The organism is Pelagibacterium lentulum, assembly GCF_003992625.1.
Lineage (GTDB): Bacteria > Pseudomonadota > Alphaproteobacteria > Rhizobiales > Devosiaceae > Pelagibacterium > Pelagibacterium lentulum.
This window is the reverse complement of record NZ_RZMW01000033.1, coordinates 1-111,256: the sequence shown is the minus strand read 5'-3', so window position 1 is coordinate 111,256 and position 111,256 is coordinate 1. Positions and strand designations below refer to the sequence as shown.

At 58.1% G+C, this 111,256-nt stretch carries 118 protein-coding genes and 3 tRNA genes (1 of these 121 cut by a window edge); 50 read left to right on the top strand and 71 right to left on the bottom strand.

All coding sequences use genetic code 11. The features are described from left to right. Positions 1–137, bottom strand: the 5' end (the start) of a protein-coding gene (locus EO133_RS10170; RefSeq protein ID WP_244640535.1) for a ComF family protein. 601 nt of this gene lie to the left of the window's left edge; only the first 137 of its 738 coding nucleotides appear in the window; its start codon is at positions 135–137; its stop codon lies beyond the left edge, outside the window. A 111-nt stretch (positions 138–248) separates the two neighbouring features. Between EO133_RS10170 and EO133_RS10165 the strand changes: the two genes are divergently transcribed. Then, positions 249–1,103 (top strand): class I SAM-dependent methyltransferase, encoded by an 855-nt coding sequence (locus EO133_RS10165; protein ID WP_127072540.1) that lies wholly within the window; start codon positions 249–251, stop codon positions 1,101–1,103. Here the strand turns inward: EO133_RS10165 and mutT are convergent. From mutT to EO133_RS10145, 4 genes are all read right to left on the bottom strand, one after another. Further along, entirely contained in the window at positions 1,100–1,498 is a 399-nt protein-coding gene (gene mutT / locus EO133_RS10160; RefSeq protein ID WP_127072539.1) for an 8-oxo-dGTP diphosphatase MutT, read from the bottom strand. The two genes, EO133_RS10165 and mutT, sit on opposite strands and share 4 nt — an antisense overlap. Continuing rightward, positions 1,495–2,268 (bottom strand): GNAT family N-acetyltransferase, encoded by a 774-nt coding sequence (locus EO133_RS10155; protein WP_164734969.1) that lies wholly within the window; start codon positions 2,266–2,268, stop codon positions 1,495–1,497. Before EO133_RS10155 ends, mutT begins: the two co-directional genes overlap by 4 nt. Beyond that, entirely contained in the window at positions 2,249–3,484 is a 1,236-nt protein-coding gene (gene argJ / locus EO133_RS10150) for a bifunctional glutamate N-acetyltransferase/amino-acid acetyltransferase ArgJ (protein ID WP_127072537.1), read from the bottom strand. Before argJ ends, EO133_RS10155 begins: the two co-directional genes overlap by 20 nt. Before the next feature lie 181 nt (positions 3,485–3,665). Continuing rightward, on the bottom strand, positions 3,666–4,544 hold the full coding sequence (locus EO133_RS10145) for a peptidylprolyl isomerase (protein ID WP_127072536.1): 879 nt from the start codon (positions 4,542–4,544) through the stop codon (positions 3,666–3,668). Between the two features lie 245 nt (positions 4,545–4,789). Here EO133_RS10145 and secA point away from each other — a divergent pair, with 245 nt between their 5' ends. The 3 genes from secA to EO133_RS10130 all read left to right on the top strand — a co-directional run bounded on the left by secA (position 4,790) and on the right by EO133_RS10130 (position 10,267). After that, positions 4,790–7,486: a preprotein translocase subunit SecA gene (secA, locus tag EO133_RS10140; RefSeq protein WP_127072535.1), complete on the top strand. Its 2,697-nt coding sequence runs from the start codon at positions 4,790–4,792 to the stop codon at positions 7,484–7,486. A gap of 264 nt (positions 7,487–7,750) precedes the next feature. Continuing rightward, positions 7,751–8,359, top strand: a complete 609-nt coding sequence (locus EO133_RS10135; protein ID WP_127072534.1) for a hypothetical protein — start codon at positions 7,751–7,753, stop codon at positions 8,357–8,359. A 138-nt stretch (positions 8,360–8,497) separates the two neighbouring features. Then, positions 8,498–10,267 (top strand): SLC13 family permease, encoded by a 1,770-nt coding sequence (locus tag EO133_RS10130; RefSeq protein ID WP_127072533.1) that lies wholly within the window; start codon positions 8,498–8,500, stop codon positions 10,265–10,267. Positions 10,268–10,414: 147 nt separating this feature from the next. Here the strand turns inward: EO133_RS10130 and EO133_RS10125 are convergent, their stop codons facing one another. The 4 genes from EO133_RS10125 to EO133_RS10110 form a co-directional block, all read right to left on the bottom strand. Continuing rightward, entirely contained in the window at positions 10,415–11,416 is a 1,002-nt protein-coding gene (locus tag EO133_RS10125; RefSeq protein WP_127072532.1) for a L,D-transpeptidase family protein, read from the bottom strand. A gap of 123 nt (positions 11,417–11,539) precedes the next feature. Then, complete coding sequence (locus tag EO133_RS10120; RefSeq protein WP_127072531.1) at positions 11,540–12,499, bottom strand: acetyl-CoA carboxylase carboxyltransferase subunit alpha; 960 nt, start codon at positions 12,497–12,499, stop codon at positions 11,540–11,542. Between the two features lie 84 nt (positions 12,500–12,583). Next, positions 12,584–13,507 (bottom strand): site-specific tyrosine recombinase XerD, encoded by a 924-nt coding sequence (locus EO133_RS10115; RefSeq protein WP_127072530.1) that lies wholly within the window; start codon positions 13,505–13,507, stop codon positions 12,584–12,586. After that, entirely contained in the window at positions 13,504–13,659 is a 156-nt protein-coding gene (locus EO133_RS10110; protein ID WP_127072529.1) for a histidine kinase, read from the bottom strand. The genes EO133_RS10115 and EO133_RS10110 overlap by 4 nt, the downstream gene beginning before the upstream one ends. Before the next feature lie 173 nt (positions 13,660–13,832). Here EO133_RS10110 and EO133_RS10105 point away from each other — a divergent pair, with 173 nt between their 5' ends. From EO133_RS10105 to EO133_RS10095, 3 genes are read left to right on the top strand one after another with little or no spacing between them, the layout of a single operon-like run. Further along, entirely contained in the window at positions 13,833–14,426 is a 594-nt protein-coding gene (locus EO133_RS10105; protein ID WP_127072528.1) for a shikimate kinase, read from the top strand. Then, positions 14,416–15,537, top strand: a complete 1,122-nt coding sequence (gene aroB, locus EO133_RS10100; protein ID WP_127072527.1) for a 3-dehydroquinate synthase — start codon at positions 14,416–14,418, stop codon at positions 15,535–15,537. Before EO133_RS10105 ends, aroB begins: the two co-directional genes overlap by 11 nt. Then, the gene (locus tag EO133_RS10095) at positions 15,534–16,817 is read left to right on the top strand and encodes an HlyC/CorC family transporter (protein WP_371870909.1); all 1,284 of its coding nucleotides are present in this window, start codon (positions 15,534–15,536) and stop codon (positions 16,815–16,817) included. Before aroB ends, EO133_RS10095 begins: the two co-directional genes overlap by 4 nt. 10 nt (positions 16,818–16,827) lie before the next feature. Here EO133_RS10095 and EO133_RS10090 read toward each other — a convergent pair whose 3' ends face one another. Beyond that, the gene (locus EO133_RS10090; protein ID WP_127072526.1) at positions 16,828–17,091 is read right to left on the bottom strand and encodes a BolA family protein; all 264 of its coding nucleotides are present in this window, start codon (positions 17,089–17,091) and stop codon (positions 16,828–16,830) included. A 179-nt stretch (positions 17,092–17,270) separates the two neighbouring features. On the opposite strand from EO133_RS10090, the gene EO133_RS10085 reads away from it, so the two are divergent. The 6 genes from EO133_RS10085 (at position 17,271) to EO133_RS10060 (ending at position 23,395) form a co-directional block, all read left to right on the top strand. After that, complete coding sequence (locus EO133_RS10085; RefSeq protein WP_127072525.1) at positions 17,271–17,915, top strand: J domain-containing protein; 645 nt, start codon at positions 17,271–17,273, stop codon at positions 17,913–17,915. 116 nt (positions 17,916–18,031) lie between these two features. Beyond that, positions 18,032–19,009 carry a cobaltochelatase subunit CobS gene (gene cobS / locus EO133_RS10080; RefSeq protein WP_127072524.1) on the top strand — a complete coding sequence of 326 codons (978 nt, stop codon included), beginning with the start codon at positions 18,032–18,034 and terminating at the stop codon, positions 19,007–19,009. Positions 19,010–19,067: 58 nt separating this feature from the next. After that, a complete protein-coding gene (gene cobT / locus EO133_RS10075; RefSeq protein ID WP_127072523.1) occupies positions 19,068–20,951 on the top strand; it encodes a cobaltochelatase subunit CobT in 1,884 nt (627 codons plus the stop codon). Then, positions 20,911–21,939, top strand: coding sequence for an esterase-like activity of phytase family protein (locus EO133_RS10070; protein ID WP_127072522.1), 1,029 nt, complete (start codon positions 20,911–20,913; stop codon positions 21,937–21,939). The genes cobT and EO133_RS10070 overlap by 41 nt, the downstream gene beginning before the upstream one ends. A gap of 13 nt (positions 21,940–21,952) precedes the next feature. Further along, entirely contained in the window at positions 21,953–22,333 is a 381-nt protein-coding gene (locus EO133_RS10065) for a YybH family protein (protein WP_127072521.1), read from the top strand. 18 nt (positions 22,334–22,351) lie between these two features. Continuing rightward, positions 22,352–23,395 (top strand): M42 family metallopeptidase, encoded by a 1,044-nt coding sequence (locus EO133_RS10060; RefSeq protein WP_127072520.1) that lies wholly within the window; start codon positions 22,352–22,354, stop codon positions 23,393–23,395. A 2-nt stretch (positions 23,396–23,397) separates the two neighbouring features. On the opposite strand, the gene cysG is transcribed toward EO133_RS10060, so the two are convergent. The 11 genes from cysG to rpmB form a co-directional block, all read right to left on the bottom strand. Then, the gene (gene cysG, locus EO133_RS10055) at positions 23,398–24,822 is read right to left on the bottom strand and encodes a siroheme synthase CysG (RefSeq protein WP_164734968.1); all 1,425 of its coding nucleotides are present in this window, start codon (positions 24,820–24,822) and stop codon (positions 23,398–23,400) included. Continuing rightward, complete coding sequence (locus tag EO133_RS10050; RefSeq protein WP_127072519.1) at positions 24,794–27,424, bottom strand: nitrate reductase; 2,631 nt, start codon at positions 27,422–27,424, stop codon at positions 24,794–24,796. Before EO133_RS10050 ends, cysG begins: the two co-directional genes overlap by 29 nt. A gap of 10 nt (positions 27,425–27,434) precedes the next feature. Next, the gene (nirD, locus tag EO133_RS10045; RefSeq protein ID WP_127072518.1) at positions 27,435–27,770 is read right to left on the bottom strand and encodes a nitrite reductase small subunit NirD; all 336 of its coding nucleotides are present in this window, start codon (positions 27,768–27,770) and stop codon (positions 27,435–27,437) included. Positions 27,771–27,775: 5 nt separating this feature from the next. After that, positions 27,776–30,226 carry a nitrite reductase large subunit NirB gene (gene nirB, locus EO133_RS10040; protein ID WP_127072517.1) on the bottom strand — a complete coding sequence of 817 codons (2,451 nt, stop codon included), beginning with the start codon at positions 30,224–30,226 and terminating at the stop codon, positions 27,776–27,778. After that, positions 30,226–31,017 carry an ABC transporter ATP-binding protein gene (locus tag EO133_RS10035; protein ID WP_127072516.1) on the bottom strand — a complete coding sequence of 264 codons (792 nt, stop codon included), beginning with the start codon at positions 31,015–31,017 and terminating at the stop codon, positions 30,226–30,228. The genes nirB and EO133_RS10035 overlap by 1 nt, the downstream gene beginning before the upstream one ends. Before the next feature lie 13 nt (positions 31,018–31,030). After that, entirely contained in the window at positions 31,031–31,930 is a 900-nt protein-coding gene (gene ntrB / locus EO133_RS10030; protein WP_127072515.1) for a nitrate ABC transporter permease, read from the bottom strand. Between the two features lie 56 nt (positions 31,931–31,986). Continuing rightward, positions 31,987–33,294, bottom strand: a complete 1,308-nt coding sequence (locus EO133_RS10025) for a CmpA/NrtA family ABC transporter substrate-binding protein (protein WP_127072514.1) — start codon at positions 33,292–33,294, stop codon at positions 31,987–31,989. Between the two features lie 388 nt (positions 33,295–33,682). After that, positions 33,683–34,831, bottom strand: coding sequence for a CmpA/NrtA family ABC transporter substrate-binding protein (locus tag EO133_RS10020; protein ID WP_127072513.1), 1,149 nt, complete (start codon positions 34,829–34,831; stop codon positions 33,683–33,685). Then, on the bottom strand, positions 34,828–35,421 hold the full coding sequence (locus tag EO133_RS10015; RefSeq protein WP_127072562.1) for an ANTAR domain-containing response regulator: 594 nt from the start codon (positions 35,419–35,421) through the stop codon (positions 34,828–34,830). Before EO133_RS10015 ends, EO133_RS10020 begins: the two co-directional genes overlap by 4 nt. Positions 35,422–35,527: 106 nt before the next feature. Next, a complete protein-coding gene (locus EO133_RS10010; protein WP_127072512.1) occupies positions 35,528–36,160 on the bottom strand; it encodes a queuosine precursor transporter in 633 nt (210 codons plus the stop codon). 200 nt (positions 36,161–36,360) lie between these two features. After that, positions 36,361–36,657 carry a 50S ribosomal protein L28 gene (rpmB, locus tag EO133_RS10005; RefSeq protein ID WP_127072511.1) on the bottom strand — a complete coding sequence of 99 codons (297 nt, stop codon included), beginning with the start codon at positions 36,655–36,657 and terminating at the stop codon, positions 36,361–36,363. Positions 36,658–36,902: 245 nt separating this feature from the next. On the opposite strand from rpmB, the gene EO133_RS10000 reads away from it, so the two are divergent. Next, complete coding sequence (locus EO133_RS10000) at positions 36,903–37,694, top strand: DUF3108 domain-containing protein (protein ID WP_164734967.1); 792 nt, start codon at positions 36,903–36,905, stop codon at positions 37,692–37,694. 83 nt (positions 37,695–37,777) lie between these two features. On the opposite strand, the gene EO133_RS09995 is transcribed toward EO133_RS10000, so the two are convergent. Then, positions 37,778–38,497, bottom strand: a complete 720-nt coding sequence (locus EO133_RS09995; protein ID WP_127072509.1) for a VanZ family protein — start codon at positions 38,495–38,497, stop codon at positions 37,778–37,780. Between the two features lie 198 nt (positions 38,498–38,695). Here EO133_RS09995 and EO133_RS09990 point away from each other — a divergent pair, with 198 nt between their 5' ends. From EO133_RS09990 to EO133_RS09975, 4 genes are all read left to right on the top strand, one after another. Next, positions 38,696–41,593, top strand: coding sequence for a helicase-related protein (locus tag EO133_RS09990; protein ID WP_127072508.1), 2,898 nt, complete (start codon positions 38,696–38,698; stop codon positions 41,591–41,593). 56 nt (positions 41,594–41,649) lie between these two features. After that, the gene (locus tag EO133_RS09985; protein WP_127072507.1) at positions 41,650–41,961 is read left to right on the top strand and encodes an RNA-binding S4 domain-containing protein; all 312 of its coding nucleotides are present in this window, start codon (positions 41,650–41,652) and stop codon (positions 41,959–41,961) included. A 126-nt stretch (positions 41,962–42,087) separates the two neighbouring features. Beyond that, a complete protein-coding gene (fdxA, locus tag EO133_RS09980) occupies positions 42,088–42,426 on the top strand; it encodes a ferredoxin FdxA (RefSeq protein ID WP_127072506.1) in 339 nt (112 codons plus the stop codon). Between the two features lie 418 nt (positions 42,427–42,844). Next, entirely contained in the window at positions 42,845–43,408 is a 564-nt protein-coding gene (locus EO133_RS09975) for a CarD family transcriptional regulator (RefSeq protein WP_127072505.1), read from the top strand. A gap of 83 nt (positions 43,409–43,491) precedes the next feature. Here EO133_RS09975 and EO133_RS09970 read toward each other — a convergent pair whose 3' ends face one another. After that, a complete protein-coding gene (locus EO133_RS09970) occupies positions 43,492–44,961 on the bottom strand; it encodes a M48 family metalloprotease (RefSeq protein WP_127072504.1) in 1,470 nt (489 codons plus the stop codon). After that, a complete protein-coding gene (locus tag EO133_RS09965; protein WP_244640537.1) occupies positions 44,958–45,800 on the bottom strand; it encodes a thermonuclease family protein in 843 nt (280 codons plus the stop codon). The genes EO133_RS09970 and EO133_RS09965 overlap by 4 nt, the downstream gene beginning before the upstream one ends. Before the next feature lie 207 nt (positions 45,801–46,007). Here EO133_RS09965 and EO133_RS09960 point away from each other — a divergent pair. From EO133_RS09960 to EO133_RS20240, 5 genes are all read left to right on the top strand, one after another. Further along, a tRNA-Arg gene (locus EO133_RS09960) sits at positions 46,008–46,084 on the top strand. 123 nt (positions 46,085–46,207) lie between these two features. Continuing rightward, a complete protein-coding gene (locus EO133_RS09955; RefSeq protein ID WP_127072503.1) occupies positions 46,208–46,594 on the top strand; it encodes a hypothetical protein in 387 nt (128 codons plus the stop codon). A 65-nt stretch (positions 46,595–46,659) separates the two neighbouring features. After that, entirely contained in the window at positions 46,660–47,184 is a 525-nt protein-coding gene (locus EO133_RS09950; protein WP_127072502.1) for a YcnI family copper-binding membrane protein, read from the top strand. Between the two features lie 82 nt (positions 47,185–47,266). Then, on the top strand, positions 47,267–48,856 hold the full coding sequence (locus EO133_RS09945; RefSeq protein ID WP_127072501.1) for a copper resistance CopC/CopD family protein: 1,590 nt from the start codon (positions 47,267–47,269) through the stop codon (positions 48,854–48,856). A gap of 311 nt (positions 48,857–49,167) precedes the next feature. Then, positions 49,168–49,323 carry a hypothetical protein gene (locus tag EO133_RS20240; RefSeq protein WP_164734966.1) on the top strand — a complete coding sequence of 52 codons (156 nt, stop codon included), beginning with the start codon at positions 49,168–49,170 and terminating at the stop codon, positions 49,321–49,323. Positions 49,324–49,330: 7 nt separating this feature from the next. On the opposite strand, the gene gloB is transcribed toward EO133_RS20240, so the two are convergent. Further along, positions 49,331–50,098 (bottom strand): hydroxyacylglutathione hydrolase, encoded by a 768-nt coding sequence (gene gloB, locus EO133_RS09940; RefSeq protein ID WP_127072500.1) that lies wholly within the window; start codon positions 50,096–50,098, stop codon positions 49,331–49,333. 140 nt (positions 50,099–50,238) lie between these two features. On the opposite strand from gloB, the gene EO133_RS09935 reads away from it, so the two are divergent. From EO133_RS09935 to EO133_RS09925, 3 genes are all read left to right on the top strand, one after another. Then, positions 50,239–50,973, top strand: coding sequence for a class I SAM-dependent methyltransferase (locus tag EO133_RS09935; protein ID WP_127072499.1), 735 nt, complete (start codon positions 50,239–50,241; stop codon positions 50,971–50,973). Between the two features lie 188 nt (positions 50,974–51,161). Continuing rightward, positions 51,162–52,256: a histidinol-phosphate transaminase gene (gene hisC, locus EO133_RS09930; protein WP_127072498.1), complete on the top strand. Its 1,095-nt coding sequence runs from the start codon at positions 51,162–51,164 to the stop codon at positions 52,254–52,256. Beyond that, on the top strand, positions 52,253–53,179 hold the full coding sequence (locus EO133_RS09925; RefSeq protein ID WP_164734965.1) for a prephenate/arogenate dehydrogenase family protein: 927 nt from the start codon (positions 52,253–52,255) through the stop codon (positions 53,177–53,179). The genes hisC and EO133_RS09925 overlap by 4 nt, the downstream gene beginning before the upstream one ends. Here EO133_RS09925 and EO133_RS09920 read toward each other — a convergent pair. Beyond that, entirely contained in the window at positions 53,163–54,128 is a 966-nt protein-coding gene (locus tag EO133_RS09920; RefSeq protein ID WP_127072496.1) for a DUF2125 domain-containing protein, read from the bottom strand. The genes EO133_RS09925 and EO133_RS09920 overlap by 17 nt on opposite strands. Positions 54,129–54,273: 145 nt before the next feature. Here EO133_RS09920 and EO133_RS09915 point away from each other — a divergent pair, with 145 nt between their 5' ends. Continuing rightward, on the top strand, positions 54,274–54,822 hold the full coding sequence (locus EO133_RS09915) for a gamma-glutamylcyclotransferase (protein WP_127072495.1): 549 nt from the start codon (positions 54,274–54,276) through the stop codon (positions 54,820–54,822). A gap of 61 nt (positions 54,823–54,883) precedes the next feature. On the opposite strand, the gene EO133_RS09910 is transcribed toward EO133_RS09915, so the two are convergent. The 4 genes from EO133_RS09910 to ftsE all read right to left on the bottom strand — a co-directional run bounded on the left by EO133_RS09910 (position 54,884) and on the right by ftsE (position 57,805). Then, positions 54,884–55,222: a hypothetical protein gene (locus tag EO133_RS09910; protein ID WP_127072494.1), complete on the bottom strand. Its 339-nt coding sequence runs from the start codon at positions 55,220–55,222 to the stop codon at positions 54,884–54,886. Between the two features lie 161 nt (positions 55,223–55,383). Continuing rightward, complete coding sequence (locus EO133_RS09905) at positions 55,384–56,193, bottom strand: lysophospholipid acyltransferase family protein (RefSeq protein ID WP_127072493.1); 810 nt, start codon at positions 56,191–56,193, stop codon at positions 55,384–55,386. Between the two features lie 39 nt (positions 56,194–56,232). After that, on the bottom strand, positions 56,233–57,153 hold the full coding sequence (locus EO133_RS09900; protein ID WP_127072492.1) for a cell division protein FtsX: 921 nt from the start codon (positions 57,151–57,153) through the stop codon (positions 56,233–56,235). After that, positions 57,146–57,805, bottom strand: a complete 660-nt coding sequence (gene ftsE, locus EO133_RS09895; RefSeq protein WP_127072491.1) for a cell division ATP-binding protein FtsE — start codon at positions 57,803–57,805, stop codon at positions 57,146–57,148. The genes EO133_RS09900 and ftsE overlap by 8 nt, the downstream gene beginning before the upstream one ends. A 149-nt stretch (positions 57,806–57,954) precedes the next feature. Here ftsE and EO133_RS09890 point away from each other — a divergent pair, with 149 nt between their 5' ends. Both EO133_RS09890 and EO133_RS09885 read left to right on the top strand, forming a co-directional pair. Beyond that, positions 57,955–58,755, top strand: coding sequence for an MJ0042-type zinc finger domain-containing protein (locus tag EO133_RS09890; protein ID WP_127072490.1), 801 nt, complete (start codon positions 57,955–57,957; stop codon positions 58,753–58,755). Between the two features lie 145 nt (positions 58,756–58,900). Further along, positions 58,901–59,305 carry a response regulator gene (locus tag EO133_RS09885; protein ID WP_127072489.1) on the top strand — a complete coding sequence of 135 codons (405 nt, stop codon included), beginning with the start codon at positions 58,901–58,903 and terminating at the stop codon, positions 59,303–59,305. Positions 59,306–59,309: 4 nt separating this feature from the next. Here EO133_RS09885 and lysA read toward each other — a convergent pair whose 3' ends face one another. Both lysA and argH read right to left on the bottom strand, forming a co-directional pair. Further along, complete coding sequence (gene lysA / locus EO133_RS09880; protein ID WP_127072488.1) at positions 59,310–60,578, bottom strand: diaminopimelate decarboxylase; 1,269 nt, start codon at positions 60,576–60,578, stop codon at positions 59,310–59,312. Between the two features lie 9 nt (positions 60,579–60,587). Beyond that, positions 60,588–61,976, bottom strand: coding sequence for an argininosuccinate lyase (gene argH, locus EO133_RS09875; RefSeq protein ID WP_127072487.1), 1,389 nt, complete (start codon positions 61,974–61,976; stop codon positions 60,588–60,590). Between the two features lie 48 nt (positions 61,977–62,024). Between argH and EO133_RS09870 the strand changes: the two genes are divergently transcribed. Next, the gene (locus tag EO133_RS09870) at positions 62,025–62,672 is read left to right on the top strand and encodes a TlpA disulfide reductase family protein (RefSeq protein ID WP_244640541.1); all 648 of its coding nucleotides are present in this window, start codon (positions 62,025–62,027) and stop codon (positions 62,670–62,672) included. Between the two features lie 42 nt (positions 62,673–62,714). Here EO133_RS09870 and EO133_RS09865 read toward each other — a convergent pair whose 3' ends face one another. The 5 genes from EO133_RS09865 to gluQRS form a co-directional block, all read right to left on the bottom strand. Continuing rightward, complete coding sequence (locus tag EO133_RS09865) at positions 62,715–62,903, bottom strand: putative motility protein (protein ID WP_127072485.1); 189 nt, start codon at positions 62,901–62,903, stop codon at positions 62,715–62,717. Positions 62,904–62,996: 93 nt separating this feature from the next. Continuing rightward, the gene (locus EO133_RS09860) at positions 62,997–63,680 is read right to left on the bottom strand and encodes a rhomboid family intramembrane serine protease (protein ID WP_127072484.1); all 684 of its coding nucleotides are present in this window, start codon (positions 63,678–63,680) and stop codon (positions 62,997–62,999) included. A gap of 27 nt (positions 63,681–63,707) precedes the next feature. Next, a complete protein-coding gene (locus tag EO133_RS09855) occupies positions 63,708–64,298 on the bottom strand; it encodes a cob(I)yrinic acid a,c-diamide adenosyltransferase (RefSeq protein ID WP_127072483.1) in 591 nt (196 codons plus the stop codon). 54 nt (positions 64,299–64,352) lie between these two features. Next, positions 64,353–64,550 (bottom strand): twin transmembrane helix small protein, encoded by a 198-nt coding sequence (locus tag EO133_RS09850; protein WP_127072482.1) that lies wholly within the window; start codon positions 64,548–64,550, stop codon positions 64,353–64,355. Between the two features lie 170 nt (positions 64,551–64,720). Continuing rightward, positions 64,721–65,581, bottom strand: coding sequence for a tRNA glutamyl-Q(34) synthetase GluQRS (gene gluQRS / locus EO133_RS09845; protein ID WP_127072481.1), 861 nt, complete (start codon positions 65,579–65,581; stop codon positions 64,721–64,723). A gap of 47 nt (positions 65,582–65,628) precedes the next feature. Here gluQRS and EO133_RS09840 point away from each other — a divergent pair, with 47 nt between their 5' ends. The 3 genes from EO133_RS09840 to EO133_RS09830 all read left to right on the top strand — a co-directional run bounded on the left by EO133_RS09840 (position 65,629) and on the right by EO133_RS09830 (position 67,612). Next, positions 65,629–66,288, top strand: a complete 660-nt coding sequence (locus tag EO133_RS09840) for a DNA-3-methyladenine glycosylase family protein (RefSeq protein ID WP_127072480.1) — start codon at positions 65,629–65,631, stop codon at positions 66,286–66,288. A 15-nt stretch (positions 66,289–66,303) separates the two neighbouring features. After that, complete coding sequence (locus EO133_RS09835) at positions 66,304–66,975, top strand: alpha/beta hydrolase (RefSeq protein WP_127072479.1); 672 nt, start codon at positions 66,304–66,306, stop codon at positions 66,973–66,975. A 79-nt stretch (positions 66,976–67,054) separates the two neighbouring features. Continuing rightward, a complete protein-coding gene (locus EO133_RS09830; RefSeq protein ID WP_127072478.1) occupies positions 67,055–67,612 on the top strand; it encodes an HNH endonuclease in 558 nt (185 codons plus the stop codon). A gap of 6 nt (positions 67,613–67,618) precedes the next feature. Here the strand turns inward: EO133_RS09830 and EO133_RS09825 are convergent, their stop codons facing one another. Together EO133_RS09825 and EO133_RS09820 are read right to left on the bottom strand one after the other, a co-directional pair. Next, positions 67,619–68,137, bottom strand: coding sequence for a disulfide bond formation protein B (locus tag EO133_RS09825; RefSeq protein ID WP_127072477.1), 519 nt, complete (start codon positions 68,135–68,137; stop codon positions 67,619–67,621). Positions 68,138–68,144: 7 nt separating this feature from the next. Then, a complete protein-coding gene (locus tag EO133_RS09820) occupies positions 68,145–68,726 on the bottom strand; it encodes a YqaA family protein (RefSeq protein WP_127072476.1) in 582 nt (193 codons plus the stop codon). A 230-nt stretch (positions 68,727–68,956) separates the two neighbouring features. Here EO133_RS09820 and EO133_RS09815 point away from each other — a divergent pair. The 5 genes from EO133_RS09815 to queF all read left to right on the top strand — a co-directional run bounded on the left by EO133_RS09815 (position 68,957) and on the right by queF (position 71,589). After that, positions 68,957–69,043 (top strand) — tRNA-Leu (locus EO133_RS09815). 260 nt (positions 69,044–69,303) lie between these two features. Then, positions 69,304–70,002, top strand: coding sequence for a 7-cyano-7-deazaguanine synthase QueC (gene queC / locus EO133_RS09810; RefSeq protein WP_127072475.1), 699 nt, complete (start codon positions 69,304–69,306; stop codon positions 70,000–70,002). Next, positions 70,002–70,358 (top strand): 6-carboxytetrahydropterin synthase QueD, encoded by a 357-nt coding sequence (gene queD / locus EO133_RS09805; RefSeq protein WP_127072474.1) that lies wholly within the window; start codon positions 70,002–70,004, stop codon positions 70,356–70,358. The genes queC and queD overlap by 1 nt, the downstream gene beginning before the upstream one ends. Further along, complete coding sequence (gene queE, locus EO133_RS09800) at positions 70,355–71,095, top strand: 7-carboxy-7-deazaguanine synthase QueE (RefSeq protein WP_127072473.1); 741 nt, start codon at positions 70,355–70,357, stop codon at positions 71,093–71,095. The genes queD and queE overlap by 4 nt, the downstream gene beginning before the upstream one ends. A gap of 23 nt (positions 71,096–71,118) precedes the next feature. Continuing rightward, positions 71,119–71,589, top strand: coding sequence for a preQ(1) synthase (queF, locus tag EO133_RS09795; RefSeq protein WP_127072472.1), 471 nt, complete (start codon positions 71,119–71,121; stop codon positions 71,587–71,589). 8 nt (positions 71,590–71,597) lie between these two features. Here the strand turns inward: queF and EO133_RS09790 are convergent, their stop codons facing one another. Both EO133_RS09790 and EO133_RS09785 read right to left on the bottom strand, forming a co-directional pair. Continuing rightward, on the bottom strand, positions 71,598–72,014 hold the full coding sequence (locus tag EO133_RS09790; RefSeq protein ID WP_127072471.1) for a winged helix-turn-helix transcriptional regulator: 417 nt from the start codon (positions 72,012–72,014) through the stop codon (positions 71,598–71,600). A gap of 75 nt (positions 72,015–72,089) precedes the next feature. Continuing rightward, positions 72,090–72,656: a DJ-1/PfpI family protein gene (locus EO133_RS09785; RefSeq protein WP_164734964.1), complete on the bottom strand. Its 567-nt coding sequence runs from the start codon at positions 72,654–72,656 to the stop codon at positions 72,090–72,092. 191 nt (positions 72,657–72,847) lie between these two features. On the opposite strand from EO133_RS09785, the gene EO133_RS09780 reads away from it, so the two are divergent. Then, the gene (locus tag EO133_RS09780) at positions 72,848–74,029 is read left to right on the top strand and encodes a D-alanyl-D-alanine carboxypeptidase family protein (RefSeq protein WP_127072469.1); all 1,182 of its coding nucleotides are present in this window, start codon (positions 72,848–72,850) and stop codon (positions 74,027–74,029) included. On the opposite strand, the gene EO133_RS09775 is transcribed toward EO133_RS09780, so the two are convergent. Both EO133_RS09775 and EO133_RS09770 read right to left on the bottom strand, forming a co-directional pair. Beyond that, on the bottom strand, positions 74,026–74,265 hold the full coding sequence (locus EO133_RS09775) for a sulfurtransferase TusA family protein (protein WP_127072468.1): 240 nt from the start codon (positions 74,263–74,265) through the stop codon (positions 74,026–74,028). The genes EO133_RS09780 and EO133_RS09775 overlap by 4 nt on opposite strands. Before the next feature lie 51 nt (positions 74,266–74,316). Beyond that, complete coding sequence (locus tag EO133_RS09770; protein ID WP_164734963.1) at positions 74,317–74,820, bottom strand: CAP domain-containing protein; 504 nt, start codon at positions 74,818–74,820, stop codon at positions 74,317–74,319. A 266-nt stretch (positions 74,821–75,086) separates the two neighbouring features. Here EO133_RS09770 and EO133_RS09765 point away from each other — a divergent pair, with 266 nt between their 5' ends. After that, positions 75,087–75,350, top strand: a complete 264-nt coding sequence (locus EO133_RS09765) for a hypothetical protein (RefSeq protein ID WP_127072466.1) — start codon at positions 75,087–75,089, stop codon at positions 75,348–75,350. 79 nt (positions 75,351–75,429) lie between these two features. On the opposite strand, the gene fumC is transcribed toward EO133_RS09765, so the two are convergent. The 4 genes from fumC to EO133_RS09745 all read right to left on the bottom strand — a co-directional run bounded on the left by fumC (position 75,430) and on the right by EO133_RS09745 (position 78,469). Then, complete coding sequence (gene fumC / locus EO133_RS09760; RefSeq protein ID WP_127072465.1) at positions 75,430–76,824, bottom strand: class II fumarate hydratase; 1,395 nt, start codon at positions 76,822–76,824, stop codon at positions 75,430–75,432. A gap of 137 nt (positions 76,825–76,961) precedes the next feature. Then, complete coding sequence (gene rpmF, locus EO133_RS09755; RefSeq protein WP_127072464.1) at positions 76,962–77,144, bottom strand: 50S ribosomal protein L32; 183 nt, start codon at positions 77,142–77,144, stop codon at positions 76,962–76,964. Between the two features lie 163 nt (positions 77,145–77,307). Beyond that, the gene (locus EO133_RS09750) at positions 77,308–78,009 is read right to left on the bottom strand and encodes an MBL fold metallo-hydrolase (RefSeq protein ID WP_127072463.1); all 702 of its coding nucleotides are present in this window, start codon (positions 78,007–78,009) and stop codon (positions 77,308–77,310) included. Between the two features lie 13 nt (positions 78,010–78,022). Beyond that, entirely contained in the window at positions 78,023–78,469 is a 447-nt protein-coding gene (locus EO133_RS09745) for a gamma-glutamylcyclotransferase family protein (RefSeq protein WP_127072462.1), read from the bottom strand. 134 nt (positions 78,470–78,603) lie between these two features. On the opposite strand from EO133_RS09745, the gene EO133_RS09740 reads away from it, so the two are divergent. Then, positions 78,604–78,693, top strand: a tRNA-Ser gene (locus EO133_RS09740). A gap of 57 nt (positions 78,694–78,750) precedes the next feature. On the opposite strand, the gene EO133_RS09735 is transcribed toward EO133_RS09740, so the two are convergent. Next, on the bottom strand, positions 78,751–78,981 hold the full coding sequence (locus EO133_RS09735; protein ID WP_280516071.1) for a helix-turn-helix domain-containing protein: 231 nt from the start codon (positions 78,979–78,981) through the stop codon (positions 78,751–78,753). A 159-nt stretch (positions 78,982–79,140) separates the two neighbouring features. Then, positions 79,141–79,710: a TetR/AcrR family transcriptional regulator gene (locus EO133_RS09730; protein ID WP_127072460.1), complete on the bottom strand. Its 570-nt coding sequence runs from the start codon at positions 79,708–79,710 to the stop codon at positions 79,141–79,143. 77 nt (positions 79,711–79,787) lie between these two features. Here EO133_RS09730 and EO133_RS09725 point away from each other — a divergent pair, with 77 nt between their 5' ends. Further along, positions 79,788–80,888 carry a DUF418 domain-containing protein gene (locus tag EO133_RS09725; protein WP_127072459.1) on the top strand — a complete coding sequence of 367 codons (1,101 nt, stop codon included), beginning with the start codon at positions 79,788–79,790 and terminating at the stop codon, positions 80,886–80,888. A gap of 165 nt (positions 80,889–81,053) precedes the next feature. Here the strand turns inward: EO133_RS09725 and EO133_RS09720 are convergent, their stop codons facing one another. After that, positions 81,054–81,716, bottom strand: a complete 663-nt coding sequence (locus EO133_RS09720) for a biosynthetic peptidoglycan transglycosylase (RefSeq protein WP_371870873.1) — start codon at positions 81,714–81,716, stop codon at positions 81,054–81,056. Between the two features lie 137 nt (positions 81,717–81,853). On the opposite strand from EO133_RS09720, the gene EO133_RS09715 reads away from it, so the two are divergent. Both EO133_RS09715 and EO133_RS09710 read left to right on the top strand, forming a co-directional pair. After that, positions 81,854–82,738: a polyprenyl synthetase family protein gene (locus EO133_RS09715; RefSeq protein WP_127072458.1), complete on the top strand. Its 885-nt coding sequence runs from the start codon at positions 81,854–81,856 to the stop codon at positions 82,736–82,738. Then, the gene (locus tag EO133_RS09710) at positions 82,739–83,293 is read left to right on the top strand and encodes a GNAT family N-acetyltransferase (protein WP_127072457.1); all 555 of its coding nucleotides are present in this window, start codon (positions 82,739–82,741) and stop codon (positions 83,291–83,293) included. On the opposite strand, the gene EO133_RS09705 is transcribed toward EO133_RS09710, so the two are convergent. Together EO133_RS09705 and ispG are read right to left on the bottom strand one after the other, a co-directional pair. Next, the gene (locus EO133_RS09705) at positions 83,266–83,676 is read right to left on the bottom strand and encodes an NUDIX hydrolase (protein WP_127072456.1); all 411 of its coding nucleotides are present in this window, start codon (positions 83,674–83,676) and stop codon (positions 83,266–83,268) included. The genes EO133_RS09710 and EO133_RS09705 overlap by 28 nt on opposite strands. Further along, positions 83,676–84,917, bottom strand: coding sequence for a flavodoxin-dependent (E)-4-hydroxy-3-methylbut-2-enyl-diphosphate synthase (ispG, locus tag EO133_RS09700; protein WP_127072455.1), 1,242 nt, complete (start codon positions 84,915–84,917; stop codon positions 83,676–83,678). The genes EO133_RS09705 and ispG overlap by 1 nt, the downstream gene beginning before the upstream one ends. A gap of 167 nt (positions 84,918–85,084) precedes the next feature. Here ispG and EO133_RS09695 point away from each other — a divergent pair, with 167 nt between their 5' ends. Together EO133_RS09695 and EO133_RS09690 are read left to right on the top strand one after the other, a co-directional pair. Beyond that, a complete protein-coding gene (locus tag EO133_RS09695; RefSeq protein ID WP_244640543.1) occupies positions 85,085–85,330 on the top strand; it encodes a YkvA family protein in 246 nt (81 codons plus the stop codon). Between the two features lie 76 nt (positions 85,331–85,406). Continuing rightward, positions 85,407–85,565 (top strand): DUF3309 family protein, encoded by a 159-nt coding sequence (locus EO133_RS09690; protein ID WP_127072453.1) that lies wholly within the window; start codon positions 85,407–85,409, stop codon positions 85,563–85,565. Between the two features lie 113 nt (positions 85,566–85,678). Here the strand turns inward: EO133_RS09690 and pyc are convergent, their stop codons facing one another. From pyc to EO133_RS09675, 3 genes are all read right to left on the bottom strand, one after another. Continuing rightward, positions 85,679–89,119, bottom strand: a complete 3,441-nt coding sequence (gene pyc / locus EO133_RS09685; protein ID WP_127072452.1) for a pyruvate carboxylase — start codon at positions 89,117–89,119, stop codon at positions 85,679–85,681. A gap of 140 nt (positions 89,120–89,259) precedes the next feature. Beyond that, positions 89,260–89,682, bottom strand: a complete 423-nt coding sequence (locus EO133_RS09680; protein WP_127072451.1) for a protein tyrosine phosphatase family protein — start codon at positions 89,680–89,682, stop codon at positions 89,260–89,262. Between the two features lie 96 nt (positions 89,683–89,778). Then, positions 89,779–90,741, bottom strand: a complete 963-nt coding sequence (locus EO133_RS09675) for a glycine betaine ABC transporter substrate-binding protein (RefSeq protein WP_164734962.1) — start codon at positions 90,739–90,741, stop codon at positions 89,779–89,781. Between the two features lie 313 nt (positions 90,742–91,054). On the opposite strand from EO133_RS09675, the gene EO133_RS09670 reads away from it, so the two are divergent. Next, on the top strand, positions 91,055–92,263 hold the full coding sequence (locus tag EO133_RS09670; RefSeq protein WP_127072449.1) for an ABC transporter substrate-binding protein: 1,209 nt from the start codon (positions 91,055–91,057) through the stop codon (positions 92,261–92,263). A gap of 113 nt (positions 92,264–92,376) precedes the next feature. On the opposite strand, the gene EO133_RS09665 is transcribed toward EO133_RS09670, so the two are convergent. The 10 genes from EO133_RS09665 to EO133_RS09620 all read right to left on the bottom strand — a co-directional run bounded on the left by EO133_RS09665 (position 92,377) and on the right by EO133_RS09620 (position 101,521). Further along, positions 92,377–93,660, bottom strand: a complete 1,284-nt coding sequence (locus EO133_RS09665; RefSeq protein WP_127072448.1) for a branched-chain amino acid ABC transporter permease — start codon at positions 93,658–93,660, stop codon at positions 92,377–92,379. Next, complete coding sequence (locus tag EO133_RS09660; protein ID WP_127072447.1) at positions 93,657–94,661, bottom strand: branched-chain amino acid ABC transporter permease; 1,005 nt, start codon at positions 94,659–94,661, stop codon at positions 93,657–93,659. The genes EO133_RS09665 and EO133_RS09660 overlap by 4 nt, the downstream gene beginning before the upstream one ends. Before the next feature lie 12 nt (positions 94,662–94,673). After that, a complete protein-coding gene (locus EO133_RS09655) occupies positions 94,674–95,378 on the bottom strand; it encodes an ABC transporter ATP-binding protein (RefSeq protein ID WP_127072446.1) in 705 nt (234 codons plus the stop codon). After that, positions 95,375–96,160 (bottom strand): ABC transporter ATP-binding protein, encoded by a 786-nt coding sequence (locus tag EO133_RS09650; protein WP_244640545.1) that lies wholly within the window; start codon positions 96,158–96,160, stop codon positions 95,375–95,377. Before EO133_RS09650 ends, EO133_RS09655 begins: the two co-directional genes overlap by 4 nt. A 107-nt stretch (positions 96,161–96,267) precedes the next feature. Next, on the bottom strand, positions 96,268–96,639 hold the full coding sequence (locus EO133_RS09645; protein ID WP_127072558.1) for a methylglyoxal synthase: 372 nt from the start codon (positions 96,637–96,639) through the stop codon (positions 96,268–96,270). A gap of 130 nt (positions 96,640–96,769) precedes the next feature. Then, positions 96,770–97,159 (bottom strand): response regulator, encoded by a 390-nt coding sequence (locus EO133_RS09640; protein WP_127072445.1) that lies wholly within the window; start codon positions 97,157–97,159, stop codon positions 96,770–96,772. Positions 97,160–97,278: 119 nt separating this feature from the next. Continuing rightward, the gene (locus EO133_RS09635; RefSeq protein ID WP_127072444.1) at positions 97,279–98,322 is read right to left on the bottom strand and encodes a protein-glutamate methylesterase/protein-glutamine glutaminase; all 1,044 of its coding nucleotides are present in this window, start codon (positions 98,320–98,322) and stop codon (positions 97,279–97,281) included. Beyond that, positions 98,319–99,179 carry a CheR family methyltransferase gene (locus EO133_RS09630; protein ID WP_127072443.1) on the bottom strand — a complete coding sequence of 287 codons (861 nt, stop codon included), beginning with the start codon at positions 99,177–99,179 and terminating at the stop codon, positions 98,319–98,321. The genes EO133_RS09635 and EO133_RS09630 overlap by 4 nt, the downstream gene beginning before the upstream one ends. A gap of 76 nt (positions 99,180–99,255) precedes the next feature. Further along, positions 99,256–100,776: a methyl-accepting chemotaxis protein gene (locus EO133_RS09625; protein ID WP_127072442.1), complete on the bottom strand. Its 1,521-nt coding sequence runs from the start codon at positions 100,774–100,776 to the stop codon at positions 99,256–99,258. Positions 100,777–100,936: 160 nt separating this feature from the next. Further along, complete coding sequence (locus EO133_RS09620) at positions 100,937–101,521, bottom strand: chemoreceptor glutamine deamidase CheD (RefSeq protein WP_127072441.1); 585 nt, start codon at positions 101,519–101,521, stop codon at positions 100,937–100,939. A 287-nt stretch (positions 101,522–101,808) separates the two neighbouring features. Here EO133_RS09620 and EO133_RS09615 point away from each other — a divergent pair, with 287 nt between their 5' ends. Next, a complete protein-coding gene (locus tag EO133_RS09615; protein ID WP_127072440.1) occupies positions 101,809–102,162 on the top strand; it encodes a hypothetical protein in 354 nt (117 codons plus the stop codon). Positions 102,163–102,257: 95 nt separating this feature from the next. Here the strand turns inward: EO133_RS09615 and EO133_RS09610 are convergent, their stop codons facing one another. Genes EO133_RS09610 through EO133_RS09595 form a run of 4 tightly spaced genes read right to left on the bottom strand, consistent with a single transcriptional unit; the run spans position 102,258 to position 105,684 of the window. Beyond that, on the bottom strand, positions 102,258–102,743 hold the full coding sequence (locus EO133_RS09610; RefSeq protein ID WP_127072439.1) for a chemotaxis protein CheW: 486 nt from the start codon (positions 102,741–102,743) through the stop codon (positions 102,258–102,260). A gap of 55 nt (positions 102,744–102,798) precedes the next feature. After that, complete coding sequence (locus tag EO133_RS09605) at positions 102,799–104,994, bottom strand: chemotaxis protein CheA (RefSeq protein ID WP_127072438.1); 2,196 nt, start codon at positions 104,992–104,994, stop codon at positions 102,799–102,801. A 32-nt stretch (positions 104,995–105,026) separates the two neighbouring features. Further along, the gene (locus EO133_RS09600; RefSeq protein WP_127072437.1) at positions 105,027–105,386 is read right to left on the bottom strand and encodes a response regulator; all 360 of its coding nucleotides are present in this window, start codon (positions 105,384–105,386) and stop codon (positions 105,027–105,029) included. A 7-nt stretch (positions 105,387–105,393) separates the two neighbouring features. Then, positions 105,394–105,684: an STAS domain-containing protein gene (locus EO133_RS09595; RefSeq protein ID WP_164734961.1), complete on the bottom strand. Its 291-nt coding sequence runs from the start codon at positions 105,682–105,684 to the stop codon at positions 105,394–105,396. A gap of 165 nt (positions 105,685–105,849) precedes the next feature. On the opposite strand from EO133_RS09595, the gene EO133_RS09590 reads away from it, so the two are divergent. Next, positions 105,850–107,085 carry an MFS transporter gene (locus EO133_RS09590; RefSeq protein WP_127072435.1) on the top strand — a complete coding sequence of 412 codons (1,236 nt, stop codon included), beginning with the start codon at positions 105,850–105,852 and terminating at the stop codon, positions 107,083–107,085. Between the two features lie 70 nt (positions 107,086–107,155). On the opposite strand, the gene EO133_RS09585 is transcribed toward EO133_RS09590, so the two are convergent. Continuing rightward, positions 107,156–108,211 (bottom strand): enoyl-CoA hydratase/isomerase family protein, encoded by a 1,056-nt coding sequence (locus tag EO133_RS09585; protein WP_127072434.1) that lies wholly within the window; start codon positions 108,209–108,211, stop codon positions 107,156–107,158. A 193-nt stretch (positions 108,212–108,404) separates the two neighbouring features. On the opposite strand from EO133_RS09585, the gene EO133_RS09580 reads away from it, so the two are divergent. After that, a complete protein-coding gene (locus EO133_RS09580; RefSeq protein WP_127072433.1) occupies positions 108,405–109,727 on the top strand; it encodes an NAD(P)H-dependent oxidoreductase in 1,323 nt (440 codons plus the stop codon). 66 nt (positions 109,728–109,793) lie between these two features. On the opposite strand, the gene EO133_RS09575 is transcribed toward EO133_RS09580, so the two are convergent. Then, positions 109,794–111,256: methyl-accepting chemotaxis protein (locus tag EO133_RS09575; protein WP_164734960.1), on the bottom strand; the 1,463-nt coding region annotated here is incomplete at its 5' end.

Genomic DNA, 111,256 nt, shown 5'->3' with positions numbered 1-111,256 from the left:
CACATGGGATCGGTAATGGGCCGCAACTGGGTCCAACAGAGCGTGCAAAGCCCATCCGGGGTACTGACAGCTTGCGCGCAGGCAATGCAGACCGGCGGGAAAAGTTGATCGAGCGCGAACCTGCCAATTGCGTGCAAGCTCCCCAAACGCCCACGACCCTGTTGGGCTTTGACAAGCCCTCTTTCGCTCTCCATAAGGCCAACAATTAGCTGCTTGCCAGCACCAAGACCAGCCCAAGATCGAAAACCATGTCCCAAACACCCAGGATTTTTGACCGCGCCCTTGTTGCCCGCCGCATCGAACGGCTGGCCGGACATGCCAATTTTATCCATGAGCTTGTGGCTGCCGATCTTCATGACCGGCTGGCCCCGGTGACGCGCGATTTTCAAAAAGCGCTCATCATCGGCCCGGACGCACGCGCCCTGCCCGCTCAAAGTCGGTCGGGCAATGGCCCTATCGATTTCGAGCGTGTTTCAAGCCTTGTGCCCGATGCCGGTTTCAGAACCATCGACCCGGAACATTTCGATCCGGGGCAGAAAGACTACGACCTGATCGTTTCCCTGCTCGACATGCAGGTGGTCAATAATGTGCCAGGCTTTCTCGACACGGCGCGCGCGCATCTGGCGCCGGACGGGCTGTTTATCGCCGCGCTGATCGGTGGGCGCAGCCTCACCGAATTGCGTGACGCGTGGCTTGCAGCCGATGTGGAAATGGCGGGCGGGGTTTCCCCCCGCGTAGCCCCGATGATCGATGTACGCGACGCAGGTGGATTGTTGCAACGTGCCGGTTTTGCGCTGCCGGTTACAGACCTTGAAACCCATGTCGTGCGCTATGCAACTCCGTTCGCCCTGTTTGACGAATTGCGCGGGATTGGCGCGACCAATCCGCTGGCTGAACGCGGGCGGGGGCTGACAACGCCGGCGCGTCTGGCAAGGGCGGCCCAAATTTATGCTGAACGCTATGCGGATGCTGACGGCAGGGTGCGCGCAACGCTGGAAATTCTTTGGCTTTCCGGCTGGGCGCCCCATGAAAGTCAGCAAAAACCCCTGCGGCCCGGATCGGCGCAAAAAAGCCTGCGCGATGTTTTGGGGGATAAGGGCTAAAGCAGATCGCACAAAGGTGCGATGAGCGGTTCGTCGGCTGGCGGCATCGGATAATCGCGCAGGTTGCGCGGGCTCACCCATTTCAGCGCGCTATGCTCGTGGCTTTGCGGATCGCCCTGCCATTTGCGGCACACATATAGCGGCATCAGCAGATGAAAATTCTCATAAGAGTGGCTGGCAAAGGTGAGGGGCGCAAGACAGGCCTCTTGGGTTTCGACCCCAAGCTCCTCGCGCAATTCGCGGATCAGCGCCGCTTCAGGCGTTTCGCCCGGATCGACCTTGCCGCCGGGAAATTCCCAGAGCCCGGCCAGTTGCTTGCCTTGGGGGCGCTGGGCGATAAGCACCCGCCGGTCGGCATCGACAAGCGCACAGGCCACCACAAGAGTGATTTTCATTGGCCCTCCGGGGCATAGCGATAATGATAGGGATAGCGATAGGTAAAGCCCATCGACAGATAAAGCGCCACCGCCGCGCTGTTGCCCGCTTCCACCTGCAGGCAGGTATGGCGCGCACCCGAATCGGCCAGCCAGCTCAGCCCACTTGCCATGAGCCTGCGTCCCAGCCCGTTGCGCCGATGCCTAGGGTCGGAAATGACATTGAGGAAAACGCCGGTCCCATATGCTTGCGCGCATAAAAGCGAGGCTTTGGGATGACCCTCGCTGTCGGCAATCACCAGCCCTTTGGCCGGCACGCGGATTTTCGCGACCATCTGCCGGAAGGTTTCGGCCTGCTCGGACGTATAGTCCTGAAGTCCGATCTGGGCAGCAAGGAAATCGGGATCTTTAGGGTCAAGGACAGCCACATCGGCATCATAGCCAACCGTCCCGGTCAGTGGCGCCTCAAGGACCAGCGAAGGCGATGCAGCCTGCCAGCCTTTTTCCTCAAGCTTTGCAAAGGTTTCGCGCCCGGTCAGCGGGGTTACGCGAAAAACCGGCCAGAGACCGCGCGCCCGATAGTGACCGGCCAGCGATTCGAGCCTTTGGCCCGGCTTGGTTTCATCGTCCGGATCAAGGCAATTGATCGAGTTGGCGCGTTGTGACAGCCCATTGGCAAAGCGCGCCTGCCAGGCGCCTTCCGCAACAATCTCCAGCGCAGGCCAGGCCGCCAGCATCGCAACTTCAAGATCGCGAACCGAGGGCACGGCGCTAAGACCTGTAGCTGCCATTGATATCGATATACCCATGGGTAAGATCGCAAGTATAGATCGTGGCCGTGCCGTCACCCAAACCCAGATCGACACTGATCTCCAGTTCCTCACCCTTCATGTAGGCGCTGGCAGCCTCTTCTGAATAATCGGGTGAGCGCTCGCCTGCGCGCGCAACCACGATGTCGCCAAAGGCAATGCGCAGCTTGTCCCGGTCGGCAGGTTCGCCCGCCTTGCCCACAGCCATGACGATGCGGCCCCAATTGGCGTCTTCCCCCGCAATGGCAGTTTTGACCAGCGGGGAATCGGCGATGGCGCGCGCAATCGTGTCCGCGCTTTTATCCGAGGTCGCGCCAGTGACCGTAACCGAAACAAATTTGGTTGCCCCCTCGCCGTCGCGCACCACCTGCATGGCAAGATCAAACAATACATCGCCCAGCGCCGCGCCAAAGGTTTCCGCGCGTGGGTCGTCGAGCGAAACGATCGCGTCGATCCCTTGCGCCTTGCCGGTTGCAAAGGCTAAAAGCGTGTCGGAGGTCGAGGTATCGCTATCGACCGTGATCGCGTTAAAGCTGGTCTGATTGTGCTTTGCCAGCAGTGTCTGAAGTACCGGTGCGGCAATGGGCATGTCGGTAAAAACAAAGCTCAGCATCGTCGCCATATCCGGCGCAATCATGCCCGAACCTTTGGCAATGCCCGAAATCTGGATCTCCACCCCATCGATCTCGACACTTGCCGTTGCAAGTTTGGGGAAGGTGTCGGTTGTCATAATCGCCTTGGCGGGTTCCATCCATGGCGATGCGACCAAAGCGCCTGCGAGCCGGTCGAGCACGCCCTCAAACTTGCGGGCATCGAGCGGTTCGCCGATTACGCCGGTGGAAGCGAGAAAGACTTCATCTTCGCGACAGCCCACCGCCTTTGCTGCGATCTGCGCCGTAAGCGCCACGGACTCCCGGCCCTTGATGCCGGTAAAGGCATTGGCATTACCCGAATTGACCACCAGGGCCCGCGCTTTGCCGCCAGCGAGCTTGTCCCGGCACCATTCAATGGCAGCGGACGGGCATTTGGAACGCGTCAGAACCCCGGCAACGACGGTTTCAGGATCAAAGACGGCAAGCAATACATCGGTGCGCCCCTTGTAGCGGATGCCCGCCTCGGCGGTTGCAAAGCGCACCCCGCCGATTTCGGGCAGGTCCGGATAGGACTTGGGGGCCAGGGGCGAGACCGGATGAACCATGATGAAAGCACCTTACAAGGCAGGATCAGATTGGCACCCGGTTTGCCTCAATCCTTTCCCGCTTGCAAGGGCGCTGGCGCACTTGGCCAGAGGAACCGTGATCGGCCGGCCACCAAAATAAAAAAACCCCGGCTTTAGCGACAACCGGGGTTTTTGTTAAAGCTAATGCCGAGTGGCGGGACTATATCCCGTCCTGCTCCCGGACCGCTGCCGCAAGTTCGGGATCGGGAATGTCGATCTCGGCCTGCTCCTTGAGCGCACCGACGATTTCATTGAAGGTTTCATAAAGCAGCTGCTGGGCGATCTGGCCTCGCGCCTGATCGAGCGGGGGCGGGCTGGCCTCGCGCTGATCTTCGAGCAGGATCAGATGCCAGCCGAACTGGGTTTCCACCGGCTCGGACAACTCGCCTACCTCCATCGCAAAAACAGCCTGCTCGAAAGGACCGACCATCTGCCCGGCAACGAAATAGCCAAGATCGCCGCCTGTCTGGCGCGTGCCATCGGTGCCGTATTCGCCCGCCGCATCGGCGAAAGTGCGCCCGCCTTCGATTTCTTCGCGAATCGACTGCGCTTCTTCCAGCGTCGGCACAAGGATATGACGCGCGCGATATTCTGTTTCGCCCTCGAATTCCGAGCTCAAGGCTTCATAGGCTGCGGCAATGCGTTCATCGGTGATTTGCGCTTCGATTGCGTCCGAGAAAAAGGCGCGGCGCAGGGCGCGATCTTCAAGATAGGCAAGGCGCTGGGCGAAAATATCGGTCTGGTCCAGCCCGGCATCGCGCGCGGCATTGGCCATGATCTTCATGTCGATCATCACCGTTAAAAGAAAAGCACGACGCTCGGCCGGCGGGATCTGCTGAAGATCCTGCACGAGATCTTCAGCGGCAAACAACAGATCGGCCTCCGTGATCACCTCATCGCCCACCCGCGCCACGACATCGTCTGGCTGAGTGCCTTGGGTCTGCGCAAAAGCCGGTGCTGCCGCCAGCCCCAATACAAGAGCGCAAGGCAGGGCCATCCGGCGCAGAAGCGCTGCAAGCGTGGCGAATGTGGTTGTCATGATAATCCATACTCCCGGTTTCGCCGGGCCCCCGCACCCGACCTGTTAGACATAATTGACCCATTGGCCCATCTTTGGGGCTGGTTTGGCCGATTTTGCCAGCGTTGACAACCCTACCGGGCACTCTTACATGTCCGGAACGTTTTTACGTGCCTATTGTTTTCCGCGCACCGGCATGCCTTTTACGGCCAGTTGGTCCGCCGCGGACAAAAGGCGCGCGTTTTAACTGTTCTAAGGACTTGTTTATGGCTCTTGCAGCGCTTGCCCGAAAGCTTTTCGGATCCGCAAATGACCGGCGTGTCAGGCGCTACCAACCGAAGGTCGATGCAATCAACGCACTCGAACCCGAGTTTGAAAAGCTCTCTGACGACCAGCTGCGCGCAAAGACAGACGAATTCCGCGACCAGCTCGCCAAAGGCGAAAAGCTCGACAATCTGATTGTGCCCGCCTTTGCTACTGTCCGCGAGGCGGCAAAGCGAACGCTGGGCATGCGACACTTTGACGTCCAGCTTATCGGCGGCATGGTGCTCAACGAGCATTCGATCACCGAGATGCGCACCGGCGAAGGCAAGACATTGGTGGCAACCCTGGCCGCCTATCACAATGCCCTGGCTGGCAAGGGCGTGCATATCGTCACCGTCAATGACTATCTCGCTTCCCGTGACGCCGAATGGATGGGCAATATCTATCGCTTCCTCGGACTGGAAGTGGGCATCATCAAGCATGGGCTTTCCGATGCCGAGCGCAAGGCCGCCTATGCCGCCGACATTACCTACGGCACCAATAACGAATTCGGCTTCGACTATCTGCGCGATAATATGAAATACAGCCGCGAACAGATGGTCCAGCGCGGCCATAATTTCGCGATTGTCGACGAAGTGGACTCGATCCTTATCGACGAGGCGCGCACGCCCCTCATCATTTCCGGCCCGTCACAGGACCGCTCCGAGCTTTACACCACGATCGACAAGTATATCCCGCTGCTCGTCGAGGAAGACTATACGATCGACGAAAAACACCGTTCGGCCAGCTTTACCGACGAAGGCATCGAAAAGCTCGAGGAAATCCTCGAGCGCGATGGGGTTATCAAGTCCGGTTCGCTCTATGACATTGATAACGTGTCGATCGTTCACCACCTCAATTCGGCACTGCGCGCTCACAAGATCTTCTCGCGCGACAAGGACTATATCGTCCGCAACGACGAAGTGGTGATCATCGACGAGTTCACCGGCCGCATGATGCCGGGCCGGCGCTTTTCCGAAGGCTTGCACCAGGCTCTTGAAGCGAAAGAAAAGGTCAAGATCCAGCCCGAGAACCAGACGCTGGCCTCCATCACCTTCCAGAACTATTTCCGGCTTTACAAAAAGCTGTCCGGCATGACCGGCACCGCCGATACCGAGGCTGCCGAATTTGCCGATATTTACGGGCTTGCCGTTGTGACCGTGCCCACAAACGTGCCCATCGCCCGTATCGACGAGGACGACGCGATCTATCGCACGGTGGAAGAAAAATTCAACGCCATCACCGATCTGGTTGTCGAATGCCGCGAGCGCCGTCAACCGGTGCTCGTCGGGACAACCTCGATCGAGCGCTCCGAAATGCTTGCCGAGCACCTGAAGAAGAAGGGCGTCAAGGACGTTCAAATTCTCAATGCCCGCTATCATGAGCAGGAAGCCTATATCATCTCCCAGGCCGGGGTTCCCGGCGCTGTGACGATCGCCACCAACATGGCAGGCCGCGGCACCGACATTCAGCTTGGCGGCAATCTGGAAATGCGCATTGCCGCCGAGACAGAAGGACTTGAAGGCGAGGCGCTCGAAAAAAGGACCGCCGAGATCAAGGCCGATGTCGCCAAGCGCAAGGCCGAGGCCCTCGAAGCAGGCGGGCTCATGGTGATCGGCACCGAGCGCCACGAAAGCCGACGTATCGACAACCAATTGCGTGGCCGCTCGGGACGTCAGGGCGATCCCGGCCATTCCAAATTCTTCGTGTCGCTGCAGGACGATCTCATGCGGCGCTTCTTCCCCGAGCGCATGGAAAAAATCCTGACCTCGCTGGGGCTCAAGGACGGCGAATCGATTTCCGACGGTCTTGTGACCAAAGCCATCGAACGCGCCCAGACCCGTGTAGAAGCGCACAATTTCGATATCCGCAAAAACATCCTCAAATATGACGATGTGATGAACGATCAGCGCAAGGTGATCTTCGAGCAGCGGCTTGAACTGATGGACGATGAGCACGTTACCGATACCATCGCCGATATGCGCCACGATGTCGTGGATTCGATTATCGCGAAATCCTGTCCTGACCGCTCGTTCCCTGAGCAGTGGAACATCGAGCAGCTTCAGGCTGCCTGCAAGACCTACCTCAACATCGCACCCCCGCTCCCCGAGTGGATCGACGAGGAAGGCATGGACCTCGAAGTGCTGCGCGAACGGCTGATCAAGGCGGCCGATGAATTTGCCGCCGCCAAATCCGCCCGTATCGGCCCTGACACGATGCGCCAGATCGAAAAATCGATCATTTTGCAATCGATTGATGGACTGTGGCGCGACCACCTGATTACGCTCGACCATCTCTCCAAGGTTGTCGGCTGGCGCGGCCTTGCCCAGCGCGACCCCCTGAACGAATACAAGCAGGAAGCGTTCGAGCTGTTCTCGCAATTGCTCAACAATCTGCGCGAGCTGGTAACGACCCAGATGAGCCACGTGGAATTGCAGGTGCGCCAAGCGCCGCCCCAGCCGCAAGCGCCCGACCTGAGCCAGCTCAAGGCCTCCCACATCAATCCCCAGACCGGGGAAAACGAGGTGAGCCAGGCCGCAGCCCAGGCCAATGCGCCAAGGGGCCAGCTAACCCCGGAACAGATGGCCCGCACACGTCGCAACGAGCTGTGCCCCTGCGGTTCAGGCAAGAAGTTCAAGCATTGCCACGGCGCTTATTAGCGGCCATTGCCAATACCGATATATCAAAGAACTCCGTTGCCCCCGGCAGCGGAGTTTTCTTTTGCAGCCAGCCGCCCGGCGTTAACATTTGGGTGAAATTGATCCGCTAGGTTCAATTGCATCACCACAGTAAAAGCTGACCTTTTAATAAAAAATCAGCAATTTCATCAGCAAAACATAAAAGCGATACTGAAATAGTCTCTGCCTTGAACGTTAATTCACAAGTGCATGCCGGGGGGACGCTCAGGCGGCGGAGACAAATCTATGACGATTGGTCAGATAACGATCAGTGCCGCGGACTGGATGGCCTCGAAAGTCAGCGACCGCATGGAACTGCTCGCCATCGCCGCCCAGCAATCGGCGGACGAACCCGACGCGGTGACTGCCGCAAGTGAGTCTGGCAAGGGCAATACAGATAGCGAACACCGCAATCAGGATCGCTCCATCCTTGCGGCCCAGGAAAACTACAAACGCGTTGCGGCCAGGATCAAGGCAAGACTTTCCGCGCCCGACGACACCGAATCCAAAGTTAAAACAGCCGAATCCGAAGACGCGACGCGCGCGAGTGCCATTGCGTCGCTGGAAAAAAGTCCATCGCTTGCGGCGGCCCTGATGGCCGACATTCCCAGAGCCGGGCCGGAGACAAAATCCTCCGGCCCGGCCGGGGACACCGACAAACAAAGCGCGACCGCTGCCGCAAACGACGCACCGATAACCGACGAGCACGACCGGTCCGCCCTCCAAAAGGGCGCGCAGACCGAACGATCATCCGACCTCAAGAACGATTTTGAAGACCTCCATCCAAAGGGGTTATGGCAGGATCTGTTCGTGGACAGGAACGGATCGGACGCAGCACCCGACCTCAAGCAATAGCCCCGAAAGCCCCTAACCCTTCCCCCTTGCCCCTTTGGGAACCGGCAACGTGCCCTGCGCGTTTGCTCTGGCGTTGCAATGCTCAAAAATGCATTGTTTGACATATGATTACAGTGGTGCCGGCAATAGGGGCAGGGCTTGAGTTTTGAACAGATCGCACTTTTTGTGCTGATTGGCGGTGTCCTGGTGGCGCTGCTGTGGGGGCGTTTCCGCTATGATCTCATAGCGTTTGCGGCGCTTATCATCGGGGTGACGATTGGGATCGTGCCGGCCGACACCGCTTTTTCGGGCTTTGGCCATGACGCCACCATCATCATAGCGCTGGTGCTTGTCGTAACTGCAGGCTTATTGCGCTCGGGCGCCATCGACATCGTGGCAAGGATCGCGGTTGATCGAACGCGCAGTCTTACGGCGCATATCGCCATTCTGGGCGGTGTCGGCGCGGCTTTGTCAGGTTTTATCAACAATGTCGCAGCGCTTGCGCTCCTAATGCCCATCGATATGCAGGCGGCTCAGAAAGCTGCGCGTCCGCCATCGGTGACACTCATGCCGCTTGCCTTTGCGACCATTCTCGGTGGCATGCTGACCATGATCGGCACACCGCCAAACATCATCATCGCCGCTTATCGCCAGCAGGTAACGGGCGAAGGCTTCGCCATGTTCGACTTTACCCCTGTGGGGGCCGCATGTGCGCTGGCAGGGTTGGCCTTCATTGCCTTTGGCGGCTGGCGGCTGATCCCCCAGCACAAGGAAAATCAAGCCAAACCCGACGATGAGAGCAGCGCGCTGTACACTGCCGAACTCGTGGTCAACGAAAAATCGCGCGCAATCGGCCAGGTGCTGCGCGACCTCGACCCCGAAGCCGACGAGCATGACTGCACGATTGTCGGGCTGGTACGGCGCAATAAACGCCTTGCCGGACGCGCTCGGCGCGAAAAAGTGAAAAAAGGCGACCTTATCGTTATCCATGGCAGCCCCGACGCGCTCAACGCGCTGGCCGGAGCCTTGGGATTGAGCCTGCAGGGGAAATCTGGAGAGCAGGCCGAACTCACGCCCGAACTGGCAATTGTCGAGGCGATCGTGGCCTCCGACAGCAGAATTGTCGGGCGCACCGCCAACGAAATTCAGATGATGCGCGGCTTTGGCGTCTCGCTGCTCGGCATTTCCCGTTCGGGCAAGGCAATCAAGGAGCGCGTACGGCGGACGCCCTTGCAGACGGGCGATGTGCTCTTGTTGCTCGGCAACGAGGATACGATCGAAAACGCCATCACCAGCATGGGTTGCCTTCCCATGGCCGGTTCCATTCCCGTGGTGCGCCACGAAAAGGCCTGGGCTGCCATCGGCCTGTTCGGCGCAGCGGTTGCCGCTGGCGCATTCGGCATCACGCCCCTCACGGTGGCCCTGGGTGCGGTCGCGGTGCTCTACGTCCTGTTCGGCATCCTTCCGGTCCGGGATATCTATACTTCCATCGAATGGCCGGTTGTGGTGCTGCTCGGTTCGCTTTTGCCGGTTGGCATGGCGCTCGAAACGTCCGGCGGCACCGCTATTCTGGCTGGCGGACTGGCACAGGTGGCCCAGCATCTGCCCCCGTGGATGGCCCTCATGGCCGTTCTTGTCGTGACCATGACGCTTTCGGACGCGCTCAACAATGCTGCAACGGCGGTGATTGCGGCACCGGTGGCCTATGGGCTGGCGCAATTGCTGGAGGTCAACCCGGATGCCTTTCTGATGGCGGTTGCAATCGGGGCGAGTTGTGCATTTCTCACCCCGATCGGGCACAATAACAATGCCCTGATCATGGGACCGGGCGGCTATCGCTTTTCCGACTATTGGCGCATCGGCCTGCCGCTCGAACTCATCATTGTGGCGATTGGTGTACCGGCCATCATGATTTTCTGGCCGCTTTAGAGCGTGTCCAGCAAAAGCATGCCCTCGGACTTAATCCAGGGCTGGAAACGATTCTGCGGTTCGGACACGCGACAAAACAATGACTTAGAGCCGGGTTTTGATTCCATCAAAACCTGAACGGCTCTAGAGCAGACCGGGCAGTCCTCGCTAGCCTTCGTCTGGCGTTGCGGCAGGCGCCTGTGCCGTGGCGCCCGGATTGAAGATATTGGTGAAAAAGCCCGAAATCGCCTCACCGCGTGCCGCTGCGGCTTCCTGGGCGGCAACCCGGCGTTGTTCTGCAGCAATCGATGCAGCCTCGGTATCGGAACGACGGCTGATCTCAAGCCTCAAGGCTTCGGCATCTGATGCCTGCTTGGCCATAAAGGCGGAAACAATGGAGGAATCTGCCTGTACGGCCTGACAGGTTGTGCCTGCCATCGATGAGGTGGCATTTGCCGCCGTTGGCTGACGGAAGACGTAGCGCCCCTCACACACATCCCAGGTCGGAGGATGATTGGCGACCTCGAAATAGTCGTAGCCTTCCTTGAGATTCTTCCAGAATTCGATATGCGGGCTGGACTGGTGACGGGCAAGGTTCTGCGGCGTCATGCGGAAGGGGAAAATCTGCACCTCAAAGCTGCGATTGCCGCCCGCAAAAGCCTCGCGCGCCAAGGCATAAATCTCGGAGATCTGGTCGTCTTCCATGGCATAGCACCCTGCTGACGAGCAGGCCCCATGCACCATCAGATGGCTACCGGTGCGCCCATGCGCGCGATCGAACTTGTTGGGAAAGCCCAGATTGAAGGCCAGATGATAATTGGAACGGGGGTTCATCAAGCCGGGCGTGATCGTATAAAATCCTTCGGGGGCCTGACGATCCCCTTCGGCAAATTTGGGACCGAGTTCGCCTGACCAGGTGCAGATTTCATAAGACTTCAAGAGCTTGTAAGAGCCGTTTGCAGTCTGCTTCCAGACCTCGAGCGTATCCTCTTCCTTATAGATGCGCACCATCATGGCGGCCTTTGGCGTCGACCCGATTGCCGCAATTCGCGCTTTGATCGCCGAACTTAGAGGCACCAGATGCCGGCCATCTCCCTCAAGTGGCGAACATGCAGCCAGAACGGCTGCCACAACGAATGTGAGCGCAATAGTTACTGCAGAGCGGATCATCCAAGCCCGTACCGTTTACATAAAACCTGCCCATGGTCTTATGCCCGCCATGGTTAAGGTCTCGTAAGGTTTTCGCATCCTGCAGGAAAAAACCACGCAATTTACGAAAAATCCCACTCACTTTCAGGTGAGCGCGGTCCCGATTGCAAGGAATTTTTCACGGCGATGCTCGCGAATTTCAAGCGGACCACGGCCATCGCCGAAATCGGAGAGGAAGGAAAGGATCTGTTTTTTGGTCGCAGTCATCACCTCGCCGGGGTGGCGGTGCGCGCCCCCGACGGGCTCTTCAATGATGCCATCGATGACGCCGAAGTTCAAAAGATCCTGTGCGGTGATCTTCATGGAATTGGCCGCATCCTGGGCCTTTCCCGCATCGCGCCAGAGGATCGACGCCGCCCCTTCGGGCGAAATTACCGAATAGACCGCATGTTCTAGCATCAGAACCCGGTTGGCCGTGGCAATGGCAATCGCGCCGCCCGATCCGCCTTCCCCGATAACGATGGAGAGGTTGGGCACGCCGATCTCGAGGCATTTTTCGGTCGAGCGGGCGATGGCCTCGGCCTGACCGCGCTCCTCGGCGCCAATGCCCGGATAGGCACCAGCGGTGTCGACAAAGGAGATCACAGGCAAGCCGAACCGGTCGGCAATATCCATCAACCGCACGGCCTTGCGATACCCCTCGGGCCGGGCCATGCCGAAATTGTGCTTGAGACGGCTTTCGGTATCGCTGCCGCGCTCCTGCCCCAGGATCGCGACCGGCTGGCCGTCGATCCGGCCCAGCCCGGCTTGAATAGCCGGATCCTCGGCGAATTTGCGATCACCGGCAAGCGGCTGCCATTCGGTGACAAGCGCTTTGACATAATCGCTGAAATGGGGACGCTGAGGATGCCGCGCAATCTGCGTTTTCTGCCACGGGGTGAGCTTTTTATAGATGTCGCGCAACGCATCCTCGGCGCGCTGCTGAAGGCGGATCACCTCGTCGCCAATAGAAACAGCCTCGTCGGTCTGGGCCAGCGACTTAAGTTCGGCAATCTTGCCTTCAAGCTCGGCTACCGGCTTTTCAAAATCGAGATAGGACTGCATTGAGGGCCCGTTACTGGTGGCGAAAAAGTAAAACTGCGCTAAGGCGCCAAAGTGGCCGGAAAGTGGCCATATCGGCGCCCAATGTCAAGAACCGCCCGATGAGAGTGGGTGATGAACCTCCAAAAGTTCACGCAAATGTTCGTCGAGCACATGTGTATAAATCTGGGTGGTGGCAATATCGGCATGACCCAAAAGCATCTGCACAACGCGCAGATCGGCGCCATATTGCAAAAGATGGCTGGCAAAAGCGTGCCGGAGAACGTGTGGGGATATTTTGGCCGACGCAATGCCCGCCCGCCCGGCAAGGGCCTTTAGGTCCCGTGCGAAAACCTGCCGAGCCAGATGCCCTTCCGCGCCCTTGGCCGGAAACATGAATTTGCCCGGCCCGGTTTTCTCAATTCTGCCCTTCCAGGCGACAAGCGCATCGCGCGCCCTGTCGTTGAGCGGTACGATCCGCTCCTTGCCGCCCTTGCCAGTAACCGAAAGATAGGATGCGTCCCGCATCAGGCTTTTACGCTCAAGCGCAACGAGTTCGCTTACCCGCAAGCCCGTAGCATATAAAAGCTCAAGCAGCACATAGAGCCGCTGTGCAGCCTCACTGACCGAGGCGCTGGCGCTTTGATCTTCTGCCTCCGATTGCGCACGCGCCAAAAGCGTATCCACTTCATCAACGCTTAAAACCTTGGGCAAGGCGCGGCGCGTCTTGGGCGCCGGTGCGATCCGGGCTGGATCGTCCTTGCGCAAACCCTCGCTCATCAGGAACCGGTGCAGCTGGCGAATGGCACTCAGCCGTCTTGCCGCGGAACTGGCGGCAAGGCCCTGCGCTTCGATGCTGGCAATATAGCTGGCAACCTCGTCGCGCCCTACCGTCAGCACGGTCTTGCCCTTACTGGAAAGGGCAGCGCAGTAATCCTCAAGATCGCGTGTGTAGGCCGCAATCGTATTGGCCGCCGCCCCGCGCTCGGCGCTCATCATTTCCAGAAAGGCATCGACAAGATGCGCGCTCATACCGGCCCATCCGAAAACAGGTCCCGAGCCGGAATGCGCACGGTTACTTCCCGTTCCTGCGGCTCGACAAGCACCGAAAGCGCAAACATGCCCGCATAGGCAAGTCCGACAAGAAAAGCGATGGCCACCAGAAGGCGGAATAGGGTTGGCATGAGGCCATAGACTCCGTTGTGCCCGCGCCTTGCATCAACTGTTCCAGATTTGCCCGGCCACGGCAAGATTTACGCCGCTTGCCAAGACATGGCCCCAATGCCAATGCTTGACATTATGGCCCCGGAACGGTTGAACGCTTTCCCAAGAGGCGGAACAAAAGGGCGCGCAATCAATGGGACAGAATGCGATCGACGCTATTGAACCGCTAACCTATCAAGAAATCGTTGCCCGGTTGAACGGTCGTCCACTTTTGCTGATCGGCATGATGGGAGCGGGCAAGACAACCGTAGGCCGCCGCCTTGCCGCCCGGCTCGGTGTGGATTTCGTGGATTCTGACGCCGAAATCGAGCTGGCTGCGGGCATGTCGATCCCCGATATTTTTGCCGTGCATGGCGAAACCGAGTTCCGCGCAGGTGAAGCGCGCGTGATCGCGCGGCTGTTGCGCGAGCATCGCGGCGTGATCGCGACCGGTGGTGGTGCCTTCATGAATGGGCAGACGCGGGTGCTGGCGCGCGAGCTTGCCGTTTCCATCTGGATCAAGGCCGATTTCGACCTGCTCTTTGCGCGCGTGTCCAAGCGGGCCAGCCGCCCGCTGCTGCAGACAGCCGACCCCAAGGGCACGCTGAGAGACCTGATCGCCAAACGTTACCCCACCTATGGGCTGGCCGATATTACCGTCGTCTCCCGCGATGTGCCCCATGACATGGTGGTCGATGACCTCATGGCCAAACTCTCCGACCACCTGAAGGGTGAACATGACCGATAATCCCGACGCGCCCGCCCATATCGTCCATGTGCCATTGGGCGAGCGCACCTACGATATTGTTATCGGCCCCGATGCAATCGGCTCGGCGGGAACCCGGCTCAAGAAAATGTTTCCCGGCGCGCGTTTTGCCATCGTGACCGACACCAATGTGAGCGAAAGCCAGTTGCCCAGGCTCGAGGCCTCGCTCAGTGCGCAAGGGCTTGCCTACCACGTAATCGTCGTTGCCGCGGGTGAAGCCAGCAAGAACTGGGCGACACTCAACACGGTTGTCGATGGGATCATCGCGGCCCGGCTCGAGCGCAACGATATCGTTCTCGCTCTTGGCGGCGGGGTGATCGGCGACCTTGCGGGCTTTGCCGCATCCATCACGCGGCGCGGCATGGATTTCGTCCAGATACCGACCTCGCTTCTCGCGCAGGTGGATTCCTCGGTTGGCGGCAAGACCGGCATCAATTCGGTCCATGGCAAGAACCTTGTCGGCGCCTTCCACCAGCCCAGACTGGTTCTGGCTGATCTCTCCGCGCTCGACACCCTGCCCGCCCGCCAGTTCAATGCCGGCTATGCAGAACTGGCAAAATACGGATTGATCGACGACGCCGAGCTGTTCTTCTGGCTTGAAGCCAATTATCGCGATATTGCCGCAGGCGGGGCCTCACGCGCCCAGGCAATCGCAAAGGCCTGTGCTGCAAAAGCACGGGTGGTTGCCGGTGACGAAAAGGAAAGAGGCAATCGCGCCCTGCTCAATCTGGGCCATACATTCGGCCATGCACTGGAAAAGGCCACTGGCTATTCCGAGCGCCTGCTGCATGGCGAAGGGGTTTCGATCGGCATGGTGCTGGCCTATAAGTTCTCGGCCAGAATCGGCATTTGCCCCTCCCAGGAGGTAGGGCGCGTCGAAGCCCATTTGAAAAATGCCGGACTGCCCACTACATTGGCAGATATTCCCGGAGATCTCGCGCCGACCGAAGCGCTTTTGGATATGATTGCACAGGACAAGAAAGTCAGCCGCGGCAAGCTGACCTTCATTTTGACGCGCGGAATCGGGCAGGCCTTCATTGAAAATGACGTCGCCCCCGATGCCATCCGGGCCTTCCTTGAGGACATGCGATAATGGAAATGGTGCTTTGGTTGTCCGTAGGAGCCATCGTGCTTTTGCTGGGCATAAGCTTTTTCTTTTCCGGCTCTGAAACCGCGCTGACTGCGGCATCCCGCGCACGGATGCATCAATTGGCAAAATCGGGAAACAAGCGTGCGGGGCTTGTCGAACGCCTGACCGCCGAGCGCGAACGGCTGATCGGCGCCATCCTTTTGGGCAATAATGTCGTCAATATTCTCGCTTCGACCCTTGCCGCTTCGGTGTTGATCCAGATTTTCGGCGAAGCCGGGATTGCCTATGCCACCATTGCCATGACAGCGGCAGTGGTGGTCTTCTCCGAAGTGCTGCCCAAGACCCTGGCACTTATGCGGCCGGACAGTTTTTCCATGGTGGTTGCCCCGGTGATCCGGGTGATCGTTTTCCTGTTTGCGCCCATAACCGGCGCCGTCCAGCTTCTGGTCAATTCGATCCTGAAGGCCTTCGGGCTCGATGCCGACAAGGCCAGCGCGGTGTCCGGCCATGAGGAATTGCGCGGAACAGTGGATTTCCTTCATTCAGAAGGGGAGGTGGTCAAGGACGACCGAGACATGCTGGGTGGGATACTGGACCTGCGCGAGCTTGAAGTTTCCGATGTCATGGTCCACCGCACGCGCATGCTCTCGCTCGATGCGGACCTGCCGACAAGCGAACTGATCTCGGCAATTCTTGAAAGCCCCTTTACGCGCGTCCCACTCTACCGCGGCAAGCAGGACAATATCGTGGGCGTCGTTCACGCCAAGGACTTGCTCCGCGCGCTTCACAAGGTCGGTGGCGATCCCGAAAAGGTCAATCTCTCAAAGATCGCACTCAAGCCCTGGTTTGTGCCCGATACGACATCGGTTCAAGCCCAACTCAATGCCTTTTTGAAGCGCAAACTGCATTTTGCGCTGGTGATCGATGAATATGGCGAAGTGCAGGGTCTGATTACGCTTGAGGACATTCTCGAAGAGATCGTGGGCGAAATTGCCGACGAGCACGATGCGGTGATCGAAGGGCTTACCAAGCAGGCCGATGGTTCCTATATTGTTGATGGCGCACTACCAATCCGCGACATCAACCGTACGCTCGACTGGAACCTGCCGGACGAGGAAGCGACAACCATTGCCGGGCTCGTGATCCACGAAGCCAAGCTGATCCCCGAACCGGGCCAGCAGTTCACGTTTCACGGCCTGCGGATAAAGGTTTTGCGTAAAACCCATAACCGGATCACCCAATTGCGGATTACCCCCATCGAGCAGAAGACGAAATTGGGGTGAGAAGCCCCGTCTAACCGGCCTTTTTTACCTCGATGGCCAGAGCGTGCAAACCCTCGTCGAACTGGGTCTTGAGCGCCGCATTGATCGCCCGGTGTTGTTCCACGCGGCTGAGTGCGTCCAATTGCAGACTGGCAATCTTGACGCGGAAATGCGTATTGCCCCCTTCACGCCATCCCGCATGGCCATGATGACGCTCCGATTCGTCGATCACTTCGAGTTCGGTCGGAGCAAATCGCTCGCGCAGAATGGCATGTATGGTTTGGGCAACGCTCATCGTGTCAACGACCTCTTTTTTTGGTTTTGACCATAATGGCCGAGGTAAATCGCGGTGAACTCGTATATGATTAGCGGCCCCTAATTGCACAAGGCCCCATTTTCGCCGCGACCGTCTGCGAACCGGGCTGAACCGTTCGGAAGACGAACAGACACATTGTTGATCGAGTTAAATTACGTATGAAGACCACGTCGAAAATATTTGATTCCATCCGCGTCAAGCCCCGCCGCGCGGCCGACGAGCCGGCGGTGAGCCATCCGGGCTGCGACTGGGAAGGGTGCGACAATCCCGGTCTTTATAAGGCCCCCAAGGGCGCGCGCTCGGAAGGACAATTCCACAATTTCTGCCTTGAGCATGTGCGCCATTACAACAAGGCTTATAACTATTTTTCCGGCATGAGCGATGACGACATTGCCGATCACGCCCTGAAAATGAATGCGCCGGGCAGCCGGGAAACCTGGGCCTATGGCGTCAATCGGGAAGGCAAATCCACGCCACCCCCGCGCCAGCACAAGCCGCGCGATTATACCGAAAAGCGCTTTCACGACCCCAATCACCTGTTTGCGCGCCTGCGCAGCCGCGAACGCGCCGCACCGGGCGCTTCCAAGGCCGAACGCCAGATAAAGCTGACGGGACAGGATCGCGCCGCGCTCGAAACCCTGGGGCTTGAAGGCCGAAAATCCCGCGATGAGATCAAGTCTGCCTACAAGGCTCTGGTCAAGCTCCATCACCCCGATGCCAATGGCGGCGACAAGGGTTCGGAAGACCGGTTGCGGGCGATCATTTCGGCCTATAACCACCTCAAAGCCAAGGGCCTTGTCTGACACACCCCTTGCAGGCGGGTGGCTGATCGGTCTATGTCAGCCTTTGCTGATATTAGGACTTCATTTCCTGCCGACGCGATTTCGTAAGACGCGCCTTAAACCAAAAGGCACTTTAGATGACTGATTTCTCCAATCTGCCCGATACCGAATACAAGGTCCGCGATCTGTTCGGCATCGATAGCGATATGGTGGTCAAGGGCTATGCAAAGTCCGATCCCCATGTTCCCGAACTCGACCCTGACTATCTGTTCGACCGCAACACCACGCTGGCCATTCTTGCCGGTTTCGCGTTCAACCGCCGCGTCATGGTGCAGGGCTTTCACGGAACGGGAAAATCGACCCATATCGAACAGGTTGCCGCGCGGCTGAACTGGCCGCTGGTCCGGGTCAATCTCGACAGTCACGTCTCGCGTATCGACCTTGTGGGCAAGGACGCGATCGTTTTGAAGGATGGCAAGCAGATCACCGAATTCCGTGACGGCATCCTGCCTTGGGCCGTGCAGAACAACGTGGCGCTGGTATTTGACGAATATGACGCCGGCCGTCCCGACGTAATGTTTGTAATCCAGCGCGTTCTCGAAGTTTCGGGTCGCCTGACGCTGCTCGACCAGAACCGCGTGATCCGCCCGCACCCCGCTTTCCGCCTTTTTGCAACGACCAACACGATCGGGCTCGGCGATACCTCGGGGCTTTATCATGGCACCCAGCAGATCAACCAGGGTCAGATGGACCGCTGGTCGATTGTCGTAACGCTCAATTACCTGCCCCATGACAAGGAAACCGGCATCGTTCTGGCCAAGGCAAAAACCTATCAGAACCCGGAAGGGGAAAAGAAGGTTTCCAACATGGTTCGCGTTGCCGATCTCACCCGCTCGGCCTTCATCAACGGTGATCTTTCGACCGTTATGAGCCCGCGCGCCGTGATCACCTGGGCGGAAAATGCCGAGATTTTCGGCGATATCGGCTTTGCATTCCGGCTGACCTTCCTCAACAAATGCGACGAACTCGAACGCCCCGTAGTGGCCGAATTCTATCAGCGCGTCTTTGGCGAGGACTTGCCCGAATCCGCCGCCAATCTGGCGATTTCGGCCTAAGCCACAAAGAGCCGGATGAGACGTTCCTCTCTCCGGCTTTGCAAAAGACGAAAAGACAATGGCCCAACCACCGCGCCCGAAAGCCAACAAGCCTGATCCCACACTGCTTTTCAAAGCTGCGGTGGGCGCGACGGTGCGCACCATTGCCGGCCAATCAGAACTCGAAGTCTCCTTTACCGCTGACCGACCGATCCTGACATCGGACAAGGCAAGGCTGGCCGCCCTGCCGCGGCTGCCCACCAGCCGGGACATCGCCATTGCGCGCGGCCAGGGCGATGCCATGGCCATGCGCATGGCAAGCCATGACGCCGATACTCATCGCAAACTGGCGCCCAAGGATCCCGATGCGCGTGCGGTTTTCGATGCGCTCGAACAGGCACGCGTCGAGGCCCTGGGCTGCACGCGTATGGGCGGGATGGGTAACAACATCGCCCAAATGCTCGAAGACCGGCTTTTCCGGGCCAATTACGCCAATGTCACCGAACTTGCCGACGCGCCTCTGGCCGAAGCGCTGGGGCTGATGCTGCGCGAAAAAACCGCTGGCATAGAAATACCGCCATCAGGCCGCGAGATCGTCAATCTCTGGCGCGAACGGGTGGAAAGCCGCACCGGCGCCTCGCTGGAGGAACTGGCAAAACTGCTCGATGACCAGACCGCGTTTTCGCGCGCAACACGCCATATTCTGCGCGATCTGGAGCTGCTCTCGGAAATCGACCCCGATCAATTCGATCAGGACGACAACGAATCCGGGGATTCCGACGCCCAGAACAATCAGGCCATGAATGGCGACGAGGATCAGGAGCAAGGCGAATCCGAGGGCGCCGAAATGGAAGGCACCGACGAGGCGCCGGGCGAGCACGAGGAAACCGGCGACGTTGAAGGGCTTGAGGCCGACATGGCCGATAGCGAGGAGGATGCCGCAGCCGAGGTGGGTGAGGATTCTCCCGCCCCGCCACCCCAAGGCGACGGCGAGCAACGCCTTTCCAACCAACCCACCTACAAGGTGTTCACCAACAAGTTCGACGAAATCGTAACCGCGCCCGAACTCTGCCCGACCGAAGAACTCGACCAGTTGCGGACCCTGCTCGACAAACAGCTCGAGCATCTGGCCGGAGCGGTCGCGCGGCTGGCCAACAAACTGCAGCGGCGCCTGATGGCGCAGCAAAATCGCGGCTGGGACTTCGATCTCGAAGAAGGCGTTCTCGATACGGCACGGCTCACGCGCGTTGTAACCGATCCCCTGCAAGCGCTTTCGTTCAAGGCCGAACGCGATACCGACTTCCGCGATACGGTGGTCACGCTTTTGATCGACAATTCCGGTTCGATGCGTGGACGCCCGATCACCATTGCCGCGATCTGCGGGGATATTCTAGCGCGCACGCTTGAACGCTGTGGCGTGAAGGTCGAAATCCTGGGCTTTACCACCCGCGCCTGGAAGGGTGGAAAATCCCGCGAAGCCTGGCTCGATGCAGGACGCCCGCCCAATCCCGGACGCGTCAACGACGTCCGTCACATCATTTATAAAAGTGCCGATGAACCCTGGCGCCACGCCAAGCGCAATCTTGGCCTGATGATGCGCGAGGGGCTCTTGAAGGAAAACATCGACGGGGAAGCCTTGCAATGGGCGCATAAACGGCTTTTGGGGCGGCCTGAAAACCGGCAGATCCTGATGGTGATTTCCGATGGCGCGCCGGTCGATGACTCGACCCAGAGCGTCAATTCCGGCAATTACCTTGAAGCACATTTGCGCTCGGTCATTGACGATATCGAAACCCGCTCGCCCGTTCAGCTTGTTGCCATCGGCATCGGCCATGACGTCACGCGCTATTATCGGCGTGCAGTGACCATCCTTGATGCCGACGAACTGGCCGGCGCCATGACAGACAATCTCGCGGCGCTTTTTGACGAAGAGCCCCCGCAAGTGGCACGGGCCCGCCGCTGACATGGGGCTGGCGCGAGCGGCTTTGGTTTGTCTTGCATTGCTCGCTCCAGCATTTGGCAACGCCGCCGAACCCATATCGGTTTCAAGTCAGACCATCACACGCTTCAAGGGCGCCAATCCGGGCGAGCGCGTCGACGGGCTGATCTGGCGCGGCGGGCTGCAAATGGGCGCCAATCATCGCCAGTTCGGCGGCATATCGGGCCTGACCTTTCTCGATACCGACCGCTTCGTCATGGTCAGCGATGAAGGCTGGTTCATTTCCGGCAGGCTCGAACTTGCCGATGGCCAACCGCGCAACCTGATCGACGTTGAACTTGAGCCTATCCGCAACTCTTCCGGCAATATCCTGCCCAACCGCTTTAGCGCCGATGCCGAGGCCATAACGGCAATTTTCAGAAATGGACAACCCGTTGCCGTGCGTGTGGGATTTGAAAACCTGACACGGGTTGCCGATTTCGATCTGACCGATGGGCGCCCCGGCGGAGCGGCGCGTCCCGTCACCATTCCAGAATGGCTCAGTCAGTTGCGCACAAACGAGTCGATTGAATCGGTTTGCATAGCGCCACCGGCCTCACCAGTCGCCGGGTCGACGCTGATCATCACCGAAGCCCATTCGCGCCAACCCGGCACCTGGGCTGCAACACTTCTGGGCGTGCGCGACCGGGGCGACCTACATCTGGCGCGCTCGGGCGCCTTTAATCCCACAGCGTGCGCCTTTTTGCTCAATGGCGACCTGCTGGTGCTCGAACGCGGCCTGTTCATGCTGAGCTTTTCCACCCAGATCAGACGCGTCCCGGCAGATCATGTTCGGCCTGGCGCTGTGATGGACGGAGAGGTCATTCTTTCAGCTTCAGGGCGCGACGTCGACAACATGGAAGCTATGGACGTTCGCACGCTTTTCAACGGCGAAGTGCGGATCACCCTTGTCTCGGACGATAATTTCAATAGTTTCCAGCGAAACTTGCTGCTTGAATTTGCCCTGCCGTAAAAAGGGGGACCAGATGTTCACAACACCCGAAGAAGCAATGGCCAGTTATGAAAAAGAGATTGCGGTGCAATCATTCGACGCCGTGGCCAAGGTTATCGCGCCAGATGCCGTCTTCTGGTTCACCAATGGCTCTCATATCGGCCTTGCCGCCATCAGGCAGGCATTTGAGGAGACTTGGCTCACGCTTGTTGATGAAACCTATTGGCTGACGAACCTGCACTGGCAAGCCAAAGGAGACAGGGCAGCCGCATGTACCTACCAGTTCAACTGGAAAGCGACCGTCGATGGCAAGCCTGCTTCAGGTTCGGGGCGCGGGACGACGGTACTTGAGAATCGCGACGGCTCATGGCTGATTGTCCATGAGCATCTTTCACCCGATCCCCGCATTGAGTAATTAGGTCAGGACTGTCCCATGAATATCGATTTGCTGCGCGCCTTATGTGAAACCCCAGGCGCCCCCGGCCGCGAGCACCGCGTCCGCGAGTTGATCGCCAAGGAGATCGAGGGACTGTTTGACGAGGTTTCCGTCGATGCCATGGGCTCGCTCCTGGCAAAGCGCAATTCACGCTCGGGCAAGAAAAACCCGCTCAAAATCATGCTCTTGTGTCATATGGACGAGATCGCCTTTCTCGTTACCCATGTGACCGAAAAGGGCTTCATCCATGTGGACCCTGTGGGCGGGTTCGATGCGCGGAACCTGTTCTCCCGCCGCGTTCTGGTTTGCACCAAGGATGGCGACTACAAGGGGGTGATGAACCCCGGCGGAAAGCCCATCCACATTTCCAGCGCCGAAGAGCGCAAGAAAATCCCCGAGCCCAAGGATTTCCTCATCGATATCGGGCTGGGCGAGGAAACCCGCAAAAAGGTCAAGGTCGGCGATTTTGTCGTCATGGACGAGCCTCTGCTCGATATGGGCGAAAAGATCGTTTCAAAGGCGCTCGACAACCGCATTGCCTGCTGGCTCGGCATTGAGGCGATCCGGGCGCTCGATAAATCGGGCGTCAAGCACGATTGCGAAATCCACGTCGCCTTTACCGCACAGGAAGAAGTGGGGCTGAGAGGCGCGCGCACGGCTGCCTATGCCATCAAGCCCGATATCGGACTGGGCATCGATACCACGCTGGCCTGCGATACACCGGGCGTGCCCGAAGCCGAAAGCGTGACGGTGCATGGCAAGGGGTTCGGCTTGCACGTCAAGGATTCCTCGTTTATCGCCGATCTCGATCTGGTCGAGGAAATCGAAGCCTTGGCCGAAAAAAAGAAGATTCCCTGCCAGCGCACCATTCTGGCGCGCGGCGGGCAGGATGGTGCTGCCGCCCAGCAGGCCGCGGCCGGCGCCCGTGCCGTCGGCATCGTCGTTGGTACCCGCTATATCCATACGGTGACCGAGATGGTCGACAAGACCGACCTGCAGGCCGCCTGCGATATTCTCGTGGCCTATCTCGGGGAGAAGTAAAGCTATACCGCCAGCGCGAGGTCGGCCTGTGCCGCCTTGCGCTGCGCAAGCGCTTCGCCAATCGCCACAATCGTGGGCGCGTTGATATCGAACGCTTCCGACGCCGCAACCAATTCGCCGAGCGTACCTTGCCAGACTTTCTGCTCGGCGCGCGCGACATCGGTTGCCAGCACCACTGGCGTGTCCAAACCGAGCCCTTGGCCTTCAAGATTGCTGACGATGGCGGGCAATGTGCGTCGCGCCATATAATAGACATGCGTGGTTGACGGGTCGGCCAGTGCTTGCCAATCGAGGTTGCCCGGCAATTCCCCGTTGCGAGCGTGACCTGTGACAAACCGGACCGATTGCGCGCAATCGCGATGGGTGAGCGAAAGGCCAAGGCTGGCCGCAAGCGCAAAGGCGGTCGAGATGCCCGGCACGACCGAAACTGGAATATTCTCGCTTTCCAGCCGCGAAATCTCTTCCCCGGCCCGGCCAAAGATCATCGGATCGCCCGACTTGAGCCGCACGACATGCTTGCCCTGCTTGGCGAGCGTCACCATCATGGCGTTGATATCTTCCTGACGGCAGCTTTCCCGTTTGCCTCTTTTGCCGACCAAAATGCGCTTGGCCTCACGCCGCGCCAATTCGAGCACTTCGGCGGAAACCAGATCGTCGAACAGGATCACATCTGCCGACTGCAAGGCCCGCACGGCCTTGAGCGTAAGGTATTCAGCATCGCCCGGCCCCGCGCCCACAAGCGTTACACGGCCCGCTTGTGTCGCAAGCGATTGGGCAATCAATTGCTCTTCATCGAGCGCCGGTGCAGCACCGGAAAAGCTCAGGTCTGAAAACCGCTCCCAGAAAGTGCGGCGCTGAACGCCGGGCGCCAGCCGATCAAGCACCTTGGCGCGCAGTTTCTGCGCCATCTTTGCCCAGGTCGAGAGCGTATCGGGCAGTAGCGTTTCGATCCGGCGGCGTACTGCCTGCCCCAATATGGGCGCAGCGCCATTTGTCGAAATGCCGACAACAAGCGGCGAGCGGTTGACGATGGAACCGAACTGGAACTGACAGAATGCGGGCTTGTCGATCACATTGACCGGCACGGCGTGGGCGCGCGCCAAAGCAACAAACTGTGCTGCCTCCTCCTCGGCGCAATCGCCCACCGCCAATGCCAGCCCCTCCCAATCCGCGTCGCGCCAGTGCTTTGCAACGATTTCGACATTCCCGCGCGCCGAAAGTGCCGCCATTTCCGCGCAAGTTTCCAGCGCAAAAACAAGAACCTGCGCCCCGGCGGCAGCCAGAAGCTCGGCCTTCCAGGCCGCTGGCTCCTCCCCGCCTGCAACCAGAACCCTTTTGCCTTTAAGATCGAAAAATACCGGCAAGACATCCAATGCGCCCATGCGGGGACGCGCTGCCTCACTCGGCTGCCGCGAGACGATGTGCATCGATAAGCCTCCTGATTTCGGTGCGGCATGAGCCGCAATTGGTTCCCGCGTTGAGCGCCTCGCCCACCGCCGCAACATCGTGACAGCCGCCAACCACCGCATCGGCGATCTGGTTGGCTCCAACGCCGAAACATGAGCAAACGAGCGGTCCAGGGTCGGGCATATCCGCGCCGGGCCGCCCGGAGAGCATATTGGCGCGCGTCGCCGCCGCTCCATGATCGACCCCCAATTGTTCGACCGCCCATTGACGCGAAACCAGAACCGGCTCTGGTGCGAGAAAAAGCGCAAAAACCAACCGACCGCTATCAAACAGGGCAATATTGAACCGGCCAACCCTGGCATCGATGCTGGTCGTCAGCGCGGCATCTTCGCTGACCCCGAATATGGTATGCGCAAGCCTCGACAGGTCCTCGGGGCGCTGCCAGAAACCCAGCTCCATCCGCCAGCCATGTTCCGCCGGAGCCAGCGCCCAATAGTCAGCCATATGCAATTTCGGTTTAACCCTGGAAACCGCAAAGCCGTATAGCGCCACATCGACCGGGGACAGCGTAGCGCAGCCCATCTTGAGCGCCGGTTGCCCCGAAATCGGGTCGGTATAGGGCGGGATCAGTGCATTGACCCGGCCAGTGGGCGCTGTTTCGCCGGTCCAATGCATGGGAACGAAGGCGCTGCCCTTTTGCTGGCGATCCGTAACCAACGCCCGCACGATCGCACTACCGAAGGCGTTTTCAAGCCGGACGAGCTGGGTGCGCCGGATCGAAAGCCGCTCGGCATCATCAGGATGGATCTCGACAAAAGGCTCGGCATAATGGGCGGAAAGACGCGGTGTTTTGCCCGTGCGGGTCATTGTATGCCAATGATCGCGCACCCGGCCTGTATTGAGCAGCAATTGCCCCGGCGGCAGCGTCCTTGGCGGCGGGGGGTTCAGCGCAACAATCCGCGCCTTGCCGTCGACTGAGAAAAATCCGCCCTTGCCGAAAAGCCGCTTTTGGCCCGCGCCACTGCGCAAAACCGGCCATTGCACCGGCTCAAGGGCCTCGTAATCGCGATCTACCAGCGCCGAAATGTCGAAATCGCGGCTGCCGTTGTTTTCAAACCCGGACAATTCGCAATGCTCGGCAAAAATTTCGGCAGGCGAAGCGTAGTCAAAGCCCGAAAAGCCCATCCGCTTTGCCACCTGACAGATGATCCACCAGTCGGGCCGCGCCTCACCCGGCAAGGGGAGAAACGAGCGCTGCCGGGAAATCCTGCGCTCTGAATTGGTCACAGTTCCCGATTTCTCGCCCCAACCTGCCGCGGGGAGAAAAATATCGGCACAGCGCGCGGTATCGGTTGTGGCAAACATATCCGAAACGATTACCGTCCCGCAGTTTTTGAGCGCCCGCCGGGCAGCATCGGCATCGGGCAGCGAGACGACCGGATTGGTGGCCATGATCCAGACGGCCTTGATCCGGCGCGCAGCAATGGCACCGAACAGTTCGACCGCCTTGAGGCCGGGCTTTACCGCAATATTGGGCGCGTTCCAGAATCTGGAAACCGTATCGGCCTTGTCGAAATCCATATGCGCGGCAAGCATATTTGCAAGTCCACCCACTTCGCGCCCGCCCATGGCATTGGGCTGACCGGTGATCGAAAACGGCCCCATGCCTTCCCGCCCGATCCGCCCCGTCGCCAGATGGCAATTGAGGATGGCGTTGACCTTATCGACCCCCGAAGTCGACTGGTTGACCCCTTGCGAATAGATGGTCACGACCTTTTCGGTCTGGGTGAAGAGATCGAAAAACAGCGCAACGTCGGAACGCGCAAGCCCGGTAGCCTCTGCAACCCGGCCAATGGTCCAATCCTCTGCTGCGTCGCGGGCAACCTCCATGCCCCTGGTATGTTCCGCGACAAAGCGCATGTCGAAAGCGCCTGCATTGGCCAGATGCGCATAGAGGCCAGAGAAAAGAGCCACATCGCCATCAGCGGCAATGGGCAGATGCAGGTCGGCAGTCTGGGCGGCATTTGTCGCGCGCGGATCGATAACGACAATGCGCATGTCCGGGCGCTTTTCTTTTGCCGCCAGAATGCGCTGATAAAGCACGGGATGGCACCAGGCGAGGTTCGAGCCAACCAGCACGATCATATCGGCAAGCTCGAGATCCTCGTAAGCACCCGGCACCGTGTCCGACCCAAAACCCCGTTTATGCCCTGCGACCGAGGACGCCATGCATAGGCGCGAATTGGTATCGATATTGGCCGTGCCAATGAACCCCTTCATGAGTTTATTGGCAACGTAATAGTCTTCGGTCAGCAATTGTCCTGAACCATAAAGCGCCACGGCATCGGGGCCATTTTGCTCAATGACGACTCCGAGCCGGCCGGCAACCTCGTCGAGCGCGGCATCCCAACTCACCCTCTTGCCCGAAATCATCGGGTAAAGCTGGCGTTCTTCGAGCGACAGGGTTTCGCCCAGTGCCGAGCCTTTCGAGCACAGCCGCCCGAAATTGGCCGGATGGTCAGGGTCGCCGGAAATCGTAGCCGAACCATCCGGCTTTGGTGTTGCAAGCACACCGCAACCGACGCCGCAATAGGGACAGGTGGTTTTGACCTCGGTTGGCAAACTCCGCTCCCTATTCCGCAGCAATGGCCATGGCGAGGTCGGCATCGATATAGATAACCTCACCTTCAAGCCTCAGGGCAAAGGTGCGCACCTGGCCTTCATCCGCGCCCTGGGCCTCGCCCGTTTCCAGCGAGAATACCCAATTGTGCAGCGGACATGTGACCTGCGCCCCATGCACGATGCCCTGGCTCAAGGGACCGCCGCGATGCGGGCAGCGATCTTCTATCGCATAGACCTTATCGTCGACCGTGCGAAAGACGGCGATGGTGCCTATGGGCGATTTCACACAGCGCGCGCCGCGGCGGGGAATATCGTTGATCGATCCGATTGCGATCCAGTCGGTCATGGCCCTCACTCCGCCGCCTGTTGGGGCATACCAAACTCGGCAAGCGCCGCAAATTCATGAGCATCCTTGCCGTTGACCCGCTCTTGCCACGGATCGACCTGCGCAAACTTCTGGGAATAGACGAAGCGCTCGAAATAATGACGGCGCTTTGCAAGATCATCGACAACATTGGCCTTGATGGAGTCCGACCCCACCCGCTTGGCCCATTTGTAGATGCGCTCGAGATAGCGCCCCTGCTCCCGATAAAGCTGGGTGAGCGCAACGATGATCTCCATGGCCTCATCCTCGGTCTTGGCGTGGCAGAGGACTTCGGTGCCCTTGATGTCGAGGCCGGCTGCACCGGCGAAGTGGATTTCGTAGCCTGAATCCACGCAGATGACGCCGACATCCTTACAGGTGGCTTCGGCGCAATTGCGGGGGCAGCCCGAAACCGCCATCTTGACCTTGGCTGGCGTCCAGCTTCCCCACATGAATTTTTCGATCCTGACGCCGAGACCGGTCGAATCCTGGGTCCCAAAACGACACCAATCGGACCCCACGCACGTCTTGACCGTGCGCAGGCCCTTGGCATAGGCGGCGCCCGAGACCATACCGGCAGCATTGAGGTCGGCCCAGACGGCGGGAAGGTCTTCCTTTTTCACACCCAAAAGATCGATGCGCTGGCCGCCTGTTACCTTGACGGTTGGAATGGCAAATTTGTCGGCCACATCGGCAATCGCGCGCAACTCGCGCGAATTGGTCAACCCGCCCCACATGCGCGGGACAACAGAATAGGTGCCGTCTTTCTGGATATTGGCGTGCACACGCTCATTGATGAAGCGGGACTGGTTATCGTCCTCATATTCGCCCGGCCAGGTGGACAAGAGATAATAGTTGAGCGCCGGACGGCACTTGGCGCAACCGCACGAGGTTTTCCATTCCAGCTCCTGCATGACCGCGGGCATGGATTTAAGACCCTTGGCGACGATCAGACGGCGCACATCGTCATGGCCAAGATCGGTACAGGGGCACATCGGCTGGACTGCCGCCGGGTTATAGGCATCGCCCAGCGTCGCCGCGAGCAATTGCTCCACCAGCCCCGTGCAGGTGCCGCATGAGGCCGAAGCCTTTGTATGGGAACGCACATCGTCCAGCGAGGTCAGCCCTTTTTCCGCGATCGCGCCGGTGATCGTGGATTTGCATACGCCGTTACAGCCACAGATTTCCGCATCATCCGGCAAGGCTGCAACGGCCGCCATAGGGTCCAGTTGGGCACCCCCCTGATAGGCTTGGCCGAAAATCAAGGTATCGCGCATCTCGGTGACGTTTTCACCGCGCTTCAAGAGATCGAAATACCAGGCACCGTCTCCCGTTTCCCCGTAAAGCACGGCGCCAATGATCTTGTCCTGCTTGAGGACCACACGCTTATAGACCCCGACCGAAGCATCGCGCAGAACGATCTCTTCCCGGTCGTCGGCTTCGGCGAAATCGCCTGCCGAATAAAGATTGACGCCTGTAACCTTGAGCTGGGTTGCGGTCTGCACCGGCTTGAATGCCGCCTCGGTGCCTGTCAGCGTCTTGGCGGCGACCTTGGCCATGTCATAGAGCGGGGCAACAAGGCCATATACGACGCCCTGGTGCTCGACACATTCGCCCAGCGCGAGAATATCGGGGTCCGATGTTCGCATCTGATCGTCAACGACGATACCGCGTTCCACTTGCAGGCCCGCATCGGTCGCAATGCGGGTTTCAGGCCTGATCCCGACGGCCATCACGACAATATCGGCGTCGTAAACCGTGCCGTCCTCCAAAAGCACCGCTTCGACCCGATCCTCGCCCAGAATGGCCTTGGTCTGCGCCTTGCAATGGATTTTGATACCGCGCCCTTCGAGCTCCCGTTGCAACAGATAGCCTGCGGCGGGATCGAGCTGACGCTCCATCAGATGGCCCATGAGGTGGAGAACAACCACCTCCATGCCACGATTTCTGAGCGCCGCCGCCGCTTCAAGCCCCAATAGCCCACCGCCGATGACGACAGCGCGCGCATTGGGCCTTTCCGCTGCGGCCACCATGCGGTTAACGTCGTCGAGATCGCGGAACGCCATGACGCCCGGCAGATCCTTGCCTGCAATCGGAATGATGAACGGTGCCGATCCCGTGGCGACTACCAGCTTGTCAAAGGTGGTTTCAACGCCATCGGCATAAACCGTTCTGGCGGCGCGATCGATCCGGGTAATCGTCTTTCCGAACTGGCAATCAACACCATGCTCGGCATACCACGCCGCGTCGTGGGTGACGATGTCTTCGTAAGACTTCTCTCCGGCTAGAACCGGTGAAAGCATGATCCGGTTGTAATTGCCCCGTGGCTCCGCCCCGAAAAGCGTAACCTCGTAGCGGTCAGGATCGGCCTCAAACAAGTACTCAAGCATGCGGCCAGAGGCCATGCCCGCACCAATGACAACAAGTTTTTCTCCCATTATGCGGCCTCCACGAACCTGTGACGCTCATAGAGGAACTTCAGAACCGCCTCGCGACACTTAAGATACATCCGGTCCGATGCAAGGTCGACGCGCTTGCGGGGCCTCTCGAGCGGAACTTCAAGCACCTCCCCTATGGTTGCAGCCGGGCCGTTTGTCATCATGACGATCCGGTCGGAAAGCAGGACTGCCTCATCCACGTCATGGGTAATCATGATCATCGTGTTTCCAAGCCTTGCGTGGATTTCCATCATCTGGTCCTGCAAATGCGCGCGGGTAAGTGCATCGAGCGCACCGAAGGGCTCATCGAGCAGCAGGATTTTCGGCTCCATGGCCAGCGCGCGGGCAATCCCGACACGCTGTTTCATCCCGCCCGAAATTTCGCCCGGCCGCTTGTCCTTGGCATGAGCCATTTGCACAAGACTGAGATTTTCCATGATCCAGTCGTGGCGCTCAGCCCCGGATCTGTTTGCAAAGACCTTGTTTACAGCCAGCTTGACGTTGTCATAAACGGTCAGCCAAGGGAGCAGCGAGTGGTTTTGAAAGACCACCGCACGGTCGGGGCCGGGTGCTGAAACCTCCTTGTTTTCAAGCAGCACCCCGCCCGATGAAACTTCCGTAAGGCCCGCGATCAGGTTCAGGAGGGTCGATTTTCCGCAGCCTGAATGGCCGATGATCGAAACATATTCGCCCTTGTCGATGGAAAGGTTGATGTCACGGAGCACTTCGGACTTCTGAGCGCCGCGGGTGAAAGTCTTGCCGATGTGGTCAAGCTTGAGATAACTGGCCATTGGTTTTCTCCCCTTATGCCGTCGTGCCGCGGGTGACGATGGCGCCAATGAAGCTCACCAGCTTGTCGAGCACAAAACCGACAAGCCCGATATAGACCAGCGCCACGATGATGTCGGTGAGACGTGACGAGTTCCACGCATCCCAGATGAAAAAGCCGATGCCCACGCCCCCGGTCAGCATTTCGGCAGCAACGATTGCGAGCCAGGACAGCCCCACCCCGATCCGAAGGCCGGAAAAGATGTAGGGCGCCGCAGCAGGAATCATGATCTTGAAGAAGAACTCGACCTGATTGAGCCGCAGCACCTGCGCAACATTGCGATAGTCTTGCGGAATGTTGCGAATGCCGACGGCCGTATTGATGAGAACTGGCCAGATGGCCGTGATGAAGATCACAAAGATCGCCGAGGGCCGGGAATCCATGAACGCGGCCAGCGAAATAGGCAACCAGGCCAAGGGCGGCACGGTGCGCAACACCTGAAACAAGGGATCGAGCCCGCGCATCATCCAGACCGACTGTCCAATAATGGCACCGACCAATACGCCGCAAATAGCGGCGAGCCCGAACCCATAAGCGACCCGCTCCAGCGAAACCAGAACGCGCAGGCCCAGCCCAATGTCCTGCGTGCCATAGACAAAGAAGGGATCAATAATCAGGTCCCAGCTTTGCGCCCAAACCTCAGAAGGCGGCGGCAGCGACGACCCGGGATGAGAGAAAGCCACCTGCCAGACCGCCAACAACACCAACACGACCACAAGCGGCGGAACAGTATTGGCCAGCAATGTCATGCCCAAGGCCTTGAAATCGAAATTGTTCGGCAACGCTTGCTTGAGCGAAATCACCTTGGCCTTCTCAGGCTGACTGGGTGCAGGAAAGCGCGATACTGGCTCGTCTTTTTGTGCGGGAAGGGACATGAAGGTCACCTCTTTTTCTCGCGTTGAACTTTAAATTCACGTCGGGCTACGGCCCGTTACGCCATGGATTTGATGTCGAGACTGTCGAGATAGGCTTGCGGGTCGGCCGGATCGAAAACCTTGCCGTCAAAGAACGTTTCAACACCACGACTGTCACCAAAGCCGGAGGTATCGATCCCCAGCTCCCTGGCAGCGTCGAGCCACAGGTCGGATCTGTTGGTCTGATCGACCAAGGCCTTTACGTCGGTATCGGAGGGGAAATATCCCCAGCGGATATTCTCGGTCATGAACCAGGTATCGAGGCTCTTCCAGGGGTAGGAGGTTTCCCCGTTCTCCCCCCAGAATTTCATGGCCAGGTCGGTGCCGGTCTCGATGCGGCCGTTGCCATAGTTGATGTCGCCGCGAATGCGTCCGATAATGTCCTCAACCGGCACGTTATACCATTGGCGCCGACCGATGATTTGAGCCATTTCCTCTTTGTTTTCCATGGCTTCGCACCATTGCTGCGCTTCCATGACAGCCATGAGAAGGGCCTTGGCAGCATTGGGGTTTTCGTCAACCCATTGCGCACGCATGCCGAGAATCTTTTCGGGATGTTTGAACCAGACTTCGCCCGTGGTCGCGGCGGTGAACCCAATGCCCTGATTGACGAGCTGTTCATTCCAGGGCTCGCCAACACAAAAGGCGTCCATGTTGCCAATGCGCATATTGGCAACCATCTGGGGCGGCGGCACAACGATAACGGATACGTCTTCGTTCGGCACCAATCCGCCCGCGGCAAGCCAATAGCGCAGCCACAGATCATGAGTGCCGCCAGGAAAGGTCATGGCCGCCGTTGGCTCTGCGCCCGCAGCCCGCTTGGCGGCAAACGCTTCCTTTAGCGGCGATGAGTCGAGGCCGACACCGATATCTGCATATTCCTGCGCAACCGAGAGGCCCTGACAATCCTCATTGAGGCTCAATAGCGTGTACATGGGCAAGGGCTGATTGTTCTGCATCACCGAGCCCGAGGCATAAAGATGGGCCTTTGGGCGCAGAATGTGCCCGCCATCGATGCCACCCGACGCTGCGCCCAAAGCCATATTGTCGCGCGTGGCCCCCCACGATGCCTGCTTTTCGATCCGCATGTCAGTCAGGCCATATTTCTCATACATGCCCTTTTCCAGCGCGATGATCAGCGGCGCGGAATCGGTCAGCGCGATATAGCCCAGCGTGCAGCCTGTCACCTCCGGCCCTGCCCCTTGAGCAAAGGCGCCCGAAGGCAACAGAGCCTTTGCCGCCATAAGGGTTGCAGCGGTCGCGCTGACCGATTTGAGAAAAGTCCGGCGCGATGGGCTTGCAGTCGTTTCGGTCATATCGGTCATCTTCGGGTCGTCTCCAGTGTTTGCACCACAGTGAGGACAAAACCGGCATCGCCGCCCCAAAACGACAAAAGGCCACCAACCAGTCCAACTCGCCGATCCGTCCGATCGGTTCCGTGGATACCAGTTGGCAGCCTTGCCATTTTGGGAGCGCCCGTCATTGGACGCCGGTTCTGTTATGAGCCGTCTTGGGAGGAGCTCATTCGCGCAAAGCCTTGCAGAATCCGTGCCAGTTTCTCAATTCTCCAGATTCATGAGCAATTTCAGAGGAATGGAAGTCCTGCGCTGTGCGAACTGCTTCCGGCCAATTTCAAACATTGCGACTCAAACGGGCATCAGTCTGCGCATTTATTGTGCAACAGAAGTCTGCGCTGCGCATTTAAGCAGGCGATCAATCGGCCTGAGAGGAGATATAGGCTTCGAGCTTTTGGGGATCGAATGGCACGTCATCGAAAAAGCCGTCATCGCTCTTGTAGTCGGCCTCTGGCAGGTTAACACCAAGCGAAGTGAGGGCAGCGCGATAGAGATCGGCACGGAAGCACGCAGCGGCAATATCGGCATTGGTCGGAGATTGCGGCGCCTCGCCCCAGCGCACCATCTGGCTGTAATACCAGAGCGCCTGACTCTTCCATGGGAAATTGGCGTTGTGGGCGGATGGCACGAAATGGCTGTCGATCTCGGCCTCCGCGCCGTGACCGAGGACAAAACGCCCGGTCAATGCCCGAATAACGATCTCTCTGGGCGCATTGAGATAGTGGGGCTGCGCCATGATTGCGGCCATTTCATCGAAATGGGCCTGCTCGCTCGCCCACAGCCCTGCACGATAGAGTGCCCGGATCAGGGCCGACACCGTGTCCGGGTTTTCTTCCGCCCAATCGGCACGCATCCCCACCACCTTGTCAGGCGACATGCTCCAGATTTTGTCCTTGACGGTCAAAAGGCGCCCTGACTTGCCTGCAACACCGACCGAGTTCCAAGGCTCCCCCACACAATAACCGTCAACACCGCCCGCCCCCAGCGCACCGGGCAGATATTGCGGCGGCAGAACCACGATCTCCACATCCCTATCGGGCCGCACACCACTTGCGGCCATCCAGTAGCGCAATTCATAATTGTGACTGGAGGTTTGATGGACAACGCCAAAGCGCAATTTGCGCGGCGAAGCCTCAACGACCTTGCGGAACGCTTCGCCGTGCGACGCAGGATCTATTGTGTCGGGAGCACCCTGGTCGCGCATCTGGCGCCAGAGGTCGGCGCTCACGGTGATCCCGTTGTTTCCAAGCCCGAGGACAAAAGGAGCAATCATTGGCACCGAAAGCGGGGTCAGACCCAGGCTTGCGGCAATGGGCATCGGAGCCAGCATCTGCGCTACATCGAAATGCCCAAGCGCCGCGCGATCGCGAATATTGGCCCAGGAGTTTTCCTTCACCAGATGCAGGGCCAGCCCCTCATTATGGGCAAAGCCCTTCTCATGCGCCACCACGAGCAGCACGGCATCGAGAAGGGGCATGAACCCCGCTGTAAGATGAGTTGCGGTCATTGGTTCGGCCCCAGCAATTCGGAAGCAGTGATCAGACTTTGAGCAATGTCGATCAGGCGCTGATTTCTGTTCATCGCGCTGGTGCGCAGCAATTGATAGGCTTCAGGCTCGCTCAGGCCCCTTGTTTTCATAAGGATTCCCTTGGCCTTTTCGATGATTTTACGATCTTCGAGCTCGCCCTTGGCCTGCTCAAGCTCGCGTTCAAGCCGGGCGAACGCATTAAAGCGCGCGATCGCCATATCCATGATCGGCTTGATGCGCTCTTTTTTCATGCCGTCAACCACATAGGCGGACACCCCGGCCTGAACGGCCTTGTCGATCATGGTGCCGTCGGAACGATCGACAAACATGGCAATGGGACGCTGAACGGCCTTGGAAAGGGAAAAGAAATGCTCGAGCGTGTCGCGATTGGGATTTTCCAGATCGATGATAATGACGTCGGGCGCAATCTCCCCGATCCTCTGCGCCACGGCCTTTACATCATGAACCACCGACACCCGCTGATGGCCAGCCTCGCGCAACCCCGCCTCGATGATCGAGGCGCGGATATGATTTTCATCGATGACCAGAATGGACAGAACCGCTGACATGCCCTTCATATTGCCCATGCACGATAATTAGGCAATATGTCATTTTGTCTATTTTAAGCGCAGACAAATGCGTCCTTGATCTGCCTGCGCCATGGCAATTTTCCGATCAGGCCAAGGCGGTGCGATCTGGAATGATCGCGCGCAGCAGCTTGTAGGGCGCCAACAGCACCACTGCAACAAGCATCTTGACGATGAAATCGCCAGCCGCCAGCGAAACCCACAGCGGCACATCGCCGCCAACCGAAAGGAACGGCACGGCAAAACCGAGCGAGCCATCTTCCCGGCCCAACCCCGTATCGAGAAAGGCAAAGCTCGCAGCAAAGGCAATGCCGAAAAACAGGATCGTATCGACGACCGAACCGATGGTGGACGACAGCAACGGGCCCTTCCACCACCGCGCATGGCGCAAACGATCAAAGATCGAAACATCGAGCAATTGCGCGGTGAGAAACGCGGCGCCTGACGCGATTGCGATGCGCGGGCTGGCAAGGAAAATACTCATCACCACCGCAATGGCAAAACCCACGAGCACGACAATGCGCGCCGCCTTCGGCCCGAAATGGCGATTGGTGAGGTCATTGACCAAAAACGCAATCGGATAGGTAAAGGCGCCCCAGGTCAGAATTTCCGCAAGATCGATGGCACCGATCTGCGCCTCTAGGGGAAACTGAACGAGAAAGTTGGAGGCCGTAACGACAACGGCCATTGCCAGAACGGCAAATGAAAAGCGCGCAACCATATGCGTCTTCCTTTATCCAAAAGCGGCAAAATGACCGCCGGTTGATTTTTTACTGAAGCACGACCGGCAATGGACCGGCGCCCCAGCAACCTGAGCGCAAAAGCAACACGCTCACTTAAAACGCCAAACGCCGCATCGAGCAATACGGCACGACGCGGCGTTTGAAAATTTCATGCGGCGCGCAAGGCGCGCTCCACCGATCAGGAAGCTGCAGCCGCTACTACGGCCTGACGGACTTCCTTCTTGATGCCCAGTGCGCGAGGCGAAAGTTCTTCGTCCTTTGCCTTGAGCAAGAACGCATCCAGACCACCGCGATGCTCAACGGTGCGCAGTGCAGCAGCGGAAATCCGCAGTTTGACCTGACGGTCCAACGCTTCGGAAATCAGCGTCACATCGCACAGATTGGGCAGAAAGCGGCGGCGGGTCCGGTTGAGCGCGTGGCTCACATTATTGCCGGTCATAACGCCTTTGCCGGTCAGTTCACAGCGCCGTGCCATTGTCTTAAAGTCCTGTCAATCATAGGCCGGGACCGGGGCAAGCCCCCAGTCAACCTGGCCGGGTCGTTGGGAAAGTGTCGCGCTTCCATAGAGAAACAGAGGCCATCCGTCAAGCATCACGGGCTCATTTGTGATCTTGTTGCGCTGGACAGGCGGACTCGCACAGGGCAACTTGGTGGATACCCTGATTCGCTCGATCCGGTTCGCCCCCGTTTTACCAGACCAGCAAAGTCCAGAGTGTGAGTGTGAAGCTACCTTCTTTTCCATCCTTGTTCAAAGCCGGACTTACCGCCCTTGCGCTCGCCGCAACCCCGGCACAAGCCCAGCAGGCCAATGCGCTCGCTTCCTATGTGGTCAATCTGGCAGGGATTAACGTCGCCTATGTCAATATAAGGCTCGAAGCAGATGGAGCTTCCTATCAGCTCGATCTTTCCGCCGATGTCGCCGGACTTGCGCAGGTGGTTTCCCAGGGCAGTGGCTCGGTCAATTCTGGCGGACGCATCACCGGAGACGGCCTGGCTTCAGACCGGTTCTTCCTTGAAACGCGCACCCAGTCGGAACGTTTTCAGGTCGAGGCGCGCTATCAGGGTGGCAATGCGGTTCATCACGCGATCAGCCCGCCGCTGACAAACAACGAAAACCGGGTACAGGTGACAAGCAGTCACCGCAGTGGCGTCAACGATCCGATCGCGGCCTTCATCCTGCGCGGCAACGGGTTGGACCAGAGCCTTTGCAACAGGACGATGCGGATTTTTACCGGGGTGGAGCGGTTCGATCTCAATCTCGGCTTTGCCGAAATGCAACAGGCTACCTCCAGTCGCACCGGCTATCAGGGGCCGGTCGTTCTCTGCCACATGCGCTACAATCCGATTGCCGGACACTTTTCAACCTCCGAAATCACAAACTATCTGCGCGATAACCAGCGCATGCTGGCCTGGTTCGCGCCGCTGGAAGGAACAGGATATTTCATCCCCTACCGCGTCCTGATCGGCACCAGTTTCGGCGATCTTTCCATGGTCTTGACGCGGCTGGAGTAAAGCCGGACGCTCGCGCTGCCCAAGGCCATCCGCAAGGCGCTGGCCATTACGCAGGCGCTGTCGCTCAAGCCTGATTCAATGCGTCAGGGGCGATAGGTACTGCCGGTTCTGCGAACCTGCCGCATCAGCCAGCGCTGTCCCCAGACCAGCGCCATACCCGAACCGGTACCGACAAGAACGCCGGCTGCGCTATAGTAGATATCGATAAGTTCCCCTCCCCTGCCGGGGATCGCAGTTTGGGCCAGCTCCAGAACGACTGAAAGTGCCACAAGCGCCAGCGCAAGCACGATCTTGTGCCACCATTTGTCCAGGATCACCGCAAACCAGAAGGCAACGAGCCCATAGGCCAGGAAATGCTCGACGGTCGTTCGCAGAGGCGTATGCGGCCGCCAGGTGCCGGGAATAACCGAAGCGGCGACAATAATGGCAATGAGGGCGAGAGATGCCCAAAACAGAAATCTGCGAATCATACGTCTTCCGGTCGGCAGGCGCCTGCCTCTTAAATGCTGACCGCTTAAAGCGGCAAAAATCGATGCCTGCAAGGTTTGATCACGGTCAAGGATGCTGTCCCAATTCGGAACGGTCAAAACCTTTTTTGCAAATTTCGCCCATACATACCCCCGGAAAGCCAGAACTTTTAGATTTACAGCTTCACATTTCCATAAAATATTGTCTTTACCGTGTTTTAAGAAAAGCGGCCCAGGCACCGTCATTAAGGCTTTTGCAACCAAGATGAACGGGAAAATACGGAAAAACGTCGATTTTGTTGAAAGTTCAAACGCGTATTGACGCTCTTGTGCCATTCGCGCTTGAAGGCATACCAGATGGGGTAGTGAACAAATCGGGATTCAGCCACAAATGCCGATTCGGATTTGCTTTGTTCTCATTTCGTTCGAAAAGTTAAGTCCGGGACGATTTCGCCCATTGCGTTTCCCGTTTCGATACACCACCTTCTGACCAAAGTTTTCGCCCCTTTCGATTCCGTCCAACCCCAAACCGCTATGTCCCAACCCATTTCCCAGTCGGTCAAAGCGGTTCTTGGCCCCACCAATACCGGCAAGACCCATTATGCCATTGAGCGTATGCTGGCGCATCGCTCCGGCATGATCGGGCTGCCCTTGAGACTTTTGGCGCGCGAGGTTTACGGTCGGGTGGCCGAGAGAGTTGGGGCCGGATCGGTCGCGCTGTTGACCGGCGAGGAGCGCATCGTGCCCAAGGCGGCACGCTATTGGGTGGCGACTGTCGAAGCGATGCCATCCGATCTTGTAGTCGATTTCCTCGCGGTCGACGAAATCCAGACGGCAACCGATTTTGATCGCGGACACGTCTTTACCGACCGGATCCTGAACCGCCGCGGCGCCCAGGAAACCCTTCTGCTCGGCGCCCAGACCATGGAGCCGGTGCTCCGCAAGCTGCTGCCCCATATCGATATCCAGTTTCGCCCGCGCTTTTCCCAACTGACCTATGCGGGGTCTAAGAAAATATCCCGTTTGCCCCGCCGCTCGGCCATTGTCGCCTTCTCATCGACCGAGGTTTACGCCATTGCCGAATTGCTGCGGCGCGAACGCGGGGGCGCAGCCGTCGTTATGGGAAGCCTCTCCCCCCGCACCCGTAACGCGCAGGTGGACCTGTTCCAAAATGGCGATGTGGACTTTCTCGTGGCGACCGATGCCATCGGCATGGGGCTCAATCTCGATGTCAGTCATGTCGCCTTTGCGTCCGATTCCAAATATGACGGCCGCCAGTTTCGACCGCTCACCCCGGCAGAGATCGGCCAGATTGCCGGTCGGGCCGGCCGGCATATGCGTGACGGCACCTTCGGGATAACGGGGGGAACGACCGCGTTTGACGAAGAACTGGTCGAGCGGCTCGAGGCGCACCAATTTGATCCGGTCAAGGTCCTGCAATGGCGCAGCAGGGAAATTGATTTTTCGTCTCTTGAAGATTTGCGGGCGAGTCTCGATCGCATGCCGGAGCACCAGAACCTGACCCGCGTGCCTGTTGCCACCGATCAAAAGGCGCTCGAATTCCTGATGCGGCGTGAACAGGGTTATCTCGCAACCTCCCGAGAACGCGTGGAACTGGCTTGGGAATGCTGCCAAATTCCCGATTATCGCAACATTTCACCGGCTGCCCATGGCGAAATCGTCACTCGGGTCTTTTCAGACCTGGTTTTGGCGGGCAAGATAGATGCAGACTGGATTGCCGAGCAGACAAGGTTCTGCGACAATACAACAGGTGATATCGACACCCTGTCCAATAGGATCCGCCAGATTCGGACCTGGACATTCATTTCAAACCGCAAAAACTGGCTGGAAGACCCCACATACTGGCGCCAAACAACCCGGACGATCGAGGATAGTCTTTCCGACGCTCTGCACGAAAAGCTGATTCAGCGTTTCGTTGACCGCCGGACCAGTGTGCTGATGCGTCATCTAAGAGACAAACAAATGGTAACACCGCAAATTACAGAAAAAGGCGAACTCACGATTGAAGGCCATATCATTGGCACGATCGAAGGGTTCCGGTTTACGCTCTCGCGCATCGAGGGGGAGGCCGATTCTAAAAATCTGCGCAGCGCGGCCAGCACAGTCGTTGCGCCCGAGATCGCAAAACGCGCAGACCGGCTGGCGGGCGCACCCAACGAAGAACTTGTCCTGACAACGGACGGCGTGATCCGCTGGCGTGGTGAAGTTGTTGCCGAACTGTCCGAAGGGCCAACGCTTTTTGCGCCGCGCATCATCATCCTGGCCGACGAAAGCCTGACCGGCCCCGATCTGGAAAAGGTCGAAGACCGGCTTTCGCTGTGGCTACGCCATACAATCAATACCCAGCTCGAGCAGATCATTGCGCTTTCCGATCCGGCCGAACTCGATGGTACTGCGCGCGGCATCGCCTTCCAGCTTGCCGAAAATCTCGGCCTTGTTGCCCGCTCCCAGGTTGCAGAAGAAGTCAAAAGTCTCGATCAGGACACACGCGCCAAACTGCGCAAGCTCGGGGTCAAGTTCGGCGCCTATCATATCTATGTGCCGCTTTCGCTAAAGCCCGCCCCACGTGAGTTGGCATTGATCCTTTGGGGCCTGAAAAATGGTGGCGTGCGCCAGCCTGGCATTTCCGAGTTGCCCCATATCATTCTGTCGGGACGCACGTCTTTTCCAATCGACCCCAGTTTCGAGCCGCGCCTATATGAAATCGCCGGTTTCAAGGTGGCGGGGAATCGGATCGTTCGCGTCGATATTCTTGAGCGCCTTGCCGACATCATCCGGCCGCTGATCGCCTATGACGTCAACCGGCCGTCCGATACGCCTCCACCCGATGGGGCCGCAGAAGCCAATGGCTTCCGCGTGACCGTTGAAATGACCTCGCTTCTGGGATGTGCAGGCGAAGATTTCGCTTCGATCCTGAAATCGCTCGGTTATCGCGTAAAGCGCACGCCTAAGCCCGCTGCCGAGGCAGAACCGGCAGCCGCCAGTGACACGCCTGTCGCGCCCGAAGCTGCCAACCAGAACCAGGTCATGCTGCCCGATCAGGCCGCGGACGAGCCCAAGGCAGAAACGCAGGGCACTGCAACGCCTGAAAGCGCGACTGCACCAGCCAACGACGCTGACGCTTCCGCTACTGCCGAAGCGGACGCTCCCGCAGAACCTGAATTTGATGAGATCTGGTTCCCCGGGGGCAAGCGTCCTGACCGGCATCGCCAGCAAAAGGGCAATCGTGCCGACGAGCGTGGGGCCAAGCCCTTCAAGGGCAACAAGAACAACAAGCCCAAGCGCCAGGCACGCCCTGAAGGCGACGATAATCGGGGGCGCCCGAATCGGGACCGGCCGGCACGGCCAGAAAAACCCTTCGACCCCGATTCTCCATTTGCCGCGCTCGCCGCGCTCAAGACACGGAAATGACGGTCCGGCAGGCATTGCCGGTCCGGGGGCAGGTCTCATGGACCTGAGTTCGGCCCATGCCTGCTGAGACGAACCCGGCCTGGCAGCGGCTGGACAAATGGCTGTGGTTCGCCCGCGTTGTCAAAACGCGCACGCTGGCGCAAAAGCTCATCGCCAGCGGCGCAATACGGGTCAACGGTCAGAGGGTTCTCGACGCAGACTACCGCATCAAACCCGATGACGGGCTGACCCTTGTGATCGGAAGCCGCATAAGAGTGCTCAAGGTTGTCGGCTTTGCCCAAAGACGCGGACCGGCAAGCGCAGCCGCCATGCTTTTCGAGGACCTGTCACCCCAGCTTTCGTCAAGCGCCCAAAAACCGCAAAGCTGATCCTTCCTCGGTGCAAATCTTGGCATAATCTGGCCTTGAAAGGCTGCGCAAAACCGTTTAGCAACCGGACTTGCTTGGCCCTCACGCCATTCCCTTTGGACTGCCAGCCCGCCCAGGACCTATGCCATGACCTACGTCGTTACTGATAATTGCATCAAATGCAAATATACCGACTGCGTTGAGGTCTGTCCGGTCGACTGCTTCTACGAAGGCGAAAACATGCTCGTCATCCATCCTGACGAATGCATCGATTGCGGCGTTTGCGAGCCTGAATGCCCCGCCGAAGCCATCAAGCCCGATACCGAAAGCGGCTTGGACCACTGGCTCGAAATCAACACCAAATATGCCGCCATCTGGCCGAACCTGACCGAAAAGCGGGACGAACTGCCCGAAGCCAAGGAAATGGATGGCGTGGAAGGCAAGTTCGAGAAATACTTCTCCGAGGCACCCGGCGAAGGCGATTGAAACCGGGACTTGCCATTACAATATAACGGGCAATCCGAATAGGCTGCCGCGGCAAAGGTGCGCTGAAAGCACCGCTTTGATGGTTGCATCGATACCGGCGTAAAGACAGCAATGCTTTTGAAGGCCCACAGGGCAACAGATTTCATGTCCTGATTCGCAAACTTTGATTTTGTCGCAAAAGTGTGGTATTGTTTCCACAATCAGTCGTCGTTCCATCACGGATCGCACATGCCTTCGGGCATTTTTTTTGTGACAGAAAGCAGGTTTGCGTTACTCCAACCGGGCAAAAGAAGCGGATTTTGCCCGGGTGAATGTGCGACTGGATAAGGCTTGCAAAGAGCCTAAGCGTAAGAAGTGCAAAAATCGGCCCATGCCGCAACGGGAACCATTTGCACGGCGTCAACAGGAGAGTAGCCCTATGGCAACCAAAAAGTCCACGCAGCGGGCGGGGTTCAAGACTGGTGAATACATCGTATATCCCTCGCATGGCGTTGGCCTGATTCAGTCCATTGAAGAGCAAGAAGTTGCCGGACTGACCCTTGAACTCTTTGTCATCGGATTTGAGCAGGACAAGCTCACCCTGCGTGTGCCTGTCGCCAAGATCAAATCTGTTGGTATGCGCAAGCTCGCCGAGCCCGATCTTGTCGCCAAGGCACTCGATACCGTCACCGGTCGTGCCCGTGTCAAGCGCACCATGTGGAGCCGCCGCGCGCAGGAATATGAAGCCAAGATCAATTCCGGCGATCTGATCTCGATCTCCGAAGTTGTGCGTGACCTCTATCGCTCGGACGACCAGCCGGAACAGTCCTATTCCGAACGCCAGCTTTTCGAGCAGGCCATGGATCGCATGAGCCGCGAAATTGCAGCGGTCAACAAGCTTTCGCTGACCGAAGCTGTCAAGCTGATCACCAAGAACCTGTCAAAGAGCCCGCGCCGCGCGGCGAAAAACGACGACGCTGACGCAGAAGAAGCAGCCGCGTAAGCAGGACGGACAGCTATACATTGGAAAAGCCGGTCACAACCTGACCGGCTTTTTCTTTTTCGCCGCCATCGATTGGCAACAGGCTATTCCACCCGCACGATCTTGTAGGATGCCCCCGCGTCCACTTCATCGCCTGGCAATAGATTGTTAACCACCAGAAACAATTCGCGCCCGCGATTGAGCTGGCTCATACGCTGGCTCAGCGTATCGGCATTGTCATTTGCGCCAGCCTTTATCAGCCGCAATTTTACCGAGCGGATTGAGCCAAGATCGCTTTGGGTGGCGCGCCGTAAACTGGAAATCGTTTGCTCGGCATCGGAACGGAATTGGGGCGTATCATCCTTCCCGGCAAAGATGAATCGATAGACCGCGCTATCGATCCGTGCAACCGCGACATGGAAATTCCATTGCTCGGTGCGTGCGCGGCCAACCGCCATCTCAATCCCGTTATGGGCTTGGCTGGTGACGGTTTCGGGAAGCAGCCCGGCGATCCAACCCGACCGTAGATAATCGGAAAGCGATGTGTTTACAGGTACCGTCGCACCGTCAAATCGCATTGCGGCACCATCTCCTGCAACAGCAACAACGGCACCATTGGACATCTGAAGCTGATAGCCGCGCGGCGCTGAAAAGGTGAGCCCCAATTGCGCATTGATATAGCGCTGGCCCGAAATGGCGCCATTTCGGGCGCTATCGCCAAAATCGATCCCGTCGATCGCTGCCAGATAGCCTTCCCTGTCGGTTATCCCCATGCCCGGCTCGCCATAGCTGCGCGCAGCCTGAATTGCGCGCTGGATCCGGTCCGGCGTCGAGGGGTGTGTGGATAGGAAATCGTCGTTGCTCGAAGCCGTTGCATATTGCGCAAACCGGCCCATCGCTGTCAAAAAACGTGCCGCTGCGTGCGGATCGTATCCGGCGCGCGCGGCGATCTTGATCCCTTCCCGGTCGGCCTCCAATTCCTGCGCCTGGGAGAACGCCGCCAGCGATTGTGCGGAGCGCTGCGCAGTCTCGTTTGGATCGATGACCCCGCCCAGAACCCCGGTGATGACCCGATCCACGATTTCCGACGTACGCACCCGGTTGGACCGGGCCCGTGCGTGACGCAGTGTGACGTGGGCAATCTCGTGGGCAATCACCGCGGCCAGTTCGCTCATATCGTTGGCCAGCGCCAGAATACCACGGGTGACATAAATGAATCCGCCCGGCAAGGCGAAGGCATTGACTTCCGAAGAATCGAGTATGGTGATCGTGAACTGGGTATTGGGCTGGTCGGCTGCCGCAAGCAGCTTGGAGACCATGCGCGCGAGCATGACCTCGGTGCGCCGATACTCATAAACCCCGCCATAATTGGAAATGATGCGCGGATGCTCCCGCAGGCCGATCACGCGGTCTTCAGGATCGGTGCCGGCAGGAACCGCAGGAGCAGACCCGCTGGTCCGGCGGGTTACAACATCTGAGCCGCCGGTCAGCGTCGTACAACTCGACAGGCCGGCGACCAGAAGAAGGCCGGTTCCAGCTAGAAATGTGCGTCTAGAAAGCGTATCGCGGCTCATTGGGCACCCAAAAGCTCAATCTGTTCGGGATGGGTAACAAGGATTCGCGGCCCGTCAAGCTCATCTAGCCATCCCCGCACCCTGATCACCTGATTTTCAAGCGCAAGTGGGTCAATCCCGTCACGCTCGAACACCCTTTGGCCCGCCGCTTCAATCACGACAGTGAAGTCCTCTTTCCAGTATCGCCCGAAATTGAGATAGATCCGCCCTCCTGCAAGAGCCGCATTGAGTACCCGTCCCTCGACCAGTTCGAACCCGCCAACATGTTCCAGAAGGGCGTCATGATCGGCGCCATCGCGGATCGCATAAAAGGGATGGCGCCAGATGCCACGTCTCTCGACCCGCCCGATGCGCTCGGCCTTATACATTTGAGCAATACACTGGCGATTATCGGGGAAGCTGTAAACTCGCGCCAACCCCATCTCAAGCAAAGCCTGTTGTGCCCAGACTGAACCGTCCTCACCCGCGACAAGGACATGGGCCAAAGCCCGTCCGTGCCTGTCTCGCGTTTCATCACCATAATATAGGGTCGCCATTTTTCCCAAGGCGAGATCGGAAAGAGCAGCTTTGGCCTCATCGCCCAATGGCCAGGGTTCAAAGCCTTCCCGCCCCAACGGCAGCTTCGGTGCCTGAATGCCGACAAGCCGCACGGTCAGACCGGTTTCCAGATCAAGCGTATCTCCGTCGGCAATCGCGACCACGCGCGCGGTGGGACCTTCGCGCAAGGTCTCGCAAATTTCACCGAAGGCCGAGGAAACCGAAAACGCCATAAGGCCAATCACTGACAAAATCGTTCGTCCAAGCAAATCGCAGGCCTCAAAGACACCAAATCCAGTCATGCGCTACCGGCGGTAGATACATCCATCCCATCAGACCGCCTCAACTCCTCGAGGCGGCATAAAAGCGGGAACAAGATTCGCAACCAAATCGCACTGTGCACGCAATTGCGGCAAAAATCATCCATTGTTGTTTTAACTAAGGCGCGAGCACGGACCCAACAGGGAGGTTTCCAAGCACGGTCCAATTTGCTATGCGCTTTCAGACATGGTCCCGTAGCTCAGCAGGATAGAGCATCAGATTCCTAATCTGAGGGTCACTGGTTCGAATCCAGTCGGGATCACCAGACCTCCCCTGATACGATGACACAGCCGGTACCGTTTGTTCAGCACCACCCGCTGCGGCACTATGGTGCTTGCTTCACGCTCAACCGCGTTGCTATAGCCGCTGTTATTGGGGAGCAAATACCTTGTCCAAAGCAACGCGATCAGTATGGAAAGACGCAGGCGCTGCCATTGCAGTGTTCTCGATCTATATGCTGACGCTTCTGGTTCCGCTACATCAGGCGGCAGCCACCCAAAGCAGCTTCGCCGAACTGGGTTACGAGACAATTGGCGCCTGGCCTATTTGTTCCGCCATCAGCGACGCCGATGCTGAAGAGAACGCGCCTTTCGCCGTTTCCTGCCCGGTCGTCAGTCTTGCCAAAAACCAGCTTCCCATCGGTGAAGCAGCAATTTTTGTCCGGCAGATCGATGGCACCGGGCTTGACGCTGCGTCCCGGCCCGCCTCGCGCGCTCCGCCGGCGGATTTCAAGATAACCGATGCGGCGCCGCGTGCGCCCCCAATGCAAGCCTGATCATTTGAGAGCGCGGCTTTCGCGCTGCGCTCAGTTTTCAGATTCTATTTGCATTGGAGATCGCAATGATCCGCACGTTTTCAATTGCAGCGCTGGCCGCTGCCACTCTGTCTGCCATTTCCCTCCCCGCTCACGCTCATGCCACGCTTGAAGTGCGCGAGGCACAAATCGGCAGCACCTATCGCGCTGTAATGCGTATTCCCCATGGCTGCGGCACCGAGGCGACTCATACCGTCCGCGTTCAAATCCCCGAAGGTTTTTTCAATGCCAAGCCGATGCCTAAGGCCGGCTGGGAGCTTGAAACCGTTACCGGCCCTTACGAAAACACCTATGTCAACCACGGCACCGAGTTGACCGAAGGCGTGATTGAAATTGTCTGGTCCGGCGGACACCTGCCCAATGAATGGTATGATGAGTTCATTTTCCGGGGAACCTTTGCCGATTCTCTGGAGCCGGGCAGATTTTATTTCCCGACAATCCAGGAATGCGCCAATGGCGAGGATGCCTGGATCGATACCAGCGGCGAAGCTGGCGCATCTCATCCAGCGCCTAGCGTTACCTTGACCCAGGGCACCCGGTCGGGCCACTGACGGCCTTTAATGGAAACCGATAAACCAAGTGTCTTTTCGGGGGCGGAGTGCTTTGGCACTCCGCCAACAGGGATATAGCTCAATGACATGCCTGCGCTTCCGTCTTTTGGCGCCGATCCTCGGCCTGTTCCTCGCTTTGCTGACCCAAAGCGGAGCCTTGGCCCATGCGGTTCTGCTTTCGACCGCTCCATCACATAATGCGGTCGTTGCGGCAGCCCCGCAGACAGTCGTTCTGACCTTCAATGAACCGGTTGGCGCCATGGCAATATCGCTGATTGCGCCCGATGGTGTTCAACGCGATCTTATCGACGCAGCAACTAGCGGCACAGATGTCGAAATTGTCCTGCCTGAAGACCTCGATCAGGGCACCCATATGATAAGCTGGCGGGTGATGTCGGGGGATGGCCACCCTGTCGGCGGCACACTGGTCTTTTCCATTGGCATGCCGACCGGCACTCCAGCCGAAGTCACCACGACCGACCCTTTGGTTGCCGGTGTCATCTGGGCCTCAAAAACCGCACTCTATCTGGCCCTCTTTTTAGGTCTGGGCTCGGCGATTTTCGGTGCTTTTATAACGCCATTGTCGGGCTGGGCCCAATTGGCTACCGGCACGGTCATCTTTGTCGGACTTTGCGCAACGCCTGTATCCATCGGTTTGCAGGGTCTTGATGCGCTGGGTTTGGATCTTGCCGATGTTTTGGGGGCACGGCCATGGCAAACCGGCCTCTCTACACCTTACGGTTCAACGGCCAGCTTGTTGCTTGTTGCACTTTCGTGCGCCGCCCTGAGCCTTGTTAAAGCCAACGCCATAACGCAAAAGCTCCTGGCCGGAGCGGCATGGCTTATTGTCCCGCTTGCTTTAGTGTTAAGCGGACATGCGAGCACTGCCCAGCCCCAACGGCTCTCACGCCCGGCCGTGTTTGTGCATATCGGCGCAATTCTTTTCTGGACCGGCGCCCTGCTGCCACTTCTCTTGATTTTGCAGCGACCGGACGGTGCAGCCCATGCGTTGGGCCGTTTTTCCAGCCTAATCCCTTACTCTGTCGTTGCGATCCTGATTTCCGGATTGATCCTTGGTTTCATCCAGATGGGCCCGGACATGGACCAATGGCTTTCGCCATATGGCTATATCCTAGTGCTCAAGCTGGGCCTGCTGACAATCTTACTTGGGTTGGCCATATGGAACCGGCTTGTGCTGACCGGACCTGTATTGCGCGGCGATGTGGTATCGACTGGCCATATGCGCAAAAGCATCAGTGCCGAGATCATCCTGATGGTTTTGATTCTCGGTCTGGTTGCAGGCTGGCGGTTTACGCCGCCTCCGCGCGCTTTGACGCTGGTCGAGAGCGAGCCGGTCAGCCTGCACATTCACACAAGCCAAGCGATGGCCGATGTCGCGATCACTCCCGGACAGGCCGGGACGAACGCAGTTTCCATCTATCTTTCGGACGGCGATTTCCTGCCCATTGAACCGCTTGAGGTTGCGCTCTCGTTTGCAGCGCCGGAGGTTGGAATCGAAGCGATACGGGCAACCGCCCAGCTCGAAAGCGACGGCTTCTGGTATGCAAAGGACATTACGCTGCCAGTGAGCGGCGAATGGCAAGTCGATCTGGAAATCCGTCTTTCGCGCTTCGAGCTTGTTCGGCTGAACCAGGCCTTCACACTGCCATGAAAACAAGGGACAGAACGTGGATGGCGCCTGAAACCCATACCAGAACCGGAATGTTCTGTTGGTTGCTGGTCATGGGCGCGGCGCTGCTGGCCACAGCACTATATTTTTTCCAGCCGGCAGGACCCCGATAGGAGCTTGCCCGGCAAAATATTGATTGACGGCACCCAGTCGCCGCCATGCGCCTTGGCAACCCCGTCATCTTTTCCCATAACAGGTATTTGAGCGACGGCGGCCATGATTGCAAGCCAAAGGCTCAAGACCGACTGCATTTGACAATCGAACTTTCGATTGTCCCAGGGAAAGCCTTATCCATGTCCGCAACTGCCCTTGCCAAACTAAACCGTGCAATCGAGGATCTCGAGCGGGCTGTCGCTGGCACTCGACGCAACCACGCAGAGGCCTTGGCGCTCAAGTCTGAATTGGAAGCACAGATCCAGCGCATCGACGAACTGCGGCAAAAGCTCTGATCTGTTGCTAAAAATTGTCCTTGGCCTGACGCAACGCCGCAAAAACTTCGCTGGCGGGCGCCTCTGAAAGTCCCATGCGCCCGGCAAGGTCCCTATCGTCGGCCCTAAGGAATGGGTTAGCCGCAATTTCATCGGCCAGCCGCGACGGGATCGTTGCAGCGCCCCGTCCCAGTTGCGCCTCGATTTCGCGATACCTGTTCTGTAGCGCGGTGTTGTCCGGGTCCACGTGCAAGGCAAATTTCGCGTTGGCAAGGCTATATTCATGCCCGCAATAGATTCGCGTTTCAGGGTCGAGATCGCGCATCCGCAACAGCCCTTCCCACATGGGACCGGGCGTTCCCTCAAACATACGCCCAACCCCGAGTGAAAACAGAGCATCGCCGCAAAACAGCGCTTTGTCGACTTCGCAGAAATAGGCTATGTGGCCCAGTGTATGCCCTGGCACGGCGATGATATCGAATACCGCGTCGCCCACCTTGACCCTCTGGCCCGGCTCGACCAACTGGTCGAGCCCTTCGATCTTGTCGGCCTCGGCGCGCGGACCAGCCACATGCACATCAAAACGCGATTTGAGCGGCATGATCGCTTCGGTATGATCGGGGTGGTGATGGGTGATCAGAATGTCGGTAAGGTGCCAGCCGCGACGGCTCAATTCGGCAAGGATTGCCGCTTCTTCCGGCGCATCAATCGCCGCGACCCTGCCTGACCTCGTATCACGAACCAGATAACCGAAATTGTCGGATCTCGCGGGGAAAACGGCAATGTCGAGGGCCACCACTCACTCCTTTGTCATTGTTCTCATAAACTTAGCTCTACCATAGGAACCCATTGTGACACAGGCAAGATAAGCAAGGATTTGACCTTGGCAGGCAAACGCGCCACATATCTTGAGGCAGGCAGCGAGATCAGGTGACAATGACCCCTGACGTAGATGGGCTAATCCGGTTCTATAAGTCTCCGCTCGGGCGGTTGACCCGGCAACTCGTGCGCGAACAGGTCAGTGCCCTGGCGGGCGATGTGACCGGCAAGCGCATTCTTGGTCTGGGCTTTGCCACACCATACCTGCGCGGCGCACTTAGAGGCGCCGAACGGGTACTTGCCTTCATGCCCGCCCGGCAGGGCGCATCGGCATGGCCGCGGGAGGGGCCCTCCCGCACGGTGCTATGCGACCCTTTGGAAATGCCCCTGACCGACGCCGCAATCGATCTGTGTCTTATTGTGCACGGTTTCGAGCAGGTGCCCGATGCCGAAGAACTCATGCGCGAGCTCTGGCGTATCTGCGCACCCAATGCGCATCTGATTATCGTCGTGCCCCGCCGGCGCGGTCTTTGGGCGCAATGGGACAACAATCCGTTCGGCTATGGTCGGCCCTATTCTCGCGGCCAGATGGACAAGCTCCTGCGCGAGCATTCCTTCACCCCCGAAGCCTGGCGCGATTGCGTTTATCTGCCGCCGATCAATCGTGCGCCGGTCATCCGTTCCGCCAAACTGTTCGAGCGCGCCGGTAAATTGTTCGGGGGCACTTTTGCCGGACTTATGTGTGTCAGAGCCAAGAAGGAAGCTTTCCCGGCCATTGCCCGGCGCAGGCGCGCGGAGGTCCATAACGCTCAACACGATTTCGCCCCCCAGACTGCAAGAGAACATCTTTGAAATCGGGCACTGCCCGCGATTGCCTTGCGCCCAACCATTCACTATGGTCCGCGCGGCGTTTCAGGACTTTGCTTTAAGCCAAAGCCGAACGGCCAGCCCGCTCCCGCTTTTCCGGCCAAACGCCAGAGAGGTGAGAGCAAATCACCGCCCTGTCCATTCCGGTTCAGGGACCAAAAGGCTAAACGAAGATGGAAAACCGACCACAGCCGCAAAAAGGCATTCTGGAGATCGCGCCATATGTACCGGGCCGCTCGACAGCGCATGGCGCGAGCCGGGTCATAAAGCTTTCTGCCAACGAATCCCCGCTTGGCGCCAGCCCAAAGGCGATTGAAGCGGTCAAGGCCGCAGCCGAAAAGCTCGACATTTATCCCGAAGGTTCATCGCGCCAATTGCGCGAAACGCTCGGAGAAGTTCATTCGATCGACGCGGAACGGATTATCGTGGGCGCGGGTTCGGATGAAGTGCTGCATCTTCTGGCTCAGACCTATATCGGGGACGGTGACGAGGCGGTCATGAGCCAATACGGCTTCATGGTCTATCCGATCGTAACCAGGGCGGCAGGCGGCACACCCATCATTGCGGCGGAAACCGACTATCGCGCCGATGTCGATGCACTGCTGGCAGCAGTGACCGACAGAACCAAGATTGTTTTTCTTGCCAATCCCAACAATCCGACCGGGACATATCTCGATGCCGGCGCGCTCGACCGCCTGCATGCAGGGCTACCGTCACATGTAGTACTGGTGATCGATTCCGCCTATGCCGAATATGTCACCGCCGAAGATTACGGAGTTGGCATCTCGCTGGTCGAGCGGGCCGAAAATGTCGTGATGGTCAGAACCTTTTCCAAAATGGGGCTGGCCGCTGCGCGCGTGGGCTGGCTCTATGGTCCCGAACATGTCGTCGACGCCGTTAATCGCATCAGAGGCCCGTTCAATGTTTCGGTGCCTGGACAGGTTGCCGCCACAGCCGCGGCGCGCGACACGGTTTTCACCAAAGCGTTGCGTGACCATAATGCCAGATGGCGCGACTGGCTGACAGACAAGCTGGCTTCCAACCGTCTGCGCGTCTTGCCCAGCCAGGGCAATTTCATTCTTGTGCTGTTTCCCGATACGCCCGGCCAAACCGCTTCTGACGCCAACGCGGCACTGCTGGCTCAGGGGCTGGTCGTCCGGGAAATGGGAGGTTATGGCATCGACAACGGATTGCGCATTTCCATCGGTACGCAGGACGCCATGGAAGCAGTGGCCGAATGCCTGAACGCATTTATGGAAGACAAATGATCGAAAAACTTGCCCTGATCGGCATAGGCCTTATCGGCTCGTCCATCGCCTTGCGCGCGCGGGAAAGAGGGCTGGCAAAAACCATTGCCATTGCAACCCGCAGGCCCGAAACGCTGGCGGAGGCCCAAGCGCTTGGATTGGGCGACCAATATACACTCGATGCCGCGGAAGCTGTTCGCGACGCCGATATAGTTATTCTATGCACGCCTGTCGGCTCTTATGGATCGATTGCCAAAGAAATCGCAGGAGCGCTCAAACCCGGCGCAATTCTGTCCGATGTCGGTTCGGTCAAGGCGCATGTTCACAAGGTTGTCGGACCTCTGGTGCCAAAGGGGGTACATTTCATCCCCGGCCATCCAATGGCTGGCACCGAGCATTCCGGCCCATCGGCAGGCTTTGCTGAACTTTTTGACAATCGCTGGTGCATTCTTACCCCAGAGCCCGATCAACCGCTCGAAGCGGTCGAGACTATGAAAGCCTTCTGGCGCGCCTTGGGTTCGGATGTGGAACTCATGGACGCCGATCACCACGACCTCGTGGTTGCCATCACCTCGCACGTCCCTCACTTGATTGCCTACAACATCGTGGGCACTGCCGATGACCTTGAATCTGTGACCAAATCGGAAGTCATCAAGTTCTCGGCCGGCGGTTTCCGGGATTTCACCCGTATTGCCGCGTCCGATCCGGTGATGTGGCGGGACGTGTTTCTGACGAATCGCAGCGCGGTGCTCGAAATGCTGGGGCGTTTTTTGGAAGACCTCAGCACTTTGCAACGTGCGGTTCGGGTTGGCGACGGCCCAGCCCTTGAAAGCCTTTTCACGCGCACGCGCGCAATCCGCCGCTCGATTATCGAGGCCGGCCAGGAAACGGCAGCGCCCGACTTCGGACGCCCGCATGGCGCGGACACTAAAACAGAGGCGTAAGCGCGAAAACCGGAATGATGCCGACCACCAGCGTGCCGTTGCGCGCTGTAACACTCTGTCGATGCATACCCTGTGCATCCGGCGATCCCAGGAACACGTCGACGAGTTGGCTTTCTTCCATGTCCCCAAGCCGCTCACGGATACCCGAGGCTGTAAGCTCGATTACTCCGTTAAGCCGCCCCAGTTCATCAAGATGCAGGTCACCTGATGCACTCAGACTCGCATCCTGGGCAACCGCATCGATAGCCCGCACACTGAGCACCCCGTCATTGGCCTGCCAAATCCTCAACGCATCGGGGTGCCCCCATACATCCATGGGCGGCAATCCCGTCAGGCGGCCATCAAGGGTAATCGTCCCATTTTCGATTTCCGCAGGCCCGCTTTCAAGCCCGTCGATCCGCGCGAAATAATCCAACGCTGCGCCAAGCCCGTCATGGCCCTCTGATCCAGTGGCATCGACAAGGTGGATTTCGGCGTGCTCGGCCTCACCGAACACTGCATCGCCAAAAAGCGCATCAGCATAAACGATGTTGTTGGCCAGAACAGAAATTCGTCCGATCCGATCGCCGTCAAGCCGCACACTGCCCCGCATGTCCGACCAGGTGACCTGCTGCCGGCTGCCTGTAAAGGCATCGGCGATTTCGAGCGGCCCTGCAGCAAAAAACTGAATATGCGTCGGACGGTAAAAGAGCACGGTGCCTTGCAACTGACCGAGCGTGATGTCGTAATCGCCCATAACTATTTCTGCATTCGTGCAACGCGGGGCAAAATGAAAGGGAAAGCCATCGACCTGCAAGTCTTCACACGTCACGCGCGGCACGCTCTCCCCATCGGCCTCGGCCAGCATGGCAACTTCTGCACCGACCCGTTGGGCGATATAGAACCAGCCCGCGGTCCACAAGCCAGCCACCGCAACGACGACACAAATCATTATAATAAAGCGCTTCATGAACACTCTCTTAGCCGAACCTGCAATCAACGCAAACGCGATTTACCGCCACATACCCCGCTTATGCCCCCATCGAGCCACTTTCGTAACCGCAGCAAAGGGTCTAAATGTGGTGTGATGACATCTGATTTTCTTCTCTCTGCCCATGAATGAAACTGCCCCCCCTTGGGTTTTCGGCTATGGCTCGCTGATCTGGCGTCCCGGCTTCGCCTTTGAGATGGCCGAACGCGCCCTGCTGCGTGGCGCCCATAGGCGGCTGTGTATTCTATCGCATCGCCATCGGGGCACACCGGAACGGCCCGGCCTGGTCTTCGGGTTGGAACGCGGCGGCTCCTGCCTTGGCATGGCGTTCAAGGTGAGGCCCGACCACTGGCGGGACGTGCGCGAATATCTGCGTGAGCGCGAACAGGTCACCGGCGTCTATAAGGAAGCATTGCGTAACGTGCGGCTGGCATCAGGCGCAACAGTGCAAGCGTTGGTCTTTTTGGCAGATCAGAGCCACTCCCAATATGCGGGACGGCTCAGCCTCGATCAGCAGCTTGAACTGGTCGCCGGCGCGCGCGGAGAATCGGGCGATAATCGGGACTATGTGATCAATACCGCCGCCCATCTTGCACAGATCGGGATCATTGATCGCCCGATTGTAGAACTGAGCAGTAGATTGCAGGCGAAAAAGCCGGCTCTGGAAAGCTAAACCGCCGCTTTTTTTGAAATCGTCTCTGCCAGCGGGTCTTCGGCCGAACCGGTCATGCTTTTCAGGCAGCGTTCCGGCCCGGATTGCGGCGCGTGCCTTCAAGGTCCCAAACAAGGGTCATGCAGGCGAGTTCTTCGTCGGGAGCAGGCAGCGAAAACAGAACCGCCCCCTCTCCTGCCGCGCGGCGAAACCGCGCGCGGCTTGCCTGATCTTCAATCAGGTTTTGTGCCGTGCCCGCCCAGGCAATAGCATTGCCATTGACAAGAGCATAGAGCGCGCCCTCGACCAGAACATGCCCTTCCTCCAGAACGCGCTGGAGCACATAGCGGCGACCCGAGCGGCCGATCCACATGATGCCCGCCGCCAAGCCAAAAGATGCGATGTCGTTCCGACCGCTCATGACCACTCCCAAATGGCATGATTACTAAGAGAACATATATAGAACATGCCACCATCTGGCGTCAAGCGGCATTATCACCCGAATTTGGGCATAGGCGGGGAAGTTGTCAATATATTGTGTTTTTATTTTTCCAGCATACGACCTATTGATCGCAACTGTCCTTAAAGCGTAGCGCCGATTTCCGCCTCAAGCTCGGCAATCCGAGCGCGCAGACGTGGCGAGATCGGCCGCGCAAGCCCCTTGCGGGCGTCTTCAAGCACCATGCGATTGGTCTCATTTTCGATTGTATCGATGAGCCTGCTTTCAAATTCTCGTGCCGAAAGGCCGGATGGAATTGGAGGCAGAAATTTTGCCCTTGCTGTACCGGGCCAGAGAATAGGACTGTTGCGCCCCCAATAAAGTCCCGAGGTCAGGGCAACCGGCACGACCGGCACATTGAGTTCCTGATACATCTTGACGATGCCCCCGCGATAGGCCGGTGCCTCCAATGGTGCGCGGCGTGTGCCTTCGGGATAAATGATGACCCGGCATCCGTTCTCAAGCGCATTCCTGGCTTCCACCATCATCGCGGGCAACGCTTCCCTGCCCTTTTTGCGATCAACCGAAATGGTATCGAACCAGCGCGCCGCCCAGCCGAAAAGCGGAATGTCGAGCAATTCACGCTTGGCAATAAAAGACGGTTTGCCCGAATAGGGCAAAATTGCAAAAATATCCCAGTCGGACTGGTGCTTTGCTGCAATTATACACCCACCCGGCGGTATATGCTCCGCTCCTTCAACCTCGGTACGAATTCCCACGATCCAGCGCAGAAAAAACAGATTTGCGTTATTCCAGTAAACCACGAGCGCCCAACCGAGTTTTCTTTGGCCAGGGGCAAGTTTGGCCAAAAGCCCCACAATGATCGCAAGTGGGATCGTGTGGATGAAAAACAGCAAATAGAAAAGCGTCGAGCGAATGGCCTGAACGATCATGACATCGGTCCTCCCGCAGACCTTTATAATGCCTGGTGGTTATGAAATCTGAGAGAGAAAGCGCCTTACGGTCAAGCGGGACGTGATCGCGGTAAGCCCGGCAATGACCAGCACAACGCCCACGATCCCCAGCAATCCAGCGACGCCAAGCGAGAACTGACCGAATAGAACCCCCAATTGTGCCGATGATTGCTCGGGCATCACGGTGCTCATGGCAGCGCTTATGAAGATAAAGAACAGAATCGCGGCGACACCACCCACAATCCCGCCGCGCAATCCGATCATGAGAAACCGCCCCTGAAATTCGCCTGCAATGAACCGGTTAGACGCGCCGATAAAATGCAGGACGTCGACAATCTCGCGGTTTGTCGACATGGTGCCGCGGGTCGCAAACACAATGGCAAGCGCTGTCGCTACCAATATCAGTGCCAGAACCAGAATGCCGGAAACAACGATCGTTCCGGCCATTGTATTGAGCTGCACGCGCCATGCGGCATGGGTTTCAAGGCTCGCCCCGCTGATGGCCGATATTTCCCTTTCCAGCCGGGCGATATCGGCTGCATTGGGATCAGCCAGCCGCACGACTACAAGCCGGGGGATTGCCAAGTCGGACAGGTCGAGCCCGGCCCCAAGCCATGGTTCAAGCAAGCGCTCGCTTTCTTCCAGCGTCAGGGCGTGGGCACTCGAAACACCGGGCACACCCTCGGCAATCGATACCGCCAGACGCAAATTGCTTTCCAACACTTCGCCATCGAGCGGGCGTATCTGGATGGTGACTTCGCGCCCCACATCAGCCGACCAGCCAACTGCCGACTTCTGAACCAGCAACACACCGCCGAAGGTAACGCAAGACAAGAACGTCATGATGCCGATCAAAAGCATCAAAGTGCGTCCCGCAACCGATTGGGATGGCACGATGGGCGTGGGGCGTGACCACCCGATCTTGCGCGGTTCAGTCATGGAATGTCAGCTCCCCATGTTCGAGCAGCATGCGCGGATAATCGAACTTGCGCAAAAGATTCAATTCATGGGTCGCGAGAATAATGGTGGTCCCCATCCGGTTGAGTTCGTCGAAAAGATGCAAGAGCCGTTCGGACAATTCGGGATCCACGTTACCGGTCGGCTCATCGGCCAGCAGAATGTCCGGTTTGGAAATGACCGCACGCGCAATGGCCGCGCGCTGCTTCTCCCCCCCCGAGAGTACGGCAGGCAGAGCATCCATCTTGTCTCCAAGCCCCACCCAATCGAGCAGCTCCTGCACATTGGCACGATAGCTGGCCTCCGATTGTCCGCGCACCCTGTGCGGCAAGGCGACATTTTCAAAAGTTGTCAGATGGTCGAGCAACCGGAACTCCTGAAAGACGATGCCGATATGCCGGCGCATCTGCAAAAGCCGGTCACGCTCAAGATTGGTAACGTCCTCGCCGAACATGGAAATCGTGCCACGGCTGGGCTTTAGCGAAAGCAGCAACAGGCGCAGGAGCGATGTCTTGCCCGAGCCCGATGGCCCGGTCAGAAAATGAAACGATCCCGGCGCGATCCTGAATGTGAGATCCTTTAGAATCTCCGGCCCATGTCCATAGCGCAGACCGACATTTTCGAACGCGATCAAACCTTCACCCCGCGAATCACTTTTCAGGCACGACTTTACCAGTCATCGCACTGGCATGGCCGGATTGGGGCATTGTTTCAAGAGTTTTAACCCAATCGCGCTTAGGGTCGCATTCTAGAAGGACACCAAGCGAAAGTCAGCTTTTCGTCGTGATTATCACCTGCCCAAATTGTCAGACCCGCTACAAGGTCGCAAATGATTCGATTGGCGCCGTTGGCCGTCAGGTCATGTGCGCCTCGTGCAAGACGGCATGGCTGGCTACGCCTGACGCATTGGGTTCCCATCAGGTTTTCGACGATCCCGATCCCGACGACGACGAGATCGCATTCCGGGCAGATAAAGATCAGGATTTTACGACCGAACAAGAAGCCCTTGCCGATGCGGCGATGGAAAGCCACGGCACCAGACAACCTTCAGAAACCGAAATCCAGCAGTCAGCCGAGCGCATGCAGGCACTTGCAAAGCGCAAGCTCGACATGACCCGAAGCCTGCCCTATGCGCGCATGCAGCGGCTTGCCCGTTGGGCGCTCCTGCTGCTTGTAGCGGGATCATTGGCTGCGCTCGTGACCTTCCGCACCGAGATCGTGCGCATGGCTCCCTCCACCGATGCAGTCTATCGGTTGATCGGTTTGGGAACAAATGTCATCGGGCTGGATTTTATCGATGTTAAGACTTTGCGAACCACGCGCAATGGAACCGATACAATCGTTGTCACCGCAACAATAGTAAACTCAACGAATCGCGTAGTCTCGGTTCCGCCCGTATTGATTTCGATGATCGATGGGCAGGATAATGTGATTTATCAATGGAGTGTAAATCCATCCCGACGCAATATCATGCCCGGAGACGGCTTGGAGATCGAAACGGATTTGTCAGCACCTCCGCCGGACGCCCAAAACGTGCGACTGACCTTTATCGAGGGCCATACTGCACCGGCGCCGGCACAGTAAGATCGAAGAAAATCGCTCGCCGGTTTTGCCGATGAGTTTTTCAGGGCCTTTAAATCGGCTTTGAGGTTGCAAATATAACTAGTCAGGCTTGGGCATAGGCCCATGAATACAATTGCCTGCAAGGGATAAAGAGGGCGTTTGCGAAATGGCGCGGATACTGGTTGCCGAAGATGATGACAATGTACGCGCCTTCGTGGTTCGTGCGCTTGAAATGTCCGGCTATGACGTAACCGCTGCATCCGATGGCGGGCTGGCTGCCGAGGAAATGGCGGCTAAAGGGGGCAATTTCGATCTGCTCCTGTCCGATATCAAGATGCCGGTAATGGATGGCATCGCTCTCGCCTTGACCGTTGGCGCGCAATATCCAGACGTCACAATTGTCCTGATGACCGGCTTTGCAGATCAGCGCGAGCGGGCTCATGGTCTGGACGCCTTGATCTACGACGTCATCAACAAGCCCTTTTCACTCGCCCAGCTTACAGAGAAAGTCGCCGACGCGCTCGCGGGAAAGCCGGCAAATATCATACCGCTCGCCCGCCAGGCATTTTAACCCCCTATAGCCAATCGGGCACGCTATCGAGGTCGATAAGATCCTGTAGTTTCTGGCGTGGGCGTATGACGTGCCAGCGTTCGCCATCGACAAGCACTTCGGCAATAAGAGGCCGGGTGTTATAGGTCCCGCTCATCACTGCACCATAAGCCCCTGCCGTCATCACCGCCAGCAGATCGCCCTCAGCGACATTGGGAATTTCCCGATTGAGCGCGATGTAGTCCCCGGTTTCGCAAACCGGCCCGACAATATCGGCACGGATCACCTTGGCGTCCGGTTCAGCCTCGATGACTGGCACGATGTCGTGATGCGCTTCATAAAGCGTTGGACGCATGAGATCGTTCATGGCCGCATCGACGATGACAAAGCTCTTTGACGGTGCCTGCTTCACATACTCAACGCGGGTGACGAGAATACCGGCATTGCCCGCGATGAGACGACCCGGCTCGATGATGAGCTTGCACCCGAGCGGATCGACATGGCGGCGGACCACCTTTGCATATTCCGCCGGATCGGGCGGCGGGGCGTTGTCCCGCTGATAGGGGATGCCAAGGCCGCCGCCAATATCGACATGCTCGATCTGGTGGCCCGCTGCACGCAGCGTTCCGACAAGCTCGGCAAGCAGCGCGAAGGCATTGTCGAACGGCTCGAGATCGGTGATCTGACTGCCGATATGCATGTCGACCCCAATTGCTTTGAGATTGGCGCATTGGGCAATGCGGGCATAAACCAGTTCGGCTCGCTCGAACGCGATGCCGAATTTATTTTCCGACTTGCCAGTGGAAATCTTGGCATGGGTCTTTGCGTCAATATCGGGATTGATCCGCACCGAAACCGGTGCCACCCTGCCCATTTCGCCTGCAACCTGATTGAGACGTTCAAGCTCGGGTTCCGATTCCAGATTAAAGCACGCAATGCCTGCCTCAAGCGCCCGCTCCATTTCATGGCGGGTCTTGCCCACACCCGAAAATATGATCTTGTCTGGCGCAATACCGGCCTGCAACGCGCGCTCGAGTTCACCGAGCGAAACAACGTCCACGCCGATCCCGGCATTGGCCATAAGCTTGAGCACGGCCTGATTGGAATTGGCCTTCATGGCATAGGCAACAAGGGTATCGAGCCCGGCGAAAGCCTTGGTCGTGACCTGCACATGGCGCCGGAGCGTGGCGGCTGAATAGCAGTAAAACGGCGTACCGATTTCCTCAGCAATTGCAGCGATATCGACATCGTCGGCAAAGAGTGCGCCGTTACGATGGGAAAAATAATGAACCATAGCTGTCGTTCAGCCTTCCTTGCCCAACCGCCCGTGCCAAAGCGCAACCTGAGCCTTTACATTGTCTGGCGCAGTGCCACCAAAACTCTTGCGCGACTTGACCGAGTTTTCGACCCCAAGCACCTTGTGAACTTCGCTGGTGATGCGTTCATCGATGGCCTTGAAATCCTCAATGGTCAGCCCTTCGAGCCCGCAACCCTTCTCCTCCGCCAGTGCAACGGCCCGCCCGGTGATATGGTGGGCGTCGCGAAACGGCACGTTGGCAGCGCGAACCAGCCAGTCGGCCAGATCGGTTGCGGTTGCAAAGCCCGCACCTGCAGCAGCCGCCATTCTTTCGCGATTGACCGCAAGGTCGGAAACCATACCCGTCATCGCAGCAAGGCAGAGCGAAAAATTGTCCAGCGCGTCGAAGGCAATTTCCTTGTCTTCCTGCATGTCCTTGGAATAGGCCAGCGGCAGTCCCTTCATCACCATAAGCAGCGATGAAAATGCTCCGAAAATGCGCCCGATCTTGGCGCGGATCAGTTCCGCTGCGTCCGGGTTGCGCTTTTGCGGCATGATGGACGAGCCGGTCGAGAACTTGTCGGAAAGTCTTACAAAGGAGAACTGGGCCGAGGACCAGATCACAAGCTCTTCGGCAAAGCGCGAAAGGTGCATGGCAGAGATCGAAGCCGCCGAAAGCGTTTCGAGAATAAAATCGCGATCGGAAACCGCATCGAGCGAATTGGCGGTCGGCGCGTCAAACCCCAGGGCCTTGGCTGTCATCTCGCGATCGATCGGAAAGGAGGTTCCAGCCAGAGCAGCAGAACCGAGCGGGCTTTGATTGAGCCGCTTGCGCGCGTCGAGGAAACGGGTCTTGTCGCGCTCAAACATTTCCACATAGGCGAGCATATGATGCCCGAAAGTCACCGGCTGGGCGCTTTGCAAATGCGTAAAGCCCGGCATAACCGTGCCCGCTTCACTGTCGGCGCGGCTGACCAACACTCGCTGCAATGTCTCGATCTGTGCAACCAGCATATCGATGCAATCGCGCACATAGAGCTTGAAATCGGTCGCCACCTGATCGTTGCGCGAGCGCGCCGTGTGCAGCCGGCCAGCCGCCTCGCCGATCAATTCGCGCAAACGGCTTTCGACATTCATGTGGATGTCTTCGAGCGCTCGCGAAAAGGTGAATTTGTTATCATCGATTTCTGCGCGCACAGCCTCTAGACCGGCAATGATTGCGTCTTTATCGTCGCGCGTCAGAATGCCAACTTCACCAAGCATGGTGGCATGAGCTATCGAGCCGGCGATGTCCTGCTTGTACAATCGTTTGTCAAAGCCGATGGATGCATTGATTTCTTCCATTATGGCATCGGGACCGGACGCGAAACGTCCTCCCCACATACGATTGCTCATTGGCGCCTCTGAACCGTTATTTTTCAGGTTATTGCTGAACGGATGAATATGACTGACAAACAGAACAAGCCAAACCGCCAGATCGTTATCGGAACAGGCCTGTTCGTTGCGGCGGTAGGTATAGCTGCGGCGGTCTTTGTTAGCAATGCCATGCCCGGTATGGCCGCGACCTGCGAGGTACGCACCGATGCGGTGCAAAAGATCGATGCCGCAGCGGGCGGGGAACTGGCGGCCCTGCTGCCATCCGATTCCGGCCGTGGCTTTGCCGACCTTGCCTTTATCGATGGCGAAGGCAATGCAATGACGCTAGCCGATTTCGAGGGCAAGAAACTGCTCGTCAATTTCTGGGCGACCTGGTGCGCGCCCTGCCGGGAGGAAATGCCCGATCTTGACGCTATCGAGCTGCGCTACGGCGGCGATGACTTCGCCGTTGTCGCGATCAGCCTGGATATGGGTTCAGACGGCCCTGTCGCCGCTGGACTGTTTCTTGAAGAGATCGGCGCAACCAATCTCGCACTATATGCCGATCCGTCCTACAAGGTGTTTGAACGGCTGCGCAATCAAGCTGTGACCTTTGGCCTGCCTGCGACATTGCTGCTCGATGAGAAGGCCTGCGAAATTGCGGTCCTGCAGGGACCGGCACACTGGGACAGCGACGATGGCAACCGGGTTATCGAGGCCCTGCTCGACATCTGAGTTTGACCGGGCCGATCTGTTCGGCCCGGCATCGCCTTTTGGTCAGGCGCTTTTATCGATCATTTTGCCCATGCCTGCAGGCGCAGGAGGCTTGGAGCTTTCGACCGCCTGACTGAGCATGTCGATGATGTTTTGCTCCATGTCGTGATTTTGCTTGACCATCAGCAACTGTGCTGAATGCTGTGTCATGGCCTGCTGCATTGCGACAGAGGTTGCTGCCACGTCACTCATGATATGTCCTTTCGTGCCGTTTTGGTCAGTGGCCAACCTAGGCGCCGGGGCTAAACAAAACCTTTCCGCCGCGCCAATTGGCAGTCCGAACCGCTACCGCCCACCAAAAAGCGGCACCCCGCGCCGCCGCATCACAACGACCAGAGCCGCTCCGGCGACAAAACCACCGATATGGGCCCACCAGGCAACGCCGTCGTCGACGCCGATGACGACATAAAAAAGCTGCGTTGCAATCCAGAACCCCAGAACCGCCCAGGCGGGAACCGCGAGCGGCAGCATGATGATGATGCGCGAGAGCACGAACACGCGCACATGGGGATAGAGCAGGATGTAAGCGCCGATCACCCCGGCGACAGCACCCGAGGCGCCAACCAGCGGCCCGTAGCTCCCGGTATTGAAGGCAAGATGGGCAAGCGCGGCAATAATGCCGCAGGCGATATAAAAGACCAGGTATTTGAAATGCCCCAAGGCATCTTCAATATTGTCCCCAAAGACCCATAAAAACAGCATATTGGACAAAAGGTGCAGCCAGTCCGCATGCAGGAACATGTAGGTGACGAGCGTTGCCTGATCGGGCAGCCAGGGCGCCGGACCGACGGCGGCACCGGTAACAACGGCCGGTATCATGCCATAAACGATATGCGCCTCGAATAGCCCAGCCTCGCCACTGGCGAACTGGACCAGAAATATCAGACAGGTAAAGCCCAGTATCGCGTAATTGATGAACGGAAATTCGATATGGGCGATCTTGTTCCTGTCATAAAGCGGGAGAAACATCTGGACGCCCCTTATGGCCGATTGCGCTTATTTCTTGGTTTCACCTGTGTTGCGCCCAGGCTCCCATAGAACGTCTTTCGTTCCATTGCCATTGGCAACGCGCGAAAGCACAAAAAGCAGGTCCGAGAGCCTGTTGAGATAACGGACGGCTTCCGGGTTGACGTCGCCCTCTTCGCGCACAAGCCCTACGACATCGCGCTCGGCGCGTCTTGCCACCGTCCGCGCCAGATGAAGCGCGGCAGAAAGAGCGCTGCCACCAGGCAACACAAATGAGGTCAGCGGTTCCAGTGCCTCATTATGCAGATCGATCTGCTTTTCGAGCCAGTCGACCTGCTTGGCTGTTATGCGCAAAGCCTTGTATTTGCGATTCTCATCGGGTCCGGGTGTGGCAAGGTCGGACCCAAGATCGAAAAGGTCGTTCTGGATGCGGCTCAGGGCGTTGTCCACCCGCGCCATATCCCGCGTATGCAGGCGCGCCAGCCCGATAGTGGCATTGGTTTCATCGACCGTGCCATAGGCCGCAACGCGCAAATCATCTTTCTGCCGGCGCGGACCATCGACAAGGCCGGTGGTACCGTCATCGCCGGTGCGGGTATAAATCTTGTTGAGCTTGACCAATTCCAGTGTGCCCCGATTGTTTTTTTGGTTTCGCTTCAGGCGTGCCGGAATTTTTTAGCGTTGGGGACCGAAAAAGTATAGCGCAGCCATGAGCAGAAATACGGCTACGGCCTGCATGATGACGCGGGCCCGCATGAGTTTCTGGCTGGTATTGCCAGACCCGCCCTTGAACATATTGTAAAGCCCCATGCCAAGAATGATGGCAACGGCGGCAATGGCAAGGACAATGGCGATATTGGCAAGGGCTTCCATATTAACATTCCCGGTCTGGGTTACACGCCGCCACAATTGACAAAATGCAGCGTACGCCTTTGCCCTCCTATACGCCGAGCCGACTGTCTTGGGTCAGGGCTCAATTTGACGCGGCAAGTGCGCTATATACCATATAGACCGCGCAACTGCCTGCCGGGGGACAAAGTTCCTTATTTTATGAGATCAAGCCGCTGTCGTATATCGTCAGGCGTTATGCCAGTCAGCCGCATGGCCTTGAGCGATCTTGCTCCGGCCGATTTTGAGAGCTTTTCGGCGCTTTCATCCCGGACAAGCTTGTGATGGCAATAAAATGGTGAGGGCAGGCCGAGCAAAAATTGCAAAAGCACATGAATATCTGTCGATTTGTAAAGATCCATGCCACGAATGACATGGGTGATCCCCTGTCGCGCGTCATCGACAACCACAGACAGATGATAGCTGGTTGGTGTGTCCTTGCGCACAAGTACCACATCGCCCCAGCGCTCCGGCTCCGCATTGCGCATCTCCACCCTCTGATCGGGCGTCGGCATGGTTTCCATGATTTCAATCGGGCCAGCGACAGCAACCGCCTTTGCCATATCGAGCCGCCATTGTACCGGCTCGCCCGCAGCCAGGCGCCTTTTCCGTTGATCGGCGGACAGATCGCGGCAGGTGCCCGGATAGATCGGCGCTCCGTCCGGATCGACCGCTCCAGTGCTTGCACCCTTGATGTCCTTGCGCGAACAAAAGCAGGGATAGAGCAGCCCCTGGCTCCGTAAGGCATCGGCAGCAGCGCCATAATCGGGAAAATGCCTGGATTGATAGAAAGCCGGACCGTCGAAAGCCAGACCGAGCCATTCCAGGTCCTCAATTGCTGCCTGGGCAAATTCGGGTCGACATCTTTGCGTATCGATGTCTTCGATCCGAAGCAGCATCTTGGCCTGCATTTTGCGGGCCCAATATTGCATGAACAGCACCGAATATGCGTGTCCCAGATGCAAAAGCCCGTTCGGGCTTGGCGCAAAACGGAAAATCGGCTGAGATGGGACCAAGAGCTTTCGCCACGCGCTAAAAAGAAAAACCGGATAAAGGGCTTATCATGGCACAGGCCGACGCACCAACAAGGCTCCATACCCCGCAGGTTCTCGCTGCCCATCTGGCGAAACTTGCCAGCCTTGACGAAAGACTTGCAATGGCCGTGGCCCGCGCCGGAGAGGTGCAATTGCGCATAAGCCCGAGGGGCTTTGAAGGCATGGCCCGCATCATTTGCGGTCAGCAACTTTCCGTTGCCAGCGCCCGCGCCATCTGGGGACGGGTCGAAGCGCTCGGCGCAACAAGCGCATCGGCATATTTGAGCTTTGATGAACTCACCTTACGCGCAACCGGGCTTTCGCGGAGCAAATTTGAGACGATTCGCAGTGTTGCAATGGCTATTGAAAGCGGCGAACTGGACTTCGACATCATCGATTCGTCCGAGCCGGATCCGGCGATCGAACGTCTCACAAGACTCAAAGGTGTCGGTCCCTGGACGGCGGAAATCTATCTATTGTTCTGCGCCGGTCATCCGGACATTTTCCCGGCTGGTGATCTGGCGCTGCAAAAGGCGGTCGAACACGCCTTTGCACTCAAGGAACGCCCCGGCACCAAAACCCTCATCGAGCATGCGGCACAATGGTCGCCCTATCGCGGTGCCGCCGCATTGATGTTCTGGCGCTATTTTTCCGCTATGAAGAACTCCGACGCCTGGGACGCATTGTAACGAAAAGGAACTTGTATGCCCTCCAAACTCTCCGGCCCCATGCTGCCCCCGGCCACGGGCGCGGCAAAGTCTCTTGTTGTGCTGTTGCATGGCTATGGCTCGGACGGCAATGACCTGATCGCGTTGGGACAATATTGGCGCAGTGCCCTGCCCGATACGCTTTTCGTGGCCCCCAATGCCCATGAAATCTGCACCATGAACCCGGCAGGCTATCAATGGTTCGCGCTGGATCTTGATCGCGCAATCTCTCGGATCACCGGCAGCCAGACCGCCCGCCCGGTCATAAATGAATTTCTCGAAAATCTCTGGGCACAAACAGGGCTCGGACCTGCGGATACCGTCCTTGTGGGCTTTTCCCAAGGCGCCATGATGGCAATCGATACGGGCCTGCGGCTCCCAACGCCGCTCAAGGGCATCGTGGCCTTTTCAGGCATGCTGATTGGCCCGGAAACGCTCGCAAGCGAGATCAAGTCCAGGCCGCCCGTCCTGATGATCCATGGCGATGCCGATGAAGTTGTGCCGGTGCTCGGCAGCGAATCAGGTGTACCGGCGCTGATCGATCTGGGAATCGAGGCGAAGCTGCATATCTCGCAAGGCGCAGGTCACACCATCGCCCAGGACGGCCTTGATGCGGCGACACAATTCCTTTTGCGGTTGAATTCGGCTTCACAAAATGGTGCCGAATAACAATTTTCTTCACAGCGCTGTCATATCGGGCATAGAATATGGTCATGGAATCGCTTCGATCCATTGACCGGAGGGGCAAGTGACAATTCACGTGTCACCGCAATCGTGTCCTACTCTTGTTCTGAACGCCGACTACAGGCCGCTCAGCTACTATCCCTTGTCCTTGTGGAACTGGCAGGATGCGATCAAGGCTGTATGCCTTGATCGGGTTCACATCGTTTCCGAGTACGACACGGTGGTCCGAAGTCCGAGCTTTGAAATGCGCCTGCCAAGCGTCGTTTCGCTCAAAGATTACGTTCAGCCCGCTAAATACCCCGCCTTCACCCGCTTTAACGTTTTCCTTCGTGACAAGTTCTTATGTCAATATTGCGGGTCCAAGCACGATTTGACCTTTGACCACGTTATCCCCCGCTCGAAGGGTGGGCGGACAACATGGGAAAATGTCGTGGCGGCGTGTTCGCCGTGCAATTTGCGCAAGGCCAATCGTATGCCGCGTGAAATTGGCATGATCCCCATGCAGACCCCTTTTCAGCCGACCGTGCACGACCTGCACAACAATGGCAGGGCATTCCCCCCCAACTATCTGCACGATAGCTGGCTGGACTATCTTTATTGGGATATCGAACTCGAGCCTTAAGCTGCTTTATGCCTTGCGGCTGACCTGCCCCCAGATGCTCATGACAAGCAGCACAACGATTGTCGCGGAAACAATCGCATTGAACCCTGCGAGCGAAATTCCGAAAAGCTCGAACTGAACCGCGTCGCACGGAATGATACGCACGCCGCCAAGGTCCCCCAGCATATCCATGCTTACAGCAACGTCACCGATGCCGACACAGCTTTGGGGCCCCTCAAAAATACCCCATTCAACACCGGAATGATAAACACCCAGCCATGTGCCCCAGGCAAAAAGCCCCGCAACCCCGACGGATATGCCGACACGCACATGTTGGTTGAGCTTTTCCCATCCGAAAATCAAAAGCGCCAGCGCCGGCAATCCCACATAATAGGGCCAGCGCTGCTCAAGGCAGAGCGGGCATGGATATAGGCCGCCGATATGTTCAAAGGCCAAGGCCCCCAAAATCGCAAATAGACCGAGCGTGAACGCAGCGTTGATGCGATTGCGATTGGGTCCGACGGTCAGAGGCGCAGGGTTGGCCATGGTTCACCTATCTCAGATAGCGGATGGCAACGAAGCCACCGATCAAAAGCACTGTGAAGATAACGGTCATCAATCCAAGTCGTTTTTCGATAAAGACCCGGATCGGCTCGCCATAAAGATATAAGAGTCCGGCAACGATAAAAAACCGCGCACCGCGCGAAATGATCGATCCCAGGATAAAGACCGGCAGCGCCAGCCCTGCAAAACCAGAGGCGATGGTAAAAACCTTATAGGGTACTGGTGTAAAGCCTGCGGCAAAGACGATCAAAAGTCCGTAATCGGCAAACCATTGCTGCAGCCGCTCGAAGGCTTCGCCATAGTGGTAAAATTCGATAATGGGCCGCGCCAGTGGTTCAAAGAGGAAGGCTCCGATGAAATACCCGAACAGCCCTCCCAGTACCGAGGCGATAGTACAGATGGTTGCGGTGCGCCAGGCCGACTTGCGATTGGCAACGACCATCGGAATCAGCATGACATCGGGCGGGATTGGGAAAAACGAGCTTTCCGCAAAGCTGACGCCAGCCAGTGCATAAGGGGCCTGCCGCCCAGCGGCCAGAGCCATAACCCATTCATAAAGCCGTCGCAGCATTAAACCCCCGGTTTTTCCATGCCAAAGCCCGGGCGCCGAACCCCGGCGTACCGATTTGGCTTATTTGCGTCTCATCACGCCTTCTTTAAGGCAATGATCGTGGTTTCTAAATCGGTAAATAGCTAAAAATCCTTGTCAAAGGGTGCAAGACGCACAATCAGCGATTGACGAGCACCACGCAATTCCTATAGTCCGCCTCTGTCAAAGGGTGGAACCATCCCCTTACCGTCGCGGGCGTGGCGGAACTGGTAGACGCGCCAGACTCAAAATCTGGTTCTGGAAACAGAGTGTCGGTTCGATTCCGACCGCCCGCACCATCTTTTCGTTCACGCAACTCTTGCTTCGCTCAATTGCTCCGCGGGGGGCGGGCGAAAGCCCGTCCCGCAGTCGCGGTCTTGTTCTGGTTCGCGGTTTCTCCGCTCACCCGCACCATCTCCCTGGTTGTGAATGCACTGCACCGCGTCTTGCCGCGGCAAATTGGCGCGCGCCCATTCACAAATGCGACGCCTTGGGGTAATCGGAGCGCAGAGCAATCTCCGGTCGCAGCCTACCCGGTTAAAAACAAGGACCCAATATCATGAACTGCCTCGTCATCTGCTCAGGCGGATTGGACTCGGTTTCGCTCGCCCATAGGATGGCGGCCCAGCACACGCTTTCCGGACTCATTTCGTTCGACTATGGACAGCGCCACCAAAAGGAACTGACCTTTGCTGCCGCCTGCGCGCAGCGGCTCGCTGTCGGCCATCAGATCATCGACATCCGTGCCGTGGGCAACGGCCTTTCCGGCTCGGCGCTGACCGACAATCTCGACGTGCCCGACGGCCACTATGCCGAAGACACGATGAAGATCACGGTCGTGCCCAACCGCAATGCCATCATGCTGGCAATTGCCTTTGGTATTGCTGCCGCTCAGAAGGCGGACGCCGTTGCCACCGCCGTCCATGGCGGTGACCACTTCATTTATCCCGATTGCCGTCCCGGTTTCATCGATGCGTTCCAGACCATGCAGGACCGGGCGATGGAAGGCTATGCCGACGTAAAGCTGCTTGCGCCCTACGTGAATGTCTCGAAGGCTGATATCGTTACCGATGGGACGCGCCATAACACCCCTTTCGCGCAAACCTGGTCGTGCTACAAGGGCGGCGCGCATCACTGCGGGCGTTGCGGCACCTGCGTGGAACGGCGCGAGGCCTTCGATCTGGCAGGTATTCCCGATCCCACTATCTATGAAGATGACAGCTTCTGGCGTGAGGCAATTGCCCGGAGAGCCGGCTGATGTTCACGATCACCAAGCAGTTTCATTTCTCCGCTTCCCATCAGCTTTGCAGATTGCCAGCAGACCATCCGTGCGCGCGGTTGCATGGGCACAATTATATCGTGGAAGTCGAACTTGGCAGCGCCGAACTCGATGAGAACAATTTCGTGCGCGACTATCACGACCTTGCTGTTCTAAAACGCTATATCGATGACACATTCGATCATCGTCATCTCAACGATGTTCTCGGCCATGACACGGTGACTGCTGAATGGCTGGCCAGGCATTTTTTCGAATGGTGCCGTGAGCGCCTGCCTGAAACCACTGCCGTACGGGTAAGCGAAACACCAAAGACCTGGGCGCAGTATCGGCCATGACAGAGCTTCAATCCGACGCGCGGATACGCGTGGCCGAAATCTTTGGCCCCACGATCCAGGGCGAAGGCGTCCTGATTGGCTTGCCGACCGTATTCGTGCGCACGGGCGGGTGCGACTATCGCTGTTCCTGGTGCGACAGCATGCACGCCGTCGACCCGGAATTTCGAGCGGAATGGACACCGATGACGACCGCTTCTATTTGGAGCGAGGTACAGCGACTCTCGAGGCGCATCCCGCTGATGGTATCGCTTTCCGGCGGCAATCCGGCCATCCAGCCGCTTGCGCCGCTGATCGCACGCGGCAAGACAGAGGGCTATCGCTTTGCGCTCGAAACCCAGGGCTCGATTGCCCGCGACTGGTTTGCCGATCTCGATAACCTTATCTTGAGCCCCAAACCGCCTTCAAGCGGCATGGAAACCGATTGGGCGGGTCTTGATGCTTGCCTCAGTGCAGCGGGTGACGGTCCGCAAATCGCGCTCAAGATTGTCATTTTCGACGAGGCCGACTACCGCTATGCCCGGCACGTTGGCGGGCGCTATCCCCATCTCCCGCTTTATCTTCAGCCAGGCAACCACACGCCCCCGCCTCCCGAAGCATCCGACGCGCCAATCGACATCGATGGCGTCATGAACCGCATGCGATGGCTGATTGAAAGAGCAGTCCATGATCAATGGTTCACTCCGCATATCCTGCCTCAGCTTCATGTGCTGATCTGGGGCAACCAGCGTGGTGTCTAACTCTTCTGACCAAAGGAAATTCCATGTCCGATAATAGCGACATCTACGCCAACCTCACCCAACTGGGCGGCGCGACTACCCTGCCGGAAAGCCCGGAACATGCGCTGCTGGAAAAAGTGCCCAATCCGCAGGAGGGTACCCCCTATTGCGTGAGATTTACTGCACCCGAATTCACATCGCTTTGCCCGATCACCGGCCAGCCCGATTTCGCCCATCTGGTGATCGATTATGTACCGGCAAGCTGGCTTGTCGAAAGCAAGTCGCTCAAGCTCTATCTGGGCGCATTTCGCAATCATGGCGCCTTTCACGAGGATTGCACGGTCTCCATCGGCAAGCGGCTTGTGGATCTGCTTGCACCGCAATGGTTGCGGATTGGCGGCTATTGGTATCCGCGCGGCGGCATGCCGATCGACGTTTTTTACCAGACCGGCCCCGAACCCAATGGCGTCTGGATTCCCGAGCAGGGCGTTCCAAATTATCGTGGGCGCGGATAGGAAACGGCTTACGCAATCTTGCGAGGCGGAGCTTCCTCCTGCTGGCCCGCGTCATAAGCCATACGCGCCTCGGCAATATCGTCCTGGTGTTCGCTGACCCAGTCCCAAAGCGCATAAATTGGCCCCAGAAGGGTCTTGCCCAAGGGCGTCAGAGCATATTCCACGCGCGGCGGCACTTCCGGATAAACCGTGCGTGTCACCAATCCGTCCCGCTCAAGATTGCGTAAGGTCAGGGTCAGCATGCGCTGGGAAATGCCGTCCGTCTGACGGCGCAGTTCTGAAAACCGCATCGTACCTTGCCCGAGTTGCGCAACAATCATTACGCTCCACTTGTCACCGATCCGGCTTAGAATATCGCTCATGGCAAGGCAGGTGCCATGCTCGGATGTGGGCATCGCCGTTTGGCGACCTGTCGACGCGGCCATATCTTTTCCCTTCGAACGAAGCAGGTTCTGAACTTATACCTTCTTCCCTTTTGTTACCACCTCTTGCAAGGCAAGTCAGACGTGTTCCGCACCCAGCATGCCGACATATTGATCAAGCTCTGGCCCGCCATAACCAAGCGCGATAAACACTTCTGACATGAAACTGACCGGCGCCAATCCCGAGGCCGTAATCAGATTGCCGTCGCGTAGCGCCTTGGGCTGTTTTCTGAACTGGCTCCCACCGCTATATGCCGGCGCCCGCTCCAGAATTTCCAGGCCATCACCCGTATGTGCCCTGTCGTTCAGAACTCCGGTTCGCGCCAGCCCCAACACACCATCGCAAATCGCAGCAACAAGTTTGTTTGCTTCCATGAAGCGTTTTGCGACGGCATCGAGATCGGGAGCCTGGGCGCTTTGCCAGATCGAACCGCCGCAAATGACAAGTCCGCCCAATACCTCCGGGCCGATATTCTCGAGCGCTATATCGGGCGTCACCTTCAGCCCGCCCAGCGATGTTACGGGCTGCCCACCGGGGGTCGCTACGGTAATTTCGATGCCCATATAGGTTTGCCCCCAGGCCATCACAAGCGCGCATTCCCAATCGGCAAAGCCGTCCGCCAGAACGATTGCAAGCTTTGTCATTTTCGCGATTCTCCATGACGCAAATTCAACAAACACGAAATCTGCACTGTTATAGTGACATCGCATGTCAGCATGGTGATTTTCTTTTTCAATGAACCTTGGGCGACAGCGGCATTGTTCTGCCACAGTCTGGCTGTTAAGAGACGGGCTTGGTCATTCTCTTATGATTTGCTTAACGGAGTAGGCTCCCCGTGAACGCCCTTCGCAATGGTTTTGCGTCCCTGTGCCTGGCAATTTCGCTATTTGTCGCCAGCATGGGCACGGCCCTCGCCCTTCCTCAATTGCTTGTCGACATGCGCACCGGCGAGGTGCTCTATGAAAATGACGCTGCCGTACCTTGGTATCCTGCCTCGCTGACCAAGCTGATGACCGCGCTGCTGGCTTTCGAGGCGATCGAAACCGGTCAGGCAGGCCTTTCCACCCCGGTCATTTCATCGGCAAATGCACTATCGGTGCCGCCCTCCAAAATGGGGTTCCCTGTCGATACGGCCGTAACGCTTGAAGATGCGCTTTACCTGCTGATCGTCAAATCGGCCAATGATATTGCCGTTGCAATTGCCGAGACCATTGGTGGGGATGAAGCGACCTTTGTTGCCATGATGAACCAGCGCGCGCAGATGCTGGGCATGACCGGCACCAATTTCACAAATCCGCACGGGCTGCATGACCCCGCGCAATTTACAACCGCGCGCGATATGGCCGTGCTCGCACTGACCATCCGCGCACGCTTCCCCCAATATGACCGCATGTTTGCCACCCAGACGGTTGAGCATGGCCAGTCGCGCTCGGAAACCAACAATATCCTTTTGACCCGCTTCGCCGGGACCGATGGCATGAAGACCGGCTATGTCTGTGCGTCCGGCCTCAATGTCGTGGCCACCGCTAACCGCAATGGCCGGCATCTGATGGTCGTCACTCTTGGCGCCAATTCGGGCCGCGAACGCGGTGAACTAACCGCCCAATTGCTCCATTCGGGCTTTTCAGGCGGCTACCGCGGCACCGGCCAGACAATCGTGCAGATGACCAACCAGCTCGGATTGGCTCCGGTCGATATGCGCCCACAGATCTGCGGCGCACAAGCCGAGAGTTATCGCCAGGCCCGGATGGAAGAATTTCCGGCCGGTCTGGAAGGGCAAGTGAGCTATCTCAATGACGAGATCACTCCGCCCACGCACCGCATGGCGACCCTGGGCCGCGTTCGTGATGTACCGCTGCCCCGCCCGCGTCCAGGTTGGATGCCGGCAGTTGCCGACACATCCGGTAGTTCAATCACGCTCCTGCCTGACGGGCCGGCCGGTGACGCCAGCTTTTCGGGCACGACGCTCGCATTGCCCAGCGGCGCAAGTGTTCCGACGCCACGGCCGAGGCCTTAAACCACCTCAGTTTTTCCGCCAGCATCGCCCACGACAATGGAGAACTCCGTCGCCCCGTCACGTTCAAGAAGCGTTGCGGCATGGCCGTTCTGATTGCAGAAATGCAGGACATCGATCCGAGCAACCGGATCGGTGGCTAAAAGAGTCAGGTTTGAGCCAGCCTCGAGCCCCGCGACTGCCTTTTCCAGTTTCAAAACAGGCAGGGGGCATTTGAGGCCGCGCGCGTCAATCTTCATGAGCGTTTTCTCACGCGGTAAGAATGCGATCCCGCATGTCTTTATCCCGCGCTATTCCCCAAGCACAAGCACCCAATGGGTGCCATAGGCCGAGGTCTGATCGTAAACCACGGCCAGTCCGGCGCGACGGGCACTTGAAAGCGCGAGCACATCGGCGTCCGCCGGACTGTTGCGCCAACCGGAAAAAGTCTCGGCAAAGGTTTCATAACCGGCGCTCAAACGCATGGCGCGCGCACCTTGCGGCACAGATGGCGGCGTTCCGCTGCGCGCATATTGCGACGCCACCTGCGCGGCCTGGGCATCAAGAGCCGGGTCCGCCAGCAGCGCCGATGTGCCACGGGTGGCGCGGTAGGCGTTGACCAGCGAAAGCGCGGCGCCTCTATCCATCTGACTCGAAGGGCTATCGATCCGCGCGGTCAAACCCGGAGCCAACCCGCCACCACCCGAGGGAGCCATACCCGTCATGCAGCCGGAAAGTAACAATACCATAGAAAGGGCAAACACGGCAGGAACAGTCGATGAGACAGGCGCGTGAAAGATTTGGGCAGAACGCATCAGAACAATCCGGGGAACAACAATTGGAGGGAGGTCATTTATAGTTTGGAAACCAGTACCAAATTGCGGCGCATTTATTACCCTAGCGTTAACTCCAAATCCAGCAACGCGCTGCCTATATCTGATTGACAGAAAACCCATTACGAAGGGGAAATCGTTAATAAATCGTTGCCAATTGGCACGCCAATTGCCACGATTGAGTCAGAAACGGACCAAAGCTGTACCATATTGAGACAGTGTCCGGAAATGATACAGGGAAACAAGCGATGGGCGACAAAAACACAAATAAGCGTCCTTTTTCGGTACATAATCTGCCGATTGCGCTTTCCGCAGTCCGCCCGGCAACAGCGCCAGGCCGCGAGCGGTCCGGCGCAGCATTTCTGACTCAGCTTCTCGCCAATCGCGAGATTGCGCCGATGCAACCTGTCATGCGCAGCGCTGGCACGCAGGCCGATTCAGCTTACCGCAACACCGATACGCTCGATGTAAAACGCGTGCCGATGGGATATCGCAAGGCACTGGACGCCTGACGGTTCAACCCGGCATACAAGGACAAACAAAAAGGGCCGCATCCAATGCGGCCCTTTGTTTTTTGGTGAGTATGCCGGCTTATTTTGACAGTGGGCCGACCATTTTTTCAGGGCGCACTTCGGCATCAAATTCTTCGCCTGTCAAAAGCCCGAGATTAATGGCCTCTTCGCGCAGCGTCGTGCCATTCTTGTGCGCGGTCTTGGCGATCTTGGCCGCATTGTCATAGCCGATCTTGCGGTTAAGCGCGGTCACGAGCATCAGAGAATTGTTGAGATGTTCGTTGATGCGCTTGCGATCCGGCTCCAACCCGACAGCGCAATTGTCGTTGAATGACTTTGCCGCATCGGCCAGCAATCGTACCGACTGAATGAAATTGTAGGCAATGACGGGCTTGAACACATTGAGCTCGAAATTGCCCTGGCTGGCTGCAAAACCGATTGCTGCGTCATTGCCCATCACCTGGGCAACGACCATGGTCATAGCTTCGGACTGGGTGGGATTGACCTTGCCCGGCATGATCGAGGAGCCCGGTTCGTTTTCCGGAATCGTGATCTCGCCAAGCCCCGAACGTGGCCCGGATGCCAGCCAGCGCACGTCGTTGGCAATTTTCATCAATGCAGCGGCCAACTGCTTGAGCGCCCCCGAAGCGCCCACGAAAGCATCATGGCCGGCCAGAACGGCAAACTTGTTGGGCGCAGTGACGAAATATGTGTCCGACAGCGAAGCGATCTCTTCGGCGACCATCCGTGCATAGTCGGGATGCGTATTGAGCCCCGTGCCCACCGCCGTTCCGCCCAGCGCAAGTTCGCGCAGCTGACCCATTGTGGCTTCGATGGCATCGAGCCCGTAGTCGATCTGGGCTACCCAGCCCGAAATTTCCTGCCCCAAGGTCAGGGGTGTTGCATCCTGAAGATGGGTGCGGCCGATCTTAACCACATCCATGAACGCCTCGGATTTGGCTTTGAGCGTGTCGCGTAGCAATTCAACACTTGGGAACAGTCTGTCGCAAACGATCTTTACCGCGGCGATATGCATGGCGGTCGGATAGGTGTCGTTCGAGCTCTGGCTCATGTTGACATGATCGTTGGGGTGAACCGGCTTCTTGCTGCCCATCGGGCCACCGGCCAGCTCGATGGCGCGATTGGAGATCACCTCGTTGACATTCATGTTGGACTGGGTGCCCGACCCGGTCTGCCAGACCACAAGTGGAAAATGGTCGTCAAGCTTGCCTGCGATGACCTCGTCCGCCGCAGCAACGATCAGGTCTCGGGTCGCCTCATCCATCAATCCAAGCTTTGCATTGGTGATGGCCGCAGCCTTTTTGAGTATTCCGAAAGCATGGATGATTTCGATCGGCATCGTTTCACCGCCAATATCGAAATTCATCAGAGAACGCGCGGTCTGGGCTCCGTAATATTTGTCGCTGGGGACGGAAATTTCACCCATGGAATCGGTTTCGATACGCGTGCTCATTACGGTCCTCCAAAAAAGCAGTCGCTGGATCAGCGGCAAAATAAAAGGCCAGCCCTTAAATCAATAAGGACTGGCCGTAATCTTTTGGGGCAAGCCCCGTCAATGACGCTTTGGTCTAAAGCGCATGACCCAAGAACTTAGCTGTTCTTGGCCTCAAGAATCTGACGGCCGCGATACATGCCGGTCTTGAGGTCGATATGGTGCGGACGGCGCAACTCGCCGCTATCCTTGTCTTCGACATAGGCCGCATTCTTGAGCGCGTCAGCCGAACGGCGGAAACCGCGCTTCATCGGCGTCGTCTTTCGCTTGGGCACTGCCATTTTCGTTACTCCATCTGGCGACTGCATGATCGGGGGCAATTGATAACCACCGCGCCGGTCACGCGAAAACCTGTTCACAAGTGTTCGGATCGAGGCGCTCTATAACCGATCACGCCCGCCTTGGCTAGAGCAAATTGGTTTCAGGCAACGCAACAAACGCTTCCTAGACATCCCCGTACCAGTTTCTTGCCCTGATCTCGGGTCCATCGCGCCCTGCCATGAGATCGATCAAGGCCTGCGGCTCGGTTCCGATCTCATCGAATGGAAACCGGTAATGGAATGGATAAACGATTTTGGGCCTGGTTTTTTCAATGCAGGTCACAACCTGATCCGGCGTCATGGTGTAAGGCAGGTTCATCGGAAAGAACGCGACATCGACTGGGGCCAGGTCGTCCATTTCCTCGAGCGGTTCAGTATCGGACGCCAGGTACACCCGTGTCCCGGCAAAGTCGAAAAGATAGCCGTTGCCCACACCCTTTTCATGGAACTTCTGCCGTTCGGGCGTTCTGTTGTACATAGGCGTAGCCAGAATCTCGATCCCGCCAACATCGAACCGATCCCCGTTAGCCATAAGTTGCGTCTTGTCAGCGATATCGCTGGGCAATTGGTCGTAGCAGATCTTGGGCGCAACCAGTCTGGTGTCCTCGCCGACAAGAGAATCGATGGTTTCGACATCCATATGATCCTGGTGATGATGGGTCAGAACGATCAGGTTGGGTGCGTCGAGCAGCTTGTAGCGATCGGCGCGCCCCACCGGATCGCAATAGATCATCTTGCTATCCCATTCAAAGACAACCGTTGCATGATGAATGGGGATTATGACCAGCGGGCCCTTGGCGGTTTCGATTGTATCGCGATCAAACATCGTTCCTCTCCCTTTATGTTGGCGCCTGTTCAACGGGTGTACCCAGCGCTGGTTCCTCAACGATCCACCGCGCGCGATCCTTTTCAACCCATACTTCAAAAGTCCAGCACGGCGCTGCCGGATCTATGACTTGCGCAGGCAGATAGGCCAGAGCATCAAACGATAAGCCATTTGCAACGACGCGCAATTGGCCTTTCTGGTATTCATCACCTTCATAGGCATCGAGCCGCTCCATATCGGACTGGCTTAACCCTGTGATAACGATTCCGCTGGCAACGTCCTCGTCCGCCAAAATCAGTGCCGGATAAAGCTGTCCGGGATAATAAACGGTCCGATACCCTAATGCTGTGGCTGCAACCAGAGACAGACTGTCGAGACTGTGACCAAGCACGCTCTGGAGCACCTCGCGATCGCGCAGGGTGCCATAAACAAACAGCATTTCCGCATTATGGTCTGTCATTTAACAAAGTTTATCAGGCGCGCGCGGATCGGACAAACTAGGTGTTGCGACGGATAAAAGCCTGTGCCATAACGCGCGCACCAAACGACCCGCCAATTTGCCAGCCACCTGGCCGGTAAATTGCACTTCAAGACGGAGAGGTGCCGGAGTGGTCGAACGGGGCGGTCTCGAAAACCGTTGAGCGCGCAAGCGTTCCGAGGGTTCGAATCCCTCCCTCTCCGCCATACACCGGCCATTACCGCATCCAATAGCCTATGTGCCGTCGATCCACCGCACGTTTTTCATTGCTTGTGACGGCGTCCGACCGAGTTCTTTTTTGTATCGATAAAGGACGACACGGCCTGATAGCCGACCGCAAAGGCGGCTTCGCTTACACTTTGGCCACCCGACGGCAGGTCCTGCGCCGATTGAAACCGCACTTGCTGCCGCCACGCACCAAAGGACAGGTCGGCTTCCGCCTTCAATAGCCGCGCCACCATGCGTTCGCTCAAGCCGGCCTCCTCCGCCAGCACGGACAGCGGTCACCCGAAACCGCCCAGGTGCGCCCAGGGCAGGCAACCCGCCCCAGATCGAAATAGCAGATCGAAATAGCAGATCGTCAGCCAAAAGGGCGACTATGGCAACCGCATCGGGTTTGCCCTGCAAAAGACGGCGTAAGCGCGGCCCGCCTATTACCATTCTTGCCCTGTTTCGCGCCGGAAGAGGTCGCGCAGGTGGGCTTCGGCCTTGCCTTCGCTGAGGTCGGCATCAGCGCCCAGCAGCAGGCCCACCAACCCGTCGCGCATGGCCTCCAGCCGCAGGGCCGTGGCGCGCGGCGCGTCCAGCGCCCAATCGGCGCGGGAAACGCCTTCGGTCAGGATTTCGGTCAGCACATCGCGCAACTGGCTGCGGGCCGATGTCACCGCCTCGGCTATGGCTGGGTCTTGCAGGGCAAGGCCCTCTGCCTCGATCCACAGCCGCCAGAAAGGGCGTGCCTCTGGCGCAAAGCTTTCGGTGAAAAAGCGGCGCATCGCCTCGGGCGGCGTTTCCCCATCGCGCCGCATGGTATCCGCAACGCCGGCGAAAATCGCGGCCCAGGCGGTCGCACGTAGATCAGGCCAGCGGAAATAGTGGTTCAGCAGGCCCGTGCCCACGCCCGCCCGTTCGGTCACAGCACGTGTCTGAACGGTCAACAGGCCCTGCTCGATAAGCAGGGCAACGGTCGCCTCAAGGATTCGGTCCCGCTTGCTCGTGGTGGTCATGGGTGTTCCTGTTGACGTATTGAGCAATTGCTCAATATACATGTTTGAGCCATCGCTCAAGACTGGAGAATACCCGAATGCAACCTGATCGCAACCAGACCGTCGATATGGTGCGCACCGTCGCCCTGATCGGCATCGCCGTGGTCAACCTGCCCTTCATGGCGCTGCCGCCCGAGGCGATGCTGAACCTGCCCGCCTCCGGGCTGGACCGGGTGGCGGTTCTGTTCGTGGAGGGGCTGTTTCAGGCCAAATTCTTCCTGCTGTTCTCCTTCATCTTCGGCTGGGGGATGGAAATCCAGACTCTGTCGGCGCGGCGGGCGGGAGCATCCTTTACGCGGCGGTTTTCGCGGCGCCTGATGATTCTGGCGCTGTTTGGCGCATTGCATGCATTGCTGGTTTTTACCGGCGACATCCTACTGCTGTACGCGCTGCTCGGTCTTGTGGCATGGGCGCTAAAGGGGGCATCGAGCCGCAATCTGATGATCATCGCGGCGGGATTGGTGCCGGTTGCGATGCTGTGTCTGGCGCTGCTCGCCATCGTGCTTTCAGAGCTTCCTTTGTCCTCTGCCGGGCCGACCCTTGGCGGCAATTTCGCCGAGACCGTTCTGACCCGTTGGCGTGACTGGCCCGGAACCTTCGCCTTTCTGCTGCTGTTTCAGGGCCCCCTGGCGCTGGCGGCCTTTCTGGTAGGCATGGCAGCGGCACGGTCAGGGTTCTTTAAGACGGGCAATCCAGGTGCGGCACAACTGAAGCGCAAGGTGCCGATGCTGTTGGGGTTGGGTCTGTTGTTGAACGGGGCCTACGTGCTGGGCAGTCTGTCGGGCGAGATCGATCCTGTTTTCAACCTGCTGGGCATTTGCTTTCTGGCCCTGGGCGGGCCGATCCTCTCGGCGGCTTATCTGGGTCTGATCCTGCACGCCTCCCAAGCCATCCGGCTTCCCGATTGGGCAGCGCTGGCCGGGCGCAATTCGCTGAGCTGCTATGTGTCGCAGGGGGCGCTGGCGGGTCTGATCCTTGGCGGCTACGGGCTGGGCATGTACGGCAACCTCGGACAGATGGCGCTGCTGCCGGTCTCGCTGGCCGTGGCGCTTGCGTCCATGACGCTGGTCGCCGCCTTTGCCCGGCGGTTCGGCCACGGGCCGCTGGAGTTGATCTTGCGGCGCGTGACCTATGGATGAAAGGTCAGTAACCTCAATGCGCAAAACTCGCACCTCAAATTTGCAGGGTTATGGCGTAGATGTAATTTCCCGGCTTGGCCGTCTTCGGCCCGCCATACATACCAACCAGTGAACTGAAAATCGGTTCAATCGTGAATGCGGCTGCGCAAGATCCTTGTAACCTTTCTACAATTGTGCGGGCCGATCGAAAACGCAGCCTGCGTGTGACGAAAACTGCTGGGCACGCGCCTGCACGATACTGGCCACCCTACGCAATCCCGGCGTGGGGCTTGCCGGATTGCGCACATGTGGATTGGGCAAGGTCACGGCAAGCAGACTCGCTCGCTCCCATGTGAAACTTTCAGCACTTGTGCCAAAGGCCCGTTGGGCACCCGCCTCAATGCCGAACGTGCCTTCGGGCCCCCACTCGGCAATATTGAGATAGATTTCAAATATGCGCTGCTTGGGCAGAACCAGATCGATATAGAGCGCAAGTGGTACTTCGAGCCCCTTGCGCACGATTGAGCGGGAATTGTTTAAGAACAGATTGCGGGCGACCTGCATGGTAATGGTGGACGCGCCGCGCGCCGTCTCACCCTGACGCCAATTCTGAAATTCAGCGCGGAATGCGCCCCAATCCACACCATTATGGCGACAGAACTGCCCGTCTTCAGAAAGGATGACGGCCGTCTTCAGCCTATCGGAAATCTCATCGATATCGCGCCAGGTGCGCGTTACGGGCTGGCCAGTGACGTAACGTCCCAGCATCAGCGTTGAAACCGGCGGCACCACCCAATAAACCGGCACCAGAACCAATGGTAGGGCAACGACAAAAACGAGAAAGATCAAGGGTAGCTTGATCCATAGCCATCTGCCTTTTCTGCTGCGTCCGCCCCGTGCCACGCCATTCCCTTGCACTAAATTCTCTTGCCTTTGTGCCCAAAGCGCGCTTGTAGAACGCCAGCGAACCTTTTAGCAAACGTCTTATGACCCAATCGCTTCTTTCCCAAGCCATTGCCGATTACGCGCAACAGACCGAAACATTTCTTGCGTCAAGGCTGGCCGGTCTTGCCGCCCCCCACAGGCTCGTGTCTGCCATGCGGCACGGCAGTCTGAACGGGGGCAAACGCCTTCGCCCCCTTCTGGTTCGGCAAAGCGCCGCGCTTTTCGGCGTTGCACCTGAAAAAAGTCTGGCAACCGGCGCCGCGCTTGAGCTTGTGCATTGCTATTCGCTGGTCCATGACGATCTGCCTGATATGGACAACGACGAAATGCGACGCGGCAAGCCTACGGTCTGGAAAGCCTTCGATCCGGCGCTGGCGATCCTTGCGGGCGACGCATTGCTGACGGAAGCCTTTGCACTCCTGTCCGATCCGCAAACCCATCCCGACCCCGCCATTCGCGCGGAACTTGTGGCTGCGCTTTCGCTCGGCGCGCGCCAGATGGTCGAAGGGCAAGTGCTCGACATCGAAGGTGAAACCGCTGCGCTCGACGAGGAAGCCATTTTCAAGATGCAGGCGCTCAAGACCGGCGCGCTGATCCGCACCGGCGCTGAGATGGGCGCAATCTTAGGACAGGCCGACCACAAGCAACGCGCCGAATTGCTCCGTTACGGCGTTTCAGCCGGCCTTGCGTTTCAGATTGCCGACGACATTCTGGACGTAACGGCATCAAGCGCTCAATTGGGCAAGACGGCGGGCAAGGATGCCGCCCAGAACAAATCAACGATCGTTGCGCTGCGCGGTATCGATGCGGCGCGCGAAATTCTCAATGGCGCCGTGGCTCAAGGCCTTCAGGCACTTGAACAATTTGGTACTGAAGCCGATATGTTGCGGGCTCTTATCCGCCACTTCGCAACGCGAGAAAACTGAATGTTCGATCTGCCCGTTCATCTACCTCCCGTCCCCACGCTGGAGACCGAACGCCTCCGTTTGCGCGGCCATAGGGCCGGGGACTTTGCCGCCGTCCACGCGCTCTGGGCCGATCCGAAGGTTGTGCAATTGATAACCGGCAAGCCCTCGACGGAAATGGAATCCCAGATTCGCCTCCTGCGCTATATCGGCCATTGGGCCGCCTATGGATTTGGCTATTGGGTCGTCGAAGAAAAACACAATGACGCCTTTGTCGGCGATGTGGGTTTTGGCGCGCTTATGCGCGATATGGAACCGTCCGTTTCCGGCATGCCTGAAATCGGCTGGGTGCTCTCCCCGGACCATCACGGAAAAGGCTATGCGACCGAAGCGGCGCGCGCGGCAGTTCAATGGGCCGATGAAAACATAACGGGTGTATCGACCTTCTGCATCTTCCATCCAGACAATCCAGGCTCGATCCGCGTTGCAGAAAAACTCGGCTACAGCTACTGGCAGACGGCGCAATATATGGGTGGTGATACGCCGGTCTATCGGCGCAGCGCATCGCGCACATAGTGCAGCGCCGCTAAAAAGATCGGGTGCCAATCCCTGTCTGGCTCTGCATCCAGCCGATGCCAGAAAAAAGCGAAATCATGTCCACCGTCATCTGCGCATCTGTGTATCCAACGCTCGGGTAGGTTGTCCGCGTGTACGATTACAAAATGCCAGTGCTGTCCGGCCGCAATGGCTGTACTTGTGCCGAGAACTCGTACGGCCTGAACCGCAGCTATGCCCGCTTCCTCGTGCAATTCGCGCAGTGCGGCTGCCGTGACTAACTCGCCCGCCTCGATTGTCCCTTTGACCAATTGTACGCCAGCACGCGGATGCCGGAAAACGAGCAGGTGCGATATGTCGTCATCGGCACGCAGGACAACAGGGCAAACCTTTCCGACCAGCATCACTCCGCAGCGCTTGCCTTGCCGCGCCCGAACCTGTTCTCGATATAGTCCGCAACCATCTTCTTGAACTGGTCGGCCACATCGGCACCTTTGAGCGTTGCCACTTTTTCCCCCTCGATAAACACCGGCGCCGATGGCGCCTCGCCTGTACCGGGCAGCGAAATGCCGATATCGGCATGTTTGCTCTCTCCCGGCCCATTAACGATACAGCCCATCACCGCAACGCTCATGGCTTCAACGCCAGGATATTTCTCGCGCCATTCAGGCATTGAGGACGACAGGTGATCCTGGATGTCCTTGGCCAGCGTCTGGAAGGTCGTTGACGTCGTGCGCCCGCAGCCCGGACATGCTGCCACCACCGGAACGAACTGCCGGAAACCCATGGTCTGCAAAAGTTCTTGCGCCACTTTGACTTCCAGCGTCCGATCCCCGCCCGGCTCGGGGGTCAATGAAATGCGGATCGTGTCGCCAATGCCCTGCTGAAGCAGAATGCCCATCGCCGCTGAGGACGCCACGATGCCCTTTGAGCCCATCCCTGCTTCGGTCAGCCCAAGATGCAGCGCATAATCGCAGCGCGCGGCAAGATCCTGATAAACTGAAATCAGTTGCTGAACGTCGGAAACCTTGGTGGACAGAATGATCTTGTCCCGCCCCATGCCCAATTCTTCTGCGCGCCTGGCCGAAAGAATGCCTGAACGGATGATTGCCTCGCGCTGCACATGCGCCGCGCTCCAGGGTTCGGCGCGGCCTGCGTTTTCGTCCATCAGTGCGGTCAGCAACTCCTGATCCAGCGATCCCCAATTGACCCCGATACGCACCGGCTTGTCGTGTTTGAGCGCAATCTCGATCATTTGCGAGAACTGCTTGTCGCGCTTGTCCTTGAAACCGACATTGCCCGGATTGATCCGGTATTTGGCCAGCGCCTCGGCACAGGCCGGATGATCGGCCAGAAGTTTGTGCCCGATATAGTGGAAATCGCCCACCAACGGCACATCGACACCCAAGACCATCAACCGGTCGCGAATATGGGGCACGGCCGCTGCCGCTTCATCCCTGTCCACGGTAATGCGCACGATCTCAGAACCGGCCCGCGCCAGGGCTGCGACCTGCCGCACCGTCGCGTCGATATCGGCAGTATCGGTATTGGTCATCGACTGCACAACAACCGGCGCACCGCCGCCGACCGTAACGCCGCCGACATTGACCCCGACCGTAGCTTTGCGCTGCGCTGGACCGGCCATTGCAAACTCACCTTCCGCTTTCGTGTGCCACACATAAGCCCAACGGAATGCCAGTGCAACGCATCGCCCCTTGAATGCGGCGACACGACACCCATCTAATCCCCATGATCAGACGATTTGCTTCCCTTTTGCTGCCTCGCTTCCTGCGGTTCCGCAAGGAAATAGTAGTGCTTTGGCGTGCTTTCTGGATCCCAACCACCCCTCTGTATCTCAAGATCGCGGCAATCGGCGCTGCGCTCTATCTTGTCTGGCCGATGGATTTGATCCCCGACTTCATCCCGATTTTGGGCTGGCTCGACGATATCGTCATCATACCGCTGATCGTAGCCTGGATTGTGTCGCGCCTGCCCCGCGAAGATGCCGCTCACTCTGCTAAAGGTCCGGTAATCGATGGCACGGCACGACGAATCTAGTCGGCCAACTCAAACGGGAACCTTTTGGCCTTCACAAGTATTTTAACGAAGTAAGACACTGTGAGGGTTTCTCAAAATGGCACTTTCAACAATTTTACTGATTGTTCTGATTTTACTTTTGATCGGCGCATTGCCCACTTGGGGCTATTCCCGTGCCTGGGGCTATGGCCCGACCGGAATTTTGGGCGTCATCCTGATTATCATTTTGATCTTGATGCTAATGGGACGGATATAACGCGCATCCATCAAAGAGTGAAAACTCTATGATCCGACAAATTGCTCCTGAAATGCAAAAGGCCCGCTCAAGCACCGAGCGGGCCTTTCCTTTATCTTCGCTATGCGATCGGCCTATTCCATCCGCACCAGCAGATCTTTCGCATCGATCTGATCGCCCGGTTTGACCAGCACCTCAGCGACAACCCCATCGGCTTCCGCGTGAATGGCCGTCTCCATTTTCATGGCTTCGATTGAGAGCAAAACATCGCCAGCCGTGATTTTTTGTCCCGCCTGCACGGCCAGGGTTGAAATCACGCCGGGCATGGGCGCACCGATCTGCTTGGCATCGCCAGGGGCGGCCTTTGGCCGAACCAGAACCTCACCTGCCTTGAGTCTGTCGGGCACCGATACGGTGCGGGGCTGGCCATTGAGGTCGAAGAACACCTTGACGCGCCCTTTTTCGTCGGTCTCGGAGCGCCCCAGATATTGAACGACGATGGTCTTGCCTTTTTCCAGATCGACAAGAATTTCGTCAGCAGGATTGAGACCGTAAAAATAGACCGGCGTGGGCAGCACCTCGGTCGGCCCATACATGTCCTGCGCCTTGGCGAACTCGGCAAAAACCTTGGGATACATCAGGTACGAGGCAAAACGGTAATCATCCAGCACAAAGCCCGCGGCCTCCTCGGCCTTGTTGCGCTCGGCATCGAGATCGGCAGCCTTGAGATACGCACCTGGCCGCTCGGTCATCGACGCTTTGCCCTTGAGGACTTTCTTTTGCAGCTTTGCAGGAAAGCCTCCCGGCGGCTGGCCCAGATCGCCAGCAAAGAACCCAACGACCGAATCTGGGAACGATATCTCCTTATCCGGGTTCTCGACATCGGCCCGCGTCAGCCCCGATGAGACCATGGCCAGCGCCATGTCACCCACCACCTTGGAGCTTGGCGTGACCTTGACGATATCGCCGAACATCTGATTGACGTCGGCATAGGTTTGCGCAACCTCGTGCCAACGGGTTTCCAGCCCCATCGAGCGGGCTTGCTCCTTGAGATTGGTGAACTGCCCGCCGGGCATTTCATGGAGATAGACTTCTGAAGCACCGCCCTTGAGATCGGATTCAAAGGCCCGGTACTGGGTGCGCACCGCCTCCCAATAAAATGAGATTTCCCGGATCACCTTCGCGTCCAGTTGGGGGTCGCGTTCGGTGCCGGCCAGAGCGGCGACGAGCGATCCGAGTGTCGGCTGGCTGGTCGTGCCTGAAAATGCGTCCATCGCCGCATCGACCGCATCGACACCGACCTCGCACGCCGCCAGAACCGTCGCGGCAGCGGCGCCAGAAGTATCGTGGGTATGGAAATGGATCGGCAACCCGATCTCTTGCTTGAGGGTCGAAATCAACTTGCGCGCCGCCGCAGGCTTCATCAGCCCGGCCATGTCCTTGATGCCCAGCACATGCGCGCCGGCGGCCTCAAGTTCCTTTGCCAGCGCCACATAATATTTGAGATCGTACTTGGCCCGGTTGGGGTCGAGCATATCGCCGGTATAACAGACGACGCCTTCACAGACCTTGCCAGCCGCGTTGACCGCATCCATGGCCACGCGCATGTTCTCAACCCAGTTGAGACAATCGAACACGCGGAAAACATCCACCCCGCCTTCAGCGGCCTTGTGAACGAAGAACTTGACCACATTGTCGGGATAGTTGGTGTAACCGACCCCATTCGCCCCGCGCAAAAGCATCTGTGTCAGGATGTTGGGCGCTTCCTCACGCACCTTCCTGAGCCGGTCCCAAGGGTCTTCATTCAAGAACCGCATGGCGACGTCGAACGTCGCCCCGCCCCAGCATTCAAGCGAAAACAGATTGGGCAGACCCCGACCATAGGCCTTTGCGATGGCAGCGATGTCATAGGTGCGCATACGCGTTGCGAGCAGGCTTTGGTGCCCGTCACGCATGGTCGTATCGGTAAACAGCACCCGGTTCTGCGCCTTCATCCAGTCGGCAAGCCCCTTGGGCCCTTCCCGGTCGAGCACCTGCCTGCTGCCCTCGATCACCGCGAGCGGCGGATAATCGGGCACAACGGGCGCTGCCGCATGGGCAGGCGGCCTGGGCCGGTCACGCACTTCCGGATGCCCGTTGACGGTCACGTCGGCGATATAGGTCAAAAGCTTGGTCGCCCGGTCCTTACGCTTGGGAATATCGAACAACTCGGGCGTCGTATCGATGAACCGCGTCGTATAGGTGTTGTTGCGAAACGCGGGGTGCGAAATGATATTTTCCAAAAACGCCAGATTGGTCGAAACCCCGCGGATGCGGAATTCGCGGAGCGCACGATCCATGCGCGCGATCGTCTCCTCGGGCGTGGGCGCCCAGGTCGTCACCTTCTCGAGCAGAGGATCGTAATAACGGGTGATGACCGCTCCAGAATAGGCGGTCCCGCCGTCGAGCCTGACCCCGAAACCGGTCGCGCCGCGATAGGCAGTGATCCGGCCATAATCGGGGATGAAATTTTCTTCCGGATCTTCGGTCGTCACCCGGCATTGCAGCGCATGGCCGTTGAGCCGGATGTTCTCTTGTACCGGCACGCCCGATTCCGGCGTTCCGATCACCGCTCCATCCATCACCCGGATCTGCGCCTTGACAATATCGATACCCGTCACCTCCTCGGTGACCGTATGCTCGACCTGGATGCGGGGATTGACCTCGATGAAATAGAATTCATCGGTCTCGGCATCCATCAGGAACTCGACGGTGCCCGCACAGCGGTAATTGGCTTCATTGCCCAGCTTCAGCGCGGCCTCAGTCAGTGCCTTGCGGGTGTTCTCATTGAGATAGGGCGCGGGTGCGCGCTCGACCACCTTCTGGTTGCGCCGCTGCACCGAACAATCGCGCTCAAAAAGATGGACCAGATTACCGTGGTCGTCGCCAAGCAATTGAACCTCGACATGCCGGGCCTTTTCGACAAGCTTTTCGAGATACATCTCGTCCTTGCCGAAAGCGGCCTTGGCCTCGCGCTTGCCTTCGGACACCTCGTGGCGCAGTTCCTTTGACGAATTGATCCGGCGCATGCCGCGTCCGCCCCCGCCCCAGCTCGCCTTGAGCATCAGCGGATAACCGATCGCTTCCGCCATCTTTTCGACCTCATTGAGATCGTCGGGAAGCGGTTCGGTCGCCGGCACCACAGGCACCCCGGCCTTGATCGCCATGTTGCGCGCCGCAACCTTGTTGCCAAGATCGCGCATGGTCTGCGCCCGCGGGCCGATGAAAACGATCCCTGCATCGGCACAGGCATCGGCAAATTCCGGGCTTTCCGACAAAAGGCCATAACCGGGATGGATCGCGTCGGCACCCGAAATCCGGGCAACGCGGATATACTCATCGATCTGAAGGTAGGCCTCGACCGGCCCCTTGCCCTGCCCGATCAGATAGGCCTCGTCAGCCTTGAACCTGTGCAGCGCAAGCCTGTCTTCCTCGGCAAAGACCGCGACGGTTTTCAGTCCTAGTTCATTGGCTGCACGAAAAACACGAATTGCAATTTCGCTGCGATTGGCGACAAGGATTTTCTTGATCGTCATAGACCCACCCTATGTTTGCGCCCGGCCGCGCGAAAAAAAACTTTCCGCACCCTCCTGCCGAAGCGATGACATTACTATGAGAAATCTTACGGCCAGCAGGCAACCCGCGTCGAGCGGCCCGCGTGCAGACGTGCTATGCGTTAATCCAGTGGCTTGTCCAGATGCCCGGCAAGATGGCTCATGTCGTAACCGGCCTTGGCTGCGGCGGAAATGATCTCGCCGGCTTGCATCGTGCCTGCCTGGGACAGGGCCCATAGGGTTGTCGAACGCGTGCCCGAGCGGCAATAGCACAAAACCGGCCCCTCGCTCTCATCGATAATGTCACGGGTGGCCGCCACCATATGCGTGCTTACCCCTTCCCGGCCCATCGGTATTTCGAAATAGCGCAACCCCGCCTCTTGCGCGGCTTGCGCAATCTGTGCGCCATCGGGTTGATCTGGCGCTTCTCCATCGGGACGATTGTTAACGATGGCGACAAAGCCGGCAGCCTTGATCTGCGCTACATCTTCGGGCTGAATCTGACCAGCCACACTCACCTTGTCGTTGATCTTCTTGATTTCCAAGAACGCTTCTCCCGCCTGAGCATCATTTGCGCTCTTATACGCATCACTTGGTCCGTTGGGCAACTCGGCGCGTGAAAATTGGGCCCATAATCGCTTCTATTGCGCCTGCCCAACCCATTCGCGCCAAATCCCCTCATGCGAATCCACGAAATGGCGCGCGGCCTGTTCCGCATCCCAATCGTTTTCCGCCTGCAAAGCCAAAAGCCGGTTCATTTCATCAAGTGGAAAGACCGCTCTGGCGAAATAACCCGCGATTTGCGGCGCATCGGCAAAGACCCATTCCGCCAGTCCGATGACAACCGTATCGGCGGCAAATGAGGAAGGCCCGAAGGGCACACAATTGGCCAGAGCAATGCATTGCGCGTTGCCGTGATCGAACGGCCCCATATCGAGCGCGATAAGATCGAACCGATCGATAAGCCCGTTTGGCTGCCAGTAATAAACGAGAATAGGCGCCCTCTGGCTGGCCGCATCGGCGATCATGCGATCGAGCGTAAACCGATCTGCTGGCTCGGTGACCTCGAACCGATTGTCGATTCCATAGCCAGTAAGTAAATTGCGGTTCAAAAGCGCGCAGGCCCAATCGGGCGGACAGGAAACCAGTACCCCCCGCTCCCCGCCTTCAGGCGCAAAGACCCGCCAATAGTCGTCAAGATCTTCTGCCGCAACGAGCCCAGGATGGTTGTCACGCACATAAGAGGGAATAAACCAGCCCTCGAGATTCTGCTCGGAAAAGACGGGGCCTGCAGCCCGCACGCTCTGCGCGCGCAGCGCACCGTTCCACAAGTCGGGTACCCGGGACACCCAAAGCTCCGGTGCGACTGCGGGCCGCCCGGTTGTTGTCATGGAAGAAATGGTGCCCGAAGGGTCGCCAGTTACCAGCCGGGTCGGGCAATCGAAATGCTCGGTCAGGATAATGGCATGGATATTGGCGAGAATGGCGGCGGAAGGCCAGGCCATCTGGGCAATGGTAAACTCGTCCGGCGCGCAGACATTAACCGGCTTGTCAGCCTCGACACTCACCTCCTCGAACGATTGCATCGGCTCAAGAACCTGCATCTGCGCCAAGGCTCCCCCGGTTGCGCAAAACGCCAAACCCATTCCCAAAAACCAAGGCAGAAAGCCGCGCGGCATCGAAATCACCTCTCCAGGCCCGTCATGATCCGGCAAACTGGCAAATGCGCACCGGTTAAGCAACTGACACTGCGCTAAAAATCTGGTCGAAATCTGATGACTCGAGACGAAAAAATGTGTCATGTTGCGTGCTGGAGGGGTTCCAGCGAGTGGTCCCCGTTCCTATTGCACGATCCGCAGGAAGACCAGATCTCTTGGGGGACAGTGGAGTGTGCAGAGACGAATATTGAGGGAAATCATGCGTCATTTGAAAAAAGCTCTGACCTTTGCGGTCGCAGCATCGGTACTCACTGCCGCAGCGCCCGCCATTGCGCAGGATGCAAAAATCGGCATGCTCATGGACCTCACCGGTCCAATCGAAAGCCTTGCCCCCCCGATCCTTGCCGGGGCTGAGCTGGCCGTAACTCATGTCAATGACCAGGGTGGCATTCTGGGCGGTCAAACGCTCGAAAGCGTAGTCGCGGACTCGGCCTGTGATGCGACAATGGCATCGAGCGCGGCCGACCGTCTCGTCAACACCGAGCAGGCTACGGCCATTGTCGGTGGCCTGTGCTCGGGCGCAACCATTGGCGGCGCCAACTCAGCAGCCATTCCGGGCAATGTCGTTATGATCTCGCCAGCCTCGACCGCCGGGGCACTCACAACGCTTGACGACAACGATCTTGTGTTCCGTACCACCCCCTCGGATGCCTTCCAGGGTATCAAGCTGGCTGACCTGCTCATCGCCAAGGGTATCGACGAAGTTGCCGTTACCTATCTCAACAACGACTATGGTTCGGGTCTGGCAAGCGATTTCACCGCCCGCTACGAAGAACTCGGCGGCACCATCGCCATCAGCCTTGCCCATGAAGAAGGGCGCGCCGATTATCGCGCCGATCTGGGTTCGCTCGCCGCTTCCGGTGCAATGGACCTGCTGATCATTGCCTACGCATCCGGTTCGGGTCAGACCATTCTGCGCCAGGCTGTGGAAAGCGGTGACTTCACCTCCTTTATCGGCGCTGACGGTATGGTTGGGGACGATCTGTTTGTCGGCATCGATGCGTCGGCCGTCGAAGGCATGTTCGCCACCCGCGCTGGCTCGTTTGAAGGCGAATCTACGCAGGTCTTTGTTGAGTTGGCGACCGAAGCCGGGATTGCACCTGACGCGGTTTACGCTGCACAAGCCTATGACGCGGCCTTCCTTCTGGCCCTTGCCATCGAAAAGAACGGCTCGGCCGATCGTGACGGTCTTTCTGCTGCATTGCGTGAAGTTGCATCTGCTCCCGGTGAGACCATTTACCCGGGCGAATGGGAAAAGGCTGTCGAGCTTATCGCCGCTGGCGAAGACATCAACTATGTCGGCGCCTCGGGCGACCATGAGTTCGACGAGAACGGCGACGTCGAAGGCGTCATCGTGGAATATGTCGTCCAAGGCGGGACTTTTGTTGAAGTCGGGCCTATCGAGTGATAGACGGCACCCAGAGTTGAACAAGCAAAAAGCCTGGGCCCTGTGCCCAGGCTTTTTGTTTGGTTTTTCTCTTGGGAAAAATCGCACCGAAGCGATGTCTTGCCGCCCAACCGTCAGCCGTTGCGATTGACCCTTTCGGGCAGAATGCCTTTTGGCGCAAAGCGCAAAGCAATCGTAATAACGAGGCCAAGCACAAAGACGCGCATCTGGACAGAGCGGCTTTCAATATCAGGGATGCGGCCCCAGCCCATATCGCTGGAGAACATCGAAAGCCATTGGAACAGAGCCTGTGAAAGTGGCTCGGACAGCATCCAGATTATGTAGATGAAAATGCCACCGAAAAGCGCACCAAAATTGTTCCCCGAGCCACCGACGATCAGCATCACCCAGATGATGAAAGTGTGATTGATGGGCTGGTAACTCGACGGGTCATATATCCCGACAAACGAGACCAGCATGGCCCCGCCGATCCCCATAAGCACCGAGCCGAAAACGAATATTTCAAGCTGACGACCGGTGACGTCCTTGCCCATTGAGCCAGCGGCAATATAGTTGTCGCGGATCGCACGCATCATGCGGCCCCAGGGGGCGTTATAAGCACGATGGATCAAAAACAGCGCCACAGCCACAAAGGCGACGACAAGCGCAAGGTACCCGGCGCGGGCATAGATGAAACTCGTTGTCGGGTCGGCGCCCCAAGACTGCCAGGCTTGTGGATTGGGCACCGGCCAGGGAATAGGTGACACCGTAAGTGTGCCGCGAGTGAGCCATTCGACGTTCTTGATCACCGCACGCAGGATTTCGGCAATGCCGATGGTCGCAATAGCCAGGTAATCGGCGCGCAATCCCAGGGAAACCTTGCCCACAAGATAGCCGATACCAGCCGCCAATACACCGCCGAAGGCCCAGCCCAGGATAACCGGCAGGCCCAGCCCGCCAACCCAGCCGGACTCCCGGATGATATAAGTTGCGGCAGGATCCATCTGACTGCGGAAGATTACATAGGCAATGAACCACGCCAGAACGATTACCGTTCCACGCCATTTTCCAGTGATGCCGAACCGCTGAACCCTATGAGCGAAAAAGACAAGAACGGCACCGATAAGAGCTGCGATAAGAGTCTGCCCCAGCATGAGCGGGCCATCCGATTCCCAGAAGGCCATATTGACCGGGAAGGAGACGAAGGTCACGGCGAACCCGCCGACCATCATCATGCCTAGAATGCCGAAATTGAACAGGCCGCCAAAACCCCATTGGATATTGAGGCCCATGGCAATCAGCGCAAAGGCGAAAGCTTCAACCAGCAATCGCACCGTGAACGGTGTTCCCATGAACACGGCCACCGTAACGATCAGCGCAAAAAGCCCGGCGAAAGCCGCAATATAACGGGTGGTCATGTCGAGGCTCCCTTAAAAATCCCGGTCGGCCGCACAAGCAAGACCACGACCAGAATGATGAAGGCGACGGTGAGCTTATATTCGGACTGCACCAGAGCCAGAGACGATGGAATTTCCAGCCATTCGGGGAGATTGTCCCTAAAGGGGCGCAAAAGGACCGCCCAATTAAAGACCGCCATGGTTTCGGCAAAGCCGAGCAAAAAACCTCCGGCGATTGCGCCATAAGCATGGCCAAGACCGCCAACAATCGCCGCGGCAAAGATCGGCAGGACGATGTTGAACGCAAGGTCGGGCTTGAGCGAGACATCAAGCGCCAGCATCGTGCCTGCCATACAGGCCAGCCCCCCGGCAATGATCCAGGTTACACGCACAACCTGCTTGGTATTGATGCCGGAAACCTTTGCCAGGTCGGGATTGTCCGCCATGGCGCGCATACCCTTGCCCAACCGCGAACGGGTGAGGAAGAAATGCAACGCAACCACCGCGATCAGTGTCAGGATTACCAGCAGCAATTGCGGCTCTGTAAACGAGATCGGGCGCGTCGCGCCTTCGATCGGCACATCGATGCGGATCAGTGTCTTGGGCTCGGTATCGAAAAACGAGCGCGTGCTGGTACCGAAAAACAGGCGGATAAGCCCTTGGATCATCATGGTGACACCGATGGAGGCGATCAGAAGCGTCACAGGTCGCGCGCCGCGGGCGCGCAATGGCGCATAAAAGCCCTTGTCGATGCCCAAGGCGATACCGGCGGCAATCACCATGGCAAAGGGCAGGACGATAAAGCCGGTCGGCAGCGGGAAAGCCAGCCCCATCCCGGCAACGAGCGTCGCCAGGACAAAGGCGACGAACCCGCCCATTGTCATCATGTCGCCGTGAGCAAAATGAGCAAATCGCAAGATGCCAAAAATCAGCGTGATCCCGACAGCGCCCAAGGCATAGATCGAGCCTAGAACCACCCCGCCAATCATCACTTGATTGAAAAAGAAAATAAGATCGTTCATCTGACTTGCGCCCTAACCCCCAAGAAAGCTTTTGGCGACATCCGGATCGTCGAGCAATTCCTGCCCCGTTCCAGTGAACCTGTTCTGGCCATTGGCCAGAACAAAGCCCTTGGTCGCAAAGGCAAGCGCCTGTCGCGCGTTCTGTTCAACCATCAGGATACCGACACCGGCCCGATTGATTTTGACCACCTGCTCGAAGATTTCGATCATGTAGCGCGGTGAAAGCCCCGCCGATGGCTCATCGAGCATCAAAAGTTTCGGCTTGCTCATCAGCGCCCGGCCCATGGCCACCATCTGGCGCTGTCCGCCCGAGAGTTCGCCAGCATTCTGTCGCCGCTTGGCCTTGAGATCGGGAAACATTTCATAGACCTCATCAAGCGTATCGGAAATGTCGTCACGCCGGACAAAGGCACCCATTTCAAGGTTTTCATGCACCGTCATCGAGGTGAAGACATTGTGCTCCTGCGGAATGAAGCTCAGCCCCATGGGCACGAGCCGGTCCGCCTCCGAATTGGTGATGTCCTGCCCCGCAAAGGTTACTGAGCCATCCGTAACCGTCAAAAGCCCGAAAATGGCCTTTAGCGTCGTTGACTTGCCGGCCCCGTTGGGCCCGACGATCACCCCGATATCGCTGGCATCGATCGCGATATTGACCCCGTTGAGAATGGGCGCGCCGCCATAGCCTGCCTTGATGTCCTTGAGTTCGACAAGGCTCATTGCACTGCCTCCACCGGACCGCCGAAATAGGCCTCTACAATCATGGGATTGGCCCGCAGCTCTTCCATGGTGCCCTTGGCGATGACCTCGCCCTGCGCCATGACGATCACCGGATCACAGAGCCGCGCGATGAGATCCATGTCATGCTCGATCACAAAGAACGTATAGCCAAGTTCGGAATTCATCCGCTCGATATTGGCGGCAAGATCGTTGAGCAGCGTCTTGTTGACCCCGGCTGCCACTTCGTCGAGCAGCACGACCTTGGCATCCACCATCATGGTGCGCCCAAGCTCCAACAGCTTTTTCTGCCCACCCGACAGATTGCCTGCCAGCTCGTCCTTGACGTGCCCGAGCTTTAGAAAGTCGATGACATCGAGCGCCTTCTGCTTGACTTCAATCTCGCGCGCCCGCGCAATCGAAGGGCGGAACCACAAGGTGCCAAGGCTTTCGCCAGGCTGGTCGCCAGGCACCATCATCAGGTTTTCCAGCGCCGTCATGTTGGAAAATTCATGTGCGATCTGGAAAGTGCGCAGCATGCCCAGCTTGAACAACTGGTGCGGCTTGAGCCCCGTAATGTCCTGACCGTCAAAGATAATCTTGCCGCTTGTCGGCGCGAAATTGCCCGCGACCATGTTGAACAGCGTGGACTTGCCCGCCCCGTTGGGCCCGATTAGCCCTGTTATCGAACCGCGCTCAACCGAGAGCGAGCAGTTCTTGACCGCCATGAGCCCGCCAAACCGTTTGGAGACGTCATGGACCGAAATGACAGCATCAGATGACACCGGTTGATTTACCCCTTGAATCGTGCGCGAAACCGGCGGTTTGCCGACCGCCAGAAAATTTCGCGCATGTGTTCATAACCGCGCGTTGCGGTCAACACCACCCTGGCTCAAAGCGCCGCAAGCACGGCCTGCGCTGTGGAACGATTGCACGCAAAAGGGATGTCGTAAAGTGTTGCCAGCCGAACTAATGCTTTAACATCAACATCATGGGGCATGGCGGAAAGCGGATCGATGAAAAAGATTAGCGCGTCGAGCTGGCCTTCGCAGATCATGGCGCCGAGCTGAGCATCCCCGCCCAAAGGCCCGCTTTTGAGCCGGCTGATCGACAGTCCCGCCCCCTCGGCGACTCGCCCTCCGGTCGTGCCGGTTCCGAAAAGCTCAAATGTTTCAAGCTTTTGCCGATGCTCAAGCGCAAAGGCCACCATATCGTCCTTCTTGTCGTCATGGGCGACAAGCCCGATCTTTTTCATGCCCCTTATGCTCCGCTTTTGTAATGTTGCACGCAATCTATCCCAGAATCGCGTCCCTTAACGCAAACTTGTGCGGCATTTGCGCATAAAAAAAGCCGGAAGAATCCGGCTTTTGAAAACTTGCGCTGATTTATAAAGGTCAGGAGAGCGCGCCTATTACCGCCTCGATGCGTTTTTTCATTGTCGCGGCATCGAACGGCTTGATAATGTAATTGTTGACACCCGATTCAATGGCTTCCTTGACCTGTTCCTTATCGGAGCGACCCGTCGCCATGATGAAGGGCATCGCAGCGGTCCGCGGATGCTTGCGAATGACCTTCAAAAGCGTCAGCCCGTCGACATCATCCATGTTCCAGTCCGAAATGATCAGATCCACATTGGTCTTTTCGAGCTTGGTGAGCGCATCGCGGCCCGACTTGGCTTCGATGATGTCCTTAAAACCGAGCTGGGTGAGAATATACTTGCAGATTCCCCGCATGGACTGCTGATCGTCGACGATCAGAACGCTGACTGCACTGGCCTTTGGCATTGTTACCCCAGATTAGATTGTCCGGGCGAACCGGAAGAAAACCATGAATTTCGCAACACTAATCTCCAAGCGTTACCATTCCCTCAACTTGCGTCCCACAACCCCTGGCAACAGCCCTCTCAGGCCGCCGCCTTGATGCGCATAAGCGCCTGCACCAGTCGTGGCGCGATCTTTTCGATCGACGCCTCCTCGACCACCGCTCCCATTTCAAACGCCACCTTGGGCATGCCGTAAATCAACGCCGAGCCCTTGGCCTGCCCGATGGTAAAGGCACCCGCATCGCGCATCATCTTCATCCCATTGGCTCCGTCGCGCCCCATGCCGGTCAGAATGGCCCCAACCGCTTTCGGTCCGATGACCTTGGCCACCGATTCAAACAACACATCAACGCTGGGCCGATGTCCCGACATCTGCTCGTCCTGGGTCACGCGGCACTTGAGCTGGCCCGAGCTCTTTTCCACCCGCAGGTGAAAATCGCCTGGCGCAATATAGGCATGGCCCACCGCAAGCGGCATGCGGTCCTCGGCCTCCAGCACCGTGACATCGACAAGATCGTTGAGACGGGAGGCAAAGCGCCCGGTGAAGCCCTTGGGCATATGCTGGGCAATGACGATGGGTGGACAATCGGCCGGAAATTGACTGAGAACCTGCCGGATAGCTTCCACCCCACCAGTCGAGGCCCCAATCGCAATCAGCGAACCGGCTGCTGCCGCCGCGGTCTTGATAGGCACATTCGGGGCAGGCGCGCGATGGACACGCGCCTGTACGTCGCTGGCGGCAGCAAAGCGCACCTTTTCGCGCAGCATGATGCCGAAGCGCTCGATACCGCCGGAAAGATCCGAACTGGGTTTTGCGACAAAATCGACAGCGCCCAACTCGAGCGCCAGCATGGTTTCGTTTGCCCCCTTTGTCGTCAGGGTCGAGACCATGACAACGGGCATTGGACGCAGCCGCATGATTTTCTGCAGGAATGCCAGCCCGTTCATATTGGGCATTTCAATATCGAGCGTTACCACATCGGGATTGAGCGCCTTTATCTTGTCGCGCGCATCGAGTGGATCATGGGCCGTGCCCACTACCTTGATGTCGCCATCGGCAGCAAGCGTCTTGCTCAGAACTTCGCGGATCAGTGCGGAATCGTCGACAACCAGAACTTTGATCATGCTGCAGTCCTTGATTTCGCAGTGGGTTTAGGTTGGTAAATGGTCTTGCCCACAAGCTGGTAGCCGTTGGAGACCGCCTGCAGATTTTCCGAATGCCCGATATAGAGAAAGCCATCGGGCGCGAGCACCTGCCCCAGCCTGTCAAACAATGTTCCTTGAGTAGGCTTGTCGAAATAAATAGCCACGTTTCGGCAAAAGATCGCGTCGAACGGACCTTTGACCGGCCAGGGTTCGATGAGATTGAGCAGCTTGAAGGTTACAAGCCCGTGCGCTGCGCGCGGAATACGAATGTTTCCATCGCCGGTCTTTTCGAAAAGCGCCACGCGCTCGGACGACAATCCGTTCAACTCGCCCACCGGATAAGTCCCCGTAGAAGCCTTCGCGACCACGCCGGAATCGATATCGGTGGCCAGAATCTTGAAATCCCACCGCGCAAGCTCCGGGAACGCCTTGAGTAGGCACAGCGCAATCGTATAGGGCTCCTGCCCCGTTGAGCAACCCGCAGACCAGATACGCAGGCGCGGCTTGCCGGTGCGGGTCATGCGTGGGGTGCGGGCGATCAGATCGCGGACATGGCCGATCAGATGGTCGAAATGATGATCTTCGCGGAAAAACCGCGTCAGGTTCGTTGTGAGCGCGTTGACGAATTCCTGGTCGTCCTCGGGTGTGCCCCGTGTTTCGAGATAATCGATATAATCGTCAAAGCTCTTTGCACCGAGCGTCCGAACCACCTTGGACAGGCGCGATACAACAAGCGTCCGCTTGGCATCGGACAATGAAATTCCGGCGACCTTGTAAACCCGCTCCCGAATTCGGGTAAATTCACGCGTGCTTAGCGCAATTTCGCCGTGATCCATGTATCCCTTACTCCCCTGCCGGGGACCAGCCCCACTGTCATTTCCTGTATCTGCAAAAGGGCATGTTGATTATGCCCTATTGCCCCAAAGCGTCGGCTTGCCTTGCGGCGACCGTATCCAGTTCCTCGATTTCGCGCTGAGCAGTGTCGATGGACTTGGCACCGGTCTCCAGCGCTGATCCGATCATTGCCGTCTCATCACTTAAATTCAGTAAATGCGCGTCGATCTCTGTCAGCATCTGACCAAGCCGCGTCGCATGCTCTGTCCCCTCGCCGACCTGACTGACGCCTTTCTTAATCAAGGCGCGAATATCCTTGCTCGCGCGGGTGCTGGCCTGGGCCAATTCGCGCACCTCGGCGGCGACCACTGCAAACCCTGCGCCCTTTTCCCCCGCGCGCGCCGCTTCCACCGCCGCATTGAGCGCCAAGAGATTTGTGCGGAACGACACATCTTCGATCCCACTCATCAGCTTGTCGATCTGCTGGGTCAAATGATTGAGTTCGGCCATCGATTGGCCAGCGAGCCGCGCGGCGCTATTGGCATGTTCGGAGGCATCGCGCGCATGGCTACCCATATCGGACACGGCTTTGGTGGCGCTGCGACCGATCTCGATTTCATCACGCGCCGCCTTTGCGGACCGGCGCGCCGCCTCGGTGCCCGCCGTCAGTTTTTCCGAGGCAACGCGGCACAATTCGACAAGTCGGCGCACTTCGGTCAACCGGGCCTGATCGCGCGCCAGAGCCTGGGCATTGGCATCACGCTCCTGCACCAAGCCAGAAAGTGCATGCGCGACCGCCCGCACCTGCGGGGCAAGCCCGGAATTGAGCGTCACAACATCCAGCCGTTCGGGATTTTCACGGCCCTCTGCCAAAGCATCGATGAGCGTCACGCTCCGGTCGAGCGCCTCAAGTCCGGAATTGAGCGCGGCCAGTTCGGGACTATCGGCGATTTCACGAGAGGAAAAGCGAAACCCGGTCTGCCCGCCAACCAGCGCATCGGCAAAGCGCGAAAACGCATCCTCTGCGATTACCATGCCCTCGCGCGAGAGCCCGATCAGCCAGCGCTCGCCGGTAAGCGGCATGCTCGTCACATGCCAGAGCCGGCCAGCAAACCGCACCTGACCATGCCAGAGACTGCGCTCCAGATTTGGCGCCCGGTCGAAGGACGACGACAACATTGACGTATCGGAACCCTCGCCGGACAGCTTTGTAAAGCCAAGGCTTTTGGCCGTTATAGCGCCCTGTGCATCGGTAATAAGAAGTGGCGCCTGAGCGTGCTCAAAGGCCGCCTTATAGGTCAGCGCCCGCTCAAGCCGCTGGCACAGGTTCGCTGCCACCATCTTGATATGATCGATCTCACGCGCCTTTCCGATGGCGCCAGCGCCCACAGCTTCGCCCAGATCGGACAGCGCCTTGCGGTGTTGTGTCTCGCCCCGCCAGGCAATGAATATGGCAAGCCCGGCGCACAGAACGAAAAGCCCGGCAATGGCCGATAGCACGAAAGCTGATGGCCCAGCCCAGGCCCAAAGCGCAAGCGCGGACGCAAGCATGGCCAGCCAAAGCGGCAGCAAGGCTATGACAAGTCGCGTCTGGCGCAAGTTCGGGTCCCAAAGCTCAAAGTGACGAAGCGCAAAGCGCTGTTGAGTCAAACTAGGGGCTTATGGTTAACGCTTGGTTTGCGCCAAGGTAGCCTGGTAAGGCTTTGCTAGTGAATTTGGCGCCGGGGCCGCACAAGCCTTAGCGATAAAACCCAAGCACCTAGAACAATTCGATATCGTCGGCGACCGGCTTGATCTTCTGGCGTGAGGCGATGGCGAGTTCTTCGCGCACCAACCTTGCGTTGTCGGTGCTTTCCAGACGCTTGACGAAGGCCCGTCCTGTCTGCGGCTTGAACATCACCCTGCGTGCAAAGCTGCCGCCCATATCCTCGCTGACGATACGGTAGCCTTCATTTTTCAGGAACTCGCGCACGAACTCGATATTTTTCAGCCCCACATCATTCATGCCCGAATGAATGTTGCCACCGCCAAAGACCTTAAATTCGAGATTGGCCTTCCGGCCGGTTCCCTTGGTCAGCACCATATTGATGAGCTGTTCCATAGCAAAGGCGCCATAGCGCGCTGAATCGCCGTACTTGTCGCGCTGGGAACCAGATTGGGTTGCAAGCAGAAAGTGGTTCATGCCCCCGACCCCGGCCACATTGTCGCGCACGCAGGCGCTGATGCAGGATCCAAGAACGGTGGAGAAGGTCACTTCGTCATTTGCGGCAACCAGACAATCACCCTGATGGACAGTCGTAACAATTCCGCGCGAAAAGGCATTCGGTAATCCGGCTGAAGACATTCCCCGTCTTTATCCCTATCTATCCCCACCCTTTCGGGCAGAGACCTAAAACCCAAAAACGTCAATCCGCATCGCCGTCCCCCTTCCACGGCCGACCATAGCTTACTCTGCAAGCAACGTTCTTTTTCAATCTTAAACTTTCGCGTCCGGTTTGGACCTTAGCGCGCTATTCGTTAGCCATTTGCTAACCCTAACAAGGGCATGAAAGAAGTTGACCGGATTTAGGAAAGCATCGGTTTAGAACTTGCCTTTACATTCGGTATCGACCTTGACCGGGAGCATTGTTGATGGGCTTGCAGAAACTGGCCAGAGAGCTGGAAGAAACCGCACGGCAGACCGCCGAAATGGTTGACGGCATCACGGCAAGCCTTCTGACGCTGGGCGACACCTCGATCGACCCCAATACCGCGCGCTCGACCGCCATCCGCCAGATTGTGGTCGCACTCCAGATGCAGGACCGGATCGAACAGCGCTGCCGCAACATGGCCGACGCGGCCCGGCTCATGGCCGAATTGCACGACCAGATCGACGAGGGCACGACCAAAGACATCTGGTCTGGTCTGACGCTCGACGAACTGCGCGAGGATTCGCTTTCCGGCATTGCCGCCCGCACCAATAGCGGTGAGATCGAGTTTTTCTAGACCACCCGGTCCATGTGCCCGGCGGGCCGGAGCCTTTCAGGCACAAAAACCCCGCACGAAGCGGGGTTTGTTATTTTTGACTGTGGGGAGCGCGATCAGCTGTCGAGCTTGGCGCCGGCAACCACGGCCTGCAAATCGATAAGACCGACCATGCGGCTGTCATGGGTGACAATGCCGTTGAGCAACTCGGTATCGATCGAATTACCTTCCGGAACATTGTGAATATCGTCCTTGGAGACGGTCAGAATGTCGGAAACCGCATCCACCAGAATGCCGATCCACTTGTCGCCAACACTCATCACGACAACGACATGGTTCTTGGTAGGGTTGGTCTTGCCGTCACCGAAGCGCGCGCGCAGATCGAAGATCGGAACGATCGTGCCGCGCAGATTGATGACGCCACGAACATATTCGCGCGTATTGGGCAGGGGCGTCGCGCCGTTCCAGGCGCGGATTTCGCGCACTGTGGTGATTTCCACGCCGTAAACCTGTTCATCGATAGAGAACGCGATCAGCTGCAACGTGTTCTGCGCTGCGGCCGCCCCATCCTGATAGTCGTCACGCATGTCAAGCGCTTCCATCACAAACCTCTTTTGTTACCGGTCTCTCGCCATTCTTGCTGCCGGCAAGTTAGCCCTACGCCGCATTCTGATGGGCGCTGTCCACTTTCAAGCTTTGCACATCAACAATCAACGCAACGTTACCATCGCCAAGGATTGTGCCGCCCGCGATGCCGTCGATGCGCTCGAAATTTTCCTCAAGCGACTTGATCACCACCTGCTGCTGGCCGATGATGTCGTCAACGATGAGCGCGATTTTGGAATTGCCTTCCGCCTCGCACAGAACCACGAAGCGATTATCCTCACTTTGGTCCGAACTCATCTCGAAACGCTGGGCCAGATCGACCACCTGCACATATTCGCCCCGCACCTGCAATACCCGGCCGCCCGAGGGCATGTAACCGAAATCGGCGCGGGAATTCTGAATGGTTTCCACGATCGAGGATAGCGGGATGACGTAGGGCGAGGTTGCGACCTTGACCAGCATCACATCGAGCACCGCAAGGGTCAAAGGCAAGCGCAAGGTCATGCGCGTACCCTTGCCCGTCCAGCTCCGCACATGCACCGAGCCGCCGATCTTCTTGATGTTGGACAAAACAACGTCCATGCCCACGCCACGCCCGGAAATATCGGAAACCTCCGAGGCCGTCGAAAAGCCCGGCGCAAAGATCAAATTGTCGATCTGCTCGTCGGTCAATTGCTGATCGGGGGCAACCACACCGCGCTCGCGCGCAATCTCGAGCACACGCTCGCGATTGATACCCTGCCCGTCATCTTCCACGATGATAAGGATGTTGCCGCCGGCCTGCTCGGCGGAAAGCCGTATGGTGCCGGTTTCAGGCTTGCCAGCGGCAAGACGCTTCTCGATGCCTTCAACACCATGATCGGCCGAGTTGCGCACCATATGGGTCAATGGATCGGAAAGCTGTTCGATGATCGTCTTGTCGATTTCGGTGTTTTCACCGATAGTTTCGAGCTTGATCTTCTTGCCGGTTTTCGATGCCAGTTCGCGCACCAGCCGCGGCATGCGCGAAAACACCGATTTGACCGGCTGCGCGCGGATCGCCATCACCGCATCCTGTAGCCCGCGCGTTGTCTGGGCCAGAACCTCGACCCCGCGCACAAGCTCCTGATAGCGGTCGCGGATCGCATCGTCCATCTGCTGGGTCAGCATCGACTGGGTAATAACAAGCTCGCCCACCATATTGACCACACGGTCGACCTTGTCGAGATCGACACGGATCGACTGCATGCCCGCAGGCCGGCCCGAACTGGTTGAACTCTCCTCGCCGGCCTCGCTTGCAACAGCGGGCCTGGCTGGTGTCAAAGGCTTGACCGCTGCAACGGCAGGCGCCGGACTTTCGAGATCGTCGGGTTCGCCGGTGGGCACGAATTTGCGCTCCGCCTTGGCCTGTTCGGCCAGATCGGCAAAGCTGGGCAGGTCGTCATCATCGGACGGGGCTACCGCTGGCGCTAAAGTCACACCCTCGCGCTTCTCGATCCCGATTTCGCAATCGCCATCGACAAATTCGAAAACTTCGCGGATCGCCTCTTCGTTGGCCTTGTCCGAAACCAGCTCTATCATCCAGGTACAATAGACCCCGAATGGCTCGAACTGGCCGAGACTGGGCAATTGCGTCAGTTCGGCATGGACCGTGGAATCGCCTAAAAGCGCCAGTTCACGGAACAGCAGCAGCGGATCGTTCGCACGCTCGTAAAGGCTGGAAAACGGCTTGAACGTGACCTGCCAGACTGTCAGGTCCTCCTGGGAAGACCCGACCGCCGAAAGCGGTGCGCTGGCGTCAAGATTGACGGCAACGGGGGTAAAATCGATATCGAACTCGTCCAGGTCATCCCCGGCGGCAGAGCCAGCCGATCCACCCGCCTCCCCGCGCGCCAGAGCGTCAAAACTCGCTTTTTCCGTTGCGCCGTAATCGGGTGCAAGCGTGATGCCGTCGCGCGCAGCGCCAACAAAATCCGCAACAAGGTCGATCGAACGGATGCAAAGGGTGATAACGTCTTCGGTCAACTCCACCCGGCCATCGCGTACATAGTCGAGCAGCGTTTCAAAGCTGTGGGCAAACTTGACAAGCCCGTCAAAGCCGAAAGCTCCGCCACCGCCCTTGATCGAGTGAATTGCGCGAAAGACTGCGTTGAGACGGTCCGCGCTGCGGTCTCCATCCTGAATGGCAATAAACTGCTCTTCCAGCTCCAGGAGCAGTTCGGAACATTCGTCGAAATATGTAGCCTTGAATTCGTCGAGATCACTCATTGTGGCTCACAGGACCGGAGTTTAGGAAAATGCTAGTGGACGACTTTATGGATCACGCTAATGAGCTTTTCGGGGTCGAACGGTTTCACGATCCAGCCTGTACCGCCCGCTGCCCGGCCCTGATCACGCTTATCCTGGCTCGTTTCTGTCGTCAGAATAAGGATCGGCAGACTTTGATGACGCCCCGAGGCACGCACATTCTTGATGAATTCGATCCCGTCCATGACCGGCATGTTGATATCGGTAATAACGATATCGACCTCTTCGTTTTCGAGCACCTCGAGGCCAATCTGACCATTTTCAGCCTGCAACACCTCAAACCCTGCATTGGTGAGGGTATGGTGCAGCATCGCGAGGATGGTTCGTGAATCATCGACAGTAAGAACGCGCATTTACACTTTATCCTTTGAGCACAGGTTCGAAAGCCGACTTCAGCCCGAGCTTTTCGATCGCGCCAACCATGACGTTGCTCGGCGCGGAAATTGAAAAACTGAAACTGGCCTGCCGCGCCGTCTCCGCCGCGCTCAACAGCATGAGCAATGCGTTTGTCGAAACACGTTCGACCGCATCGGCGGTCACATCCACCGGTCCGGCATGAAGGGCGTCAATAAGCTTCTCGCGAATGTCGTCCAAAGCATCCAGATCGACAATCGGCGGCAAGGCTACCGATTGAACTTGAGACTTCGGCATTGATGGCAAGGCTCCCAAACCCATGTTGAATTTGGCGCCAGTTTGTCCATTAAGCGTTTAAGAATTCCTAACCATAAGGCCCCCGGCGCGCTAATTTTTTCAACCGCCCCTGTCGGCGTCACCTTTGGCCGCACGTCCTTGCCCCATGCGCGATGGAGGATGGGCATGAAACAAGTGTATTATGGGTGGGTGATCGTTGCGGCGGGCGCCGTGATCACATGTGTTGCCATGGGCGCGATGTTTGCGCTCCCGGTCTATCTTCAACCCATTGCCGAGGAAACCGGCTGGACACGGGCCGGCATTTCCACCGCCATGACAATCGGTTTTATCGTCATGGGTGTGGCCGGTTTTGGCTGGGGCACGCTGAGCGATCGCATCGGCGCGCGCCCCGTGGTTCTTGTGGCGGCACTCATTTTGGGTATCGGGCTTGCGATTGCCAGTCAAACCCGGCATCTGGTGCTCTTCCAGCTTGCCTATGGCGGCCTGATCGGCGCTGCGGGCGGCGCGTTTTTCGCGCCCCTGATGGCCACAACGGTTGGCTGGTTCGACAAACATCGCAGCCTTGCCGTTTCGCTGGTCTCGGTTGGCGCTGGCGTAGCGCCCATGATTGTCACCCCTTTTGCCAGCCTTCTGATCGAAACCTTTGGCTGGCGCAGCGCCATGATGATGACGGCAATCGGCGCCACGACCCTGCTGCTGCCCGCAGGGCTTTTGATCCGGCGCGCACCGGCGGCCCCTGCACAAGCCGAGCCTTTATCGCGAAGCGATGTCGCCCCACGACAGCCGACACCGCAAGGCGGCATGGCCGCATTGCGAACCCCCCAATTCATCATTTTAGCGGCAACATTCTTTTTATGCTGCGCTGCCCATTCCGGCCCGATTTTCCACACCATCAGCTACGCCATGCTGTGCGGGATACCGGCTCTTGCTGCCGCCTCGATCTATAGTGTTGAGGGCGTGGCCGGGCTGTTCGGGCGGCTTGCCTTTGGCGTGGCCGCCGACCGGTTGGGCGTGAAAAAGGTGCTGATCGCCGGACTGGCTTTGCAGTCAATCGGGATCTACGCCTATATCTATGTCACACAGCTGAGCGATTTTTATATGCTGGCGGTCGTTCTGGGCATTGCTTACGGCGGGGTCATGCCGCTTTATGCTGTTCTCGCGCGCGACTATTTCGGCCCCCATGTTATGGGCACCGTGCTTGGCGCAGCAACCATGGTCTCATCGATCGGCATGGCGTTCGGCCCGGTCGGAGGCGGTTGGCTCTTTGATACTTATGGCAGCTATCACTGGCTCTATATCGCTTCAGCCGCAATTGGCCTTGCTGCCGCAGCCATGGCGCTGGCCTTTCCACCCGCCAAGAGCGACGCGGAACAAGAGGCTGGCGATCCCCAGAAAGCGTGAAAGACGCGGGCGCTACGGGACGTGTTCCGGGGCTTTATTTTCGACCTGGAGCGCGCCGGGCAAAAATCCGTCACGACACCAGGACATTGCCTGCAAAGCCGAGATCGACGGCCTCATAACTGCCAGGCGACCAGACCGGCTTGCGGTCCTTGTCCACCAGCAATGCACGGACACCTTCTGCAAAATCGGGGCGCAGACACATGGCCTTGGCCAGAACCAGATCGAGCGCCAGCACCGCTTTGATTGAACGTTGGCGCCGCGCCTGCCGGTGCGAGGTTAGAATTACGGCGAGGCTTGTAGGGCAAGACGAAGCGAACTTGTGGACCATGGCAGCCGCCGCCGGATCGCCGTCCTCGGCAAGCGCTTCAAGCTCGGCGACAAGCCCGCCAATATCGGACGCCGAAAAGACCGGCGCGAGCGTATCGGCAAATGAAAGAAAATTTGCCGGCCCCGGATCGATCGACTCCCCCTGAAGCGTGGAAACGATAGCCGTATCCACTTCTCCGGCCTGCGCGCAATCGATAAGGCGCCGCCGCAATTGCGGCAGATAGTTTTGCGGCACCATCGTATCGGACAGGCCGAGCGCAATGGCGTCGGCTGCTTCAATGGCTTGACCGCTCAGCAAGAAGGCGAGCGCACGCGGCTCGGGCGCCCGCGCCAGAATGGCGTTGACCCCGACATCGCAGAAAAAACCGATCGCGGCTTCGGGCATGGCAAACCGGCTGGTCGGCGTTGCGATGCGATAGCGCGCATGGCTCGAAAGCCCGATACCGCCGCCCATGACGATGCCATCCTGCAACGCGATAATGGGCTTGGCATAGGTAGCGATAAGCCCGTTCATTTCATATTCGGCAGCGAAAAATCCATGCGCAGCCTCGATATCGCCATCGAGCACCGCCGCGCGCACCGCGCGCACATCGCCGCCGGCGCAAAGCCCCTTTTCGCCCCGCCCCTCGATCAAAACGCAGCGCACCTTGTCGTCGGTCTGCCAGTCGTAAAGCGCTTTCTTGATCGTTTCGATCATGGCGCCATTGAGTGCGTTGATCGCCTGGGGGCGATCAAGGCAGATGATGCCCATTGCGCCATCAACGGCAATCTCGATTTCAGCGCTCAAACGATCAGCCATACCTGTCCTTGCCCTTCCAGGTGATTCTAGAGGCTACGCATATTTTCCAAAGCGTCCCAAACGCCTATCTTGGCACTTAAATCCAATAATCAGAACCCAAGAAAATGCACGATTTCGGCCATTTCACTGGAACCAAACTTGGGCTAGTAAAGCGGCCAGCATAAAAATCCGTTTGAAAGACAAAAATCGCCTCATGAATGCCATCACCAAAACCGGCCTCGCGAGGGATCTCGCCGAACGCGCCCGAACGGGCAAACCAATCCGGCTCGGGATTATTGGCTCGGGCGAAATGGGTACCGATCTCGTCACTCAGGTCTCGCTGATGGAGGGCATCGAGATCGCGGCGATCTCCACACGCCGCCCCCATACAGCAATAGCGGCCATGGACATCGCCTATGGCCTCGACAACGCCATGGGCGAAATCGTCGATACGCCTGCAGCGCTCAACAAGGCGGTCGAGAACGGCCAGATTGCCGTGACCAGCGACACAACCCTGATCGTGACGAGCGAACATGTTGATGTCGTGATCGATGCCACAGGCAAACCCGGCGTTGCTGCAGATTTCTGCCTGATGGCCATGGAGCACGGCAAGCATCTGGTGATGATGAATGTAGAGGCTGATGTCACCATTGGCCCCTATCTCAAGGCACAGGCCGACCGGCTGGGCGTCATCTATAGCGTGGGCGCGGGCGATGAGCCGTCCTCGTGCATGGAACTGATCGAGTTCACGTCCGCGCTCGGGCTCGAAATCGTTGCCGCAGGCAAAGGCAAGAACAATCCGCTCAACCACGACGCCGTGCCCGCCGATTATGAGGAAGAAGCCAATCGCCGCAACATGAGTGCGCGCATTCTGGTTGAGTTTGTCGACGGCTCGAAAACCATGGTGGAAATGGCGGCCATCGCCAACGCGACTGGGCTATTGCCCGATATACCGGGGATGCACGGACCCGATGCAGACCGGGAAGGCCTCGCAAAAATCCTGATCCCCAAAGCTGATGGCGGCATACTCAACGGCACAGGTGTTGTCGACTACACAATCGGCAAGGGCGTGGCGCCGGGGGTTTTCGTGGTCGCCAAGGCCCATCACCCGCGCGTCATTGAGCGCATGGACGACCTTCATGTCGGTGTTGGGCCCTATTACGGCTTTTTCCGCCCCTATCACCTGACCAGCCTTGAAGTGCCGCTGACCGCAGCCCGCATCATGCTGTACGGCAAACCCGATATGGTGCCACTGCCAAAGCCGGTGGCCGAAGTCTGCGCGGTCGCCAAGCGCGACCTGGCGCCGGGTACCCCGCTCGACGCGATCGGAGAGACCTGCTACCGCTCCTTTGTGATGACACTGGGCGACGCAAGGGCCAAGGCGGCAATGCCGGTCGGGCTGCTTGAAGGGGGAACGGTGACTGCGCCAATCAAAAAGGGCGAACTGTTCACATCCGCAAACTGCACCGCCGATAAAAGCACCAACCTTTTCCGGATGCGGCAGGCGCAAGATGCCATGTTTGCACAAGAGGCATAGGCCATGAAAAAAGGGAGCATGGCGGCCATGCTCCCTTTTGGTTTGTCCGGGGCTGAATAAAGCCGATCAGAATTCGGACCAGTCGGTATCGAGAGCTGCATTTCCCTGGCTGAGATAGGCCTGCTTGGCCTTTTGCTGTGTCTTTTGCACTGCCTTGGCACCAGCAGCGGGAGCGGCGGGCTTGGCTTCAGGCTTTTTGGACACCAGCCCATTGGCTGCCGTCTTTGCCTTGGCCTGCAGCGCGTGGATATCGTGCTTGCCGGCAAGCTTGAAGATATCGACAATGCCATCGAGCGTGGACGCCTGCTCTTCGGTCTGGGCAATCGCAGCATTGGTTTGTTCAACCAGCGCCGCATTGTGCTGGGTCATTTCGTCCATCTGCTGGACCGCAACATTGACCTCTTCGATTGCCGATGCCTGAGCCTGGCTCTGCTTGGCGATCTCTTCCATCAGCAGGGTATTGGCACGGGCGGTTTCAACCATGACGCCAAGTTTATCGGCAACCTGGGCCACCAGTTTGGAGCCCCCATCCACTTCATTGGCGCTCTGCTCGATCAGCGCCTTGACCTCCGAGGAGGCTTCCGCTGCCGATTGGGCAAGACGGCGCACTTCAACCGCGACAACCGCAAACCCCTTGCCAGCTTCCCCGGCCCGCGCCGCTTCAACCGAAGCGTTCAGCGCCAAAAGATTGGTCTGGAACGCGATGTCATCGATCATCTTGATGATGTCGGAGACCTTGGCCGAAGACGTTGTGATCCGCTCCATGGCCAGCGTGGCTTCGCCCATCACCTGCCCGCCCTCTTCGGCGGCATTGGTAACGGTCAATGCTGTCGCGCTGGCTTCCTGGGCCCGCTTGGCATTTTCCAGAACCGTTGTGGCAAGCTGTTCCATGGCGCCAGAGGTTTCCTCAATCGTTGCCGCCTGACGGGTCGTGCGTTCGGACAGATCGTTGGCGCCCGAAAGGATTTCCTCGGTTGCGATCTTGAGCGCCCGCGAGGTCGTGCGCAACTGACCCACAATATCGGACAATTTGTCGGCCACCGCATTGGTATCGTCCCGAAGCTGGGCAAAGGCGCCCTCATATTCGCCTTCGACACGGCGCGTCAGATCGGTCTGGGCCAGCGCCCCAAGCACCGAAACGGTTTCGCCAAGGCCCCGGTCGACAGTCTCGACAAGCGTATTGACCCCTTGCGCCAACCCGTTGAGTTCGGCATCGGCAAATTGTGCATCCACCCGATGGCTGAAATCGCCCTTGGCCGCCGCATCGACAACCGCGCCAAAGGCCGACTGCAACTCGCCCATCATCTTGCGCCGCGCTTGTTCGTCCGCAATGATCCGGGCCGCTTCCGCCTCGGTCATCTCGGCAACCTTGAGCCCGTTCTGGCGGAAAACTTCCACCGCCCGCGCCATATCCCCAACCTCGTTGGAATTGGCGGTATAGGGAACCTCAACGTCGAACCTGTTCTGCGCAATGTCATCCATCACACGAGAAAGCTTCGGGATCGGACGCGAAACCAAACGCGCGGCAA

Excerpts from the sequence above, each read along its gene's own strand:
- nirB (WP_127072517.1), bottom strand. The coding sequence starts at position 30,226 with ATGGGAGAAAAACTTGTTGTCATTGGTGCGGGCATGGCCTCTGGCCGC.
- EO133_RS09655 (WP_127072446.1), bottom strand. The coding sequence starts at position 95,378 with ATGAGCCTTGTCGAACTCAAGGACATCAAGGCAGGCTATGGCGGCGCG.
- EO133_RS09775 (WP_127072468.1), bottom strand. The coding sequence starts at position 74,265 with ATGAAGATTGACGCGCGCGGCCTCAAATGCCCCCTGCCTGTTTTGAAA.
- queC (WP_127072475.1), top strand. The coding sequence starts at position 69,304 with ATGAACTGCCTCGTCATCTGCTCAGGCGGATTGGACTCGGTTTCGCTC.
- EO133_RS09990 (WP_127072508.1), top strand. The coding sequence starts at position 38,696 with ATGTCCCAACCCATTTCCCAGTCGGTCAAAGCGGTTCTTGGCCCCACC.
- EO133_RS09965 (WP_244640537.1), bottom strand. The coding sequence starts at position 45,800 with ATGACTGGATTTGGTGTCTTTGAGGCCTGCGATTTGCTTGGACGAACG.
- lysA (WP_127072488.1), bottom strand. The coding sequence starts at position 60,578 with ATGGTTCATTATTTTTCCCATCGTAACGGCGCACTCTTTGCCGACGAT.
- EO133_RS09860 (WP_127072484.1), bottom strand. The coding sequence starts at position 63,680 with ATGTTTCTCCCGCTTTATGACAGGAACAAGATCGCCCATATCGAATTT.
- EO133_RS09640 (WP_127072445.1), bottom strand. The coding sequence starts at position 97,159 with ATGCCAAAGGCCAGTGCAGTCAGCGTTCTGATCGTCGACGATCAGCAG.
- EO133_RS10025 (WP_127072514.1), bottom strand. The coding sequence starts at position 33,294 with ATGACCGATATGACCGAAACGACTGCAAGCCCATCGCGCCGGACTTTT.
- EO133_RS09885 (WP_127072489.1), top strand. The coding sequence starts at position 58,901 with ATGGCGCGGATACTGGTTGCCGAAGATGATGACAATGTACGCGCCTTC.
- EO133_RS10020 (WP_127072513.1), bottom strand. The coding sequence starts at position 34,831 with ATGACCGCAACTCATCTTACAGCGGGGTTCATGCCCCTTCTCGATGCC.
- mutT (WP_127072539.1), bottom strand. The coding sequence starts at position 1,498 with ATGAAAATCACTCTTGTGGTGGCCTGTGCGCTTGTCGATGCCGACCGG.
- EO133_RS09665 (WP_127072448.1), bottom strand. The coding sequence starts at position 93,660 with ATGACCACCCGTTATATTGCGGCTTTCGCCGGGCTTTTTGCGCTGATC.
- EO133_RS10155 (WP_164734969.1), bottom strand. The coding sequence starts at position 2,268 with ATGGCAGCTACAGGTCTTAGCGCCGTGCCCTCGGTTCGCGATCTTGAA.
- ntrB (WP_127072515.1), bottom strand. The coding sequence starts at position 31,930 with ATGTCCCTTCCCGCACAAAAAGACGAGCCAGTATCGCGCTTTCCTGCA.
- EO133_RS09600 (WP_127072437.1), bottom strand. The coding sequence starts at position 105,386 with ATGCGCGTTCTTACTGTCGATGATTCACGAACCATCCTCGCGATGCTG.
- hisC (WP_127072498.1), top strand. The coding sequence starts at position 51,162 with ATGGAAAACCGACCACAGCCGCAAAAAGGCATTCTGGAGATCGCGCCA.
- EO133_RS09745 (WP_127072462.1), bottom strand. The coding sequence starts at position 78,469 with ATGACAGACCATAATGCGGAAATGCTGTTTGTTTATGGCACCCTGCGC.
- EO133_RS09750 (WP_127072463.1), bottom strand. The coding sequence starts at position 78,009 with ATGTTTGATCGCGATACAATCGAAACCGCCAAGGGCCCGCTGGTCATA.
- EO133_RS09675 (WP_164734962.1), bottom strand. The coding sequence starts at position 90,741 with ATGCAGGTTCTTGAGCCGATGCAATCGTTCGAGGAGGTGAGTGTCGAG.
- EO133_RS09595 (WP_164734961.1), bottom strand. The coding sequence starts at position 105,684 with ATGCCGAAGTCTCAAGTTCAATCGGTAGCCTTGCCGCCGATTGTCGAT.
- cobS (WP_127072524.1), top strand. The coding sequence starts at position 18,032 with ATGACTGATTTCTCCAATCTGCCCGATACCGAATACAAGGTCCGCGAT.
- fumC (WP_127072465.1), bottom strand. The coding sequence starts at position 76,824 with ATGAGCACGCGTATCGAAACCGATTCCATGGGTGAAATTTCCGTCCCC.
- EO133_RS10145 (WP_127072536.1), bottom strand. The coding sequence starts at position 4,544 with ATGACAACCACATTCGCCACGCTTGCAGCGCTTCTGCGCCGGATGGCC.
- EO133_RS10060 (WP_127072520.1), top strand. The coding sequence starts at position 22,352 with ATGAATATCGATTTGCTGCGCGCCTTATGTGAAACCCCAGGCGCCCCC.
- EO133_RS09670 (WP_127072449.1), top strand. The coding sequence starts at position 91,055 with ATGCGTCATTTGAAAAAAGCTCTGACCTTTGCGGTCGCAGCATCGGTA.
- EO133_RS09615 (WP_127072440.1), top strand. The coding sequence starts at position 101,809 with ATGGGCTTGCAGAAACTGGCCAGAGAGCTGGAAGAAACCGCACGGCAG.
- EO133_RS09765 (WP_127072466.1), top strand. The coding sequence starts at position 75,087 with ATGGGCGACAAAAACACAAATAAGCGTCCTTTTTCGGTACATAATCTG.
- EO133_RS09985 (WP_127072507.1), top strand. The coding sequence starts at position 41,650 with ATGCCTGCTGAGACGAACCCGGCCTGGCAGCGGCTGGACAAATGGCTG.
- EO133_RS10015 (WP_127072562.1), bottom strand. The coding sequence starts at position 35,421 with ATGTCAGCGGTTCTGTCCATTCTGGTCATCGATGAAAATCATATCCGC.
- EO133_RS10135 (WP_127072534.1), top strand. The coding sequence starts at position 7,751 with ATGACGATTGGTCAGATAACGATCAGTGCCGCGGACTGGATGGCCTCG.
- EO133_RS20240 (WP_164734966.1), top strand. The coding sequence starts at position 49,168 with ATGTCCGCAACTGCCCTTGCCAAACTAAACCGTGCAATCGAGGATCTC.
- EO133_RS09790 (WP_127072471.1), bottom strand. The coding sequence starts at position 72,014 with ATGGCCGCGTCGACAGGTCGCCAAACGGCGATGCCCACATCCGAGCAT.
- EO133_RS09660 (WP_127072447.1), bottom strand. The coding sequence starts at position 94,661 with ATGAACGATCTTATTTTCTTTTTCAATCAAGTGATGATTGGCGGGGTG.
- EO133_RS09950 (WP_127072502.1), top strand. The coding sequence starts at position 46,660 with ATGATCCGCACGTTTTCAATTGCAGCGCTGGCCGCTGCCACTCTGTCT.
- argH (WP_127072487.1), bottom strand. The coding sequence starts at position 61,976 with ATGAGCAATCGTATGTGGGGAGGACGTTTCGCGTCCGGTCCCGATGCC.
- EO133_RS09715 (WP_127072458.1), top strand. The coding sequence starts at position 81,854 with ATGACCCAATCGCTTCTTTCCCAAGCCATTGCCGATTACGCGCAACAG.
- queD (WP_127072474.1), top strand. The coding sequence starts at position 70,002 with ATGTTCACGATCACCAAGCAGTTTCATTTCTCCGCTTCCCATCAGCTT.
- cysG (WP_164734968.1), bottom strand. The coding sequence starts at position 24,822 with ATGCACATCGTCTCGCGGCAGCCGAGTGAGGCAGCGCGTCCCCGCATG.
- EO133_RS09870 (WP_244640541.1), top strand. The coding sequence starts at position 62,025 with ATGACTGACAAACAGAACAAGCCAAACCGCCAGATCGTTATCGGAACA.
- EO133_RS09905 (WP_127072493.1), bottom strand. The coding sequence starts at position 56,193 with ATGATCGTTCAGGCCATTCGCTCGACGCTTTTCTATTTGCTGTTTTTC.
- EO133_RS10105 (WP_127072528.1), top strand. The coding sequence starts at position 13,833 with ATGGGACAGAATGCGATCGACGCTATTGAACCGCTAACCTATCAAGAA.
- EO133_RS09840 (WP_127072480.1), top strand. The coding sequence starts at position 65,629 with ATGGCACAGGCCGACGCACCAACAAGGCTCCATACCCCGCAGGTTCTC.
- EO133_RS09910 (WP_127072494.1), bottom strand. The coding sequence starts at position 55,222 with ATGAGCGGTCGGAACGACATCGCATCTTTTGGCTTGGCGGCGGGCATC.
- EO133_RS09635 (WP_127072444.1), bottom strand. The coding sequence starts at position 98,322 with ATGATCAAAGTTCTGGTTGTCGACGATTCCGCACTGATCCGCGAAGTT.
- EO133_RS09590 (WP_127072435.1), top strand. The coding sequence starts at position 105,850 with ATGAAACAAGTGTATTATGGGTGGGTGATCGTTGCGGCGGGCGCCGTG.
- fdxA (WP_127072506.1), top strand. The coding sequence starts at position 42,088 with ATGACCTACGTCGTTACTGATAATTGCATCAAATGCAAATATACCGAC.
- pyc (WP_127072452.1), bottom strand. The coding sequence starts at position 89,119 with ATGACGATCAAGAAAATCCTTGTCGCCAATCGCAGCGAAATTGCAATT.
- rpmB (WP_127072511.1), bottom strand. The coding sequence starts at position 36,657 with ATGGCACGGCGCTGTGAACTGACCGGCAAAGGCGTTATGACCGGCAAT.
- EO133_RS09585 (WP_127072434.1), bottom strand. The coding sequence starts at position 108,211 with ATGGCTGATCGTTTGAGCGCTGAAATCGAGATTGCCGTTGATGGCGCA.
- EO133_RS09630 (WP_127072443.1), bottom strand. The coding sequence starts at position 99,179 with ATGGATCACGGCGAAATTGCGCTAAGCACGCGTGAATTTACCCGAATT.
- ispG (WP_127072455.1), bottom strand. The coding sequence starts at position 84,917 with ATGGCCGGTCCAGCGCAGCGCAAAGCTACGGTCGGGGTCAATGTCGGC.
- EO133_RS10065 (WP_127072521.1), top strand. The coding sequence starts at position 21,953 with ATGTTCACAACACCCGAAGAAGCAATGGCCAGTTATGAAAAAGAGATT.
- EO133_RS09690 (WP_127072453.1), top strand. The coding sequence starts at position 85,407 with ATGGCACTTTCAACAATTTTACTGATTGTTCTGATTTTACTTTTGATC.
- EO133_RS09725 (WP_127072459.1), top strand. The coding sequence starts at position 79,788 with ATGCAACCTGATCGCAACCAGACCGTCGATATGGTGCGCACCGTCGCC.
- EO133_RS09925 (WP_164734965.1), top strand. The coding sequence starts at position 52,253 with ATGATCGAAAAACTTGCCCTGATCGGCATAGGCCTTATCGGCTCGTCC.
- EO133_RS09785 (WP_164734964.1), bottom strand. The coding sequence starts at position 72,656 with ATGACAAAGCTTGCAATCGTTCTGGCGGACGGCTTTGCCGATTGGGAA.
- EO133_RS10090 (WP_127072526.1), bottom strand. The coding sequence starts at position 17,091 with ATGAGCGTTGCCCAAACCATACATGCCATTCTGCGCGAGCGATTTGCT.
- cobT (WP_127072523.1), top strand. The coding sequence starts at position 19,068 with ATGGCCCAACCACCGCGCCCGAAAGCCAACAAGCCTGATCCCACACTG.
- EO133_RS09915 (WP_127072495.1), top strand. The coding sequence starts at position 54,274 with ATGAATGAAACTGCCCCCCCTTGGGTTTTCGGCTATGGCTCGCTGATC.
- EO133_RS10085 (WP_127072525.1), top strand. The coding sequence starts at position 17,271 with ATGAAGACCACGTCGAAAATATTTGATTCCATCCGCGTCAAGCCCCGC.
- argJ (WP_127072537.1), bottom strand. The coding sequence starts at position 3,484 with ATGGTTCATCCGGTCTCGCCCCTGGCCCCCAAGTCCTATCCGGACCTG.
- EO133_RS10110 (WP_127072529.1), bottom strand. The coding sequence starts at position 13,659 with ATGCCAACCCTATTCCGCCTTCTGGTGGCCATCGCTTTTCTTGTCGGA.
- secA (WP_127072535.1), top strand. The coding sequence starts at position 4,790 with ATGGCTCTTGCAGCGCTTGCCCGAAAGCTTTTCGGATCCGCAAATGAC.
- EO133_RS09945 (WP_127072501.1), top strand. The coding sequence starts at position 47,267 with ATGACATGCCTGCGCTTCCGTCTTTTGGCGCCGATCCTCGGCCTGTTC.
- EO133_RS09620 (WP_127072441.1), bottom strand. The coding sequence starts at position 101,521 with ATGTCTTCAGCCGGATTACCGAATGCCTTTTCGCGCGGAATTGTTACG.
- EO133_RS10165 (WP_127072540.1), top strand. The coding sequence starts at position 249 with ATGTCCCAAACACCCAGGATTTTTGACCGCGCCCTTGTTGCCCGCCGC.
- EO133_RS09825 (WP_127072477.1), bottom strand. The coding sequence starts at position 68,137 with ATGGCCAACCCTGCGCCTCTGACCGTCGGACCCAATCGCAATCGCATC.
- EO133_RS09605 (WP_127072438.1), bottom strand. The coding sequence starts at position 104,994 with ATGAGTGATCTCGACGAATTCAAGGCTACATATTTCGACGAATGTTCC.
- aroB (WP_127072527.1), top strand. The coding sequence starts at position 14,416 with ATGACCGATAATCCCGACGCGCCCGCCCATATCGTCCATGTGCCATTG.
- rpmF (WP_127072464.1), bottom strand. The coding sequence starts at position 77,144 with ATGGCAGTGCCCAAGCGAAAGACGACGCCGATGAAGCGCGGTTTCCGC.
- EO133_RS09970 (WP_127072504.1), bottom strand. The coding sequence starts at position 44,961 with ATGAGCCGCGATACGCTTTCTAGACGCACATTTCTAGCTGGAACCGGC.
- EO133_RS09835 (WP_127072479.1), top strand. The coding sequence starts at position 66,304 with ATGCCCTCCAAACTCTCCGGCCCCATGCTGCCCCCGGCCACGGGCGCG.
- EO133_RS09710 (WP_127072457.1), top strand. The coding sequence starts at position 82,739 with ATGTTCGATCTGCCCGTTCATCTACCTCCCGTCCCCACGCTGGAGACC.
- EO133_RS09865 (WP_127072485.1), bottom strand. The coding sequence starts at position 62,903 with ATGAGTGACGTGGCAGCAACCTCTGTCGCAATGCAGCAGGCCATGACA.
- EO133_RS09610 (WP_127072439.1), bottom strand. The coding sequence starts at position 102,743 with ATGGAAGCGCTTGACATGCGTGACGACTATCAGGATGGGGCGGCCGCA.
- EO133_RS09935 (WP_127072499.1), top strand. The coding sequence starts at position 50,239 with ATGACCCCTGACGTAGATGGGCTAATCCGGTTCTATAAGTCTCCGCTC.
- EO133_RS09920 (WP_127072496.1), bottom strand. The coding sequence starts at position 54,128 with ATGAAGCGCTTTATTATAATGATTTGTGTCGTCGTTGCGGTGGCTGGC.
- EO133_RS09770 (WP_164734963.1), bottom strand. The coding sequence starts at position 74,820 with ATGCGTTCTGCCCAAATCTTTCACGCGCCTGTCTCATCGACTGTTCCT.
- EO133_RS09850 (WP_127072482.1), bottom strand. The coding sequence starts at position 64,550 with ATGGAAGCCCTTGCCAATATCGCCATTGTCCTTGCCATTGCCGCCGTT.
- EO133_RS10010 (WP_127072512.1), bottom strand. The coding sequence starts at position 36,160 with ATGGTTGCGCGCTTTTCATTTGCCGTTCTGGCAATGGCCGTTGTCGTT.
- EO133_RS09900 (WP_127072492.1), bottom strand. The coding sequence starts at position 57,153 with ATGACTGAACCGCGCAAGATCGGGTGGTCACGCCCCACGCCCATCGTG.
- EO133_RS10120 (WP_127072531.1), bottom strand. The coding sequence starts at position 12,499 with ATGCAGTCCTATCTCGATTTTGAAAAGCCGGTAGCCGAGCTTGAAGGC.
- EO133_RS09705 (WP_127072456.1), bottom strand. The coding sequence starts at position 83,676 with ATGCTGGTCGGAAAGGTTTGCCCTGTTGTCCTGCGTGCCGATGACGAC.
- EO133_RS10035 (WP_127072516.1), bottom strand. The coding sequence starts at position 31,017 with ATGGCCAGTTATCTCAAGCTTGACCACATCGGCAAGACTTTCACCCGC.
- EO133_RS09975 (WP_127072505.1), top strand. The coding sequence starts at position 42,845 with ATGGCAACCAAAAAGTCCACGCAGCGGGCGGGGTTCAAGACTGGTGAA.
- EO133_RS09730 (WP_127072460.1), bottom strand. The coding sequence starts at position 79,710 with ATGACCACCACGAGCAAGCGGGACCGAATCCTTGAGGCGACCGTTGCC.
- EO133_RS09580 (WP_127072433.1), top strand. The coding sequence starts at position 108,405 with ATGAATGCCATCACCAAAACCGGCCTCGCGAGGGATCTCGCCGAACGC.
- EO133_RS10125 (WP_127072532.1), bottom strand. The coding sequence starts at position 11,416 with ATGATCCGCTCTGCAGTAACTATTGCGCTCACATTCGTTGTGGCAGCC.
- queF (WP_127072472.1), top strand. The coding sequence starts at position 71,119 with ATGTCCGATAATAGCGACATCTACGCCAACCTCACCCAACTGGGCGGC.
- nirD (WP_127072518.1), bottom strand. The coding sequence starts at position 27,770 with ATGACCGACTGGATCGCAATCGGATCGATCAACGATATTCCCCGCCGC.
- EO133_RS09995 (WP_127072509.1), bottom strand. The coding sequence starts at position 38,497 with ATGGCACAAGAGCGTCAATACGCGTTTGAACTTTCAACAAAATCGACG.
- queE (WP_127072473.1), top strand. The coding sequence starts at position 70,355 with ATGACAGAGCTTCAATCCGACGCGCGGATACGCGTGGCCGAAATCTTT.
- EO133_RS10115 (WP_127072530.1), bottom strand. The coding sequence starts at position 13,507 with ATGAGCGCGCATCTTGTCGATGCCTTTCTGGAAATGATGAGCGCCGAG.
- EO133_RS09820 (WP_127072476.1), bottom strand. The coding sequence starts at position 68,726 with ATGCTGCGACGGCTTTATGAATGGGTTATGGCTCTGGCCGCTGGGCGG.